At 41.0% G+C, this 115,343-nt stretch carries 97 protein-coding genes and 4 tRNA genes (2 of these 101 cut by a window edge); 37 read left to right on the forward strand and 64 right to left on the reverse strand.

The annotated features are described in order from the left end of the window. From HQQ94_RS19150 to HQQ94_RS19175, 6 genes are all read left to right on the forward strand, one after another. Positions 1 to 233 carry the 3' portion of a polyamine aminopropyltransferase gene (locus HQQ94_RS19150; protein WP_173295924.1) on the forward strand. 1,504 nt of this gene lie to the left of the window's left edge, so the window shows 233 of its 1,737 coding nt (coding positions 1,505-1,737); its start codon lies off the left edge, out of view; it ends in the stop codon at positions 231 to 233. A gap of 124 nt (positions 234 to 357) precedes the next feature. Beyond that, the gene (locus HQQ94_RS19155) at positions 358 to 771 is read left to right on the forward strand and encodes a YjfI family protein (RefSeq protein WP_173295925.1); all 414 of its coding nucleotides are present in this window, start codon (positions 358 to 360) and stop codon (positions 769 to 771) included. A gap of 64 nt (positions 772 to 835) precedes the next feature. Further along, positions 836 to 1,522, forward strand: a complete 687-nt coding sequence (locus HQQ94_RS19160) for a PspA/IM30 family protein (protein WP_173295926.1) — start codon at positions 836 to 838, stop codon at positions 1,520 to 1,522. A 143-nt stretch (positions 1,523 to 1,665) separates the two neighbouring features. Then, a complete protein-coding gene (locus HQQ94_RS19165) occupies positions 1,666 to 2,316 on the forward strand; it encodes a hypothetical protein (RefSeq protein ID WP_173296727.1) in 651 nt (216 codons plus the stop codon). Between the two features lie 43 nt (positions 2,317 to 2,359). Beyond that, positions 2,360 to 2,692, forward strand: a complete 333-nt coding sequence (locus HQQ94_RS19170) for a hypothetical protein (protein WP_173295927.1) — start codon at positions 2,360 to 2,362, stop codon at positions 2,690 to 2,692. Between the two features lie 56 nt (positions 2,693 to 2,748). Next, a complete protein-coding gene (locus HQQ94_RS19175) occupies positions 2,749 to 3,552 on the forward strand; it encodes an ion transporter (RefSeq protein ID WP_173295928.1) in 804 nt (267 codons plus the stop codon). Between the two features lie 4 nt (positions 3,553 to 3,556). Here HQQ94_RS19175 and HQQ94_RS19180 read toward each other — a convergent pair whose 3' ends face one another. Continuing rightward, positions 3,557 to 5,053, reverse strand: a complete 1,497-nt coding sequence (locus HQQ94_RS19180; protein WP_173295929.1) for an inorganic triphosphatase — start codon at positions 5,051 to 5,053, stop codon at positions 3,557 to 3,559. A 287-nt stretch (positions 5,054 to 5,340) separates the two neighbouring features. Between HQQ94_RS19180 and HQQ94_RS19185 the strand changes: the two genes are divergently transcribed. From HQQ94_RS19185 to HQQ94_RS19205, 5 genes are all read left to right on the forward strand, one after another. Then, the gene (locus HQQ94_RS19185) at positions 5,341 to 6,021 is read left to right on the forward strand and encodes a TIGR00153 family protein (RefSeq protein WP_173295930.1); all 681 of its coding nucleotides are present in this window, start codon (positions 5,341 to 5,343) and stop codon (positions 6,019 to 6,021) included. 23 nt (positions 6,022 to 6,044) lie between these two features. Further along, a complete protein-coding gene (locus HQQ94_RS19190) occupies positions 6,045 to 7,313 on the forward strand; it encodes an inorganic phosphate transporter (RefSeq protein WP_173295931.1) in 1,269 nt (422 codons plus the stop codon). A gap of 231 nt (positions 7,314 to 7,544) precedes the next feature. Continuing rightward, a complete protein-coding gene (locus tag HQQ94_RS19195; protein ID WP_173295932.1) occupies positions 7,545 to 8,120 on the forward strand; it encodes a TIGR04211 family SH3 domain-containing protein in 576 nt (191 codons plus the stop codon). A 637-nt stretch (positions 8,121 to 8,757) separates the two neighbouring features. Further along, entirely contained in the window at positions 8,758 to 11,937 is a 3,180-nt protein-coding gene (gene putA / locus HQQ94_RS19200; protein ID WP_173295933.1) for a bifunctional proline dehydrogenase/L-glutamate gamma-semialdehyde dehydrogenase PutA, read from the forward strand. Positions 11,938 to 12,090: 153 nt separating this feature from the next. After that, positions 12,091 to 12,267: a DNA-binding protein gene (locus HQQ94_RS19205; protein ID WP_173295934.1), complete on the forward strand. Its 177-nt coding sequence runs from the start codon at positions 12,091 to 12,093 to the stop codon at positions 12,265 to 12,267. 89 nt (positions 12,268 to 12,356) lie between these two features. Here HQQ94_RS19205 and cydC read toward each other — a convergent pair whose 3' ends face one another. From cydC to HQQ94_RS19225, 4 genes are all read right to left on the reverse strand, one after another. Beyond that, the gene (cydC, locus tag HQQ94_RS19210) at positions 12,357 to 14,129 is read right to left on the reverse strand and encodes a cysteine/glutathione ABC transporter ATP-binding protein/permease CydC (protein ID WP_173295935.1); all 1,773 of its coding nucleotides are present in this window, start codon (positions 14,127 to 14,129) and stop codon (positions 12,357 to 12,359) included. Next, entirely contained in the window at positions 14,129 to 15,937 is a 1,809-nt protein-coding gene (gene cydD, locus HQQ94_RS19215) for a cysteine/glutathione ABC transporter permease/ATP-binding protein CydD (protein WP_173295936.1), read from the reverse strand. The genes cydC and cydD overlap by 1 nt, the downstream gene beginning before the upstream one ends. A gap of 247 nt (positions 15,938 to 16,184) precedes the next feature. Continuing rightward, positions 16,185 to 16,538 carry a DUF3622 domain-containing protein gene (locus HQQ94_RS19220; RefSeq protein ID WP_173295937.1) on the reverse strand — a complete coding sequence of 118 codons (354 nt, stop codon included), beginning with the start codon at positions 16,536 to 16,538 and terminating at the stop codon, positions 16,185 to 16,187. Between the two features lie 143 nt (positions 16,539 to 16,681). Beyond that, a complete protein-coding gene (locus HQQ94_RS19225; protein WP_173295938.1) occupies positions 16,682 to 16,888 on the reverse strand; it encodes a DUF3565 domain-containing protein in 207 nt (68 codons plus the stop codon). 311 nt (positions 16,889 to 17,199) lie between these two features. On the opposite strand from HQQ94_RS19225, the gene HQQ94_RS19230 reads away from it, so the two are divergent. Then, the gene (locus tag HQQ94_RS19230; RefSeq protein WP_254304104.1) at positions 17,200 to 18,699 is read left to right on the forward strand and encodes a DEAD/DEAH box helicase; all 1,500 of its coding nucleotides are present in this window, start codon (positions 17,200 to 17,202) and stop codon (positions 18,697 to 18,699) included. A 217-nt stretch (positions 18,700 to 18,916) separates the two neighbouring features. Here the strand turns inward: HQQ94_RS19230 and HQQ94_RS19235 are convergent, their stop codons facing one another. Then, entirely contained in the window at positions 18,917 to 19,408 is a 492-nt protein-coding gene (locus HQQ94_RS19235; RefSeq protein WP_173295940.1) for a hypothetical protein, read from the reverse strand. Between the two features lie 453 nt (positions 19,409 to 19,861). On the opposite strand from HQQ94_RS19235, the gene HQQ94_RS19240 reads away from it, so the two are divergent. From HQQ94_RS19240 to HQQ94_RS19270, 7 genes are all read left to right on the forward strand, one after another. Then, the gene (locus tag HQQ94_RS19240) at positions 19,862 to 20,698 is read left to right on the forward strand and encodes a hypothetical protein (RefSeq protein ID WP_173295941.1); all 837 of its coding nucleotides are present in this window, start codon (positions 19,862 to 19,864) and stop codon (positions 20,696 to 20,698) included. A 21-nt stretch (positions 20,699 to 20,719) separates the two neighbouring features. Then, on the forward strand, positions 20,720 to 21,595 hold the full coding sequence (locus HQQ94_RS19245; protein WP_173295942.1) for a Hint domain-containing protein: 876 nt from the start codon (positions 20,720 to 20,722) through the stop codon (positions 21,593 to 21,595). Positions 21,596 to 21,658: 63 nt separating this feature from the next. Continuing rightward, positions 21,659 to 22,468 carry a hypothetical protein gene (locus HQQ94_RS19250; protein ID WP_173295943.1) on the forward strand — a complete coding sequence of 270 codons (810 nt, stop codon included), beginning with the start codon at positions 21,659 to 21,661 and terminating at the stop codon, positions 22,466 to 22,468. A 145-nt stretch (positions 22,469 to 22,613) separates the two neighbouring features. Beyond that, entirely contained in the window at positions 22,614 to 22,982 is a 369-nt protein-coding gene (locus HQQ94_RS19255) for a hypothetical protein (protein WP_173295944.1), read from the forward strand. Between the two features lie 81 nt (positions 22,983 to 23,063). After that, positions 23,064 to 24,020, forward strand: a complete 957-nt coding sequence (locus HQQ94_RS19260; RefSeq protein ID WP_173295945.1) for a hypothetical protein — start codon at positions 23,064 to 23,066, stop codon at positions 24,018 to 24,020. Between the two features lie 116 nt (positions 24,021 to 24,136). Then, positions 24,137 to 24,949 (forward strand): bifunctional protein-disulfide isomerase/oxidoreductase DsbC, encoded by an 813-nt coding sequence (gene dsbC, locus HQQ94_RS19265; protein ID WP_173295946.1) that lies wholly within the window; start codon positions 24,137 to 24,139, stop codon positions 24,947 to 24,949. An 858-nt stretch (positions 24,950 to 25,807) separates the two neighbouring features. Further along, complete coding sequence (locus HQQ94_RS19270) at positions 25,808 to 26,185, forward strand: hypothetical protein (protein WP_173295947.1); 378 nt, start codon at positions 25,808 to 25,810, stop codon at positions 26,183 to 26,185. A 155-nt stretch (positions 26,186 to 26,340) separates the two neighbouring features. On the opposite strand, the gene HQQ94_RS19275 is transcribed toward HQQ94_RS19270, so the two are convergent. From HQQ94_RS19275 to HQQ94_RS19335, 13 genes are all read right to left on the reverse strand, one after another. Next, entirely contained in the window at positions 26,341 to 27,837 is a 1,497-nt protein-coding gene (locus HQQ94_RS19275) for a peptidase (RefSeq protein WP_173295948.1), read from the reverse strand. Positions 27,838 to 28,173: 336 nt separating this feature from the next. Then, complete coding sequence (locus HQQ94_RS19280) at positions 28,174 to 29,994, reverse strand: M20/M25/M40 family metallo-hydrolase (protein ID WP_173295949.1); 1,821 nt, start codon at positions 29,992 to 29,994, stop codon at positions 28,174 to 28,176. A gap of 367 nt (positions 29,995 to 30,361) precedes the next feature. Continuing rightward, entirely contained in the window at positions 30,362 to 31,417 is a 1,056-nt protein-coding gene (gene arsB, locus HQQ94_RS19285) for an ACR3 family arsenite efflux transporter (protein ID WP_173295950.1), read from the reverse strand. 56 nt (positions 31,418 to 31,473) lie between these two features. Beyond that, positions 31,474 to 31,821, reverse strand: coding sequence for a metalloregulator ArsR/SmtB family transcription factor (locus HQQ94_RS19290; RefSeq protein ID WP_173295951.1), 348 nt, complete (start codon positions 31,819 to 31,821; stop codon positions 31,474 to 31,476). Positions 31,822 to 32,081: 260 nt separating this feature from the next. Continuing rightward, positions 32,082 to 33,422, reverse strand: a complete 1,341-nt coding sequence (gene pmbA, locus HQQ94_RS19295; RefSeq protein WP_173295952.1) for a metalloprotease PmbA — start codon at positions 33,420 to 33,422, stop codon at positions 32,082 to 32,084. A 196-nt stretch (positions 33,423 to 33,618) separates the two neighbouring features. Next, positions 33,619 to 34,947 carry a lysine N(6)-hydroxylase/L-ornithine N(5)-oxygenase family protein gene (locus HQQ94_RS19300; RefSeq protein ID WP_254304105.1) on the reverse strand — a complete coding sequence of 443 codons (1,329 nt, stop codon included), beginning with the start codon at positions 34,945 to 34,947 and terminating at the stop codon, positions 33,619 to 33,621. 9 nt (positions 34,948 to 34,956) lie between these two features. Further along, positions 34,957 to 37,644, reverse strand: a complete 2,688-nt coding sequence (locus tag HQQ94_RS19305; RefSeq protein WP_173295953.1) for a GNAT family N-acetyltransferase — start codon at positions 37,642 to 37,644, stop codon at positions 34,957 to 34,959. A 35-nt stretch (positions 37,645 to 37,679) separates the two neighbouring features. Then, positions 37,680 to 38,255 (reverse strand): nitroreductase, encoded by a 576-nt coding sequence (locus tag HQQ94_RS19310; RefSeq protein ID WP_173295954.1) that lies wholly within the window; start codon positions 38,253 to 38,255, stop codon positions 37,680 to 37,682. Then, the gene (locus HQQ94_RS19315; protein ID WP_173295955.1) at positions 38,242 to 40,173 is read right to left on the reverse strand and encodes an iron ABC transporter permease; all 1,932 of its coding nucleotides are present in this window, start codon (positions 40,171 to 40,173) and stop codon (positions 38,242 to 38,244) included. Before HQQ94_RS19315 ends, HQQ94_RS19310 begins: the two co-directional genes overlap by 14 nt. Continuing rightward, positions 40,166 to 41,131: an iron-siderophore ABC transporter substrate-binding protein gene (locus tag HQQ94_RS19320; protein ID WP_173295956.1), complete on the reverse strand. Its 966-nt coding sequence runs from the start codon at positions 41,129 to 41,131 to the stop codon at positions 40,166 to 40,168. The genes HQQ94_RS19315 and HQQ94_RS19320 overlap by 8 nt, the downstream gene beginning before the upstream one ends. Beyond that, entirely contained in the window at positions 41,128 to 41,907 is a 780-nt protein-coding gene (locus tag HQQ94_RS19325; protein ID WP_375335723.1) for an ABC transporter ATP-binding protein, read from the reverse strand. The genes HQQ94_RS19320 and HQQ94_RS19325 overlap by 4 nt, the downstream gene beginning before the upstream one ends. Position 41,908: 1 nt before the next feature. Next, on the reverse strand, positions 41,909 to 44,128 hold the full coding sequence (locus tag HQQ94_RS19330) for a TonB-dependent receptor (protein ID WP_173295957.1): 2,220 nt from the start codon (positions 44,126 to 44,128) through the stop codon (positions 41,909 to 41,911). 21 nt (positions 44,129 to 44,149) lie between these two features. Further along, positions 44,150 to 45,322: a hypothetical protein gene (locus HQQ94_RS19335; RefSeq protein ID WP_173295958.1), complete on the reverse strand. Its 1,173-nt coding sequence runs from the start codon at positions 45,320 to 45,322 to the stop codon at positions 44,150 to 44,152. A gap of 136 nt (positions 45,323 to 45,458) precedes the next feature. On the opposite strand from HQQ94_RS19335, the gene HQQ94_RS19340 reads away from it, so the two are divergent. The 4 genes from HQQ94_RS19340 to azu all read left to right on the forward strand — a co-directional run bounded on the left by HQQ94_RS19340 (position 45,459) and on the right by azu (position 50,926). After that, positions 45,459 to 47,174, forward strand: coding sequence for an IucA/IucC family siderophore biosynthesis protein (locus HQQ94_RS19340; protein WP_173295959.1), 1,716 nt, complete (start codon positions 45,459 to 45,461; stop codon positions 47,172 to 47,174). Continuing rightward, on the forward strand, positions 47,171 to 47,347 hold the full coding sequence (locus HQQ94_RS19345; RefSeq protein WP_173295960.1) for a hypothetical protein: 177 nt from the start codon (positions 47,171 to 47,173) through the stop codon (positions 47,345 to 47,347). The genes HQQ94_RS19340 and HQQ94_RS19345 overlap by 4 nt, the downstream gene beginning before the upstream one ends. A gap of 514 nt (positions 47,348 to 47,861) precedes the next feature. After that, entirely contained in the window at positions 47,862 to 50,123 is a 2,262-nt protein-coding gene (locus HQQ94_RS19350; RefSeq protein ID WP_173295961.1) for a hypothetical protein, read from the forward strand. 311 nt (positions 50,124 to 50,434) lie between these two features. Continuing rightward, positions 50,435 to 50,926: an azurin gene (gene azu / locus HQQ94_RS19355; RefSeq protein ID WP_254304106.1), complete on the forward strand. Its 492-nt coding sequence runs from the start codon at positions 50,435 to 50,437 to the stop codon at positions 50,924 to 50,926. A gap of 184 nt (positions 50,927 to 51,110) precedes the next feature. Here the strand turns inward: azu and HQQ94_RS19360 are convergent, their stop codons facing one another. From HQQ94_RS19360 to HQQ94_RS19380, 6 genes are all read right to left on the reverse strand, one after another. Continuing rightward, the gene (locus tag HQQ94_RS19360) at positions 51,111 to 52,367 is read right to left on the reverse strand and encodes a methyl-accepting chemotaxis protein (RefSeq protein WP_173295962.1); all 1,257 of its coding nucleotides are present in this window, start codon (positions 52,365 to 52,367) and stop codon (positions 51,111 to 51,113) included. Between the two features lie 422 nt (positions 52,368 to 52,789). Then, the gene (locus tag HQQ94_RS19365) at positions 52,790 to 53,707 is read right to left on the reverse strand and encodes an IS5 family transposase (protein WP_173294646.1); all 918 of its coding nucleotides are present in this window, start codon (positions 53,705 to 53,707) and stop codon (positions 52,790 to 52,792) included. An 89-nt stretch (positions 53,708 to 53,796) separates the two neighbouring features. Beyond that, positions 53,797 to 54,780 carry a reverse transcriptase domain-containing protein gene (locus tag HQQ94_RS23005; protein WP_309247287.1) on the reverse strand — a complete coding sequence of 328 codons (984 nt, stop codon included), beginning with the start codon at positions 54,778 to 54,780 and terminating at the stop codon, positions 53,797 to 53,799. Beyond that, positions 54,758 to 55,069 (reverse strand): hypothetical protein, encoded by a 312-nt coding sequence (locus tag HQQ94_RS22730; RefSeq protein ID WP_254304008.1) that lies wholly within the window; start codon positions 55,067 to 55,069, stop codon positions 54,758 to 54,760. Before HQQ94_RS22730 ends, HQQ94_RS23005 begins: the two co-directional genes overlap by 23 nt. A 775-nt stretch (positions 55,070 to 55,844) precedes the next feature. Beyond that, complete coding sequence (locus HQQ94_RS19375; protein ID WP_173295963.1) at positions 55,845 to 57,437, reverse strand: GMC family oxidoreductase; 1,593 nt, start codon at positions 57,435 to 57,437, stop codon at positions 55,845 to 55,847. 87 nt (positions 57,438 to 57,524) lie between these two features. Then, the gene (locus HQQ94_RS19380; protein WP_173295964.1) at positions 57,525 to 58,034 is read right to left on the reverse strand and encodes a TAT leader-containing periplasmic protein; all 510 of its coding nucleotides are present in this window, start codon (positions 58,032 to 58,034) and stop codon (positions 57,525 to 57,527) included. Positions 58,035 to 58,401: 367 nt separating this feature from the next. Here HQQ94_RS19380 and HQQ94_RS19385 point away from each other — a divergent pair, with 367 nt between their 5' ends. Both HQQ94_RS19385 and HQQ94_RS19390 read left to right on the forward strand, forming a co-directional pair. Further along, complete coding sequence (locus HQQ94_RS19385) at positions 58,402 to 58,638, forward strand: YheU family protein (RefSeq protein ID WP_173295965.1); 237 nt, start codon at positions 58,402 to 58,404, stop codon at positions 58,636 to 58,638. 96 nt (positions 58,639 to 58,734) lie between these two features. Continuing rightward, entirely contained in the window at positions 58,735 to 59,622 is an 888-nt protein-coding gene (locus tag HQQ94_RS19390; RefSeq protein ID WP_173295966.1) for a phosphoribulokinase, read from the forward strand. Positions 59,623 to 59,639: 17 nt separating this feature from the next. Here HQQ94_RS19390 and HQQ94_RS19395 read toward each other — a convergent pair whose 3' ends face one another. Beyond that, a complete protein-coding gene (locus HQQ94_RS19395; RefSeq protein WP_173295967.1) occupies positions 59,640 to 60,416 on the reverse strand; it encodes a tetratricopeptide repeat protein in 777 nt (258 codons plus the stop codon). A 317-nt stretch (positions 60,417 to 60,733) separates the two neighbouring features. Between HQQ94_RS19395 and crp the strand changes: the two genes are divergently transcribed. After that, positions 60,734 to 61,369 carry a cAMP-activated global transcriptional regulator CRP gene (crp, locus tag HQQ94_RS19400; protein ID WP_173295968.1) on the forward strand — a complete coding sequence of 212 codons (636 nt, stop codon included), beginning with the start codon at positions 60,734 to 60,736 and terminating at the stop codon, positions 61,367 to 61,369. Between the two features lie 56 nt (positions 61,370 to 61,425). On the opposite strand, the gene HQQ94_RS19405 is transcribed toward crp, so the two are convergent. The 25 genes from HQQ94_RS19405 to orn form a co-directional block, all read right to left on the reverse strand. Further along, entirely contained in the window at positions 61,426 to 62,223 is a 798-nt protein-coding gene (locus HQQ94_RS19405; RefSeq protein ID WP_173295969.1) for a DUF1338 domain-containing protein, read from the reverse strand. 159 nt (positions 62,224 to 62,382) lie between these two features. After that, positions 62,383 to 63,843, reverse strand: coding sequence for a succinylglutamate-semialdehyde dehydrogenase (gene astD / locus HQQ94_RS19410; protein ID WP_173295970.1), 1,461 nt, complete (start codon positions 63,841 to 63,843; stop codon positions 62,383 to 62,385). Positions 63,844 to 63,851: 8 nt separating this feature from the next. Further along, a complete protein-coding gene (gene astA, locus HQQ94_RS19415) occupies positions 63,852 to 64,871 on the reverse strand; it encodes an arginine N-succinyltransferase (protein WP_173295971.1) in 1,020 nt (339 codons plus the stop codon). Positions 64,872 to 64,993: 122 nt separating this feature from the next. Then, on the reverse strand, positions 64,994 to 66,211 hold the full coding sequence (locus HQQ94_RS19420) for an aspartate aminotransferase family protein (RefSeq protein ID WP_173295972.1): 1,218 nt from the start codon (positions 66,209 to 66,211) through the stop codon (positions 64,994 to 64,996). 378 nt (positions 66,212 to 66,589) lie between these two features. Next, positions 66,590 to 67,732, reverse strand: coding sequence for an HDOD domain-containing protein (locus HQQ94_RS19425; protein WP_173295973.1), 1,143 nt, complete (start codon positions 67,730 to 67,732; stop codon positions 66,590 to 66,592). Positions 67,733 to 67,815: 83 nt separating this feature from the next. After that, positions 67,816 to 70,305 (reverse strand): prolyl oligopeptidase family serine peptidase, encoded by a 2,490-nt coding sequence (locus HQQ94_RS19430; protein WP_173295974.1) that lies wholly within the window; start codon positions 70,303 to 70,305, stop codon positions 67,816 to 67,818. A gap of 121 nt (positions 70,306 to 70,426) precedes the next feature. Then, a complete protein-coding gene (locus tag HQQ94_RS19435; protein WP_173295975.1) occupies positions 70,427 to 70,999 on the reverse strand; it encodes an aminodeoxychorismate/anthranilate synthase component II in 573 nt (190 codons plus the stop codon). Between the two features lie 210 nt (positions 71,000 to 71,209). After that, positions 71,210 to 71,674 carry a ClpXP protease specificity-enhancing factor gene (locus tag HQQ94_RS19440; protein ID WP_173295976.1) on the reverse strand — a complete coding sequence of 155 codons (465 nt, stop codon included), beginning with the start codon at positions 71,672 to 71,674 and terminating at the stop codon, positions 71,210 to 71,212. Then, positions 71,675 to 72,304 carry a stringent starvation protein SspA gene (gene sspA / locus HQQ94_RS19445; RefSeq protein WP_173295977.1) on the reverse strand — a complete coding sequence of 210 codons (630 nt, stop codon included), beginning with the start codon at positions 72,302 to 72,304 and terminating at the stop codon, positions 71,675 to 71,677. A gap of 106 nt (positions 72,305 to 72,410) precedes the next feature. Continuing rightward, positions 72,411 to 73,133, reverse strand: coding sequence for a cytochrome c1 (locus HQQ94_RS19450; RefSeq protein WP_173295978.1), 723 nt, complete (start codon positions 73,131 to 73,133; stop codon positions 72,411 to 72,413). Continuing rightward, the gene (locus HQQ94_RS19455) at positions 73,133 to 74,347 is read right to left on the reverse strand and encodes a cytochrome bc complex cytochrome b subunit (RefSeq protein WP_173295979.1); all 1,215 of its coding nucleotides are present in this window, start codon (positions 74,345 to 74,347) and stop codon (positions 73,133 to 73,135) included. Before HQQ94_RS19455 ends, HQQ94_RS19450 begins: the two co-directional genes overlap by 1 nt. Next, positions 74,347 to 74,937: a ubiquinol-cytochrome c reductase iron-sulfur subunit gene (gene petA, locus HQQ94_RS19460; protein WP_173295980.1), complete on the reverse strand. Its 591-nt coding sequence runs from the start codon at positions 74,935 to 74,937 to the stop codon at positions 74,347 to 74,349. The genes HQQ94_RS19455 and petA overlap by 1 nt, the downstream gene beginning before the upstream one ends. Positions 74,938 to 75,258: 321 nt before the next feature. Then, a complete protein-coding gene (gene hflC / locus HQQ94_RS19465) occupies positions 75,259 to 76,137 on the reverse strand; it encodes a protease modulator HflC (RefSeq protein ID WP_173295981.1) in 879 nt (292 codons plus the stop codon). Between the two features lie 3 nt (positions 76,138 to 76,140). Next, positions 76,141 to 77,280 carry an FtsH protease activity modulator HflK gene (gene hflK / locus HQQ94_RS19470; protein WP_173295982.1) on the reverse strand — a complete coding sequence of 380 codons (1,140 nt, stop codon included), beginning with the start codon at positions 77,278 to 77,280 and terminating at the stop codon, positions 76,141 to 76,143. A gap of 43 nt (positions 77,281 to 77,323) precedes the next feature. After that, positions 77,324 to 78,622, reverse strand: a complete 1,299-nt coding sequence (gene hflX, locus HQQ94_RS19475) for a ribosome rescue GTPase HflX (protein ID WP_173295983.1) — start codon at positions 78,620 to 78,622, stop codon at positions 77,324 to 77,326. Between the two features lie 19 nt (positions 78,623 to 78,641). After that, entirely contained in the window at positions 78,642 to 78,926 is a 285-nt protein-coding gene (gene hfq, locus HQQ94_RS19480; RefSeq protein ID WP_173295984.1) for an RNA chaperone Hfq, read from the reverse strand. A 92-nt stretch (positions 78,927 to 79,018) separates the two neighbouring features. Next, positions 79,019 to 79,909 (reverse strand): tRNA (adenosine(37)-N6)-dimethylallyltransferase MiaA, encoded by an 891-nt coding sequence (gene miaA / locus HQQ94_RS19485; RefSeq protein ID WP_217274224.1) that lies wholly within the window; start codon positions 79,907 to 79,909, stop codon positions 79,019 to 79,021. 55 nt (positions 79,910 to 79,964) lie between these two features. Next, entirely contained in the window at positions 79,965 to 81,797 is a 1,833-nt protein-coding gene (mutL, locus tag HQQ94_RS19490) for a DNA mismatch repair endonuclease MutL (protein WP_173295985.1), read from the reverse strand. 59 nt (positions 81,798 to 81,856) lie between these two features. Continuing rightward, positions 81,857 to 83,176, reverse strand: coding sequence for an N-acetylmuramoyl-L-alanine amidase (locus HQQ94_RS19495; RefSeq protein ID WP_173295986.1), 1,320 nt, complete (start codon positions 83,174 to 83,176; stop codon positions 81,857 to 81,859). 2 nt (positions 83,177 to 83,178) lie between these two features. Next, complete coding sequence (tsaE, locus tag HQQ94_RS19500; RefSeq protein ID WP_173295987.1) at positions 83,179 to 83,637, reverse strand: tRNA (adenosine(37)-N6)-threonylcarbamoyltransferase complex ATPase subunit type 1 TsaE; 459 nt, start codon at positions 83,635 to 83,637, stop codon at positions 83,179 to 83,181. A gap of 866 nt (positions 83,638 to 84,503) precedes the next feature. Beyond that, positions 84,504 to 84,579: transfer RNA gene (locus HQQ94_RS19505), tRNA-Gly, on the reverse strand. A gap of 142 nt (positions 84,580 to 84,721) precedes the next feature. Further along, positions 84,722 to 84,797: transfer RNA gene (locus HQQ94_RS19510), tRNA-Gly, on the reverse strand. 142 nt (positions 84,798 to 84,939) lie between these two features. Then, positions 84,940 to 85,015 (reverse strand) — tRNA-Gly (locus tag HQQ94_RS19515). Between the two features lie 23 nt (positions 85,016 to 85,038). After that, positions 85,039 to 85,114 (reverse strand) — tRNA-Gly (locus HQQ94_RS19520). 172 nt (positions 85,115 to 85,286) lie between these two features. Next, positions 85,287 to 85,832 carry an oligoribonuclease gene (gene orn / locus HQQ94_RS19525; RefSeq protein WP_173295988.1) on the reverse strand — a complete coding sequence of 182 codons (546 nt, stop codon included), beginning with the start codon at positions 85,830 to 85,832 and terminating at the stop codon, positions 85,287 to 85,289. Between the two features lie 111 nt (positions 85,833 to 85,943). Between orn and rsgA the strand changes: the two genes are divergently transcribed. The 5 genes from rsgA (at position 85,944) to HQQ94_RS19550 (ending at position 92,825) form a co-directional block, all read left to right on the forward strand. After that, the gene (gene rsgA, locus HQQ94_RS19530) at positions 85,944 to 87,002 is read left to right on the forward strand and encodes a small ribosomal subunit biogenesis GTPase RsgA (protein WP_173295989.1); all 1,059 of its coding nucleotides are present in this window, start codon (positions 85,944 to 85,946) and stop codon (positions 87,000 to 87,002) included. Positions 87,003 to 87,036: 34 nt separating this feature from the next. Beyond that, a complete protein-coding gene (gene asd, locus HQQ94_RS19535) occupies positions 87,037 to 87,900 on the forward strand; it encodes an archaetidylserine decarboxylase (RefSeq protein ID WP_173295990.1) in 864 nt (287 codons plus the stop codon). Continuing rightward, positions 87,900 to 88,775 carry a DMT family transporter gene (locus HQQ94_RS19540; RefSeq protein WP_173295991.1) on the forward strand — a complete coding sequence of 292 codons (876 nt, stop codon included), beginning with the start codon at positions 87,900 to 87,902 and terminating at the stop codon, positions 88,773 to 88,775. The genes asd and HQQ94_RS19540 overlap by 1 nt, the downstream gene beginning before the upstream one ends. Positions 88,776 to 88,902: 127 nt before the next feature. Beyond that, complete coding sequence (locus HQQ94_RS19545; RefSeq protein WP_375335705.1) at positions 88,903 to 92,118, forward strand: mechanosensitive ion channel domain-containing protein; 3,216 nt, start codon at positions 88,903 to 88,905, stop codon at positions 92,116 to 92,118. After that, positions 92,118 to 92,825, forward strand: a complete 708-nt coding sequence (locus HQQ94_RS19550) for a glycerophosphodiester phosphodiesterase family protein (protein WP_173295992.1) — start codon at positions 92,118 to 92,120, stop codon at positions 92,823 to 92,825. Before HQQ94_RS19545 ends, HQQ94_RS19550 begins: the two co-directional genes overlap by 1 nt. 257 nt (positions 92,826 to 93,082) lie before the next feature. On the opposite strand, the gene HQQ94_RS19555 is transcribed toward HQQ94_RS19550, so the two are convergent. Then, a complete protein-coding gene (locus tag HQQ94_RS19555; protein ID WP_173295993.1) occupies positions 93,083 to 93,415 on the reverse strand; it encodes a DUF3392 domain-containing protein in 333 nt (110 codons plus the stop codon). A gap of 47 nt (positions 93,416 to 93,462) precedes the next feature. Between HQQ94_RS19555 and HQQ94_RS19560 the strand changes: the two genes are divergently transcribed. After that, positions 93,463 to 94,389 carry a D-2-hydroxyacid dehydrogenase gene (locus HQQ94_RS19560; RefSeq protein ID WP_173295994.1) on the forward strand — a complete coding sequence of 309 codons (927 nt, stop codon included), beginning with the start codon at positions 93,463 to 93,465 and terminating at the stop codon, positions 94,387 to 94,389. A 177-nt stretch (positions 94,390 to 94,566) separates the two neighbouring features. Beyond that, on the forward strand, positions 94,567 to 94,758 hold the full coding sequence (locus tag HQQ94_RS19565) for a bacterioferritin-associated ferredoxin (protein WP_173295995.1): 192 nt from the start codon (positions 94,567 to 94,569) through the stop codon (positions 94,756 to 94,758). Between the two features lie 32 nt (positions 94,759 to 94,790). On the opposite strand, the gene parC is transcribed toward HQQ94_RS19565, so the two are convergent. The 6 genes from parC to nudF all read right to left on the reverse strand — a co-directional run bounded on the left by parC (position 94,791) and on the right by nudF (position 101,810). Next, positions 94,791 to 97,064 carry a DNA topoisomerase IV subunit A gene (parC, locus tag HQQ94_RS19570; protein WP_173295996.1) on the reverse strand — a complete coding sequence of 758 codons (2,274 nt, stop codon included), beginning with the start codon at positions 97,062 to 97,064 and terminating at the stop codon, positions 94,791 to 94,793. A gap of 72 nt (positions 97,065 to 97,136) precedes the next feature. Further along, a complete protein-coding gene (gene parE, locus HQQ94_RS19575; RefSeq protein WP_173295997.1) occupies positions 97,137 to 99,023 on the reverse strand; it encodes a DNA topoisomerase IV subunit B in 1,887 nt (628 codons plus the stop codon). 48 nt (positions 99,024 to 99,071) lie between these two features. Continuing rightward, positions 99,072 to 99,650 (reverse strand): YqiA/YcfP family alpha/beta fold hydrolase, encoded by a 579-nt coding sequence (locus HQQ94_RS19580; RefSeq protein ID WP_173295998.1) that lies wholly within the window; start codon positions 99,648 to 99,650, stop codon positions 99,072 to 99,074. Positions 99,651 to 99,865: 215 nt separating this feature from the next. Next, the gene (gene cpdA, locus HQQ94_RS19585; protein ID WP_173295999.1) at positions 99,866 to 100,705 is read right to left on the reverse strand and encodes a 3',5'-cyclic-AMP phosphodiesterase; all 840 of its coding nucleotides are present in this window, start codon (positions 100,703 to 100,705) and stop codon (positions 99,866 to 99,868) included. A 9-nt stretch (positions 100,706 to 100,714) separates the two neighbouring features. Then, entirely contained in the window at positions 100,715 to 101,176 is a 462-nt protein-coding gene (locus HQQ94_RS19590; RefSeq protein ID WP_173296000.1) for a DUF1249 domain-containing protein, read from the reverse strand. 34 nt (positions 101,177 to 101,210) lie between these two features. Beyond that, positions 101,211 to 101,810, reverse strand: a complete 600-nt coding sequence (nudF, locus tag HQQ94_RS19595) for an ADP-ribose diphosphatase (RefSeq protein ID WP_173296001.1) — start codon at positions 101,808 to 101,810, stop codon at positions 101,211 to 101,213. Positions 101,811 to 102,111: 301 nt separating this feature from the next. On the opposite strand from nudF, the gene tolC reads away from it, so the two are divergent. Beyond that, positions 102,112 to 103,455 (forward strand): outer membrane channel protein TolC, encoded by a 1,344-nt coding sequence (gene tolC / locus HQQ94_RS19600; RefSeq protein WP_173296002.1) that lies wholly within the window; start codon positions 102,112 to 102,114, stop codon positions 103,453 to 103,455. A gap of 125 nt (positions 103,456 to 103,580) precedes the next feature. On the opposite strand, the gene HQQ94_RS22735 is transcribed toward tolC, so the two are convergent. Both HQQ94_RS22735 and HQQ94_RS22740 read right to left on the reverse strand, forming a co-directional pair. After that, complete coding sequence (locus HQQ94_RS22735) at positions 103,581 to 104,309, reverse strand: reverse transcriptase domain-containing protein (RefSeq protein ID WP_254304107.1); 729 nt, start codon at positions 104,307 to 104,309, stop codon at positions 103,581 to 103,583. Further along, entirely contained in the window at positions 104,215 to 104,853 is a 639-nt protein-coding gene (locus tag HQQ94_RS22740) for a reverse transcriptase domain-containing protein (RefSeq protein WP_254304108.1), read from the reverse strand. The genes HQQ94_RS22735 and HQQ94_RS22740 overlap by 95 nt, the downstream gene beginning before the upstream one ends. Positions 104,854 to 105,451: 598 nt before the next feature. On the opposite strand from HQQ94_RS22740, the gene HQQ94_RS19610 reads away from it, so the two are divergent. Further along, positions 105,452 to 105,634, forward strand: coding sequence for a hypothetical protein (locus HQQ94_RS19610; RefSeq protein WP_173296003.1), 183 nt, complete (start codon positions 105,452 to 105,454; stop codon positions 105,632 to 105,634). A gap of 55 nt (positions 105,635 to 105,689) precedes the next feature. On the opposite strand, the gene HQQ94_RS19615 is transcribed toward HQQ94_RS19610, so the two are convergent. After that, positions 105,690 to 107,897 carry a hypothetical protein gene (locus HQQ94_RS19615; protein ID WP_173296004.1) on the reverse strand — a complete coding sequence of 736 codons (2,208 nt, stop codon included), beginning with the start codon at positions 107,895 to 107,897 and terminating at the stop codon, positions 105,690 to 105,692. 540 nt (positions 107,898 to 108,437) lie between these two features. On the opposite strand from HQQ94_RS19615, the gene pyrC reads away from it, so the two are divergent. Together pyrC and HQQ94_RS19625 are read left to right on the forward strand one after the other, a co-directional pair. Next, entirely contained in the window at positions 108,438 to 109,478 is a 1,041-nt protein-coding gene (gene pyrC / locus HQQ94_RS19620) for a dihydroorotase (protein WP_173296005.1), read from the forward strand. 291 nt (positions 109,479 to 109,769) lie between these two features. Next, positions 109,770 to 111,452, forward strand: a complete 1,683-nt coding sequence (locus HQQ94_RS19625; protein ID WP_173296733.1) for an RluA family pseudouridine synthase — start codon at positions 109,770 to 109,772, stop codon at positions 111,450 to 111,452. Between the two features lie 121 nt (positions 111,453 to 111,573). On the opposite strand, the gene HQQ94_RS19630 is transcribed toward HQQ94_RS19625, so the two are convergent. The 3 genes in view from HQQ94_RS19630 to HQQ94_RS19640 are tightly spaced (each overlapping or abutting the next) and all read right to left on the reverse strand, a layout consistent with a single transcriptional unit that may run on beyond the window. Continuing rightward, a complete protein-coding gene (locus HQQ94_RS19630) occupies positions 111,574 to 114,417 on the reverse strand; it encodes an FAD-binding and (Fe-S)-binding domain-containing protein (protein ID WP_173296006.1) in 2,844 nt (947 codons plus the stop codon). Further along, a complete protein-coding gene (locus HQQ94_RS19635; protein WP_217274074.1) occupies positions 114,417 to 115,130 on the reverse strand; it encodes a lactate utilization protein C in 714 nt (237 codons plus the stop codon). The genes HQQ94_RS19630 and HQQ94_RS19635 overlap by 1 nt, the downstream gene beginning before the upstream one ends. Continuing rightward, positions 115,127 to 115,343 carry the end of a LutB/LldF family L-lactate oxidation iron-sulfur protein gene (locus HQQ94_RS19640; RefSeq protein WP_173296007.1) on the reverse strand. It continues 1,229 nt past the right edge of the window, so the window shows 217 of its 1,446 coding nt (coding positions 1,230-1,446); its start codon lies beyond the right edge, outside the window — the gene reads right to left on this strand; the stop codon is at positions 115,127 to 115,129. The genes HQQ94_RS19635 and HQQ94_RS19640 overlap by 4 nt, the downstream gene beginning before the upstream one ends.

Consider the following 115,343-nt stretch of genomic DNA (forward strand, 5'->3'; position numbering starts at 1 on the left):
TAGCCACAGCATCAGGCATTCATGCTAAAACAAGATTAAGTCAACTCGAACAGCTGTCAATAAAAGATGACTGGCTGACAACAGGGCTCATAAATGGTGCATTTGAATTTCCTGGCAATTTCTATCAAGATATAGATAAAATCAAACCCAATACAATAGGCTCAATGCAACTTTATCAATATCACCAACAAGCGTGGCTAGAAAATCAAGATGTTACTCTATTTCAACACTGACACATGTAACAGCAAAGGCTTGCTATCGAAATCAAGTCGTGAAACTTTCTGAACAAATAGCTATTGACATATTATGTCATAGTGCTATCTTTAAACGCAGACATAATATGTCATAAGGACAAATATGAATATTCACACTATTGCCAACCACCTAAATGATCTTGGTGATAACAGCCAAACAGGCTTGAAATTTGATTGTTACCCAATTAATGGCGAAGTCGAAGTATTGCAAGTCAACATCGTTGGACGTGAAGAGATCCCTGTTTTCCTCTCGGTGACAGACAACCAGGTTCTCTGCATCAGCTACCTTTGGGGTGAAGATGAGGTTAATCAGGAACGTCGCATCGATATGCTTGAAACCATGCTAGAACTTAACATTCCAATGCCGTTATCATCCTTTGCAAAAATTGACGATAAATATGTGGTTTACGGTGCGCTTTCAGTTCAATCAAACATGCAAGAGATTGAACAAGAGCTGTCAGTGCTTTCAGATAATTGCTTAGAAGTCATCGACGAAATGGTCGATTTCTTAAAATAGTGATGATTCATTTAATGTTTAACCATAGCTCAATCAGCTATGATGACCTAACAGGAGCCAAATTATGGGCATACTAAATAAAATTTTAACCGCTTTCCGTGGTGGTGCTACAGAAATGGGTCAGAGCATAGTCGATGCTAACTCTACCCGTATTTTCGAACAAGAAATCCGTGATGCTGAGAATCACCTGACTAAAGCAAAACGTGAATTGACTGACGTTATGGCTAAAGAAATGCAAGCAAACCGTGAGGTCGATCGTTTAAAGCGCTCTATCAGCGAACATGAAGGTTATGCCACTCAAGCACTAGAAAAAGAAAACGAAGTGCTCGCAATGGAAATTGCTGAGAAAATATCACAATTGGATCAGGAGCTATCGGAGCAGGAAAGTGCTAATACGAGCTTTAGTGCCCATGCCACACGCCTTAAAGATCTCGTGCGCAAAACAGAACGCCAGTTAACCGATTACCAACGTCAGCTGAGCATGGTGAAAACCACTGAAAGTGTTCAAAAGGCAACAGCGAGCATCACAGATTCTTTCGCAGGGAGTAACTCTAAGCTATTAAATGCTAAAGACTCATTAGAGCGGATCAAGGCTCGTCAGCAACAGTTTGATGACCGACTGGTCGCATCTGAGCAACTCGCTGATGAGAATAGTGACAAGTCATTACAGGCTAAATTGGCAGAAGCTGGGATCGGTGAACAAAAGTCAAATGCCAACGCTGTACTTGACCGCCTTAAAGCACGAAAGTAAAATAAACTGAATTTAAGTGTACGTTAATCACTTAAAACCGCTAAAAAATATAGCGCTTTCTTTTATCTTAAGGCAGCGCTATTTTTTTACGAGTAATACACCATTCTCTTAAATAAAATAACACTAATAAATAGGAGTCGATGATGGGATTTTTAACAGGCCTCTTCGGTAAAAAAGAGCCACCAAAGCGTCAACTCGATCATCCTTCGCATCTAATGGCAGGGGATATGATTTCTCTCGATGACAGTTTTGCCCTTCCTCCTCAACTTCGCGGTCAACAACTAAGAGTTGAATCAGTCAACACTTATGAGTATCAGCGCAGCCAAAAAGCAGAATGGATCCTTAAAGGTAATAGCCAAGAGACGCTTTTTCTTTCATTGGATGAAGATGATGAAACTTATCTGGCTTTTTCCATTAAGATCACACGTGATCAAGTTGAACAACTATTCGATCTCGAGCACTTTAGTGCCATTTTTGAAGAGGATCAGCAGGCTCATCTCACCACTCAAACCTTATCCGATCAATTATCATCACAATTTGAAAACTGGTTAGGCGCAGAATATTGTCAAATTAATTTTGCTCAATTTGGTTATTTTCATCGTCAAGATTACCGTGGTAAGAAGCCTCCGCAGGATAAAGAGAGTAGTGGCGAGCCATTCGAGTCATATTTATTACTCGACAATGAAGAAAAGTTTGCTGTGGATGTTGAAGTCTATGATGGTGGCGAGACTGATGTTATGTTGACCTTATACCGCCCTTTATCAGATATAAGAGATTATTGGCCTGGTAAATAATGACTCAATATTTAGCGATCATATTAATCTCAAAGGTAACCGAATGACGAAACAAAAACACTCATTACCTGCACAATGGTTACAAAACCAGCAAGCAGCTAAGGCAACTCAGGTGGCTTTTGATCTTGATGAAAAGTTTCAATACTCAATCCGTAAAGCCGCATTAGATTCAGGGTTTAGCCCATCGGATCAAATCCGCACCATTCTAGGACTATCAGTCACCAAGCGCCCTAAACGTCCTAGGCTAACCGTCTCTCTTAGCCTTGAAGATTATGCCCAACTAGCAGTGAAATATCATTTATTAGCTGAAGAACAACTTGAAATAAAAAAGCGCGTTTTAGATGACTTGATCCACTTTGGAGACAAAAACGAGTAGACTCTATCTCAAAGATAAATTAGATAGCTAAACTCATAAAACAATCGGATGTTATCATGGCTGAGATAAAAAAATGGTTACCCAATACAGACAATGAGCTGACCCCTTTTCAACTGGCCATGATGGTACTTTCACTTCTTTCAGTCATTGTCGTCCTAATACTGAGTTTTGCTAAATTAGACCAAGAAACGAAACGATTACTCACGATTATAGACTTTAGTATCTGCTTCATATTTCTCAGTCATTTCTTTTACGGCCTCGTCCGATCTGACAACAAAATGCATTACATTCGACATAACTGGATAGACTTTATTGCCAGCATCCCTTTGATTGAACCATTAAGATTTGCCCGATTGTTTCAAATTTTACGAGTCATACGTCTTATTCGTATGGCCCAATCCTTTATCATTCCCATCATTAAACAACGAAGACAAGCCACATTAGCCAGCCTATTAGTCGCTATGGTCACCATATTAACCTTCTCATCCGTGTTAATCTTAATTGTAGAAAACGGCATACCCAATGCAAATATACAAACCGCTGAAGATGCAATCTGGTGGGCATTGGTCACCATATCCACTGTAGGTTATGGTGATTATTACCCTGTAACAACAGCTGGTCACGTCATCGGTGGCGTGGTTATCGTTTGCGGCGTCAGTTTTTTTGGTGTCATATCTGGTTATATGGCTTCGCTTTTTATCGCCCCTGATGAAGCCGAAAAACTCGAAACACAAAGCAAGGAGATCCGCTCAGAGCTCCATGAAGCTTTAGACAGAATGGAAATCAATCAAACCATGCTCATAAAGCAGATCGCTGAACTTCAACATGAGCTTAAACAACAAAATACACTAAATAAATAATAAATTAACGCCAATAAGGCACATTGTTTAACGCAGCAGTTCTAGTGTGTTCCATGGCCGATAGCAGACTCTCTTCTTCATCGGCTAACCATGGCTCAATAGCCGTCATGTTAGCCTGCTTTGACAACTGACGATAGGCTAATAACCGTTGACTACGAAGCAGTAGCCTGTTCCAAGGTGCTGTAAACAATTCTTTTGCTTTGGTTGAGTAAAACGCACCATAGGTAATACCAACACAAAGATTTTCCTCGGATGCCTGAACGAAAGCTAACAGCTCATCACAGCTTAAATCTCCACTTAATGGCACTGAACGGAGCACCTCTAACCAAGATGATTCTTGTATTTGATCAGCAAAATCTTGTAAAATAACGTCGTTATCTATGAATTTTTCACCTGATTTAAGTGCAAATAACAACTCAACTAATGCCAACTGCAAACAACCGTAGTCCAGACTTTGCAACATTGTCTCAATTCGGAGTCGAATATCTACCTGCTCTAATTGCGCGAGTATCTGATAATTTAACGGTTCATGCTGAATTGCTTTGTGATTAAGTGAGCCCTTATCATGTAAAAAGTTGACATAATTTAGCTCTGTTTCAACCAAATGCAGATGCCCTTCTATGCAGTCGAACCATGCCTTAAACACTGTATTCATCACGTTAAATTGAAGCAAAACACATCTCAGTAAACGCAAGCAAATTCGCAGTCGAACACAAAGCTCAAACGCTTGTTTATCTAGGATAAATACCGACTCTACAATCATCGCTTCCAACAACTGCCATTGCTCAAGACCTGTGCTGATAAGCGTAATTAATGCCTGTTGTAAGTCATGCTCTGGTTTTAGAGGCATAAATGTTAAAGCCGCTAAACTTAATGGACCTGCTTGCTCAGCTAAGCGATAGCCTCGCTGAGCTTTACTGGCTTGCCCCAACCTAACAGGCACATGTTCAGCCACTTGCAACCCAATATGGATCAAAGATGCGGCTTCACCTTTGAGCAATTCAAACTCTAACTCACATATGGGTTCAGTTATCAATTCTCCCGCGATTTCAACCTCTATTTTCCCCATATCTAATGCAACCTCGATAAGACTTTCACCAACCGATATATGCCAAGTACGCCTTAAAAAATGAGTATTGAATAAACAGGTTAACCCTGACTGAAGTGATGAAATATCCGCCACCTTTGGCCATATTTTTTCAGGAAAAAGTTTAAGGATAGGAAAATTTTGCTCTATATCGACATTAAATTCTGGACGTGAATGTATGCCGCCAACGACAGTGCCTGCTGTTTTTATGGTTTGCTCTAAGGCACCATCACAACCCCGAACTCTGAGTCCCATGTCCCAGCGTCTAAGCTGAATATCTGCTGTATCAAAATAAGCATTGGTTAACTTTCGGCCCCATTGAAACTCGCAATTTTCAAGGTTATCAAATAACTGAATTAATGCTTCTTCTTGTTCTACTTGAAAAAACAACTTAAGTTCTATTTCAGCATCCATCGGTCACTCGCTCACTTTATTTGCTAATATTGAATAGAATATCAGACTTACATTTGAGAAGTGTCATCAAAAATTCACTAAAGTTTAATTATACCGTCGCCTGATCGGCTTGATGTCATATTACTGTCATAAACTCACCGTAGGATTGCGGCTTGCAGTTCAGATATAATTCTTTAGAATGAAAACTGTGAGTTTTAATATGAAAACACAGTTTCAATACGCGGCCGCTTGAGTTAACATGCGCCCGCTTTTTCCAACAATGGAATCACCTAAATAGGTACACGGCAATGCCAGTAAATTCTATTTTGGGCGTGTTTGCAAAATCGCCAATCAAGCCTCTACAAAAGCACATCGATAAAGTGCACCAATGTGCATCGATCTTAGTGCCATTTTTTGATGCCACCGTCACAGGCAACTGGGACAGTGCAATTGAACTACGTAGGCAAATCAGCACTACAGAAAGGGAAGCGGATTCACTAAAACGTGAAATACGCCTCACTCTACCTGGTGGCTTATTTATGCCTGTCGAACGAACCGATTTACTGGAGCTTCTTACTCAACAAGATAAGATCGCTAACAAAGCGAAAGACATATCAGGTCGTATCATCGGCCGTAAACTTCTGATCCCTGAAGCGATTCAAGAACCTTTTAAAGCGTACTTGCAGCGCTGTCTAGATGCAGTTGTTCAAGCAAAACAGGCAATTAACGAACTCGATGACCTATTAGAAACAGGTTTCAGAGGCCGTGAAGTTGACTTGGTTGCAAAAATGATTGTCGAACTCGATAAAATCGAGGAAGATACCGATGATCTTCAAATCAAGATCCGTCGTCAGTTGTTCGCTATCGAAAATGATATGAACCCTATAGACGTGATGTTTCTCTATAAAATCATTGAGTGGGTTGGCGATTTAGCAGATCTTGCTGAACGTGTCGGTTCTCGCTTAGAGCTAATGTTAGCTCGCGTCTAAAATACAGTTATCAAGGTAACAACATGGTTGATGTATTAGTCACCAACGGCCCAATGCTTATTTCAATTGCGGCCGCATTTGGTTTTTTAATGGCATGGGGTATTGGTGCAAACGATGTAGCCAATGCAATGGGAACTTCTGTAGGTTCTAACGCTATTACGATTAAACAAGCGATCATCATCGCGATGATTTTTGAATTTGCTGGCGCATATTTAGCCGGCGGTGAAGTAACCAGTACCATACGTAAAGGCATTATAGACTCAGCATATTTTGTTGATTCTCCTGAATTACTCGTATATGGCATGATATCCGCGCTACTTGCCGCTGGGATCTGGCTGATTCTAGCATCAGCATTAGGCTGGCCAGTGTCTACAACTCACTCTATTATTGGTGCGATTGTAGGGTTTGCCGCTGTGGGTGTCGGTGCAGATGCCGTTGAATGGTCTAAGGTTGCCGGTATTATAGGATCTTGGGTAGTGACACCCGCGATATCTGGCTTTATCGCATTTATGATATTCCAAAGTGTACAAAAGCTCATATTTGATACCGATAATCCCCTGCAAAATGCTAAACGTTACGTCCCTTTTTATATGGCACTTGCCGGCTTTATCATGTCATTGGTCACCATTAAGAAAGGACTTAAACATCTCGGTTTGCATTTTAGTAATGTTGAAGCCTATTCACTTGCGATCGGCATCGCCATTGTGATTGGATTTATCGGTATGTTTGCCATTCGGCGCCTGAAGATAGCCCAAAGCGCTGATCGTCAAAATCAGTTTGCTAACGTTGAGAAAGTGTTCGCTATTCTCATGGTACTCACCGCATGCTGTATGGCATTTGCTCATGGCTCTAACGATGTGGCTAACGCCATTGGTCCACTTGCGGCAGTCGTATCCGTTGTTAACAGTGGTGGCGAAATTAACAGCGTAGCGCCACTTGAATGGTGGATCTTACCTCTAGGAGCCATTGGAATAGTCATGGGTCTGGCCCTCTTTGGCAAACGCGTTATGCAAACGATAGGGACAAACATTACTCATCTAACACCGAGTCGTGGTTTTGCTGCAGAGCTTGCTGCTGCTTCTACCGTTGTTATCGCATCAGGAACAGGCCTGCCGATTTCGACGACACAAACACTCGTAGGGGCCGTATTAGGCGTCGGAATGGCTCGCGGTATTGCAGCCATTAACATGGGTGTTGTTAGAAATATTGTTGTTTCTTGGGTCGTTACCTTACCCGCAGGTGCTGCTTTATCCATTGTGTTTTTCTTCATCATTAAGGCAATATTTAGCTAATTTCAACCTTCAAGATAAACATGATAATGAACAAGGGAAACCCTATCGGTTTCCCTTTTTTAATACCTCCATTTAAACGACTTCAATCCCTTCTAATGCGTGTTTGTATAACATTAAATTTTGCCATAAATTAAGTTTGGTTAACCTCTGCGGCAAATCTTGCATCTAACCCTTGCAAAAAGCTCAGCAAATCCATAGCATGTTGCTATATTTTGTTGATGAGAATTTATAGTGTTAAGAATCCTTGCTCTAGTGGGACTGATATTTCTCTCCCCAAGCCTCTTGGCTGCAGGCCAAACCCGTTATATCTCAGATGAAGTCTACTTGTTTCTTCATGGTGGTCCAGGCACACAATACCGTATTCTAGGCAGTATTGAAGCTGGACAAGAAATTTCAGTGTTAAATGAAACTGAAGGAGATTTTTCTAAAATCATCGATCATAAAGGCCGTGAAGGTTGGATTGAAACGAAGATGATTAGTGCCCAGAAAAGCTTACGTATGCAGCTGCCGGAAGTGCAAGCTCAATTAGCTGAGGCTAAAGAAGAACTAGCGCAAACAGTCGACTCTAGTGAGAATAATGTACAAGAGTTACATAAGATTAAAGCACAGCTTACTGAAACAGAAAAAGCACTGCAGCAAGCAAGTGAAGAGCGCGACAGAGCCACTCATAAATTAGCCAGCATTCAACACAATGAACGCTTTGAGATGTGGAAAGAAGGAGCCATCATCGCTGGAATAGGCATACTCGTCGGTATCTTTTTAGTTTATTTACCAAGACCGAGACGAAAAAAGAAAAATAGTTGGTAGACTTTACCCAAACAATTTCAAGATGCTCGTTTCAGAGTCCTCATAGGATAGCTGAATCAAGGCAATGATTGAGACAATGGCGGCTCCTTTATTAATAGCACTAACGCAGTGCAGGTATTTTATGGGAACTTCCACAGGGCATGGCGAGAAACAGCCTATTTCTTCGTGATGAAATATTGACTTCGAATAACGAGTCCATCAATTTCATGAAGACCGCCATGGATGGTGGAAATGTCGTTAATGCAGGAGCAATTAACGCCCTTGAACTCGGTCACGTCTCGACATGCTGAATTCTCAATCTTGAGGTCGTTTGGGTATACACTCCAACTTGGCCATATAAAAATGAAGCCAGCATCTTATATGCTGGTTTTTTATTGCCATCAAAAAACTCTTGTACACTCACTAAAACTAAAAAAACCTCTTTGTACCACACAAATCAAACAAATATGACACAAGCAATCACAATAGTATTGTTCATCACATTTTGATGTGTATAATCTTTTTCGTAAATGGTAGATTGTATACAATACACATTATATCGAAAAAACTTACCTCAAGACTCAGCTAACTGAGTCTTGATAAAGTCTTTTCTATACAAAAAATTGTCCCTTAACAGGTCCAAGTGGAAGTGATTACTATGTTCAAAGCAAGTAAAGTTCTGACTGGTCATTATGACTCAGCTAACCTCGATGAGCTTTTCGAAGCTATCACAAATAATTATATTGTCGATGAAGAACAATATCTATCAGAGCTCATCAAGCTTATTCCTGCAAGCGATGATGACATTTCACGCGTCACTCAACGTGCCTATGAGTTAGTTAACAAGGTTCGTCAATACGATAAAAAAGGCCTAATGGTTGGGATTGACGCCTTCTTACAGCAATATAGCTTAGAGACACAAGAAGGCATTATCCTCATGTGTCTTGCAGAAGCACTATTGCGTATTCCTGATTCAGCCACCGCTGATGCACTCATCGAAGACAAATTATCAGGTGCAAAGTGGGACGCACACTTAAGCAAAAGTGATTCAGTATTAGTCAATGCTTCAACTTGGGGCTTAATGCTGACAGGTAAAATAGTCAAACTTGATAAAAACGTAAATGGTAAACCCAGTAGCTTACTTAATAAGCTCGTTAATCGTATGGGTGAACCTGTGATCCGTCAGGCAATGCTTGCCGCCATGAAAATCATGGGTAAGCAGTTTGTATTGGGCCGCACAGTTAACGAAGCACTGAAAAACAGTAGCCAAAAACGTAAGCTGGGTTATACACACAGTTATGACATGCTAGGTGAAGCTGCCCTGACGAAAAAAGATGCACAAAAATATTTCGAAGATTACTCAAATGCTATCGCAACAATAGGCGCTGAGCAATACGACGAGTCTCAATCACCACGTCCAACTATCTCTATTAAGTTATCAGCGCTTCACCCTCGCTATGAAGTCGCCAATGAAGATAGAACCCTAACAGAGTTGCATGACACACTCATTAAGCTTATTCAGCAAGCTCGTAGTATCAACGTGGGAATATCTATCGATGCTGAAGAGATGGACAGACTCGAGCTTTCACTAAAACTTTTCCAGAGATTGTTTAACTCAAATGCAGCTAAAGGTTGGGGACTACTAGGTATTGTGGTTCAGGCATACTCTAAACGTGCCCTGCCTGTGCTTTGCTGGTTAACTCGCCTATCTAAAGAACAAGGCGATGAAATCCCGTTACGTTTAGTCAAAGGTGCCTATTGGGATAGTGAGCTAAAATGGGGGCAAGAAAACGGCGAAGCGGGTTATCCTTTATATACGCGTAAAGCCAGCACTGATGTTTCCTACCTTGCTTGCGCTCGTTACTTATTAAGCGATTTAACCCGCGGAGCAATTTACCCTCAATTTGCCAGTCACAATGCGCAAACTGTTGCGGCAATTTCTGCCATGGCTGGTGACAGAAATTATGAATTTCAACGATTACACGGCATGGGTGAAGAACTTTACGACACCTTACTGGCCGAAAGTGGTGTCAAAACAGTACGCATTTATGCCCCAGTTGGCGCACATAAAGATCTATTGCCTTATTTGGTTCGCCGACTGCTTGAAAATGGCGCGAATACATCATTCGTCCATAAACTGGTTGATCCGAAGACACCGATTGATTCTCTGGTGATCCATCCACTGCTCACCCTACAAAAATACAAAACTCTGGCTAACAACAAAATCGTACTACCCGCCGATATTTTCGGTGAAGAGCGTAAAAATTCCAAGGGACTTAACATGAACATCATCTCTGAATCTAAGCCATTTTTTGCGGCGTTGGAAAAATTTAAAGACACCACCTGGAATGCTGGCCCCCTCGTCAACGGTGAAGTATTAAGCGGTGAAACGAATAACGTTGTCAGCCCATTTGACACCACAAAAGTGGTGGGGAAGTTAGCTTTTGCTAACAACCAAGCCATAGAACAAGCAATATCTGGCGCAGATGCCGCTTTTAACAGCTGGAGTCATACCCCTGTTGAAGTGCGTGCCAATGCACTGCAAAAGCTTGCAGATTTACTTGAAGAAAACCGTGAAGAACTTATTGCACTCTGTACCCGTGAAGCAGGTAAAAGTATTCAAGACGGAATAGATGAAGTCCGCGAGGCTGTTGACTTCTGTCGCTACTACGCCGTTCAAGCGAAGAAAATGATGGCCCAACCAGAACTTCTTCCTGGGCCTACAGGTGAGCTGAACGAACTATTCTTACAAGGTCGTGGCATTTTCGTCTGTATCAGCCCGTGGAACTTCCCACTGGCTATTTTCTTAGGTCAAGTCAGTGCCGCACTTGCCGCAGGTAACACTGTGATTGCTAAGCCTGCAGAGCAAACTTCGATTGTCGGTTTTCGTGCGGTACAACTAGCACACCAAGCTGGGATCCCTAAAGAAGTGTTGCAGTTCCTGCCCGGTACTGGTGCAACTGTTGGCGCAGCCATTACTTCTGATGAACGAATAGGGGGCGTTTGTTTTACAGGCTCTACTGTGACAGCTAAGTTAATTAACCGTACATTAGCTAATCGTGACGGTGCCATTATCCCACTTATCGCCGAAACGGGTGGCCAAAATGCCATGGTCGTTGATTCAACGTCACAGCCTGAGCAGGTCGTTAATGATGTCGTATCGTCATCTTTTACCAGTGCAGGTCAACGCTGTTCTGCCCTTCGTGTACTTTTTCTCCAAGAAGACATTGCCGATCGCGTTATCGATGTCATGAAAGGTGCGATGGAAGAGCTGAGCATAGGTAACCCAAGTAATGTGAAAACGGATGTGGGCCCAGTCATTGATGCTACAGCCAAGGCAAACTTAAATGCTCATATCGATCACATCAAACAGGTTGGCACGTTAATTAAGCAACTCGATCTGCCTGCAGAAACTGAAAATGGTCACTTCGTCGCACCAACTGCTGTGGAAATATCTTCGATAAAGGTACTTGAGAAAGAACACTTCGGCCCTATTTTGCATGTAATACGCTATAAGGCTGCCGAATTAAGTCAAGTCATTGATGAGATTAACAGCACAGGTTTCGGCCTAACGCTGGGGATCCATAGCCGTAACGAAGGTCACGCACTGGAAGTCGCTGATAAGGTCAATGTGGGGAATGTCTATATCAATCGTAACCAAATTGGTGCCGTCGTTGGTGTGCAACCATTTGGTGGCCAAGGGTTATCAGGTACTGGCCCTAAAGCAGGTGGTCCGCACTACCTAACTCGCTTTGTTACCGAGAAAACTCGCACCAATAACATCACCGCAATTGGTGGTAACGCAACTCTACTTTCACTCGGTGATAGTGACGATTAAGCTGTTGTACACCAAGATGTAAGACACATAAAAACCAGATTTCTACATCTGGTTTTTTTATTGTTGAGATTTATCGCTAGCATAATACTCACAACGACTATACTTGAACTATCTTTAAATTCCATAACTAACCCGTTTTCATAGGAGAACAAGATGAGTGATGAGATTTTGGGGCTGGATGAGGTTTGTCAATTACTGGATAAACCAGAAGCAACCATAAAACGCTATGCGAGAGAAAGCTTACTCACTAATATTGGTGATGAAGAAGAATTTAAGTTCAATAAAGTGGAGGTCATGCGATATCTTGATTTTCAGAAACGCCTTGGGTAAACAGCATTGGGAGAGCAACTTAGCTCTCCCAACTCTCAAGTTAATTAAAACAAAAATACAATAAGCTTATGTTTTATATAAGTTTATAATTAAGCGATCTGATTGTGTAAACCAATATAATATTGATTGCTTTTAAGCAAAGCAGCATGGCTACCAGAAGCTAATATCCCGCCCTCTTCCATCAAATAGATACTGTCCATCTGCTCCATCGCTGTTAACCTATGACTAATCATCACAACGGTTTTATCTTTTGCAAACTGAAACAATAAAGCAAGTATCTCACGTTCAGTACGCTTATCTAGCCCTTCTGTCGGTTCATCGAGTAACAAAATAGGGGCATCACGCAGTAAAACTCTAGCCACACCAATACGACGCTGCTCACCACCAGAAAGTTGCCTTCCACCTTCACCAATCCAGATATCTAGCGGATTTTCCCCTCGCGTCAAAGCACCTAAACCCACCTTGTTGAGAACCTCTATTAAACCAATGTCATTGACGGTGCTCACCTCTGCTAGTGGTCTGCTTATTAATGGTCCAACTTTAGACTGTGCTAAGGTCAAATTACTGCGCAAGGTACCACTAAATAAATAAATACGCTGACTAACGGAGCTAATTCCCTGCCTGAGTGAAGCTTCACTATAAGTGTTTAGCTTTTCACCATCGATGTATATCTCTCCTATTTGTGGCTCCCACTCTCGATTCAGTAAAGAAAACAGGCTCGACTTACCACATCCTGTTTGCCCCAGCAGCGCAACGTTTTCACCTGCTTTTATGGATATGTTTAACTGCTCCAACACAGGATTTTTTTCATCATAACCAAAAGAAAGATCCGTAATCTTGATTTCACCTTGGGTTATCAGGCATGAGTCATCTTCACTAAAAACAATATCCGGTTGTTGATCCATTAATTCAGTGATCCGAGTCGCTGCCAACACGCAAGATGAAAGATGCTGAAATGCGCCAGCAATGGGCATCAACATCTCAATACAAGCCATGATCATAAACACCATAACAGCAAGCATAGGTCCTGGCGGAACGTATTCACCGACTCCTGAAGCGGCCACATAAAATATTAATACAACCGCAGAACCATGACATAGTACTAAGATAGCTTGGCTGAGTGCCGTCACATTGGCCATGGCAGATTGACTAGCAAAAAAAGCTGATTCAGACGCTTGTAGCTTGGATCTAAACCTGTCGGTGGCACCAAACAGACTTATCTCAGCTTGCCCTTGAATAAACTCAAGCAGCTGTACACGCAAATAACGCTTATGCTCAAGCATCTCTACACCGGGTCTGCGGCCCAAGTAATAAAAAATCAGTGGCAGTAATAGCCAAGTCACCAATAAACTCGTACATAACAACAAGGCTAATTCGGTATCAAACCAAGCAACAAAAAAATACAAAGCAACAAGCAACATAAACGAAGCAGCCATGGGCGTTAATAGTCGAAGATAGAGGTGATCTAACGTGTCGATATCCGCCACTAACCGATTGAGTAAGTCTCCTTGCCTTAGCCCCTGTAAGTTTTTAGCACTCAATGGCAATAACTTTTGCCAAGCCCAGACCCTAAGCTGAGTTAACAACTTAAATGTCGCCTCGTGTGTCGCTAAACGCTCACCATATCGACTCGCTGTTCGTACAATAGAAAAAAAACGGACCCCGCCTGCTGGGGTAAAATAATTAAACATTTGTGCTGTCGCGACAGATAACCCCGCTACCGCAGCTGCAGACAAAAACCAGCCAGCAAGCGACAGCAAGCCAACTCCTGCCATCAAAGTCACCACACTGAGCAGTAAGCCGGTAAACATCATTAACCACTGATGTTTAAATAATGTGATAAACGGCAATAATACTTTCATTATGTCACCTCCAAACATCTGACTTGATTCACCGCTTCTTGCTGCATCTGCTTAAACAGCCCATCTTGTGCATTTAACTGTGCAAACTGGCCCTCTTGTACCACAATGCCCTCATCAAGTACCAAGATATTATCCATATAATGGAGCTGATCTAATCTATGGGTCACCATCATGCATGTCGCATTCGACATCGACTCTCTCAACGTTTGTTGTACGGCTTGTTCACTATGACTGTCTAAGCTGGCGGTAGGCTCATCGAGCAAAAATAAACGGGCGTTTTGCCCTAATGCACGGGCCAATGCAATACGCTGCGCCTGTCCGACAGAAATCGTCGCAGCATGCTCACCAATGTGATGACCTAAGCCTTCACTCTGCTGATCAACAAAGTCGATAACCTTAGCATTTTCAAGATACTGCCTGACAAGATCATCGCTCATCAGCGGATTTGCCATTGCCACATTGTCACGAATACTGCCATGAAACAGTTGCGGATCTTGACCCAACCAAGCCAAGTGTCGTCGCCAGACTTGCTTGTCTAATTGCCGCTGTTCTACCCCATTAACCTTTAACGATCCCTGATAGGGCAAAAAACCCAGTAACGCATTTAACAAACTGGTTTTACCCGCCCCACTCGGGCCAACAATAGCCAGCTTTTCCCCAGCCTCAATCTTAAAACTCATCGGACCAAGTAATCGTGTCCCATCTAAGCTTGTCACACTCAGATCACAGGCTTCTATCGTGAGACCAAGGGAAACATCACCAAGATCGGCCTCATTGAGATGCCCCTCTACATCCGTGTCATTACCGTCATCAAGAGAATAGTTGAGCAGGGCCATTAGCTCCTCAGCTGCACCGATAGCTTGGGCTTTGGCATGGTAATGTGTGCCCATATCACGTAAAGGTTGATAAAATTCAGGGGCTAAAATCAACACAAATAATCCGCTAAACAGCGTCATCTTGACCCCGTAATGGCCAAAATCCAAAAATCCTAAATAACTAAAACCAAAATAAACGGCCAATATGGCAATCGACACTGCGGCAAAAAACTCAAGCACTGCTGAACTCAAAAATGCCATTCGCAACACTGACATAGTGCGCTCACGAAATGCGTCTGACGCTAGCTCAATTTCATCCACTTCAGCATTGGCTCGATTAAATAATTTTAGGGTGCTTAAGCCTTTGAGTCTATCCATGAAATGTCCGCTAAGTTTAGCCAGCGCACTGAAATTTTTTCGGTTTGCATCAGCAGCGCCCATCCCCACAAGTAACATAAACATCGGAATTAAAGGTGCCGTTATCAGCAAAATCAAACCAGCAGTCCAATTAACGGGAAATACCACCAGTAAAATAGTCAAAGGAATAAACCCAGCTAAAAGTACCTGAGGCAAATAGCGAGCATAAAAATCATGTAAATCTTCTACCTGCTCTAATACAATGCTAGCCCAGCTACCCACCGGCTTACCTTTGATAAAGGTAGGCCCTAATTCCGTCAGCTTATCCAATACCGCACAGCGGACATGGCTTCTTAATTGTTTACCTGCTGAGAAACTGGTGCGCTCTCTAGCAAAAGCCAGTAAAGCCCGTACACCAATCAATCCTAAGAGCCCCCAGAACTGTGCGATAAATTGTGTCTTAGGCAGCTCAAGAATAATCACACCGTGTAAAATAGTCGCAATGAAATAAGCTTGAAGAATCAATGCGAATCCGGTTAGTAAGCCAAAAAAAAACGTCAAGTTAAGGTAAAATCCACAAGCCGATTTTTGCTGTTTTAACCAAGATACGAGTTGTTTCTCTAGAGGTTTTTCCATGAGGCTCCTGCAAAAAAATGACGAACTGCTGACAACACTGCAGTAACAGCAAGATTTAAGTAATTTGAACTCTGTCACTGCTCAACATGCTCAAAACGTAAAGGTTATTTGGGATAGTATCGCAGTCATAGCGTCAGAAATAAACGAATAGCACTTAATGTTAAGCCAGTCACAAAAATAGAGAAGAGATCAAAAAAGGCTGCTAAACGAGCGCTTAACAGCCTTAAAATATTTTAAAAAATATTATTTATGTCGCCTTATCAGAGCGGTAATCATCACTGTCTTCATCAAAATCATCTCCACTCTCGCCATCAGCGATATCACGCGCCTCACGCCATACGTCAGCCGCTAACTCTTTAGCTGCAGTCGCCTCAGTACGCACTTCACGCTGCTTAGCTTTACGCTCATTGCGTTCAACCAAATTATCGAGGAAAGATTTCAACTCTTTCTCCCCCCAAAGACTTGCATCAGCTTCTGTTGCAAAGCCGGTTTTTCTTTTCGAAACGATCGTCTTTCTCGCTGTCATACGACGAGTAATTTCAGCTGCCCATACATCCTTGTCTTGAACGATACGAAAGTCGAATTTCTTGGTTTGTGTCATGTTACATATTTCCTACAAATAAAGTCTTATCGCAAATCTAAATAGTAAGCGTTAAGTAAATAGTTATTGCTCTGTTTTTATCCCTGAACGTTAATTCACTCTCAAGGACAAGTAATAATTTGGATTTGATGTCCTTAGGTCTATCACTTAGTATCTTTCGGCGAACCGAGATCACATTTTTTACAATTGAGTGTAACACCAATCATTGACGCCCTGCCTTCTATTGTTATCACCCAAGGTCTAACCACCCAAGGTGGATTATGCCTCACATGCTGGTAATGCCCACATTCCAGTTTAGCAACCCAATGATTCTCATCATCTTTTAGGTAATCCACAATAGCTTGTTGCATAATATTTACAGGCCGATGAAGAATATATCGCCGCGTTAAACAGCATAAAGAGAGCACCAAAGCGGGAGAATAACACGTACAGAGTTTAAACAAAAACGATTTAACGTCATAGCACCTAACCAAACTCAATGATCGGCTCAAGTCATAAACTCAACATAAACCACCTTACAAGTCATGGTACGCTGGAGCAAATAAACCCAGTTGTATGCTTAATAATTAGCTCTTTTACCCCGCATCCTGTAAGATGCACGACCGCCAGAGTCACTGGCTCCATGAATTCTGCTGTTATAAAAGCACCGAGAGACCTATCTATGAGTTTTACCTCCCTGGGGTTGTCAGCCCCAATATTAAAAGCTGTTGCCCAAAAAGGCTATGACGTCCCCTCACCGATTCAAGCTCAAGCCATTCCAGCAGTACTCGAAGGCAAGGATGTGATGGCCGCAGCTCAAACAGGTACAGGTAAAACAGCAGGCTTTACTTTGCCACTTTTAGAGCTATTAAGCCGAGGTTCTCGCGCTCGCGCTAAACAAGTTCGCGCCTTAGTGTTAACGCCAACTCGGGAATTAGCAGCACAAGTCGCAGAAAGTGTAGACACCTATGGTAAAAATCTACCATTAAGTTCAGCAGTCATTTTCGGTGGTGTCGGCATTGGCCCACAAATAACAAAACTGAATAAAGGCGTCGATATCTTAGTGGCGACACCAGGTCGTCTACTGGACTTATTCAATCAGCGTGCCGTTAGCTTTAGCCAACTTGAAGTGCTGGTTCTTGATGAAGCAGACCGGATGTTAGATATGGGCTTTATTCACGACATCAAAAAAATTCTTAAAGTATTACCAGCCAAGCGCCAGAACCTGATGTTCTCAGCAACCTTCTCAGATGACATCCGTCAGTTAGCGAAAGGATTAGTCAACAATCCTGTTGAGATATCAGTCACACCGCGTAACGCCACAGCGAAAACCGTTGAACAATATATTTACCCTGTGGATCAAAAGCAAAAAACATCAGCACTCATACACTTAGTTAAACAAAATGAGTGGACCCAAGTACTGGTCTTTAGCCGCACTAAACATGGCGCTAACCGTATCGCTAAAAATCTTGAGGCCAGTGGCCTAACAGCCGCGGCTATCCATGGTAATAAAAGCCAAGGCGCGCGTACCAAAGCCCTGGCTAATTTCAAAAGTGGCGAAGTTCGCGTACTCGTTGCCACCGACATCGCCGCCCGTGGGATCGATATCGACCAATTGCCTAATGTAGTCAATTTTGATCTGCCAAATGTCCCTGAGGATTATGTGCATCGTATCGGCCGTACCGGCCGTGCAGGCGCCAATGGTCAAGCGGTATCTTTGGTCAGCAGCGATGAAGCTAAACTGCTTAAGGATATTGAACGGTTAATCAAGCAGAACATTCCACGCAAAGAAATTGAAGGTTTTGTACCAAGCAAAGATTTACCTGACAACGATCTCAATGATAACAAGCATGGCCAAAATCGTGGCCCACGCAATGCGAACGGCAGAGGTAACGGTCGTAATGGCAATAGCCAGAATCGTGGTAATAATGCCTCAGGTAACGATAAACGTCCACAAAGAAACACCGCAGGCAAAGTAGAGCATAAAGATGGCCAGCGTAGTGGCGAAGCTGCACGCGGTCATCAGCCGAATGACAAAAACTCAAGTCATGCTCCTTCAAACCATAGCCCTTCGAATAATAGCCCTTCCAATAATAGTCGCTCACGCAAGCCAGCAGGCCAAAATTCTGCCAGCTCAGGCGCTTCAAAGCCAGCATCCAATAACAATATTTGGGGTAAATAACTTACATTTAAGTTAATTCATAATATTCACTAACAACGATCCTAGGAAGCAAATCCTAGGATTTTTTTTCTTGAATTAAGTCATCAGAATTACGACATCATCAATAATACTTAATCCCAATAAGTATTAAGCAACAGTCTTCGCAAGCCTTATCACAAACTAAGGCTTAGAGCTGAAATCCAGCCATTAATATCAAGAGCTAACGGTGTCTGATAATTTATTGCAGTAAATCTACCGCTGCTGTTTCCACCTTAACTATATAGTTTTCACCATCTATGTGAACATAAGAAAGTCGAACATAGGTACCATCAGTAACAACCTTATCTTTATAATTCCTATTTGCAAAAAAAAGCGGCGATGTTCCATAGTTGTTTGAAGTAAAAGGTATACCTTTTACTTCAAACGATTCTACACGGCTTGCTGACTCATATACTTCATACTGCTCAATGGTACCTTCTACATTTTCATGTTTCCCGTTTAAATATCCATAGTAAACATAGCTTTCATAACCAGCTATAAGCCTACCAACATTAAACATTACAAAGAAAAAAACAACTATGTTAAAACTAAATTTAAAAAGTGACTTGGCATGTTTTTCATACAAAAATTTAATTTTTTTATAATACATAATGACTAGTAATAAATTAATGACATAAATAGATATGCTATTAAAACTAAAGCTCCCTGCCGACTCAAAATAGACTGACATACCTTTCCTAAAATCCTTCCACAAAAAATTAACGAGTAGTAACATCCATCGACTTTACCGTCACCCACACATCAAAGCCTGTATGTTCCATCTCATGTTATAGAAATATCTAGCCCAAGGCTAACAACTACCTGACATTATTATTCACTTTTAATGGATTACATGGGCTACAAATAAACAGTGGTAATTAAGCAGCTTTATTAAGCACTAAACAACCTCTTATACATACCCTTAGTTCGTTATTTACACCACCAGATGTAGTTAAAATGTTACGCGAAAGTAAATATTAAGAAGCTAATAACTTGCGAGTATTAAATGGTTACTGCTATTGTTGGCCGCGTTACTTCAGCCAGATGTTAGTTGAGGGTAAGCTTTAGGTCCTACATACGCGCTTTACTATGGATAGTAACAACTATTAATTTGTATTTTATTTTAATATATAAGGATGTATTTGTGAAAAAACTATGTTTAGGGTTAACTTTGTCGGCAGTCTCAATGGCATCATTTGCCAATGAAGGCAGCTACGGCAGCTGTAACGGCATTCTTGCCGATGGCGCATATGATGTCTATAGAAATACCCAAAATCTGGATACTCGAATCGCACTAAAAAAATGGCTATGCAGCTCAGATGAAGGTTCTGAAAATGGTAGTGGTAGTGCGTCTTTGAACGTATTCGGCTTATTTAAGGTCGGTGGTGGTGGTGGAGATGTAGACACCTGGAAGCGTCAAAATTGCAGCGGTTCTGATTATGATTATTCCGACAGTAAATCAACCCATATTCTAATGAAAACAGCGAATCCAACAATCGTTGACGCTTGGTCTGATTGTATGAAAAGCAAACCAGGTGGCAATTTAATTTGTTACGCCAAAGAAACCGATGATTCTTTGCTGATGAGACTTAAGTTAGACGGTAATTCAGGTATTGGGGCTGTCACTGTTATGGATGCCGTTGGCACCAATTTAACGGCGCTTACCACAATCCCAAATACCATTAATACGGGCACTACAGGTATTCGTTATACCAAAAACGATCAAAGCAGAGAAGCCTATTTTGATTTTAATGGCCATGCAGAGCACTTGAATGTTACTTGCAGTTACACCATACCGAAAAAACCGGCATTCGAAGGTCCACAAGAATGTGAAACTTTCCGCTTAACCGTACTCTCTGCCAGTAAAATATCTGCAAGAGATTATCAATATATGCATGATACCGACACGGTACCTTATTTTAGCCCTATTAATGGTCGCTACTCAGGCAGTTACCCTTGTTACTTGTTTACAAGTAATTAATTTTATTTGAAAGGATTTAAGATGAAATTTACACAATACAACACATTTTTAGCAGCATCAGTCCTAACCTTGTGCTCTTTTACATCATTAAATGCTGTTGCAGCTGATGCTCCCGATTTATTTAAACGTTGTGCACAGGATAGCTTAAATCCTGCACAAGCTAGAGGCCGTGATCTCTGGGCTAAGACATGTAAATATATAAGTCAACGTGATTATGACTATCTTCTATACGATGATGATGGTAAATTACGTGCCCGTCCTAAATATCCATCTTTTTTTAAACCTAATGACTTTAGTCAATGGTTTAGAGCACCAATTGTTAGTGGGAGCTCCTGTTCTGTTGGTATTTATACCCATGTTGTAAACTGTGTATCTTCCTGCTATACGCCGGATCAAAAACTCCTGTTTGCCGAGGGGGAATTCACCATTTTTGACGCTGTTAGCCAAAAAATTCAGCGCATTGTGACGTTATCAGATGCTGCAGAGTTAAATAACCTCGCTTATACCGTCAAAGATGTTGAAGCCTACAGTGAGTCGATCACGGATATTGTTCATGATATTCGGGTGTTAAATATGGCAAGTGGTGGTCAGTTAAAAGTGACCGAAAACCATCCATTACTGGTATCTACTGGCCATATGAAAACTGCCGACAACATAAGTGTTGGCGAAAGTTTGATCTATCAAGATGGTAATTACGATGTGATAACCTCTATCGATGATATCGATTTTTACGGTAAGGTATATAATGTACAACCAGATGCCTCTGATGCTAGCCTTAATGGTCAGATAGTGGTGGCTCAAGGTTACTTATCAGGCTCTATGTATTACCAAAATGAAGGTGCTGATTTAACTAACCGATTATTATTGAGAAGTAATATTCCTGATAGTCTACTGTAATTTTTAAGGTCAATAATAAAGCGTAATTTACCGTTACGCTTTATTTATTAGGGATAATAAGAAATGAATAATAAATGGATACTCCTTTTGGTGGCGGGGTTGGCAGCTTTGTTGTTGGTCATAAATAACAACACTAACCTTCTCGTTAATAATTCTGAAGCTAAACTGAAAAGTATTGTAGCAACAACGCCTGTTCGACTCACGCCTGTCATTAACAAAGAAAAGACTCCGCAGGAATTGATAACGGCCATTATTGCTCCCGCCAAAGACGATGTGATATTGGTTGAAGAAGCACTACCTGAGACAATCCCTGTAGAGGAGTGGCGCAAGCCCAGCAAAGCCTTTCAACCATTTTTTGAACTCAACAATAAAGCCCTCAACACCAAAGCAGAAAGAGAAAATTACAAATTACTCATTGATTCTGGTAAATTGTTAGCAGTTACAGAGAAAGTGTTACTTGCTAAAGTGACTGAAAATAAAATTGATTATGTCAAAGAACGAGCCAGATTAGATGCACTTTATTATCTCAGCAGTATCATCTCTGGTAAGTACAATTCATCACAATTTGATCTTGCCATTGAACTTGCCACTGAAGTCCTTAATCATCCCACAGTAAGAAATGAACAAGGCCCAGAGTTGAAAAAATCTCTCCTAGGCGACAAAATAGAAATTGGCCTAGATTTAGCAGTATTCCAACCCGAACTTTGGGACGAATATAAAAGCGCGAATTCTGGAGATGATAAACATCAACAACTGCTGGCTTATATCGATAACAAAGCTAGATTTCAACAAAAAATAATGCTTGATAGAACCGAGAAGCTTGCTAGAAAATTAAAACAAAGGCAACCAGATAAATTTAAAACTGAACATTAGAATATTGGTAGACTTAAGTAAGAAAATATAACCTCATATACAAAAAATATTACTCATGAGCTTAGTCGCTGAATGACCACTTATTCACATAATTATTTTGGTGACTTTTTTACAACTATTTATTTAAAATTTAAAAGGATTCACGATGAAATTAAAACACTATAAAACATTTTTAACAGCATCAGCCCTAACCTTGTGCTCTTTTACTGCATTAAATTCTGTCGCAGCAATACCTGATGGAATAGAAATGAACAAACGTTGTAATGAACTGGATCTTTTGACCCCATTACAAGCTAGAGGTCGGCTTAATTGGGCTAGGGCATGTGGTCATATAACCAGTAGAGACTTAGATTTTTATATGTATGATGATAATGGTTCATTGCGTAGGAGACCGAAATACCCATCTTTTTTTAACCCCGCAAACTTTAATGACTGGCTTATTGCGCCAACGGCAGTCGGCGGCTCATGTGAACTAGGCAGTAATACTAATAAAATTTATTGTATAGCACAGTAACCAATTAATATGTCAAGATGCCAGTTAATTAAAAAATGACTTTAATTAACTGCATTTTATAAACATAAAGGAACTTATATTTTGATAAATAAATTTTTACCTGCCCTTTTACTCTTAAGTATCACTGGCTGTGGCGGTGGCTCCTCAGACTCCAACTTAAACTCTGGCAGCGATACTAATAGTCCAAGTAAACCTGCGATAGAAAATAGTGATATCAATCCAGATAAACCGATGGCAAAAGCGGCCGAAGTGCAGCAATGCGATAGTATTTTGGCACAATCTATTTTAGATGAAGTCAAAGTCACTCCAAATTTTGGTAAACGTTTAGTATTGAAAAAATGGTTATGTGGGGCTGAGCCACAACAAGTATCAGCGCAATTATTGGATGAACTGAATAATGAGTTGACTTTAGGTCCTAGTTCTATGAGTTCACTTGCGACATGGCAAGAAAATACCTGTCAAGATACTGATAATAATTATACCGGTACGGCAGCCAGTTATATTTTATTCGATCAGCTGGCAAAAAATGTCGATGAGTCGGTTATCGATAGTACAACGATGGATAACTGGCAGGGCTGTTTATCTGAAAGTAGCCCCGATGGTTTAATTTGTTATGCTCAAGTATCAGATAAAGGCTATCAGCTAACTGTCAAGGTGAGTCAACTCGTGGGCCCTAGCCAGATAAAGCTATTTAACCAAACCAACTTAACCTTACTTGGCGATAAAGCATCACGTCTAACCCTAGGGGAAAATATATTTGAATACAGCAAAGAAGATGTGACTAAGGTCGCGAGCATTTCTTTACAAGCAGAATCTGATAACTTTAACATCGATTGTGATTATATTATTCCAACTCCAGCGCTATTATCTGCACCAGATCAACGCTGTGAAGATGTCAGGATCACAGCATTACAAGAAAATAAAATCAACATGCGAGATTACGATTATATGCGGATCAAAAATATGGTGCCGAAAATTAATCCAAAAACTAATGTTTATACAGGCGAACTCCGTTGTAGCCAATTAATAGAGAATTAATTAACCCATGTATGAACTACCTCAACTCTCATTATTGCGCGTTGAGGTTAACTCATTTCAAACTGGCCGATGAATGAGTTAACGCTGATATCGGGCCACTAAGGACAGAAAAAACAATGAACACAACTCTAAGCCTAAGTCATAAATTAATAGCAACCGCTATTGCCGGTACTTTTTTACTTATGCCGATAACGGCCATTACAGCCACGACTATTGATACTCATATGGATACTAATGCCAACAAGAGTATCGCCAGCAGTGCCAATAATCTTACCAAGAGTAAGCTAGCTGAAAAGATCAAACTGAGAATTGCTGAAGTCACTGGAGAAACCGTTAATGAGCTAAAAAAAATGCCCGTCAATGACATGTATGAGGTGATGACCAGCCGAGGTTTGATTTATATCAGTGGTGATGGCCGTTACCTTATTCAAGGCAACATCTACGATATTGACAATGATATGGAGAATCTGAGTGAAACCAGTATGGCCAAGATGCGAGTCACAGAACTTGAAAAACATCTGGATTCAGGCATTCTTTATGCCGCTGAACACCCAAAACACACAGTGACAGTATTTACCGACATTGACTGCGGTTATTGCCGCAAACTCCATAGCCAAATAGATGAATATAATGCAAAAGGGATCAGTATCCGTTATATGGCATACCCTCGAGCCGGTGTGAATTCAGCCACCTATAAGACCATGCAGTCTGTGTGGTGTGCTAAAGATCAGCAAAAAGCAATGACAATGGCAAAAGCCGGTGATCATATAACAGAGACTAGCTGTAACAATAAAGTGGAAGATCATTATCAACTGGGTAATGCCATTGGTGTTAACGGCACACCAGCCTTGTTCTTAGAAGATGGTTCACTGCTGGCAGGTTATGTCCCCCCCGAGGAACTTGCGAAGCAGCTAGGTATTAAGCTGTAACTGATCTGCCCAAACCTACAGATAAAATAATCCCTATTCATATTCTAATAGGGATGACTTATGTGTGGCAGTCATTCATTCCAAAATCATAGTCAGCCATTGTTAATCAATAACATATCTACATTCTAGTGAGCGTTCACGTTCTGCGACTATCGGCTCATGAGATAAAACCGAGTGCTCTTAACAAAATGAGGCTTTTTGTCGTAAAAAGTTGATTTTCAAACACGGTATATTGTCCCAAGGCTGCTCAGCAGTAAATATAAATACACCGTAGTTAGGCCACTAAATGTTCTGCAAGCTTAAAAGAGCACGTCAGATCCTTGTTAGAATTAAGGTTAAATCCAGAACAAACATCAGGATGAATGACAATAGGCAGAGCAGCTAACTATTTGTTATTTAGCACCATTTGTAACATCATAAAAGAGAACAATGGCACTAATGACTACTTTTAATAGACAATAAAATTTAAATTTTATTTAATCAATCATTAAACTTACAACATCCAAAAAATACTCATTATTTAGTTAACCGCTACGTTAAACATATAGTTAGATGATTTTAGGCTTACATAGAAATAAAAACCACTTGAATTAACTAAAACAGCTTTAAATCCTATTTAATTATCACTCACACCCTAATGCTTCGTCTAATAAATTAGTATTAAGTTGACCTTGATAACCCTGTTCACATAGTCATAATTAACATTGACAATTTAACTAGAGCACAACTAACTCGAGTAGAAATTAAAATAATTATCAGTTATTATTTTTCGTGAAATACGCGGATCAATATAAACGCACCTAAAATGACAATCTCATTTATGGGTAATGAAGTATCAATATAAATAATGGAATATACATGAAAATAAAAATAACTGCAGCACTCATTCTTGCAAGCATAGTCTCTGTCAATGCGAGTGCCGCAAATAAAGTATATGGTTCTGTCAGCGAGTTAATCACTCGCTCAGGTGATAAAGACTCTCCAGCTAAGATTTATTTCCGCTTAAAGTTAATCAATCCTGAGTCTTCGACAGTTGAAAAGTGCATGACTAATGGTGCGGATATAGATTGGAATATTGATGGTTCAAATCCAATTATTAATATTCAATACCAGATGCTAAAAGAGTCATACGAGAATAAAACATATCTTGCTGTATCAGGTCAGAATGATGTATGTGAAGGTGGTGATAAATATTATGATAACGTTTTCGAAATGAATACCTGGTCTGCAATTTAATATAAGACAAAATATAAACTGATTATCACTTCGGTATTTAATGATGAGCATGCATATTTTCATGTTCATCATCTTACCATTCAATCATTTAAAAATAATACGTTCCAACCTATGGTCGAAACGTATCCCCTAATCAATAAGTTAATCGCTAAAGATCAATTGTTAGCCGAACGCCTAAAGAGCTCTTCAACCACTGAAGAGATAGGTTGATTATACTTTGATGCGTTAACTGCTGCAGCATGCCAAGACGCTGGAACACTTTGTCCTTCAGCCCATACACCCGTCCCATTATAACGTGAGCGTACCTTAGCGCCTTTCTTAACTGACCATAAAAAATCAGGATGCATGTTACTAAACCACTCACCACCGATAATTTTACCGTCATTATTTAATTCTAAATCATAATGATAGCTCACCAGTGAACTCGCATCATTCCTTGTAGAGTCATATTCTCTATTTCTAGGATTGGTTTCAGCCATGTAACGCAGGTTCATTTTCACCCCAACAAATTGGGTTGCCAAAGGGCTACGGTAATCTTCAAATTTATCCTGTGTATACTGTTCACGAGATACTATTGCCTGAGATAAATTTGCATAGTGTCGCCCAGTTTGAGGATTAAAATAGGTGACATCATAGCTAAGAATTGGCTGATTCCAGACTTGAAAATCATAGGTTGCATCCATGACTAAACTACGCTCGTTTAAACCGATTTGGTTCAGCACCGCAATGTGCCAGCTACCCGGATTATTATCAAAGCAGTTTTGATCTAATATTCTACCATTGGCATCTTTTTTAGGATTTTGGATATTACATCGTCCACCAATCACGTTCTGAGCATACGAGCCACTAGCCCATAACAGGGTACCAAGGGCTTTAATATCTGCAGGGTAAAATGTTAAATCTTCACCCGAGGCATCTTGTACCGTTATCGTTTTTGCTGGCCGAGACATCATATAAGCTGCGGGGGCCCAACCATGACAATACCCCTCCCAACGTTGAACAGGCCAGTTCTTGTCATAATAAGCTTGACCTGCTTGCCAGTTTTTTTTAGTTAAGTTGAACTTTTCATCACCAACAAGTAAGTCATATTTTTCTGCGGGTGATAAATCTTTTCGTACATAACCAATATAATCACTCACAGGTTTAGTTACTGTTGAAAAATCAAAGTACTCTTTCCAATTTTGTGGCGATGTTTGCTGTAAATCTCTGTCTGCATAGCGAAAAGCTAAACCACCGGAATAAATTGGCCAATATGAATCAGACCAAGGTTGAACGGGTAACCTGTGTTTACGAGGAATTTGCTGATCTATTTCATATATATTACTTAAAAAGGTATTAGGGTTATCTACTACTTTTTTAGGATCATCATTCGCTGTATTGATTACTGCTCCTGGCATATCACCAATAATACGTTGACGGTATTGATCTTTTATTTCAATAAAATGACCCGTTTTTATATCCTCATCACTGAATCGTGATGATGGCTGACTATGTATTGGTAGCCTTTCCATCACCTCTCGTGGATTATTATGAAAGTCTTGCATGAAATCATATATTTTTTTTGATGTGCTTTCAGCCATAGCTTGCTGGCTTGCCACAACAACAAGTGCACTAAAAATTACTTTATTATTAATCAACTTAATTACTTCCATATCAATGCCAATTTCAATTATATATAAAGTGAAGATATAATCACTTTACCACCCCATATTAAAACAACAGCGTAATCGATTGCTCACGTTGAATTAAAATATAAAAAATACTGTAAAATTAAATTACCCCAAAACCATTTTCACATATATATCCAATATCAATAGATAAAGTGTGACAAATACAATTTAGTTCTATTTTATTAAAAATAATAAACTAGGTTAATACTAACCAATCTAAAATTAAAATCTTTATCTAATACGGCTTACCTATTGTCTAAATTATATGAGGACAACCAATGTCGCCCTCACATAATTGATAAGATTAGCATGGACCGATTACTTGTAATTCCAGTTCAAATTAACATCTAAAAAATCAGTTTTCCCATATAAACCTACATACCAGATATCTGCACCTGGGCTATCGATACTGCATTGCTTGTCATTACCGCCCTCTTGAGAACGGCAATCAAATCGTAACTTTTGAGGTTTTCTTGCTTTGCGTAAATACAAATCAACATCGCCAGCCCCACCAGACACTGACACATTCAAATCAGTAGTCCCTTCAGGTACTGTGATTTGATAATAGCTCCAGCTGCGTACCGCACCTGAGAGATCCGTTTCACTGCCACTAACCCCACCACTGCCATAAGAGGCCTTTAAGGTTAAATTAGTGTAATCTTTGTAGCCTCGAGCCATAACGAAATAATCACCAGCGGGCTCTTCATCAAATAAACACGTCTCGTTACTGCCTATAGTGTAAGGTCTACAGTCATAATTAGATGTTGTCGGTGTAGCCCCTTTTTTAACATACAAATCAGCATCACCATTACTGCCCCAAATTGCTACCTTTGCTTCTTCTGATCCTGCAGGTACAACAAATTTGTAATGTTTTTCGCTACCTCTATTGCCCGCAAGTCCGGTAACTGGCACTCCATTTTCGAGAACGGGTACACTCGGAGGCGTTGGATCATCAACTTGAAAACCCAGTTCAATAGCGTAACTCATGGCAAGTTTAGCAAAATTCAACGCATGTTCCATGGTCACATCAAGTTTATCTAAAGTATCTCTACTGCTATGGATATCAGGGTTGTAGTCATTAAATTTAGCTTCAAAAGGCATAGATGCTGGATAGCCTTGGGCATGCCAAGAAGCATGATCTGAGCAACCATAACCACAACGATCATAGGTATAATTAATATCGCTTTGGTAGGTATCCATGAGTAATGCAAGAAAGCTGTTTAGATTACTGTCAGTGTAATCATTCATCAACACGATATCTTCTTCACCGCCAATGAAACCTGTCATATCCAACTGCATCACAGCGATAATATTATCGTTATTATTTCTAGCAACCGATGCAATTTCAGCACTGCCTAGTAAACCCACTTCTTCTGCGGCATAAGCCATAAATTTAATGGTTCTATCTGGTTGTTGACCTGTTTCTAAAAAGACCCTAATCACTTCAGTTATCGTCCCAATACCCGATGCGTTATCATCGGCTCCCGGTGCGCGCTTATTTTCATCAGTGTAACCATTAATAGAATCTAAATGACCACCAATGATGACAATTTCATCGGGCTTTGTGCTACCAGTGAGTGTTAGGATAACGGAATCCTGACGCCAATCATTGTGCTCTCGAGCCGAAGCCGAAGCCCAGCTAATCCCCTCTGCCATGCCCGCCCATTGATCTTTAACCCAATTAGCAGCATTTTCTCCATGACTGGTTCGATAGTAACGATTCGTAAACTCAGACATTGAAGAAATCGTGTTTGTTATTTTATTTGCTGACAATAGCGGCAATGCTCGATTAACCTTTTCCCCTTGATTCAACTGTGTAGGTATACTGAAGTGAGTCAGGTTCAGGGGCTGTTTACTGGCCTCAACGGCCTCTTTGATACTGTTGTGAACTGTAAATCCACCACAGCGTTTATGCTCCTCATGCATAAGCTCACTCAATTCAAGAATGTGATCTTCATTGATTTGAGTAACCAGTTTTCCGTTGCTGGGTGTAATACTAGATAATTGATTTTTACTAAACTGTAGGGTTTTAAGAGTTTGAGTCGCATCGCCATCCACTAAGATCCAGACATCCTTTGCTTGCGTTGCTAATGGCGATAATGCCACTAATAAAGTGGGTAGTAAGTTATAGATTTTCATACTTTACTCCAAATAAGTAGGGGGCTAAAACTATCACAGTGTTCGCTCGAAGCTGTTTCGAACTCAACATTGAAAATAATAATTTAATATCCTAATTATTCTATCTAAGGAGATAATTTTGTATATGAGAAGAACTCACTATTTTAAAGCATATATTTATTAAAAATATAGTATTAATAACTTCAATTAATACTTTAGTGTTATAGAAATATAATTTCAGCCTGTCCTTATTGAAATGCAAACACGCCGAAACTTTATCCTAAGACAATCCATTGTCTAGTAACTATAGGCTTATCACACCCACTATGACTAACGACTAATTGAAGATAAAATGAATAGTTCATAGCAAAAAATAATAAAGTAGATCTTACATTACTTTTTCATCACCACTGATATTATCCTCAAACTTTTGTCTGTTTCGATTCACAAATGCCACCAGTGAAACCATGACAGGGACCTCAACTAATACACCAACAACTGTCGCTAACGCCGCTCCAGAGTGTAAACCAAACAATGAGATTGCTACTGCAACAGCAAGTTCAAAAAAATTTGAAGTGGCGATCATACATGCTGGCGCGGCGATCTTATGTTTCAACTTCAATTTTCTCGCTGCATAATAAGCAATAAAGAAAATACCGTAAGTCTGAATTAATAAAGGGATCGCTATCAATAAAATATGCTGTGGTTCATCTATAATGGTTTGCGCCTGAAGCCCAAATAATAATACAACCGTCGCCAATAAGCCTATCATAGACCAAGGTTTAAGCATCGCCACAAATGATATTAACGCGGCCTTCTCGACAGTTTTATCTCTCGCCTCTAACTTCCGACGCGTCAATACTCCTGCAGCCAAAGGCAAGACTACATAGAGAAAGACAGAGGAAAGCAATGTCTCCCATGGTACCTGAATATCACTCACGCCGAGTAAAAGAGCACAAATAGGTGCAAAGGCAATCACCATAATGAGATCATTGACCGACACTTGCACCAAGGTATAGTTAGGATCGCCTTGAGTCAGTTGACTCCACACAAATACCATCGCAGTACATGGCGCAACCCCGAGTAAAATCATGCCTGCTATATATTCTGTTGCCGTCTGAGGATCGACCCAATGAATAAACAGTACCTTGAAAAAAAACCACGCTAATAATGCCATCGTAAAGGGTTTAATCAACCAGTTAATCGCCAATGTCAACCATAAACCTCTAGGGCTTTTTCTCACATCTTTTACCGCAGTAAAATCTATCTGCACCATCATAGGATAAATCATTATCCAGATGAGCATAGCTATGACTAAATTCACATGAGCATATTCAATTGAGGCCACCAATATAAATAGATTTGGAACAAGGCTACCTAAAACCAGCCCAGTCACAATACTCAACCCAATCCAAACACTCAGATAACGCTCAAAAAGTCCCATCGTTTACCCCCTCATCTTTACAACTTAACACTATCAATATGTAGGAATGGCATCCGCTAATCGCAGCAAATTTTCACTCGATTAGGCCTATCCCCCATCAACTTAAGACGTGCAAGATTAAGTGCAATCAAATCTCCATTGGCCAAGTAAGTTGCATTAATCACTTGATGCATCCAAGTCGGTAGATTCGGATTAACCCGATAGAACACCCACTGCCCTTGACGTTTATCATGCAATAATCCCACTTTACGTAATAGGGCTAAATGCCTCGATACCTTGGGCTGGCTCTCTTCTAGCGCTTGCATTAATTCACAAACACACAGCTCTTGCTCCGCGTGAATAAGTAGCAAGCTACGTAAGCGAGTCTCATCACTGAGCGTTTTAAACAAATCCAAAGCTGTCATGATTAACCTTATCAATATACAAACCTAAACATATGAATAATCATATATATGAATATTCGTATATTAAAGTTTAATTTCATCACATTTAAGTTTCTGTTAAATTAGTACCCTAAATTGGCTAAGCATCATAAGATGTTAATATATAAGAAAAGTTGTCAATCATCTCTAGATAATCAGAGACATAGATCAAAAAAAGCCCAAAAGGGCTTTTATGTTTAACTGATTTTAGTATCAAACCCGTAACCTAGAAATGTTCGTGTTTAACTCCCTGCGATCTTCATATCACTCAATAAAATCCCGCCAGTACGAACCGATGAACGTAAATCGCGATCGCTACTGACTGCAACAATATTTTGGAACATATCTTTAAGATTACCAGCAATGGTAAATTCTTCTACTGGATAAAGCACTATGCCGTTTTCAACATAAAAACCAGAAGCACCACGGGAATAATCCCCCGTTACGCCATTAACACCTTGCCCCATCACCTCCGTGACGATCACGCCGGTGCCCATTTGCTTCACCAATTCATCGAATGTTTGCCCGGTATGGGACAAGGTCCAATTGTATATACCACCTGCATGGCCAGTATTCTTAAGACCAAGCTTACGTGCAGAGTAACTGGTAAGCAGATAAGTCGATAGGATGCCATCTTTAACAATACTACGATCTTGTGTTGCTACCCCTTCGCTATCGTATATGGCACTGGCAAGCGCGCCCTTAAGATGAGGTTGTTCCTCAATTGAAAACCAATCTGGGAATATTTGAGTATCGATAGAGTCAAGTAAAAAACTAGATTTACGATATAAACTTCCACCACTAATCGCCCCAATTAAGTGACCGATTAAGCCCGTGGCTATCTCAGGAGCCAATAAAATAGGCAGCTCAGTGGTGGCTATTTTACGGCTACCTAAACGGCCTAATGTTTTCTCTGACGCCTTTTTTCCGACGGCTTCGGCTGACACTAGCTCGTTAAAATTACGCGAAATAGTATAATCATAGTCTCGCTGCATATTGCCATCACTTTCACCAATAACAACACAACTTAAGCTGAAACGTGAAGTGGAAAAACCATCAAGAAAACCATGACTATTACCATAAACTTTCACACCTGTATGGGCGTTGGCACTGGCTCCATCAGAATTAGTAATGCGACTATCCACATCTAATGCAGCTTCTTCTGAACGAGCCGCTAATTCTGTTAATTGTTTAGCCGAAATATCTTGCGGATGATACAAATCAAGATCAGGAAAGTTATTCGCCATTAATTCAGCTTCAGCTAAGCCATTATACGGGTCGCTAGAGGTGAATTTGGCAATATCATCGGCTGCTTTAACCGCTAATTTAATGGCCTCTGGACTTAAATCTGACGTAGATGAACTCCCTTTGCAACCATCACGAAATAACGTAATACCTAACGCGCCATCTTTATTAAACTCAACGGTTTCAACTTCCTTAAGTCGGGTTGAAACAGATAATCCTTGTTGCTTACTGATCGCCACCTCAGCCGCTGTACTGCCGAGTTTATTTGCATACTCTAAGGCCATAGATACGGCGTTTTTTAATGAATCTAATTCAAGGTCAATACTAGGTATAGTCACAAATATGCTCTTTTATTATCAGGAATTGAGTAAGCATAACAAACCCAATTAGCAATCACATTAAATAATGCCTGTCAGTATAACAAAGTGATCTGTTCAACACTGTCAGTGTACATTTAGCAACCAAAAAATAGCAGCTGTAATTGCTTATGATGTACAAATTAATGTGCATTTTATTGTTATCATAAATGGTTAATCATAACGAGACACGCATAGGATTTGAGCAAGATCCTAAGCCCCAATCGATAACACTAGCGTGTTCAACTGGATCATAAATGGTTTTCCCCACAACATGATTAAGAATGCGTGCGGCGCGCCATGCGGCTAAACTTAGCTGCGGCTCGGCAATACCATGTGAAGCGATACCTGCATTAACCATATAAATTCGATTGTGAGCATCACCTTGCCATTTAACAGAAAAATCCGGCGATAATGTTGGTCTACCTTGCTCATCCCATTCAATCTGCTCATGTAGCGATTGTAAACAATGCGGAGTAACACGTTTAAAACCTGTACACATAACCACAACATCCGCAATGACTTCACTCTTTTCATCAGTCAGACCATGGGTAAGCGTTAGATGATAACCTTGCTCATCTTGGCGCATTGCAATCAAAGAACGATTTGGTTGAATACTCCACCAAGAGGGTTTTCTCAATACATATTTATCATGATACAAACGCTGATAAATACCCTTTAGACACTCACTGGTGATACCGTCGCTTGTGAGTTTTTGTCGCTCCACTTCATGAGATTTAACCTCTTGATCTAATTGATAGAAACTATTCACATAATCAGGCATGAAATATTGATCGGTAAAACATCCTTCATCGAGCATTTCAATGTTGGCTCGCCTTGATACCCAATGTAGTGCTCTGACGGAGCCAAATTGACGATCAAAACTATGCTGAAAAACATCTGCTCCGGTTTGCCCACCACCAATTATGGCCACTCGCTTGCCCGTAAAGTTAGGATCACGCAGTGCAAGTTCACTGGCATGGAAACAAGTATCGCCTACAAATGACGTCGCACACTCAGGCAGCGTAGGTACTGCACCTGTGCCCATGACTAAATGATGAGCAAAATAACTCTGTTCATCCACTGAAACCTTAAACACACCGCCTGTATATTCAATCCCTGTCACCTCCTTACTAAACTGCACATTAGGTAATTGATTTGCGACCCAACTTAAGTAATCAGAAAATTCCAAACGTCCTATCGTCGTCTGACCTGATGCCATAAAAGGATAAAACTTTCGATTCGCCACCAGATAATTTAAAAAACTATAACAACTGGTTGGCTCAACCGCTGTCACCAAATCTTTCAAAAATGACGTCTGCATTTTAGCGTCATTCAGCAACAGACCTGGATGCCAAGCAAAGTGAGACTTTTTATCAAGAAACAGGGTAGAACATTCGGCTTTACCTGCTGATAATGCCGCAATACTCAAGTTGAATGGCCCGATACCAACTCCAATCATGTCATAGATTTTTGTTTGCTGCTGATTACCATTATTCATGGTCATAATTAATCCCTAAAATACGAATTGTTGGAAAAAACGTTCGCGCCCACACAAAAGCAATGCTGATCGCTTATGTGGAAAATCAAATTCAAATAACTTCTCCATTCCCACTCTAGCATTGAGTTTCTGTACTCGATGATTATCTGCTCTCGGCTCGCCTACAATCGACTCCATCCTTTCCTCTTGCTGGAAACAGAACTGAAGTATCGCTCGTCCCCACGTATCAAAATAGGTTCCACCTCGGTAAGCCATTTTACCGACTAACATATGCAACCCTTTATCAAACTGGCCATATTGGTAATGTGGGCCAATCCGATCTTCTGCGGCCCAATACACCTCAAAATACCCAAATGACACGCCGTCAAATTCACCAATAACACTATAAGCATGTTTATCTTTTTTCTGTTTAAGTAAGTAATTGCGGTGCAGTTCGAGAGCTCCTTCTAACTCCCACATCTTGGCTACGCTAGGTTCATTATGCCAACGGTGGAATGCCATAAGATCTCTGTCCACATCAATCACGCGAAACGTCAGAACCCGTTTCAAATGATAGTAATAACGCTGAAAAACAATACCACTTGGATGAGGTGGCCTTACCGGATGCACAGCGCCATTTCCCGCTTCAGTCAATCTAATTGGAGTATTATCTTGTAGTGCATGCAGCCATATCGGAGCTAATTCGAGAAATTCGCTGAGTGAAATATGCTTTTCACCTTCAGGCCAATTAGTCACAACAACTTTTTGCACAGACAAGCTAAAAAATGCATGTTCTAGCCCGCTCCACCACACCCAAAGATCATAAAAGTCAACTTGCTCACAATGAAGTTCACAACAGGTATCATTTTGCATCACAGCATAAAATCTGGCCAAACTCTGACCTAATTCTTTAATAGTAAACCTCAGAGATGACTGGTTTTTTTCGTGATCAACCAGCGTCAATTGACGCCCTCCTGGCAATGGCTTATGAATACGATTTTCTGATGTTTGAGCTTGTGGCCAACATAAGGGATTGGCAATATCACAATATATGCTCGTGGGATCATCAAGCGTCGCCTCATTATAATCAAAGAGAAAACAGAAGAAATTACGTTTCCAACCGAGTGTTGGTGAGAACAAAATATAGCGATAAAAAGAATCATCTTTGGGGCTTTGCTTAAGCAGACGATCAAAATGATCTCGACATAAAGCCCACAGCCTAACTTCATCCACTGCGCCCGATGCGGCAATCGCCGCGATGGTATTGAGTAAGCTATTTCCTATCACATAATACGCATGGTAAGGATTAAGTTGCGCCGCTTCCATGTAATATTCAGGCGCTTCATGATCTAATACTTGAGGAAAAGACTGTTTGGCCTGTGATGTCAAACCAAAGCCTTGGCAATCTCTAATGCCAACACCAATAGGCATCCCTTCGTCTATTTCAATCAACAGATTTTGCTGATGCGCCAACACCACAATGCCATAATCAGAACGTGCCACACATAAAGGTGATATCACCTTATCCATAAAAGCCTGCATCCAATGACAGGCAGTTTCACTCATTGAGCAGCCATTATGCTCAGCATAATCTTTGAACCAGGTGAGTAAATGACCATCGCTATCAGGTATAGGGTTTTGATTTAACGTGGCCAGCATATAAAAACGCTGGGCGTCTAATGCCTGTTCATCATCTGAGCCAGAATAAAAAAGATTGTCGCGAAAACACACAAGAGGTAAATCTAGCACTGCTTCATTGTCTCCAAGTACTGAGCACCACATTGGCTCTTCAATAAAGTAAGCGCGTTCAAAACGCTGCTTAAGCTCCTCTGCAGCAGGTGTCGCCATCAACTTACTGAATTGTATACCTCGGCGCGCTTCAGGCTCTGTCATCAATCGTAATGAGTTAGTCAACCGCACTGGCAATGACACTTTCAACATCCAACGACAATCAGGGTGATAAATCGCACGTGAAGATGAGGTTGCCGTCCAACCTCCACTCCTTAACTTCAGATCAATAACGCTACCCTCAGCAATCTGTTGGGCAGACTGCATAAGTCGCCATTCTCTTGCCTGTAGCGGGTGCATAGGCAATGGCAACCAAGTATCATCAGGTAGCACATTCATCTGTTTGCCTGTTGCGTTTTTAAAGAAAGCCATTAGCTCTTCTTCAAGACAGCCACCAACAAACTCACCAACCAAACGCTCCTGTTTTACGGCAAACCATTCAATCGCAAACTGTCTACCAAATTCAGGTAGATAAGCTTCTTGTTCATCTTGTAACAATGGTTCATTACACTTAGGCGCTGGATGCATACTGTGCCCACCGACTAAACTTTGCTCTAAAGCGATAAAACCACCGCTAAGCTGCTCACCTTGAGAACGCTGAATAAGTGCATCACTCGCGCGGTGTATATAATCATCAGAATTAAGTACACGTTGAAGAAACTGTGATTTTTTCTGTTCACTGATGCCACTAAAACACGTATCGAGCAACAGTGGTATTGCATGTTCAAAACTAATCGCTTGTACTAACGTAGCATCGTTAAGAAGGACTTGTCCTGTGTATCGATGACGTCCAGACGGTGATACATAATTAAGCGGTATATCAAGCTTCCTTCCATCATTCAACGTCAATGTGAGTCTTTGCGCTATAATGTTCACGCACGAAGTTTCTAGCAGCAGGCTATTGAGGAAATGCTGCATCGTTAAAAGGTGTATCATGAATGACTCCTATATTATCTGCCGTGATGAGACACTTACGATGTCTCTTCTATCAACCACTTAACAGTATACTTCTTAGCACTGTGGCGATGCTTAATGCGCTTTTCTTGAGGGGTTCCCAATACCAAAAAGCCTACAGGCACATGACTCTCGTTTAATCCGAGTTGTTCCCTTACATTGGGTAAATCAGCCGCTTCAGTCGAATACCAAATTCCACCAAAGCCACTTGCATCAGCAGCCAACAAAATCATTTGGCAAGCGGCAGCTGCAGATAACACCTGATCTTGTCGAGATATCTCTTTGTGTGCTTTCACTGCAGCAGACACTAACACCAACATCGGAGCTTGGCGCAAATAATTAGCCAAACGATTCACTTGACTCATATCGATATTAACTTCAGAAGCCGCCCACGCCCTGCCCAATAACTCCACAAGCTCATTAACCTGTTGACGCTCAATGACCAAGAAATGCCAAGGGGTTAAATGTCCGTGATCTGGCGTACTCATTGCCGTTTGTAAAATAGCATCCAGCTGCTCTCCAGCAGGAGAGGGCTGCATCAATTCATGAACGTGATAAGAGACGCGCTGTTGTAAAAATTCAATTAGTTCCATAACTTTGTTTTCGATACCCAATAAAAAGCAAAAGTAAGAAGTAGAAGCTACCCAAGATAGACACCACTAAGCCCGCAGCAATCTCAAAAGGCGGCATTAAACTGCGACCTAGGCCATCGGCCCATATCAGTAAAATTGCCCCAGTAAGACCCGCAGCAGGAATAAGATGTACATGCCGATACAAACCAAGCAGACGCGCGCAATGAGGGGCCAACAAACCAACAAAGCTGATCGCACCGACACTGGAGATAGCAACCGCGGTCAATGTTGCCGCAACGGCTAACAACATCAATCGATAAGGCCTCAAAGCAACGCCCACGACTTGAGGAATAATCTCACCAAGCGGCATAATGTCTAAGCTACGCAATATTGGGGCTATCATCATTAACGCGACCAAGAGTGTCGCTGCCAGTGGGACAATGCTTTGCGCTGATGCACCATAGGTTGTGCCTGACAACCACATCAGCGTCACCGTTGAGGTCGTACTGCCAAAGGTCAGCAAAATATGAGTTGCCGTGCCAGTAAAAGCAGAAATGACAATACCAAACAGCGCAAGTTGAGAGACGCTGAGTTGAAGTTTTAACCCCCAAAACAACAAGCCAATCACCATCAATGCACCTGCTAAACCCGCTAATGTGAGTAACCCTTGGCTTGCCCCTGGATAAACCACCAACAAACAGGCAATAAACATTACCGCGCAAGTACTGACCCCAGAAATATCTGGGCTAGCTAGCGGATTGCGGAACAAGGTTTGAAGTAGGGTACCGCCACAGGCCAATGCAAAACCAGCTAACCCTGCGAGTACGATTCGATTACTGACCCAATCAGAGCCAATGGCAGAAGTAGGCTCACTCCAGTACCAAATAGTTGCGACCAACACAGTAATGAGTAATAACGTAACCTTTGTTGCTGACCAAGTAAGCAAAGGGCGCAAACCAATAACTTGCTCTTCAGTCGCCGCAAGTGCTCGACCACTGCGACCAAACAAGAGTATGAGAAAAAAAGGAGTTCCGATTAGGGCTGCGAAAGCCCCCGTAGGTAAACGGTAACCAAGGAACAACAAGCTACGTGAACACCATTCAGCCAATAGTACTAACATCGCACCAATAATAAGCGACATTAACCACAGGCTCCCAATATTACGCCCCTGATATTTGTTCACCATTATATGACGCGCAAGGTGAGGAGCCATTAGACCGATAAAACCTATCATCCCCACCATCGCTGTCGCCAGTGCTGCTTGTGCTACCGCTAGGAATAAAATACACCTACGCCATCGATTAACAGATAAACCAAGGGCATGAGCATGGGTTTCTCCCAGCTGAAATAGCGACAGCTTAGGCAATACCAATACGCTCAACAGCAGCGTGACGATAGCAGGAATAGAAAATTGAGATATTGGGCCCGCTGAGCTTTGTAGGACTTGACCACTGCCCCATAAAAAAAGTCCATCCGTTTCATGTTCAAAATAGAGTAAAAAAACCGATGCTACCGCACCAGCGCTAAGCCCTATCGCCATGCCGACTAAGACCACAGGTAATTTTCCACCACCGATAACTCTGCTAACGAGGAGTACAATTAAAGAAACTGAAGCGCTGCCTAAAAATGCGGCCCCCCAAACAAAAACTAATCCCCCTTCTGGGTAACCAACTCGAGCTAAAACCGCACCTAATAATGCACCAGAAGCAATGCCTAAAGTCGATGGCGATGCAAAGTCATTATCAAGAGAGACTTGTATTAATACACCAGAGCTTGCTAACAAGGCGCCCGTAACTATAGCCATCATTACCGTAGGTAACCAAATAGCATTAAACATTACCTCACCAAGAAGGGGATCGACAACTGAAGCTGACGTCGTCAAGTAACCCACTATCACCACAATTAAAGAAAACACAGAGGCACTAAGGTATTTAACCATGTTGCTCCCCTTGCCAAGTGAGTAATGAGTGTATAAATGCTTCGGCCATGCGTTGAATTGAAACGGGCCCACCAAAGCTCCACAAAGGTGGCACCTCAGAAAAACGCCCGTGTTTAACAAACGGAAGATGAGGCCAAACCGGGGAACTTGTCATGCGTTCACTGTCAGTCTGGTTACCCGCAAGGAGCAGGTGCGTATCATCCAACTCTGGTAATTGCTCCAACTGCAAGTGGACAAAATCTTTACCCGGCAGTCTTGAGTGCCAGCGATAATTCAACCCCAGCTGCTGAGCAACAGAGCCTGCCAAACTGCGTTTTGAAAAAATGCGCAGCCCGTATCCCATACCAACAAACTTACCATAAGTCACGGAGCTATTTTCTAGCCCCGCGTCAATAAGCTGTTTACGTAAGTCACTCAAGCCTTGCTTCATCGTAAATAGCAGCTGCGCTGCTTTTTCCTGTTGTCTTGTTGCAACCGCTAATTGCTTAAAAACAACCTGAGAATAATCAAAATAACGAAAATCATCTTGATCGATATTAGGAAACTGCTGGTAAAGCAAGGTTGGCGCAATACGGCTAAGCATAGGGTACAAGCCTTGATGACGAAAATCATAACCAATGATCAGATCAGGCTTGAGCTTAGCGATTGCAGTCAGATTAGGCTCTTGTCGGCGCCCAACTTCGACAACACTTGAAGGTAGCTCAGGATGATTGGTTTGCCATTTACGATATCCCTTCGCTTCTGTTACCCCAATGGGTTCAACTCCCAGTGACAACAACATTTCAGCAGCCGACCAATTGAGTGCCACAACGCGTAACGCAGGCTCAGCTAATCTGACACATGTCGATAGACAAACCTCTATTGGCCCTTTTGCTCCCATAACGGGCTTAGTCGGCTCTGATGCGACTGACACACTTGTCATCACAGCTAATATCAAGGCAATCATCATACGCATCATGCCTGCACCTCAGTCAATAAAATACGTTGACCATCAATGGTATGATCACGAACAGGGGTTCGATAAACATGACTCACACGTTCAGCTGTTATCACCTCATCAACCTTACCTGACGCAAGCATCACACCTTGATCTAATAACATGGCACGATCACTGTATTGCAGTGCTTGATTTAAATCATGCAATACCCAAATAATCGTCTTGTTATATTCACGATTAAGTCGACGGACAATATCGAGTAAGCCTTGCTGATGATTAATATCGAGCCAAGATGTTGGCTCATCCAACATTAAAATCGGCGTATCCTGAGCCAGTACCATAGCTAACCAGCAGCGTTGTAATTCCCCTCCAGATAATCCACTAAGCAAACGGTCTCGGTAAGGTTCAATCCCTGCAGCGGTAATAGCCCAATCTATCAAACGTTGATCTTCGGGGTTAAGGCGACGATACCAAGGTCGATGCGGATGACGTCCAAAGGCAACAAGATCGGCAACAGACAATGTCGATGGCACTGGATTTCGCTGTGGCATGAATGCTATTTCTCGCGCGACTTTCGCTCTGGATAAGCTCGCGAGCGATTGTTTGCCCAAAAGAACATCCCCTGCATCAGGCTGCCTAAGCTGGCTTAATACCGACAAAAGCGTTGATTTACCTGAGCCGTTCGGGCCGATTAAGGCCGTTACCGACCCCTTAGGAAACTCACCACTCATGTTTTTCAGAATTGATTTCCCTTCTATCTGCAAGGAAACATGGCTAAATGTAAGCACTGATCTCATCCTAAAAAGTCGCACTGTAGCTAATGGCAAACGTTCTACCTTGGCCATTATGAGTAAAGATTTCCTTTGGTGCACTTAAGCCATATAACATCTGTGAACGTTGGCTCCACAATGTTTCATAATCTCGATTAAACAGATTTGTCACACCAAAATTCAAACGACCGACAGCCAATGCATAATAAGTACTCAGGTTTGCTAATGTATAGCTCTGTAATTTAGCGCCACCGTCATCTTCATAGCTTAAAAAACTATTGACTCTTAACTCTGCACCAAAATCAACCTCGTCATAACCAAGCCACACACTCGCTGAGCTGGGGCTAGCGTAGGCTGCGGATAAGTCTTGCCAGCTAGCGTTCACTTTCGTTTCACTCTTAACATAATGTGCATTTATGCCGGTATAAATAGCATCACTTAGCTGATAAACAGCTTGGCCTTCGACCCCATAAATACGCTTGTCATCATCTTCAACAAGTACTGCATAGCTCGTTTTATCAAAGCTGACTGTTTTATCTGACAGTGAAATATAAGCAGCCACCTGTGCGTTTATATCACCATCATCCATACGCCAACCCAATTCGAATGAATTCGTCTTTACCCCCTCCAGCTCAGATGTAGCAACAGATGTCGATGAGACTAAACTGGCGCCTTCACCATTGGGACCATCATACTGACCTTGACCAAAAAACTTAGCAGGATCTGGGACATCAAAACCTTGTGAGACATTGCTCCACACTTGCATTGCATTGTTAAGATGATAGACACCGCCAAAATTAAACAACCATTCATCGTAATCTGTTTTCCCTCCCTTAATCGTCTCAGGTTTCCCGTTACCATAAAAACCTAACTGACTAAGGTGTTGTTGTAACACACCGACATTGTCACCCATTTCATGTTTAATGCGCTCATAGCGAAAGCCACCACTGAGTAACAGCTCAGGTGTTACTTCCATTTCTAATTGACTAAAGAGCGCAGCATAGCGACTGTCTACATCAGGATAACGCTGAACATTCTGCGCAGGAGTGAACACCATGCCGCCAGAGTTCACTGAAGTTACTTGATCAAAAAGGGTTTGATCTGCATCAAATGATTCCTCAGAAGCATCTACACCAAAGGTTGCCGTGACAGTCTCAAACTCTTTAATCAAGGCTAGTTTTGCGCCTAAGACCGATGTATTTTGCTCAGATGCACCATAAATGGGATAAGCACTTCCAGGTAAAGGTGAGCCTTGAACCTTGACAATGGTGGGAAATGGGAAAAAACGGATAGATTCACTTCGATAATAAGCTTGAACCAGTAATTGCGAACTCCAAATATCATCATGATGATACTGGGTATTGAACATCATACGTTCAGTGTTGGGTTGCTCATTAAGTTGAAGTCCTTCACGTGTTTCAATAAGAGCGGGATTAAACAATCCCATTAGATTTTCACCTAAATAGGTTGAATAATTAGTATCCTGTTCACTATTATAATATTGTGCGATGACTGATAAAGATTGTTGCTCATCAGCAATAAACTCAAAGTTCGCCATGACATCTACGGTATCGTTAAACTGCAGATCTGTTTGAGTAATATCTGGACGGACAATATTACCGTTCGCATCATACAAACCACCCGTTTCAGAATAAGCGAAAGACACTCTTCCCCGCAGTTTTTCACTGCCGCCCGATAGAGCCACTGCAATTTGTTTGCTGTGATCATCGCTGTTATTAAAACCCGTAGCAGCCCCTATTTTCGTTTCTACCATCAGGTCTTCACTGGCTGCTTTTTTGGTTATAATATTAATAATGCCACCAGCAGCACCCGCACCATATACAGAAGTCGCACCAGAAAGTACCTCTACTCGCGCAATATTCAATGGGTCAATACTGTCAAGCTGACGACTGATATTTCGCGTTGAATTAAGCGACACCCCATCTATCATCACTAGGGCTGTACGACCACGCAAGTTTTGTGAAAAATTGGTTCGTGCATTACTACCAAAATCGAAAGCGGGGATAAATTGACCAAGCACATTCTTTAAATCAGCACCTGTATTCAGCGCTTTTTCTAGTTCATATTGATCCACAACCCACATAGTCGCTGCCACATCAGAAATCGCAGTTTCTGTACGATTAGCTGTAATGACCATAGTTTCCGATTCACTTGCTTGGCTTAAATTTGCCAAAACCAGTAGCACAAGCGGGCTCAAGCTAGCCACGCATCGAGTGGTGTTATTCATAATAGTAGATATCCATTCTTATTAGTGAGATTTTATAGATTGAGTTGTATTGAAATCCGTTGATGATTTGAGTTTTAGTGCACTATAGAAAAGGCAAGCAGAAATAAAAGCGATCAGTAAAGAAAGCATCCACTGCTGATGTAAAAATAGCGCAGCTGCCCCAGTTCCTATAATGTGTCCCGTGGTATGAGCACGTGTCAGATACCCGCTATATTTTGCCTGTTCAATAGGGCCCGTCACACTTGTCAATAAGCCGCTGGTATACCAAGCAGGTAAACCCGCTATAGCAAGTAACAGTCCAACCAAGGACGATCCTAATCCCCACCACATATCACCAAATAAAACCAAGATGACACCACCACTGACTAAAGCAGTCAGTAATATGGGTAAGAAAAGATGAGCTCGCCTGCGGTTAAGACTTGGAATAACGCCAATTTGATAAACAACAAGCAAGATACTTGTCGCAAGCATTAAGGCTGCATAAACATCTGAGCCTTGCTCACCTTGATAACCTTGTATAGTTAAAAATTGCAGTACATTGAATTGAAAAACCGCCACAATAGCAGTGGTGAACATAGCCGAAATATAAGCAAAACGCTGCCAAGTAGTCACTAACTTGATTGCCTTTGGCTGGGGAGGAAATATCACCTTAGGTGACACATGATAACGACCAAACAACACAGGGATCACCAATAGCACTGGCACAAGCATTAAATACGGAAGTGATAATGGTAGAAATAATAATCCGGGGCCTAGCAAGCGTCCTAGTGTTAAGCTACTACTCAAGCTAGATAAGGCTGCAGGTGTTGCATCAGCTTGAGCAGCAAGCCGAGTCTGGGTCAAAGGTAAAAATGCGCTGCTAAATCCACCAACCAATAGTCGACATAAACCAATCAGCCATAAATGTGTACTCTCACCCAAAAGCGTAGCAATAAATAATACATTCGCCCCGATGTAACCCAAAGCAGCTAAATGTATTGCTCGCGTAAATCCTAACTTAGCTGCAACCCCTCCCCAATAAGTCGCACCTAGCCAATAACTCACTAGATTCAAATTGACAGTAAAGACTAACCAACCTAATGAATAGTTAGGATCTGTCTGACCGACCCACGTCATTAAAGTAGGTATTGCCGCAATAACTAAAGTTTGATTAATCCCAAGTGATACCAATGCCACAGACAACACGGACTTCATACCTAAACTTAAATCGAAATGATAATTGTTATCACTCTAACATTATGTTAATAATAACGCTAATCATAATTAAAAGTTAACAAAAAATATTTATTAACCCCTAAATTAAACATTCATTACTCAGTGGATTTAAAAAATGAACAGCCAACATTGGCATAATGCCAATCACACTCTTTGTGCAAAAATCATCTCAGAACTTCATTACGAAGAACGCTTACACCCAAAACAAATCCAAGGTTTTTGGCAACTCACCACTCTTTCAAGAAATTGGACATTTAATGCCAATGTCACCATATGGGGCATGCTCGACATAGATCTAACGTCACTAAAGTGCTCTGATGGGAAGCTTCCTCAAGCATGTCAACTACTGCTAGATGTACGTGACCAATTATCGATTTCAGATATCAACTTAGGTAATCTCTTAGAAGAAATTCAGCAAACGCTATACAGTGACGTACAAAGATTATCTAATCTGAGCCATATTACCGCTCAAGACTTAGTCAATATGAACGAAACTCAACGCCAGCAATACATTGATGCTCATCCAAAAGCTATTGCCAACAAAGGGCGACTAGGCTGGGGAAAAGAATCACTGCAAAATTACTCTCCCGAATCAGGTGCGCCATTTAAACTAAGATGGCTAGCGGCTCGTAAATCTCATTGCCTAGCGGGGATAACGGAACAAAGGCCTTATGAGCAGATCCTCACTAATATTCTTGGTGACAAGAGTCTGAGTAAGTTAAGTTCATTATTAGGTGATCAACTGCAAGATTTTTGGCTTTTCGCTGTTCACCCTTGGCAACATCAACGCTTCTTAACCGCTCAATATGCGTGTTTATTTGCCCAAGGAGATCTCATTGATCTTGGCGAACATGGTCCAGACTGGCATGCCCAGCAATCGATTCGCACATTAAGTACCTTAGACAATAATGTTAGCTTTGACGCCAAAACAGCGCTCAGTATTCTCAACACCTCCTGCTACCGCGGCATCCCCGGCAAGTTTATTGTTCAAGGACCTAGGCTGTCGGCTTGGTTAAACCAAATAGCAAAAAGTGACACTACGCTTCGCGACCATGGACTTCACGTACAACAAGAAGTGGCTGGTTTTTATTGTCCTCACCCCTATCAAGCACAAATTAAACAAGGCCCTTATCGCTATCATGAAATGCTCGGTTGTATTTGGCGTGAGAGAGCTGAAACAGTAATAGGCCCTCTTAAGCGTCCAATCACTATGGCTGCATTAATGCAAACTGATCTTAGCGGTCAGCCATTAATTGGTGCATTAATTGAAAATTCAGAACTTGACATCGAGCACTGGCTAGAGAAGCTATTCAATCATGTTGTGATCCCGATATACCATCTAATGTGCCAGTATGGGGTCGGACTTGTTGCACATGGACAAAACGTCACACTCATACTAGAAAACAACCAGCCTGTAGGCTGTATCATTAAAGATTTTCATGGCGACTTACGTCTTGTTGATCAAGACTATCCTGAGCTAGATTCATTAGACCTAGATATTAGAAAAACGCTAACTCGATTACCAGCACATTATTTAGTTCATGACTTATTGACTGGCCATTTTGTTACAGTGCTCCGCTTTATCTCACCTAAAGTCGCTTCGTTAGGCTTAAGTGAAGTGCGTTTTTACCGATTACTGAATCAAGTGATCACCCAATACCAAACACAACATCCAGAGCTTACCCCTAGGTACAAACAATTTGACCTACTTTCGCCCAAAATCGATAAGATTTGCATCAATCGGGTTCGATTTAAAATTGGCTACGGTGACAGTGACGAGCGCCCACTCCCTGATGTGGGTCAACCTATAGATAATCCTTTAATGGGGTGACATTAGATACAAGGGACAATGAAACAAATTGGAGTGGTAATGAGGCCCGCTGTTATGGGCTCTCTTACCCTGGTTACTATAACCAATATCGCTTACTGGTGACGGACGATAATGACAGTCGCAACGGTGTGGTGGTGATTTCTATTGGTGATTTAAGCTTAGAAGGACATTAATATCAAATTTAACAATATCTGCATTAGCTTTTGTTAACACTGAGTTCTTTTTACTCTTTATTGACAATACGAGCCATTGATCCCCTAGTGATCCGCCCATTATTTTTAAAAATAAAATATTGGCTATTTATACGAATAAAATTAAATTTACACACCAGAAACCCTATCTATCCTAACCTTCACATTGTTAACCAGTCACCACAACGGATGAGTAAAAGATGAAATACTGACTCAAAATCAGCTAATTTTCACACTGTCTATGCGCCAGTTAAAAACAAAAGCTATGCTTACTGAGAGTATTGACAAGAATGATCAAGTTAACCACGGAGCAACATGTTAACAGGGCCAATGGTAAAGCCGTCATCACTGCAAGATGGCTGACATTGAGTGATGAAATCAATACAAAAAAGATGAAAATAGTAACTTAATATATTCACCGCAGTTCCTAGCGGGATTGTTAACCCAGAGGCCTCAACGCCGCCCAGCTGGATGCAACAATAAAAGAGAGACTTACATGGACATTAAAAAAAGTACGGTCGTCGAGGATAGCCCTAAAGGTGATATAGAGAAGCCTTCATCACACGTAGAAAGCCAGCAAAAAAACAGACCAAAATCAGACTATCAAGCTAATGAAAAAAAAGCCACAATCCAGCTTAATAGTCATAATGAACCCATTGCAGATGAGAAGGTCGTACCTATCTCTGAACATGTCTATTTCATTGAAGATGATACCCAACGTATTTTAGAGCATCTATCTGCTCTTAAAGGTCAAATATATCCTTTGAGAGATGATTTCACCGCTGAAGATCAAGCTAAAGCCCAGTTCCCTTCAGTATGTTTAATTGGATTAGGGCGCTGTGGTTCTAACGTATCACTGGATCTCGCTAATCTCGTGTACAACGCACGTAATTATTATCTTAATGATTTTCACCAATCAAACAGTCATCGTAAACATCAGCCTTCTATTGCCAGTCGCTGGATAAAAAAGTCGCTCGGCATCAATCAATCTCATGATAAACGTGCCGCTTTTCTAATTGAACCTTTTGTTATTTTAGGGGATTTAGACCAAGACATCGATGGCAGAGTGCGTTATTCCTATATGGATGGTAAAAATAGCCTATTAGACGGCTATTCTAAAATGAAGATAATGGATCTGTCTGAAGTTCATGCTGGTGGCTCGGGTAATGCGCCTGTCTTGGGGCAATACCTCGCAAAAATCATCCTTAACAAAGGCGCAGAAAAATTCCTCAATAAAGACTGGAAGTCGATTCATTCGTATATGATTGATTCTTGTGGTATCAAAGCGAATCAATCTCGTTTATTTTTTTACATATTTAGTGCTGGCGGTGGCACTGGCTCAGGTATGGCATCTGAGTTCGGTTTAGCACAGCAATATGCTTATATGAGTAAGACTCTCAATACTGAAAAAAGAATCAATAAAGAATCGAAGGCCAATGACAGCCACTCTTTTGTTTTTGAGCCTATTTTTAGTAGCGGTATCTGTATTTTGCCAAACATCTCATGCCAATCAGTTGAAATATCAGAAGCATTACACATCAACTCAGGTCGTCTATTGTGTAAGTACCTCTCTGAAGAATGGGATTTTTCCTATAATTTAGATCGTGAAGATGAAAAGAAAGGAACCATAGTTGAACACTTACGTCCTTGGAATTCAATGATGTTAATCTCTAACGACATCATGCGCTACGCCGAAGAATCAGATGGTAGCAGCATGAAAAATGTCGATGTGAATACCATGGAGAAATTTGCGAACCAATATATTTCACAGCAAATATTTAATATTTTAACAGCGCAAGCTGTAACAAAAGATTACGACCAAGACTATTTCCGTCGTGCAGGGGTTGATATTAGTGAAACCATTCGTTTAGATGCAAATGATTTATTCATGAGCTTAGCCGGACCTGTCACCATTGCTTATGCTGAATCTACCGTAAAAAAAACAGCACCTATAATTGATGGTCGCCAAGCAGCACCGAGTGAGTTAGTTGAATTAGACATTGATGATCTCTTCTTCCGCTCTATTGATTTACCACACTTTAATAAAGACACCCGTGCCATTGAGGGTGTTAGTTTATTACCGATGGAAGCAAGTGTGTACCGTGATCATTTAGCTGACTGCCGTAGCAATAGTTTTGACACCAGTAAATTAAAAGACATTCTATTTTTTAATAAGTGTTCATCTATTGTCTCAATTATATCGCTACCTAAAGATTATAAATTATCATACATGGATTTAAATCGCCTTAAAACACACTTAAATAGCTTATTCCCTAATACAACACTTAAACGCTACGCCCTGGTTATTGGTGCTTCAGAGAACATTTCTTTAACGACATTAATTGCGAAAAGTCCTTGTTTAAGTGATGATTTTCTTACTTTAATGGTCTCATATATAAAACGATGTTTTGGCAAAGGTGATTATTGTTATGATAATACTTTTGATGAAAAGTTTTTGAGTTTAATTAAGGATGATGTATTTAATGAAGATGAACTTGACAGCATGATTTCAGAATTTGAAAACCCAGCAAAAATATTAGACACTAATTGGCATTCTATTAAACCTATGTATGAAAAGAAGTACCGTGAAATATTAGGCAGTGAAGAAGGTAAATTTGTGTCAATCAACGACATTCGCCTCACATCTGGCAATGTAAAACGTGCCATAAAGTATTTACGTGAAATATATCGTTACCGTATTAGCAAAACAAAGCTTATTTCTTTAAATGGTTCCAAAAAGAAAACAAGCTTAAACTAATATTTATCAGGTCTCTATATAAAGCCCTTGTATATTTATACAAAGGGCTTTATGGTATAAAATCACTCATTACTTAAAAGGATATGAAATTTAAATTCATATATAAACCCTATTATTATAATAAGTTACCTGCCACAACAATGAATACTAAATCCCACCAGCCTTTCCTCACTTTTCCACTTTCAATGTAAAGAACAAGCATCTTCTCTTGAGAATGATTCTTATTTCATTGAAAATGTTTTATTATCTGTCATTGTTACATTTAAACTAAAAATATCAATAAAGATAAAATACAAGCATAAGGAAATAAAATGAAATTTTTCTTCAAAAATACGATGACACAATGGCGTAAACAACAAGGTAAAATCACCCTTCTGACGCTAAGCCTATTTTTAACTAATCAAGCATATGCCAACGAATGCGCTATCAACATATCAGCCAACGACGCTATGCAATTTGATACCAAAGAACTTAGTGTCCCGGTAAATTGTGAAGAAGTCACCTTAACTTTGACCCATGCAGGCCAACTACCGATCACGGCCATGGGACATAACTGGGTACTAACTAAAGCGGCAGATATGCAAGCTGTCGCCAATGAAGGAATGGGAGCTGGCGCTGCACTTAGCTATGTAAAAGAAGGTGATAAGCGTGTTATTACTCACACAGAAATAATCGGTGGTGGGGGATCAACGAGTATCACCTTCAGTACTAAAGGTATGTCCTCTTCAGAAACTTATAAGTTCTTCTGCTCTTTCCCCGGTCACTGGGCAATTATGCAGGGTGACTTTATCATCAAAGCGTAAACATAAGCTGTAAGTCTTTATTAGCCACTGCTTTTACTGATAACTTACCGCGCTAATGGATGCTCTCTTTAACACGAGAGCCTCTTTTATCTATTCTTAGCCATTATGACTCTAGGACTAAAACAGCTTCAGTCAAAGCCTTTTTCAATTCTTCATTATGTAACATACCAGCTTTATATCGAAATTAAAAGAACTCGCAATCATTTTCAGGAAGCGCATCAGGTACATTGGGTATAGTTTCTCCCCTTAATTGTTCTCGACGTTTTGGTGACTCAGGAGAACCATCTTGTGAAAATTGAAAAATGGATAACTTTTCGTACATACTATTTGCAAGGTTACTTAAATCACCAGATGAGACAGCATGTAGCTGTGAAGTATTTAAAGCCTCACGATTGAGCTCTTGAACATCCCCAATCACACTTTTAACATGCCGGACAGACTCAGCTTGATTGTTTATTGACCCCCCAATTTTTTCTACATCTATTTTCATTTTCCCCATCACATCTCCCACTTTATTTAGCTCTATATTGGCCTGCTCAATATTAGAAACCCCTTCCTTTAATAACACTCCACTTCCATTAATATGCTTGGCTAACACGTCACTTGAACCTTGTATTAAATCAATCATGTTACTGACTTCATTAGTTGAAGCACTTGTTCTGCTTGCGAGTTGGCGAACTTCATCAGCCACAACCGCAAAACCTCTCCCTAATTCACCTGCGCGCGCAGCTTCAATTGCTGCATTAAGCGCAAGTAAATTTGTTTGATTTGAGATTGCAGTGATCACATTTAAAATCGCACCTATTTGCTGACTATTTTGTTGCAAAATTTCAACTTCGGCAAAAGCCTCATCCATTTTTTTTTCTAAACGGTGAATAGCATCTACAGATTCTTCGACAGTATTCACCCCATCAGCGACACACCTTTCGCAATTAATCGAACCTTTAATGATTGCACTTGTGAGCAATAATACCTCTTCAGTAGATTGCCATACTTTTTCCATATCATCTGCCACCACTTGACTCACACCAGCTTGTAATTGAGATTTTTGAGTCATGTTCGCATAAGATTCAGATAAATCAGTAGATATTGGGGTAAGTCGGCCAATGGATTCAGATAAAGAGGCCAAGGACTCTTCGCAAATATCAAAATGCTGATTTATATTGAGCGGCAACTGGTGCGCAGGAAATGTTCCACTTAATTCAAGCCGTTTTGACAAGTCTATTTTATTGTCTAAATGATTAAACTGACATTCAATCAAACCGATATGTTTAGTTAACACACGAACAAAACGATAAATAGCCAAGCAAGCAATAAAAATGAGCGCTAACATAGAAAGTAAGGCATATATATCCGCCTGTACATAAAACAGTAATAATCCAGAGCATACAAAATAGCTTATCAGTATAAAAACAACATCTAACCTGCGTATGAATATCATTGACTCACACCCTTCCTCACAATAGGTTCATAACGCTACTAATTAAAAAATTATAGTATATTTAGCTAAAACACTCACTATTTCAGCTCAAATGACTTCCAAATTAGTTAGAGGGATAAACAAAGGTAAGCTGTTGATAAATTATGTCTACACAAGCTGGATGTCGCGTAATACAATAAATGAGTCCATTAACCGTAAACAATCGACTTTTATACTAAAACATACCCATTGATTGAAACAACACGCCCTAATAAAAATAGGAGACAATATTGAATTTACCATATGATATCGAGTAGGGTGAGGCGTTACCGCCTCATCCCTCTCACAGAACCGTACGTACGGACCTCGTATACGGCTCCTGCATACGGCGTTGTTGCTCAAATCTCGACTCTAAACGCAGCAACCCAAGGTGTTTCACCCAATTAGGCAGCGTGTTTCCTAACTGGCATTCCTAACCCTATGACTTTATTCATTGCTTTTACACCCGCTAACGCTTCACCTACCTGAGCGTTATAATCCCGAAGACTCAGTTTTGGACTAATTAACTGTTTATATCGATACATCGCTGTTTCTGATAGTGATCTCTGATGATAATCATTATCCTGTTTCCATTGCGCTAATTGGTTAGCCTTGAGTGCTTTTACTGCTTCATTTCTGGAGTGGTCATCCTCCCAATATCCAGCATGACTTCTCGGAGGGATAGTTGGCTTGCATCCTTTGCGCTGAAGTAGTTTATGACATGCCTTAGTGTCATAGGCACCATCAGCTGAGACTTGAGTTATATTTCTTCTTAATGGGTTAAGTAATGTGGGAAATACTTCATTATCGGCAACGTTAACTAAGCTTATTTCAGCTGACACAATTTCATGGGTATTACTATCCACTGCAAGGTGTAGCTTTCGCCAAGTACGGCGTTTTTCTTTACCATGCTTACGCGTTTTCCATTCTCCTTCTCCATAAACTTTCAGACCTGTTGAATCAATCACAACATGTGCCGCAGAGCCACGACTCGGTGCTCGATAGTTGATCTCAACAGTCTTAGCTCTTTTGCTTATACAGCTATAACTTGGTGAGGTCAGTGGCACATCCATAAGTTGAAATACAGAGTTGGTGAATCCTTCAAGTGCTCGTAATGACAAGTTAAAAACGCCTTTCACAACGAGTGCTGTTTCAATAGCAACATCAGAGTAAGTGAACCCTCGACCACGACGCCCGTGGTGTTCACAACAATACCAAGACTTAATTGCTTGCTCATCAATCCAGAAAGTGAGTGAGCCTCGATTAATCAACGCCTTATTGTACTGAGACCAATTGGTTATTTTATGTTTAGATTTTCCCACTTTTCAGCTTCCGTATAGCTATCTTTAGGGATCAGATCACGCTAACGGCAAAAGGTTCCCTCGATTTAGGAAACAAGGCTCCTGCATACTTAACTCAGCTTTGCGCTGAACACATATCCTGTTTTTACATGTCCAAGATTCACTAACCCTGAGCTATCAAACCATTTATTGGGCAGCGCATAGTTTGCTAACGGAATCAGTGAGTTACGCCAACTGTTCATCTTGATTGATTTAAACGGGGGCTTATACCCCATCTGCTTCAACCGTCTGTGAAGTCGCTGTGGCGTTTTCCACAGCTTCAGTTGGACGCTCCTCAACCTACGCCTTAGCCAGCTTGCTATTTTCTCGAACTCCCTATTCGCATTCGCTATCCGAAAATACTGACTGAACCCTCTTAAAATAGGATTCACCGCTTTGATCACTTCGCTTAATGGCTTACCACCATTGCGCTTTGTCATCTGTTTTAGCTTCGATTTAAACCCTGCTAGTTTCTTCGGCTCGATACGTGTGTATCGACTACCTATCTCCACTCCTAAAAACTTCACACCTTCATTGCTGTCTGCTATGTGGGTTTTACGCGAGTTTACCTCAAGCTTTAACTCGACTTCCAGTATCTTCTTCGCCTGCTTGAGTGCGTTTTCTGCCCCTGCTCGGCTGCGACATAAAATCAAGATATCGTCTGCGTAGCGCACTATTCTGTGACCCCGTTTTTTCATCTCTTGATCAAACGCATCCAGATAGATATTCGCTATCAGTGGGCTTATTACACCACCTTGCGGACTCCCTACTTCTGTCGCTTGCTTGTGCCCATCTACCATCACACCACTTTTCAAAAACTGAACGAGCAGCTTTAGCACGCTACCATCACTAACTCGCTTTTCGATGCTTGATAAGATTAGCCCGTGGTCTAATTTATCGAAACACTTTGACAAGTCCATATCCACTACATGTTTAAGCTCGTACCGACGCATAAACAATGTCGCTTTGTTGATCGCATCGTGACAACTTCGCCTTGGCCTATAGCCGTAGCTTGACGGGTGAAATTGCTCTTCAAAGATGGGGGCTAAGTAGATCGTTTAGGGGTTGTTGAACGACTCTATCCCTAATAGTTGGAATACCAAGCAATCTCACGCCGCCATCCTCTTTGGGGATCTCAACCCGCCTGACTGGCTGAGCTTGATATTGCTTAGTGCTGAGTTCATGAAGAAGTTGATCGAGGTTATCACTCAGATTTGAGGCGAAGTCGCTTAGGCTCTGCCTGTCTATGCCGGCCGCGCCTTTGGCTTTCCACACTCTTCTAAATCCTTTATACAGCTTCTCTTTACTCAGAAGTTGCCCGTATAAACTGTGATAAACTCGCATATTCCTCACATGTGTGCTGTATGGGGACGGATATGACTTCCTCAAAGTCGGTCTATTTCACTTTGTTGCTTAGCGTTCTAGCGCAATGGCAATCTACTAAACAGTGACAAAACTACTCCCTTGTACAGTTTCTTAAGCCAGAGCCTTACTCCTAAGGTGACCAGTTCAAAAAAGACTTCGATAGCGAATCGACTTGTGTACCTCTGAAAAAAAAACATCTGCTCATTACAGACTTAAAGCACGCTTCCTCCCTTCGCAATATTAAGCGCTTTTGGCAACTTAATACTCCACCAGACTTGATGCTGATGGTCAGCTTGGTTTTATCCTCCACACCATTACTGGGCTTCACAGGCCGAGCCTTACTCACTACTACGGATTCATCTGCCACCTCACACCAACATTTCCCTTGAGTCACCTCTTGGGATAATGCCTCCAGCCCTTATCACTGGAACTGATGCCAGGCTTCCCCAGTTACTGCACTGGCTCCCTATAAGGTATTCCACCCTCAAACACACTATTAGTCTGACTAAGTATTGGGCTTCGCGCTATTTTGCACGCTCACCCACCAATAGTGCCGAAACAGGTTACGGTTAGTTGTGTACACCTCACTTCCTATGGCTTCCTTCAGACCCTGCCGTTAGCCAGCAACGCCCTTGCCATTCGGATTATCTTCCCCTTAGTCAGGGTGATACAGGTTTCTTTCAACCTGCTGGGTTTGCCAGCTTCGCTGGGCAAACAAAAAATGGCATGATTAATCACTCATGCCATTATCACACTAACTTGCTGTCATTAACTGCTCAGCTAAGCGTGTGGCATTTCTTGCTGTTATACCATAAATTGATAGCTGAGGGTTTGCGCCTAAACTGGTCGGAAATATTGATCCGTCCATGACTGATAAGTTTTCATAATAATGAGACTGTCCAAAACTATTAACCATCGACATGTTAAGATCTTCTCCCATAGGGCAACCTCCCATCACATGTGCTGACGCGACAACAGTCTTCAGCGGTGCCAGTTCCATGTTGGCTATGGCTAACTTTGCTTCTTTCCAACTATTGAGATAGGGCATACCTTCACTCATCGGCAACACTTGCTTAGCACCCGCTGCAAACTGCAATTCAGCCATACTGGCAAACGCCCGTCTCGCCGAATGCCAAAATACATCAGCCAATGGGTAATCAAGCTCAAAACCTGTGTCTGTTAAATGAACCTGTCCACCTTGACTGTCTGGATGATAACCATCGCGGATCAAGGCTATTGTTACCTGAAGTTGGTTAAAGTTATCCATCAAGGCAGCATGTGATTTACCGTAACCCAATGTCTTAGAAGCAATAAGCACTGGATGTACAGGTGGAACCTCAAGTTTATAGCCTAGTTCGCCATCGGCACCATCACGCCATACAAACTGATCACTATAGATAGATTGTGGTGCTCCACTATGACCATTGATTGGGTCGTCAAACAAAGCGCCACTAAGTAAAGTAGGATGTAAAAAAGTACGTTTCCCTAACAGTTTATGAGGATCGGTGACACACGAACGCAGTAGAATTGTCGGGCTATGTATCGCTCCTGCAGATAAAATATAATGCTTCGCCTTAAAAATAAGTTCAATGGATGTCGAGGTTAATTGTTCAGTCAATGCCTGAGCCTTAATGGCGGTGATCTTGCCATCATGGTGCTCAAGCTGCATCACTTTAGCCCGACTAACCAAGGTCGCCCCCAGCGCTAACGCTGACGGGATAGTCGTGACTAGCATAGATTGCTTCGCATTAACCGGACAGCCCATACCACAATAACCAGTATTCCAGCAGCCTTTAACATTTCGTTTAATGACGGTGAAATCCCAACCTAGTTTTTCACAACCATGCTTTAATGCTTGATTATTACGGTTAGGCTCATACCCCCATTGGGAGATATTAAGACGCTGTTCCATCTTTTTAAACCAGGGATCAAGCTCATTTCTAGAAAGGTTGGTTACTGACTTATACTTAGCCCAAAAATCAAGTGCCTGTGAAGGTGTCCGAATAGAAGTCGTCCAATTAACCGTCGTCGAACCGCCCACCGCTCTGCCCTGAAAAATACCTATCGCTTTATCTTTTGTTTTCATCCCTGCCGCTTGATGATAAAGATTAGGGTAAGCCCGCCTTTCTTCCATATTAAAGCTTTTAGATGATTTAAGTGGCCCACCTTCGACAATAATCACGGTGAGCCCCGCTTGGGTTAAAATCTCTGCCGCGACACCGCCACCTGCACCACTACCGACGATCACAACATCTGCCTCAAGGGTTTTCCCTTGGTTTAATTGACTAGCATCGATATGTTTCCAGCCAGACGCTAAGCCCTCCTCTATAGGATCTTGTATCGCCATCCCAATTACCTCCAAACACTGTAGGGTTACTGTTATTTTTATTTCATTAGCATTCATTCACCAATAGCCAATTTTACCCACATAATATTAGTCTTCTAAAAATGTTGGCTTAAGATAATTAAGGTGACTCCAGTGCTCAGGACATGCGTAATAGCTAGTCATCACTAACTCCCGCAACCCTTGATAAGCAATAACCATGAGATCTAAGAAACTATTTCGCCAATATTCCAACATTGAGATCAGTTCATCAGGAGAACGCATCATTAATGGGGTGATACTGCCTGTGAGTAGCAATAAACCTAATCGTTGCTCCAACATCACCAGTAACTCCTCCAACTCAGCTCGCCCCTGTTTAGGCAAATAAGAGAGGGTATCTGCGATAGCATCAAGCGTACGATTTTTCGCGGCCATTTTCATTGCTTCAACATTAGGCAACGCGTCTTCTAAAAATACCGGAATTAACACACTAAATAACAAACGATGTTCACTCTCCAATGCATTATTCACTCGAACATGGTCAGTCGAATAAATATTCCCTCCCAATGCTAATGCCGCCGTGCCAACAAATGCCGTGGTTAGAAAAGTACGTCGCTCCATGCTCTCACCTTGTAAATATATTATGAATTAATGCTTATTTTGACATTGTTTTTTCGTCAGGATTACCTAAAAAGTGTGGACGCTAATCCATAAAAAACCCAAACCATTGCTTATTTATACTGTAAGGTTGCTTATGTAATTAAACACATGTTTTAATTCTCGGCAATAGCTAACAAAAAAGGCAATGTAACCCAAGTGACAGAATTACAGCTAAGTACATGTATTAAAATAATTATTTGATGTTTTAATAATGGACAGACCAGATAAACATCCTCAATCAATAATAAAAATCCAAAGATGATTCTCTCTATGAGACTAAGCCTGTATCATTACAAGCATTAAGCATTAACATAAGAATAACATAAGCATGTTGATTCCATATGAGTCACTAGAGCAGCTAACACCAGATACCTTTGAGACATTAATAAAGGAATATCTTTTTACGCAACTCGAGGATGGCAGCTTTTCAGACACTGATGAAGACGGACTAAAAATAGCCATAACCCAATGTAAACAAGCTCTTAAGCAAGGCATACTAATCGTAGAATACAGTGAAGATGATGACTCTATCGCTATCCGTCAACGAGAAAATGTAGCTCATTAATTCAGCCTCGACTTCAGTAAGTTTGACCTTAAGTCACTAATTACAGTATAAATACAGATTAGCGATCAGATTATATAGCTTACATTTAGGAACATTATGTCCGCAAAACACCCCATTATCGCAGTAACAGGCTCCTCAGGAGCAGGTACCACGACAACCACAAGGGCATTCAAGCATATTTTTCGTCAGCTAGGGATCAATGCCGCTAGCATTGAGGGCGATAGTTTTCATTATTATACTCGACCAGAAATGGAACTAAAAATACGCCAAGGGCAAACAGACAACAAAAACATCAGCTATTTTGGTCCTGAAGCTAACGATTTTAATAAACTAGAACAATGCTTTAGTGATTATAGTGCTACGGGAAAAGGTGAAACACGCTCTTACTTACATACCTTCGATGAAGCTGTACCCTTCAATCAGATGCCAGGGACTTTTACTCAGTGGCGAGCACTCCCTGAAAACACCGACATGCTCTATTATGAAGGACTGCACGGTGGCGTTAAAACTGACACCTGCAATATTGCCGAACACGTTGATCTACTTATTGGCATGGTACCTATCGTAAACCTAGAATGGATCCAAAAAATTATGCGTGATACGTCTGACAGAGGACATAGCCGTGAAAAGGTCATGGGTTCAATTGTACGTAGCATGGATGATTATATTAACCATATGACACCTCAGTTTTCCCGCACTCATATCAATTTTCAGCGAGTACCGACTGTCGATACCTCTAACCCATTTAGTGCTAAAAGTATCCCTAGTTTAGATGAGAGTTTCGTTGTGATCCGCTTCCGTGGGATCAAGAATGTCGATTTCCCCTACTACCTTAAAATGATACAAGGCTCCTTTATGTCTAGGATTAATACCTTAGTGGTGCCAGGTGGTAAGATGTCATTAGCAATGGAACTTATTCTTACCCCACTCATTCGCGACCTTTTAGAGAAACGTCAGCAACTCTTGTCTCTAGACAATGAATAAATGTTTAATACCTCTTATTACATTAAAGGAACGGTTTCTCTAAAAGGTTTATTCTGTTGGTAGGTTTGTAAACGTAACTCAAACTCATCGGAGCGGTCTATCTGCTCACTCAACTTCAAAGCATTAATGGCTTTCAATTGGGTCATAATCGCTGAGTTAAAGTCACCGGTTTCAGCATAAGCTGCAGCAAGATTATCTAAGTTAGTGGGATCCTCCTGATTGATACCGAGTAAACGTTGCGCAAGTGCTAACGCTTTATCACCATTTCGATATTCGGCTTCTGGACAAGTCGCCAAAATCCAAGCTACATTCCCCAGCGATACTTTATCACCAACAGCACTAAAACGTTGGACCGCTTTGCCACAATTACGTTGAATTCCCTCGCCGCCAGCTGCATAGATAAAACCTAATCTAAATTCAGCCCACTTACTGCCTTGCTCACTGAGTGTGAGGTACCAACGTTCAGCGACAGTGAGATCCCGAGCAACAATGTTACCTTCAAAAGAAAGATCTGCGATCGTTTGTTGGGCTTTAATATGACCCTGCTCTGCTGCTAATAATATCCACTTTACCCCTTGCGGCTGATCTTGCTCCACAAAGCGCCCAGAAAGATACATTAATCCCAATAAAAACTGCGCTTCTTGTTCACCTTGGGTTGCTTTAAGTTCAATATGAGCAAGCTTACTCGCAGCAACTTCTGGTATGGGTTGTGGGATTGAAAAAGCATACGTGGCAGTACTCACTGCAGCTGTAATGACAAATCCAACACTGATAATTAACGAACGATATTTCACACACAACCCCTAAAACAACAAACTAAAAAATTAATCCTCGTCACTCATCAGACAAGACATTACCAGTTAAGTTCTTACATTAAATCAGATAAAATATCATTACCTAACATCATTAATGTCATTCACCCTATCTTTTATGCGGTATTAGTTGACTTACCTCACTAATGTATCAAAATAATCACCAGTATAGATAGCACCTTGTCCAGATTCATTTTATCTAAATGGAGACCTGTATCTAGGTTTTATGGGCTTAATTTACGTAAACTGTTTATTTAGCATATTATTGTATTTTAATTAAACACTCGAGGAACATAGGCATGGCTCTGATTGGTAAGCCTAAACCAGATCCTACTTTGGAATGGTTTTTATCACACTGTCACATTCACAAATATCCAGCCAAAAGCACTTTGATCCACGCAGGTGAAGAATCTGATACCCTTTATTATATTGTCAAAGGGGCTGTCACGGTTTTAATCAAAGATGACGAGGGCAAAGAGATGATCCTCTCTTACCTTAATCAAGGTGACTTTATTGGTGAGCTCGGTTTGTTTGAAGAACACGCTGAACGTACAGCCTGGGTTCGCGCGAAACAAGCTTGCGAAATAGCAGAAATTTCTTACAAGAAATTTAAGCAGCTTATCCAAGTTAACCCAGAAATTTTAATGAAGCTATCAGCTCAAATGGCTCACCGCCTTCATAGCACAAGCCAAAAGGTAGGCGATCTTGCTTTCCTTGATGTTGCAGGAAGAATTGCACAAACATTATTACATTTGGCAAAGCAACCTGATGCAATGACTCATCCGGATGGTATGCAAATTAAGATCACCCGTCAAGAGATTGGTCAAATTGTAGGCTGTTCACGTGAAACCGTAGGCCGCATCCTAAAAATGCTTGAGGAACAAAACTTAATTCAAGCTCACGGTAAAACAATTGTGGTATACGGTACTCGTTAAGCTAATCATGATAAAATAGCTTGTTTTACAAGCTATTTTTTTGAAAGGAATATCAATTAACTAGCATTAGTACTCTCAAAAATTTTATCTGCAGAGGCTGCAACAAAGCCGCTATAAAGTTCACCGTCAGCTTTAGGGTAACGTAAGGCAAATTCATAAAAACAGCTTGGAATCGATTTCTGAACGTCTTTAAAGTTAACCTCTATCCTGTCAGCCATCGTGGCTGACTGTTCGAGTAGAACTTCGGCAGAGCCTTTGACTTCACCACCTGCAGAGTTCAAGATAAAATCACCTTGCTTCAAGGTTTCATTGACATCCAAAATCGTTGAGTATCCAGGAAGATGATTGATTGAAACAGTAAAATGGTTAGCCCGATAACCAAATGCAGCAACCCAAGCCGCATACTCACTTTCAGCAAGTAGCGCTTCGTAGGTCGTAAAATCCAGATCCCAATGTCGCCCAGAATAGAGAAAATTATCGGCTTGAGTCGCGTCGATATCAATTTGGTTGATTAAGCCTTTAATAATACCCTGCAGCTGTGGACTAAACTCTTCAACCATCAATTCTGAGATAAATACTTTAGGCTGGGTCGGATCTGGATGTTCAAAATGCTTAGCTTGCAATTTCTTCGCTTCAAAATAGTAATCACCGCTGTCAACATAACCTAAACGTTCAAAATGAGCCGCTAAAACGCTTAAATTTACCTTCTCAAGGTTAAACGTACGCAATGCAATATGATCATTGATTATGACTTCTCCTTTTGACAAGAGTTGATGAACCTTACCTGCAGAGGGCGTCATTTCGACATAATCATCCCAAAGACAGCCAAATAACCTATTAATATCTGTGTGCATCAATTAATTCCTTAACAACATCGTGTTATTCAGACACAGTCGAAACCATGCTATTGTATTTTTGACGATATAAGTACAACGATGGATAACGGTTTTACCTATCTATCTTTCTATACTATAAATAAAAGGTACCTTACAGCACCTCTCATTTTCATTGAATTAAATACTCAAACCTGGACTTAAGTTCGCAGGCAGGCTAACCAAATCAGCTTCGACAGAAGCGACAGGATAAGCACAGTAATCTGCCGCATAAAATGCACTCGCCCTATGGTTACCCGATGCGCCAACACCACCAAATGGCGCAGCACCTGAAGCGCCTGTGATCTGTTTATTCCAATTCACGATCCCCGCACGAATACGGGCTAAGAAATACTCATAATCATCACGACTATCAGCGAGAATACCAGCAGAAAGACCATAACGAGTATTGTTCGCCAGCTTAATCGCTTCATCAAAGTCGCTGTAGCGTATGACTTGAAGCAGCGGGCCAAAATACTCTTCATCAGGTAATTCTATCACCTGAGAAACATCAATAAGACCCGGTGAAACCAAACCTGTTCCCGCCTCAATATGCGTCAGTTCAACCAGTGATGTCCCTCCTAAGTTAAGTAAATTACGTTGAGCTGACACCATCCCTTTAGCGGCAGCTTCTGAGATCATTGCCCCCATAAAGGGTTGAGGTTGCATATCCCAAGCGCCGACTTGAATTCGCTTAACAGCCGCAGTCAGCTCAGTGAGTAATGCGTCACCTTCGACACCTTTCTCTACATAAAGGCGACGTGCACAGGTGCAACGTTGGCCTGATGAGATATAAGCAGACTGAATGATATCATGCACAGCCGCTTTGGTGTCTTTAACCCCTTTGATTATCAAGGGATTATTTCCACCCATCTCTAGCGCTAAGATTTTACCAGGTTCACCTGCATATTGTTGATGCAGCATATGACCTGTTCGTGAACTGCCCGTAAAAAACAACCCATCGATCTGTGGATGCGAAGCTAACGCTTTCCCCGTCTCAACTTCACCTTGAACTAAATTAATCACCCCCGCTGGCAATCCTGCTTTTTCCCAAAGCTTAAGCATTAGCTCAGCGACTTTAGGCGTCAACTCTGATGGTTTAAACACCACAGTGTTACCCGCAAGCAATGCAGGAACGATATGACCATTGGGTAGATGGCCTGGAAAATTATAAGGCCCGAATACCGCAACCACACCATGAGGCTTATGCCGCAACACTGCACGTCCCGCCGGTGTATCATTTTCACTGCTCCCCGTACGCTTATGATAAGCTGCAACTGAAAGAGCAATTTTACCAATCATAGCACCGGCTTCTGTCGCTGTTTCCCACTGTGGCTTACCCGTTTCTTGTGCAATCACTTCTGCGATTTCAGCTTTATTTTCTTCAAGCTCAATACGGTAAGCTTCGATGATAGCCAAACGACCTTCAAATCCAAGCATAAACCAATCGAATTGCACTGTGCGGGCAGCTTCAACGGCGATATTCACCTGTTCTGCTGTTGCTGTTTGACTACTCCAGATAACCTGGTTATTGGCTGGGTTTTTAGAGATCACATCATGACCTAAACCTGGCACCCACTGACCATTAATAAATTGCGTCATTATTTTTCCTACAAAGCCAAAATACGGATTTGATCACCTTGTTTAAGCAGCAAACCTGCTGCTAATTCCGGCGAAATAACAACTTCATCACTGTCTGCACTAACAAGCAGTGTCGAAGAGGTTGCGCGATAATTCACTAATTGAGTATTAGCAATGATATAACTGATTTCAGATATGGGGGCTACCCCAATATTGATGCTCAGCAAGCGGCTCTCTTTAACAGAGCGGATATCATTGATATTGCATTCAACCGTTGGGCCAGCATCAAAAATATCCACATAACCACGAAATCTGAAACCTTCTGCCTTAAGTAAATTCAACGCTGGACGCGTATTACTATGAACTTCACCGATCACCTTCTGCGCCTCTTCTGGTAGCAGGCAAACATACACAGATTTTTTGGGCATCATCTCAGCCATAAAAGCTTTTTTACCTAAACCAGAAAGGTAATCAGCTTCAACAAAATCTATCCCTAAAAAGTGTTTTTGTAGCCAATTGTAAAATGGTGAATGGCCCTCTTTGTCACTTTGACCACGCATCTCGGCAATCACGGTTTGACCAAATCGTTGAGAATGCTGAGCTAAAAAGAGAAACCGGCTACGCGATAACATCCGACCATTGTTATTTTTACGGTAAGATTCACGTAAAAACAGGGTGCAAAGTTCTGCAGCTCCGGTGTAATCATGACATAAAGTCAAGGTTTCTACTTCATTGCGAACATCAATCTGCTCTGAATAATAGACCTCGGTACCAAGCCGATAATGATAAAAGGCATCTTCCATTCCCACAGCAGCTTCTAGGCCACAGGTTCCAACAACTTCACCCGTTTCAGTGTCTTCAAGCACCATCAAATAACCTTCATCGAAGGGCTTATCCACCTCTTTTAAAAATGAGGCTTCTACTCGGGCTATTTTATTTTTAAGTAACGCTTCATTGACAGGCAATGATGTCATTCCATGGCCGGATTCTTCCGCTATTTGATATAAGGCTTCAAAGTCGCTAGATAGGATAGGACGTATTATTAACATCTCAAAGTTTCCTCACTTTCACTCAGGCACTTAACGTTTTTTACCGGCGATGAGGCAAGTAAAAAACGGTTAAGGGTAAAGTATGCTCAATGTAGGTATTTACCCTACATCCAAGATGTTAATTAAGGCGCTACAATCTTAGCCACGGCACGCTCAAAGCGAACTAAGCCTTCAGCAATATCCGCTTCAGGAATAACCAAAGAAGGAGCAAAACGTACGACATTAACACCTGCGATCAGCGTCATAAGCCCTTCGTTTACCGATGCTGTCAAAAAGTCTTTAGCACGTCCTTGATATTTATCATTCATGACGGCACCAAGCAGTAAACCCTGCCCACGAACCTCAGAAAAAACCTGATATTTAGCGTTAATCTTATTGAGGCCATCACGCAATAATTGTTCACGCACTTTAACACCGTTAAGCACTGCTGGTGTGTTAACAACATCAAGCACGGCATTACCGATAGCACAAGCTAATGGATTACCACCGTACGTTGAGCCATGAGTCCCTATTTTAAGATGATCAGCAATCGCCTTAGTAGTTAACATCGCTGCAATAGGGAATCCTCCACCAAGCGCCTTAGCCGTTGTCAATATATCAGGCACAACATCACCACGCATATAAGCATAAAGCTCGCCAAGGCGACCCACACCCGTTTGAACTTCATCAAATATCAGCAGCGCATTATGCTTATCACACAAAGCACGCACAACTTGTAAAAATTCAGGATCAGCATCAATAATACCGCCCTCTCCTTGAAGGGGCTCCATCATAACTGCACAAGTCGTATCAGAAAACACCGCTTCCAATGCTGCAATATCATTAAAAGGCACATGAGTAATACTCTGTGGCTTTGGACCAAAACCATCAGAATAAGCCGCTTGGCCTCCCACGCTGACAGTGAAAAATGTACGTCCATGGAAAGCTTTATCAAATGCGATAATTTGATCTTTTTCTGCACCAAATTTATCCATCGCATAGCGACGCGCCAGTTTAAGAGCAGCTTCGTTTGCTTCTGCACCTGAATTTGCAAAATAAACCTTATCGGCAAAAGTGGCATCGACCAGTTTCGTTGCTAATGTAAGGGCGGGTTCGTTAGTCATTACATTGGATAAATGCCAAAGCTTTTCACCTTGTTCTTTCAATGCTCCAACTAAAGCTGGGTGACAATGACCCAAACAGTTAACTGCAATCCCACCGGCAAAATCGATAAACTCATTCCCTTCCTGATCCCACACTCGGCTTCCCTCTCCACGAACAGGAATAATAGCCGAAGGCGCATAGTTAGGCACCATGACTTCATCAAATTGTGCTCTTGTTAGGGTCTTGTTCACGCTCATACCTTCTTATCCTTTATTATGGTTAATGGCTCTAAAAGCCACTGCGCCCGCCTTTTTTCTTTATAATGACACTTGTGACGGTACGTGTTCACATTACTTAATAGACATTAATAACGAAAATGTGATCAAAACACCAGTTTCTTCCACTCAATTAAGATCACAATATATCTATATTGCATAAAGATTTGTCTTTAAGAATGATACAAGCATTTATAGCGGGGATTTTGAACATATTTAGTCATAAAAAAATTTACCGAGGTCTATTATGACTATTTATTTACAATATACGCATATACAACACACATAAAGGTGTTTACTTCTAGTATTAAGTTGCTAAATTCGCTTTGAAGCAAGAGTGAATAAAGGGTAATAAAACAACTACATGATGTCTAACTTACGATAATTCTGACTTTTTAACCTAATGATTTCCTGCTTGCTCAACTCATAATAGTCAAACATAATACGTTTCTCTTGAGGGGCCAGCTGTTTCATTTCATCCAATAGCAGTACTTTAGCGTAACAGCTTGCTCTGGCAACAATGGCTGCATTTTCAGAAAGATCTTTATAACTCAAATTATTATCGAGTTCAGCCATCACAGATGCCATACCGCTGTTATGACAATTTAATTGCTCCAATAACTGCCAATTCAATCTATCACCATACTGTATGACCAAATCGTACAGTTTTTCAGATGGGAACTCTGTGGCTAAAACCGCATCATACAAATCTTTATCTCTACTTTTACTGGCCTCTCGCAACCAAAAGTCCCATGTATTTGTGAACAGTACAGCGCTATTTGTCAACACAACTGAAGGGCCTAACTGGCTTAACAAGCTACAGGTATAGACAAATACACTATCTTTTTCATGTAATTTAGCTAATGCTTGGGCCGCAATTGCACTGATCATTGAATAACGCCACAATTTACGTGTGATCCACAATAAATTCGCGTGTCCTGATGGCAACCAATTTCTCAAACAAAAATAGGGAACAAGTAACTTAATATTTTCAAGACCGATAAAGTTAAGCACTAACTTTACATCTGTCACTTTTATATCGGGATCTTTACTATTGCGGTGCCTGAAAGAAGCACTATTGACAATATTAAGCAAATCTCGAACTAACCATGATTCATGTTCAATCAAAGAAATCAAACGATTGATATCAATTTTACTGTCCTGTACTAGCTCTAAAATCAACAACTGAGATTCATTAATTCCTGAGCTTTTTATAACGCCATCAGTAGACGCCAGACGATGATCAATGGCAGCTCCGACTTCATCGACTAATTGTGTTGAAATTCGTTCAAATAACTGTTTATCCTCTACCTTCTTTGCTAACCGCTCTAAAGCAGCTTCACGCTCTACCGCTAGCTTATTAGCATCAAGCTCTACGCCTTCACCCAGTTCATCGCACATAGAACTAGACTGTTGCTTACCCACAATTAACTGTTGATAAAGCCTATGCTCTATTTCAATGACCTTGCCAGGCCTAACTCCTCCGGCTACCGATATCGCCACTATTGATTTTCCCCAAAAAGAATATAAATAAAACTTAATACTATTTTAGACAAAAAAAAACCTCGCTGTGGAGGCTTAATCAACTATTTTAGTTCTTGTTCAAACAATTTATAAATTCGACGATATTCATCTAACCAACTCGAGGGCTCCTTAAAACCATGAGACTCAACAGGATAAATGGCCGTTTCGAACATTGGCTTTTCCAGCTCAATCAAACGCTGCACTAAACGCACGCTATCTTGAAAAAAAACATTATCGTCAAGTACACCACTCATAATAAGCAATGGTTTTTGCAGACCTTGGGCATGTTCAATCGGCGAGCTACGTTGGTAAGCAATTGGATCGATATCTGGTGTGTTCAGAATATTGGAGGTGTAAGGAGCATTATAATGCGCCCAATCCGTCACCGGCCGCAACGCAGCACCTGCTTGAAATAGCTCAGGCTTGTTAAACAATGCCATAAAGGTCAAAAAACCACCATAGGATCCCCCATAAGTACCAACCTTGTTAGCATCTACGTGAATATTAACTGCCATCCAATTAACAGCATCTTGTAAATCTTCAACTTCTGGCGTGCCCATTTGGCGATACACCGCAGTACGCCAATCACGTCCGTATCCTTTTGACCCCCGATAATCCATGTCCATAACAACATAACCTTGTTGAGCTAGTAGGTTATTGAACATAAACTCTCGAAAATAAACAGAAAAACCATAATGGGCATTTTGTAAATATCCTGCACCATGATTAAAGATCACCGCCGGATACTTGCTAGCTTGGCTCTTATCATACCCTTGGGGTAAATACACTCTGGCATGAATATTCTCAGCACCATGACTCGATGGCACGGTGACAATCTCTGGCGCTTGCCAAGGGTAATTTTTAAATGCGTCACTTGTGTATGAGGTCATTTTTTTTAGCTTACCGCCAATCGTTTGCACATAAAGCTCATTAGGCGATGTGCGGCGAGATGCGGTAAGTAATAGGCTATTACCATCTGGACTTAAGCGATAATCAAGCTTGCCATCCCAATGGGTTAACTGCTCATTTTTACCGGTATTAATCTCAACACGGTACACATTATCGATCCCTGGATGATCTTTATTTGCCTTGTAGTAGATAAATTCTGCCTTAGGACCAAGGGTGATCTCACTCACGACATACTGACCTTGAGTTAACGCTTTAGCTGACTCACCCACAGGCTTAAGATAAAGATGAGAGTAACCCGATTGTTCAGACAAATAGTAAAGCGCATCGCTATCTGGCAACCAACCAAACTGATTAAAGGTATAATTAATCCAGGCATTATCATGTAACCTATGCTCAGTGTTAAGTACACCGTTATCAAGATCTAATGTCGCTATCCAGCGATCTTTATTATCAATCGCCTCAAGCATAATGGCGACCTTATTGTCACTTCCTTGCCACTGGATCGCACTTTGATCCCAACCCCAATCTTGTATTAACTGAATTTTTCGCGGTGATCGCACAGGATAATATGGTTCTCCTTTTGCCTTAGCGTTTTCAGATTTCACACTCGCTAACACATCGTCATCATATCCCTCAAGTCCTTCGATACTGATAGCTGTTTGTGTATGAGAATTAAGATCTAATAACACCAAACGTTCTCCAGGAATATTATCCTCAGCAATTCGAGAGCGAACAGGTATGGCATCAATATGACCATCTCTACTAAGATAGTTAGGCATGATATCAAGCTCGCCACGCCAACTATATTTTTTATCGATTAATGCCAGCAATACAAACCGACCATCAGGCGAGAGACTCAGCTCTGACACGGTTTCGCTATCTCCTAGATACCAAGTTTTACTGGCCAGTGTAGGATCGACCTCTGCTAAGCTTGCCTTGTATTGCGCTTTCTTTTTTTGGTTATCGTATTGCTGTGCCACATATTTGATTAATTTTTTTTGCTGCTTAGCAATATAAGTTGATGGTTCCTCTCCCCCTTTAGGTGCGGTAGACATCTTGATTCTGGCAATTTCCTCATTCATACCCGTGTTATTATGAATACGATAAATATTATTTTCCCGCCAATAAGCAATATCACCGTTATTGAGGAAGCGCACACCATTAATTGGTGTGTTTTCTTTAGTGAGTTGTGAAACAATGCCTGAATTAAGCTGCTTTACAAAAACATTACCTTGATAGATATACGCTTTCTTGGTCTTATCATTGCTAAAAACACCATGCTTTTGAGAGGCTTGATGCAATTGATTTAGCAAAAGTTGGTTCGCGTTACCACCATTTAACGCTTGTTCATAATAATCTTTAATTGGACTGCCGTGAGCTTGACGGACAAAATAAACTGACTGGCTATCGTCGCCCCAATAAGCCTCTTGCGCTAATATTCCCATCCAATCAGGGTTAGCCATGATCTGTTTTAGTGTCAATGCATGATTAGCATTAGGCGGCGGAGCAAATGATAACTGGCTCGTTGATTGACTAGCAGGCTCAGTTAGCCCCTGCTCTCTTGAAGTTGAAGTTGCCACGCAACCAGTTAGACTGGCAATAATCAGCACACTCAAGCTAGAATATCGATTAAAACGTCTCATTCTCCTTCCTTATTATTGTTTTATTTTGGCGAATATTTATAGCATATAACAGGTAGCCTGTTACAAGAAAATTGTAACAGCTGAAAGAATTTAAGCTCTGGGATCTTACTCTAGGATGGTATTAACTTAAATTAAGAAAATTCTGTAACAGCTCATGCCCTTGCTCTGTTAATACCGATTCAGGATGAAACTGTACCCCATAAAGAGGTAAATGATTATGGCTCATTGCCATAATTTCACGCCCATGAACATCATCGTCAAACCAAGCATCTAGCGTAAAACCATCAGGCAGTGAATTCACTAATAATGAATGATAACGAGTAACGGTAAGTGGATGATTCAGTTCTGAAAAAAGTCGTTCACCCACATGGCTGATCAGACTTGTTTTACCATGCATAACTCGTTTTGCACGTATGATATCAGCACCGAACACCTGTGCAATCGCTTGGTGTCCTAAGCATACTCCTAAGATAGGTATCTTTCCTGCAAAATATTCAATCACTGATAAAGAGATACCGGCTTCATTGGGACTGCGCGGCCCAGGTGAGATAACGATATGGCTCGGCGCTAATATGTCAATATCAGCAATGGTAATTTCATCATTACGCTTAACCAGAACCTCTTGACCTAATTGCTGAAAATACTGCACTAAGTTAAATGTGAAAGAGTCATAGTTATCGATCATTAACAGCATAAACTACCCAAGGCATAAAATACATGAAGCCAATAAATGAGAGTGGAATGCTAACATAAAGCCCATTTAAATCACCACAAATAGATCTCATTCCAAAAGACGCTTAATGGGTATTAGACCTCAATAGTTGGGTAAGAAATTAAACAAGTGATAAGAAAAATTTAATAAAAAAAGCCAGTGATATCACTGGCTTTTTTTATTCACTAAGGTCTACTTCACTAACGTAAGATGACCTCGGCGTTTTGGCTCTGTTACTTCAGGTTTATCATCAACCCCTTCTGTAACAAGCTCATCTTTTGCTTCTTCAACAACAGATAAACCTGACTCTATCAACTCTTCATCTTCAAGCTGATATGCATCTTCAACCTCAAAAACAGTGCCTGCACCATTTTCTCTGGCATAGATAGCAACTATCGCCGCCATTGGAAGAACAACTTGCTGAGGTACACCACCAAAGCGTGCATTGAACTCAATATACTCATGTCCTATCTGTAAATTACCTACAGCTGAGGAAGTGATATTAAGCACAATTTGCCCGTCTTTTACATATTGTTGTGGAACCTGGGTACCTGGCACATAGGCATCAACAACAACATGCGGTGTCAGTTCATTATCCATTAACCAATCGTAATATGCTTGCAGCAAATACGGACGATTAGGGGTCATCGGCTTCATTTAAGCACCCATACGCATTTCGCGCTCGGCCTCTGTTAATGACGCTTTAAATGATTCACGGTCAAATAGACGTGTCATATAAGCTTTAACTTCTTTCGCTGTACGGATATCAAGTTCGATACCAAGCACAGGTAAACGCCATAATAGAGGGCCTAAATAGCAATCAGCCAAACCGAATTCTTCTGCCATAAAATAAGGCATTTCATTAAATACTGGCGCGATAGATGCTAAGCTTTCTTGTAATTCTTTACGAGCAGCATCAGCACGATCATCACTTCTGATACGATCAACTAATGTATACCAATCATTCTCGATGCGATGCATCATCAAACGTGTACGTCCACGAGATACTGGATAAACGGGCATTAGTGGTGGATGAGGAAAACGCTCGTCCAAATATTCCATGATAATACGTGAGTTATAAAGTACAAGTTCACGATCAACCAAAGTTGGCACTGTATTATAAGGGTTCAATTCGATTAAATCTTCAGGCATTTCACTTGTCTCAACCTGAAGTACATCAACGGTGACTCCTTTTTCAGCTAAGACGATACGAACTTGATGACTATAAAGATCGTCAGCACCTGAATACAGAGTCATAATTGAGCGTTTATTGGCAGCAACAGCCATTGATACCCTCCAAGATTTTAAGTAAAAAGCAAAAAATAAAAAGCAAAACGAGGGGATAACCCCTCGTTTACAGTATGCGAATGATACATTCTAACCTTTCTAAAGGTTAGTGTACATCTTTCCAGTACTCTTTCTTCAGTAAGTAAGCTATCACGAAGAAGATAAACAAAAAGCCCATTACCCACCAGCCTAAACTTTCACGTTCAAGTTTAACTGGATCGCCCGAATAAACGAGGAACCCTGTAATGTCGCGTACGAGTTGATCATACTCTTCAGCATTAAGCTTGCCACCAGTAGCCACTAAAGTTGTCACTTTAGTGCCATCTTCATGAGTCACCACTTCTTTGACTGGTAGACCTTGAAGATCTTGTAATACATGAGGCATACCGACTGATGGAAAAACAGTATTATTTACACCAAAAGGACGATTTTCATCATGATAAAAGCCTTTCAAATAAGAATAAATCCAATCTTCACCACGTACTCGAGCAACCAATGTAAGATCTGGTGGCGTAGCACCGAACCATTTAGCTGCATCTTTAGCTGGAATGGCATTTTTCATTAAACTACCAGGCTTTACATTCACATCGAATATGTACTTAGCACGCATATCATCTAAAGATATGCCTAAGTCATCTGCAACACGATTATAACGCTGATATTGAGTACTATGGCAACCCGCACAGTAGTTTTGAAAATTATCCAAACCACGCTGCAGTGACTCTGTATCATGCAGATCCACATTGGCACTTTCTAAATGCACACCAGAACCAGATGCAAACGCAAAAGATGGAATTAAGGTAACTAATGCAATCATTAATTTTTTCATTAGTGAGTCAACCTCTCTGGAACAGGTTTAGTCTTCTCATTTTTACTGTATATCCAAAGGAATACAAAGAAACCAAAATAAGTCAGAGTAAAGAAGCGAGCTGCGTTGGTTAATACAGGCGTTGCCGCAACAGCACCTAAATATCCAAGAATAACAAAAGACACAGCAAACTGGGCGATGTTCAACTTATGCGTCAGACTACGATAACGAACAGACTTGACCTTACAACGGTCTAACCAAGGCAATATAAACAGTACGGCAATAGCAAGTCCCATGCCGATAACGCCTAATAATTTATCCGGTATCGCACGTAAAATGGCATAAAAAGGCGTAAAATACCAAACTGGTGCAATATGCTCAGGTGTCTTCATTGAGTTTGCAGCTTCAAAGTTAGGCCCTTCAAGGAAGTACCCGCCGCCTTCAGGCATAAAAAACAACACATAACAGAAGATAATCAGAAAGCCTGCAACCCCCATAATGTCTTTAACAGTATAATAAGGATGGAATGGGATACCATCAATAGGCCAACCATTCTCATCTTTGTTTTTCTTAATTTCAATGCCATCAGGGTTGTTAGAACCCACTTCATGCAGTGCAATTAAATGTAAAAAAACTAAGACGACTAATACTAAAGGCAACGCGATCACGTGTAATGCAAAAAAGCGATTCAAGGTTGCACCAGACACCACAAAATCACCGCGGATCCACAGTGTCAGATCATCACCTATAAATGGAATTGCACCAAATAAAGAAATAATCACCTGTGCTCCCCAATAAGACATTTGTCCCCATGGCAGCAAATAGCCCATAAAGGCTTCAGCCATTAGCACCAGAAATATCAACATGCCAAAAAGCCACAATAACTCTCTAGGCTTTTGATATGAACCGTAGATCAAACCCCGGAACATATGCAGATAAATCACCACAAAAAATGCCGATGCACCAGTGGAGTGCATATAACGAAGCAACCATCCATATTCAACATCACGCATGATGTATTCGATTGAAGCAAAAGCCCCTTCAGCCGTCGGTACGTAATTCATTGTCAACCATATACCAGTTAATAACTGATTGACCAAGACCAACATGGCTAATGAGCCGAAAAAATACCAAAAGTTAAAGTTCGTAGGTGTTGCGTACTGACCCACATGACGATTATAGGTAGCCGTCATTGGGATCCGAGCATCAATCCAATCAACTATATTTTTAATCATTACGCAGCCCCTTGATCAACACCGATTATCACATTTCTGTCATCAATGTACTGGTGAGGTGGAACCACTAAATTCAACGGAGCCGGTACACCTTGGAATACTCGACCTGCCAAGTCAAATTTAGAACCGTGGCATGGGCAGAAGAAACCAGAAGGGACGCCTTCAACCTGCTCACCAAAAGTATCTGGCAAGTAAGTCGGAGAACACCCTAAATGAGTACATAAACCCACAGCGATAAAATACTCAGGATTAATTGAACGTCCAGCATTTTGTGCATAAGCGGGTTGCTGCTCTTCCACTGATGCAGGATCGCGAAGTTGATCATCTAATGTAGCAAGGTTGGCTAAAATTTCTTCGGTACGGCGCACTACCCATACAGGCTTACCACGCCACTCAACACGGATCAGTTGACCCGGCTCTACTTTACTTATGTTTACTTCAACCGGTGCGCCTGCAGCTTTCGCTTTGGCACTCGGATTCCATGACTTTATAAAAGGAACAGTCGCAGCGACGGCACCTGCACCACCTACTACGGCAGTTGCTGCTGTCAGAAATCTGCGACGTCCGGTATCGACTGGCGCATTGCTCATCCACTTATCTCCTGAGAGTGTTGGAATTTTTGTTTTAAATTGTTCAGAATTTGGTGTTTACCCCAAAACGTTAAAACGAAACTTGAGGCGCGCTCATTATAGCTAAAAATTATAAATAGAACATAGTAAAACAGATAACAAAGTTAACAATAGTTAGGAAAATATCTAACTCAGCTTAAAAAACAAACGTTACATCTCTGTTCTTAAAGATAGCTCAATAAAAAGCAAGCTGGAAAATACTATTTCTTACTCAATGAAGTAGTTATATATTTGAGGCAAAAAAAAGCTCGGACTAAGCCGAGCTTTTTAATTCAAATAGCGTTATTTACCTGTAGAGCTCTTCATGTACTTAAAGAATTCACTGTCAGGTTCTAATACCATGACATTTGAACCATCAGCAAAGCTCTCTCTATACGCTTCTAAACTACGTAGAAAACTAAAGAACTCAGGATCTTTTTTGTAAGCATCGGCATAAATTTTAGCAGCCGTAGCATCACCTTCACCTTTAACCTCTAGCGCCTTACGTTCAGCGTCTGCAATCTGAATCGTCACTGACGCATCTGTTTTAGCTCGGATAATCTCGGATTGCTCCATACCTTGAGCCCGGTGTTCTTTTGCTACAGCGGTTCGTTCAGCGCGCATACGTTGATAAATACTCGAACTGACATTGGCAGGCAAGTTTATCTGTTTAACTCGAACATCAACGACCTCAATGCCTAAGTCAGCAGCACTTTCAGCACCATTCTTTAACGCATCTTGTTGCAGTTCATCACGACTACCTGAAACAATGTCTTTAATGGTACGACGGCCAAATTCGGTACGAAGATCATTATTAATTTTACGTTGCAGCAATGACTCTGCGTTGGCTTTATTACCGCCACCAGTAGAAAGATAATATTTTTCGTAATCAAATATTCGCCACTTCACATAAGAGTCAACCATCAGGTCTTTCTTTTCTGAAGTAACAAATCTATCAGCTGCGCCATCCAAGGTTTGGATCCGTGCATCAAGGTATTTGATTTTATCTATTACCGGTAGTTTAATATGTAAGCCTGGCGCATAAATACGCGTCACATCTTCATCTTTTAAAATCTTGCCAAAACGTGAAACTATGGCTCTCTCGCCTTCGTTAACGATCAAGATAGAGGATAATAATACGGCAACAAGTACCGCAGCAATAATGGCGACTAACCTTCCCATATTTTAGTTCCTCCCTTGACGTTCGCCACGCGATGGACGTGAGTCAATCGGCATACTATTCTGACTCATATTACTGCTTGATGAGTTTACTGAAGACGTTGAATTAGTCTGATGAGGTTTAGCAACGGACTTACTATTCTCCATCAGTTTATCTAAAGGCAAATACATCATATTATTACTGCTCTTAGAATCCACTAACACCTTGCTGGTGCCTTTCAATACAAGTTGCATTGAATCAAGGTATAGACGTTCACGGGTAACTTTTGGCGCCAGTTTATATTGAGGTAACAACAATTCAAAACGGGCAATTTTACCTTTAGCTTCTAGGATCTCACGCTGCTTATAAGCGTTAGCTTGCTGTTCCATACGCTGAACTTGGCCACGAGCTTTTGGCTCTATTGCCCTTTCATAAGCTTCAGCCTCACGAATAAAACGTTGTTCATCTTCCTGAGCTGAAATCGCATCATCAAAAGCATCTTTCACTTCTTCCGGTGGACGAGCGGGTAGAAAGTTGACGTCATCAATTTGAATACCAAGTTTATACGGCTCAATAATTCGCTCAATTTCAGCCCAAGTGTCACGACGAATTTTATCTCGACCTGTCGTTAGAATATCATCCATTTTATTATGGCCAACAACATACCGCAGGGCACTATCTGTCGCTTCACGTAAACTGCTATTAGCATCCACAGCACTGAATATGAAGTTATAAGCATCCATAACGCGATACTGCACATCAAGTTCAACTAACACTACATTTTCATCGGCTGTAAGCATGCTACCCGAAGCGGGAATTGAACGTACAGTGTTGACATTGACAGGAAAAATCTCATCAACAAAAGTCGCCTTCCAATGTAAGCCAGGTTCAACCTCACCTATGTATTGGCCAAATCTAAGTGCCACTCCTTTCTCTGCTTCTTTGACAGTATATACACCTGATGCAGCCCAAATAGCAACAGCAATACCCAACACAATGGCAAGGCTGAATGAGCTAAAGCTCGGCCCTGAACCACCGCCTTTTCTGCCGCCAAAACGCTTAGATATATTACGAAAAACTTCATCTAAATCTGGTGGTCCCTTATCGTTACCACTTTTATTTCCCCAAGGGTCTTTACCCTTGTTTCCGGGCTCATTCCAAGCCATTTAGCACTCCACTGGTGTATGAAATAAATGAGATCACTAAAAACTACTCTATTGTCGAATATTCGACAACTAAAGTTTCTAATTTTCCTTCGCTCTGCTTAACAAGTCGACGCCAATCGGCCTCTAATAATCGAACAGACAAGATACAATTCCCTAGTTCATCATATTCTTTCTGCTGTATCACATCAAGTTGGTATAACTGGCCAAGAAAATATCCAGCTGTTGCAGGTATTTCCAAGGTCAATGTTAACGTCACCTTACCAACAATACTGTTGATGGCTTCTTTTAACAACGCTAAACCTTGTTGTTTCTGAGCTGAAACCCACACTCTAATAGGTATGCCTTCATCATCGTAATCGATTTTAGGGTCAACCTCATCCAACAAATCAATTTTATTATAAACAATTAATTGCGGTATATCTTCAGCACCTATTTCTTTGAGCACTAATTGAACTTGCTCAAAGTTATCAGTCATATTCTCGTCATAACAATCAACAATATGAAGCAATAAATCCGCTTCACGAGTTTCTTGCAGTGTTGCTTTAAATGCCGCTACTAAGTCATGAGGTAAATGACGAATGAAACCCACGGTGTCAGCTAAAATAACATTTCCATCATCGAGATCTAGCTTTCTCAGCGTCGGATCTAGAGTGGCAAAAAGCTGATCCGCGGCATAAACATCAGATGCTGTAAGTGAATTGAATAAAGTCGATTTACCTGCGTTCGTATATCCAACCAATGAGACTGTTGCTAAATCACTACGACGTCTAGCTCGGCGACTCTGCTCACGTTGCTTATCCACTTTTGCTAAGCGTTTATTAATGACACTAATTCGCCCTCGAAGCAGACGCCTATCAGTTTCGAGCTGAGTTTCTCCTGGTCCCCGCATACCGACGCCACCTTTTTGGCGTTCTAAATGGGTCCACCCCCGTATAAGCCGTGTTGACATATGGCGTAGTTGCGCTAGCTCTACCTGTAACTTACCTTCATACGTTCGGGCTCTCTGAGCAAAAATATCTAAAATGAGTGTAGTACGGTCTAATACACGGCATTGGCATACCACCTCAAGATTTCTCTCTTGAGCCGGAGTCAATGGGTGATTAAAAATGACCACGTCGGCTTCCGTGCCCGCAACCATCGCAGCTAATTCATCGGCCTTTCCCGATCCAACAAAAAACTTTCGATCCGGTGAACGACGTTTTCCTGTGATCACCCCAATGGATTTCACTCCAGCGGACTCGACCAATAATTGTAGTTCGATTAAATCTTCCCTACGATCTTCATCGGAAAACTCGATATGAACAAGAACGGCGTTTTCTCCAGCCTCATAACGATCAAACAAAAAGCAAACTCCTTAACACTTATGACTCACTCGTTTCATCAGTCTGACCATTAAATCCAGCTGGTGCTGCTGTCGGTGTCGCTGTATGCGCACTCACGTTAAATGGACGTGCTGGCACGACAGTTGAAATAGCATGCTTGTAGACCATTTGACTGACCGTGTTTTTAAGCAAAATAACAAATTGATCAAATGATTCAACTTGCCCTTGCAACTTAATGCCATTAACAAGATAAATAGAAACGGGAACGCGCTCACGGCGCAGTGCGTTCAAAAACGGGTCTTGTAAAGATTGCCCCTTAGCCATTTTGTAATTTCCTTTTTATTAAAAATAAGTAGTAAAACTAAAACACGTAAATTTTCTTTGGTTATTAGTATTGTATAGCAAGAATAAATTTGCTAGCGACAATGTCGCAATACCTCTGTAAGGTTTGAATCTAACCCACTTTCCAGCCAATTTAACTCAGGCCAACCTCTCAACCATGTTAATTGACGTTTCGCCAATTGCCTAGTAGCAACTACTGATTTTTCGACCATAGTATCATAGTCATACTCACCATCTAAGTATTGCCAGCATTGTCTGTAACCAACACATCTCATCGAAGGTAAGTCAATATTCAGCTCAATTCGTTCCCTGAGTAATTCAACTTCTTCCACGAACCCTTGAGTTAACATCAATTTGAACCTTTCTTCTATAGAAAGATGTAGCACTTTTCGGTCTTTGGGTGAAATAGCAAATTGCACCACGTCATAGGGTAATGGTGCTGACTTCACGACAGTAAGCTCTGTTAACGATTTACCACTGAGTCTGTGGACTTCAACTGCCCTAGATAATCGCTGAGGATCATTAGGATGGATACGTTCAGCTGAGACAGGATCTATTCGCGTAAGCTCATCATGTAAATACTGCCAACCATGCAGTTCAGCTTCGCTCTGTATCTGCTTTCGAATACTATCATTTGCGGCAGGCAATGGTGACAAACCTTCTAATAAAGCTTTGAAATACATCATAGTTCCACCAACAAGTAATGGTTTTTTCCCTTGAGCTAAAATGTCTTCTATTGCCAGCAGAGCATCCGTTCTAAAGTCAGCAGCTGAATAACTCTCTAATGGATCTCGAATATTAATAAGTCGATGAGGTGCCTTGCGAAGCTCCTGTAAATTAGGCTTAGCAGTACCAATATTCATCCCGCGATAAATTAAAGCGGAATCAACTGAAATTATTTCACAGTTATATTGTTCAACCAGCTCTATGGCCAGTGCTGTTTTACCTGAAGCTGTAGGCCCCATAAGTGTCAATATCTGAGGCAAAACGGCTGTATTACGGCGTTTTGATGAACTGTTTTCAGTCACTCAATTGCTCTTCTAACCATGATTGCCAAGGTAATAACTTGGCCTTCTGTGTGAATTCCTGCTGAATGTCATCATCCAGCTGATTAAATATCGACCAAATATGTAATACTGATTCAAACTTTGTTTGATCTTGTTTGACTAACCAAACAGCTAGCGCTTCATGGCTAGGTTCATCAAACCTCATCCATAATAATAATTCAGGTATCACTGTAACTAGCTGACTATGTCTTAAATATGGGGGCACTTTCTTTATAATCAACTGCCCAAGACGAATAGTTACTTCAATTCCTAATTTTCTTAATAGTTGTTCTCTTTCATCTAAAGTATTAAGCCAGTCATTGTCAATTTTAATTGAAACAGGCATCAACAAGGGCTGGCTAATCAGTCCATCTGCAATTTTACCTAAAATATCTCTCTTTTTAAGCCATTTTGCAACGTCATCTATGACTAACAAAGACAAATGTTCACCTTCAACACGCACCCAGTATTTACTGGCTAACACCGGAGGCATTTGACTCGTTAAACGATTATCTGGCGCATCATTCTTAACATCGTCGGTCTTTAACAATCGTGTATAAGAGGCTATTGCGCTTGCTGAAGGTAGCTCAACTTGAGCACGTGCAGAATATTGACCTCCTCTTGAATATTCAGACTCTAAATGTGATTCACCTGATAAGCCACTATCTTTACTCTTTAGTGCACTCTTTGAATGTGTTAAGTAACCAGGGGAGTTGGTTTCAGCAACTTGTCTTTCAGGTACCGTTTGTTTATGCCAATCATCTTGAATATCATGCTCTTTGTTCTCGTTAGGAGCGTCGATTGAAGTGCGTGCCACTTGCATCAAAGCCGATTGCAATGCTTGTAGAATGTAGTCATGCACATAACGACTTTGATGAAATCTAACCTCATGCTTTGCAGGGTGGACATTCACATCGACTTGATGGGGATCGACCTCTAACATCAACACGTAACTTGCTTGTTCACCGGTTCCATGTTCAGCAAAAGCTTGCCTCACCGCATGGTTCACCAATCTGTCACGGATCAAACGGCCATTGACATAAAAAAATTGAGTGTCACTCGCAGGAGCAGTAAAAAAAGGGGATTGGATGTATCCACTCAGTTTAAGCCCTTCATGATGACAATCAATCTCAATTGCTTGTTCAGCAAAAGCCTTACCACTAATTTGAGCTAAACGGATTAAATATTGATCTTGAGTACTGACTGGACGATAGTGACGAACTTGCTTGCCATTATGTTTTAAAGAGAAATGGATCTCTGGCTTGACCAAAGCAATACGTTTAAGCCATTCATCAATATGAGTAAACTCAGTTTTATCGCTTTTAATGAAACGTCTTCTTGCTGGAGTATTAAAAAATAAATCGACAGCCTCTATTGTCGTCCCCTCAGGATGCGCAGCAGGGATAACCTTAACAGCCATATCAGAACCTTCGGCATAAGCTTGCCAAGCTTCACTTTGATCTGCTGTTCGCGACGTTAAAGTCAGTCGAGAAACAGAACTAATACTTGCTAGCGCCTCACCACGGAATCCGAAGCTTAAAATGGCGCTCAAGTCATCTAAAGTACTGAGTTTAGAAGTCGCATGTCTAGACAGCGCCAAGGCCAATTCAGATTTAGGGATCCCGACACCATTGTCTTGTATTTTAATCAGCTTACTACCACCTTTATCGATCTCAATATCGATACGGGTAGCACCTGCATCCAAGCTATTTTCAACTAACTCCTTAATCACTGAAGCTGGCCGTTCAACCACTTCACCTGCCGCTATTTGATTTGCTAATTGTGGAGACAGTATCTGTATTGTCATATTTGTTTAATCTTGAATAATAAGCTTAAGCTACAAAATATCACTCATCCTATAGCAAACTAGGCTTTAGGGATAACCAACTTCTGCCCAATTTTTAGAATATTTGACTTTAGGCCGTTAGCGCGCTTAATACTGGCAATCGATATGTGATATTTGTTCGCTATCACTGACAAAGATTCTCCACTGCGAACATGATGTTTAAATGACCCTTTATTGGCCATTAAAGAGCCCACCGGTGGGTTGGACTCAAAATATTTGAGCACCCCTTTATACACAGCACTCGCTATATTATTTTGATGATCTCGCTGCGATAATAACCTTTCTTCTTTATAGTTCGAAATAAAGCCAGTCTCGACCAAAATAGAAGGGATATCAGGTGACTTAAGTACTGCGAAACTCGCTGATTCAGGTTTGTATTTATGCAACTTGGTCACGGTACCTAAATTTGACAATACATCTCCCGCAATATTATGACTAATGGCCATAGAGCGGTCCATAGACATGTCAAGCAAGGTCATCGCTAAATATTGTTCATTATCCGTATTTTGTATTATCTCACCAGCACCACCCAACAACTCTGAATGTTTTTCTTTATGCTCAAGCCAACGACCTATCTCACTATTCGCCCTTTTCATGGATAGCACCCACACAGAGGCTCCTCTAGGCTGAGGAGAGGTAAATGCATCAGCATGGATCGATATCAACAGGTCTGCTTTACTATTACGTGCAATTTCAGATCGCTTATTCAAATTAACAAAATAATCTCCAGAGCGAGTCATTACTGCCTTCATACCAGGAGTGGCATTTATTTTCGCCTCTACTTTCTTGGCTATCTGTAATACAACTTGTTTTTCATAAATACCTGATGGTCCAATAGAGCCAGGATCATCACCACCATGTCCAGCATCAATCGCAACGATAACATCCCTAAGTTCAGTTTTAGGTTGGTTTATTTTAATCATTTGCTGAGATCCACTACCATCAAGATCGACAACAAGTCGATTACCATATGGAGCCGTTGGAGACAAAGAAAATAAACTCGATTTAACTGGTTTAGTGAGGTCAATAACCAGTCTTAGCGTCCCTTTTGATGGTGGTTGACTGATACGGACTCTTTTAATTAATTTACTGTTATTGGTCAACTTAGCAAGATTTATCGGTGTCGAAGTGCTTTTTAGATCGACCACCAAACGATAAGGATTTGTTAATAAAAAATGGGTGAAATTAGGTGCCTCACTTAAATCAAAAACGACTCGAGTTGACTCTGGAGCAGCCCAAATTCGTACTCCACCTAATTGATTGGCGCTATGAACAAAAAAAGATGAACATAACGTCATCAAGCATAATAAACATTGTAAAATCGACGCTGTTTTTATCATTGTTATTTGAATTTACTTAGTAGCAATTGCCCTTTTTCGGAGCCTGAAGTGATTTCCACTTCACGACTTTCATCGACATATTTGATGTGGCAGCTAATATCAGCCTCAGGTATGAGTCCATGACCACGATCTGGCCATTCGACAATGCAAATACTTTTCTCGGTGAAATAATCCCTGATCCCCATAAACTCTAATTCTTCAGGATCGCTTAATCGATAAAGATCAAAATGATATAAATCTACACCACAGAGTTCATAGGGTTCAACCAAAGCATAAGTAGGGCTCTTCACCGTCCCCTTGTGACCAAATGCTTGAATCAACCCTCGACTGAAGGTTGTTTTCCCCGCCCCAAGCTCACCCGAAAGGTTTAAGATCAAGGGCGGTGTTATGATTGCCGCTATTCGCTGACCTAACTCAACTGTATCCAGTTCATTATCCAAGTAGACTTTAATTGGTGTCATGATATCTATTCTTAAAACGCTAACGTTAATTTTAACTTGTAACTTTATATCAAATAGCTTATTAGCTAAACAGCTTTCACTCAATTACAGTAAAACTTTACCAGATGTCTAAATATTATTAACTAAGTGTTTAAAATATACCTCTACAATGCCCTAAAATCCCCCCCTCACCTTCAAAGACTATTTCATTACATGATGCTAGTGCAGGTTGTGAAAGTTGCAGACTTGTGTTCTCAATGGCAGCATACTTTTATTTATTGGTATAAATATCCAATTATGCAGCAAGCTGCTTGCCACTTTTATGCAAGTTATAGTCAATCTATCCTTGATAATTACAAACTATCAAGCGTAGTTATTCAGAGCTTAGATTCGTAAAAAGGAACAAATATTACTACACTTACTCAAAGGGAACAAATTTTGACCTAATGATTAAACTGGAGCATATGGATGAAGCTCTTTACCTTGATAATTTTAGCACTGTGTTTGTTGATGGTTAGTCTACCATTGCAATCAAATATTTTAATACAGGCATTGTTACTAGTTTGTGTTATTTTAGTTGTTATTGGAATATACAAAGCCATTATTCAATTAAATGATGACAAAGATCTTCACTAAAATCACGCTAATGACAGGCACAAACTTTAGCTATCGTATGCCCACTCAATAAAATTGACACGATTTTATTGTTAACTATGAGTATGTTAACTTAATATCAGTAAAATAAATTACAATTAAAAAATCAATAGAGTACTTTTATAAAACAGACTTTAAATGTTGATGTGTTTGAGCAAGATGTGTTTTAAATACGATTCAACTATTGTTAAGCGTTAAACTTAGCTAATTTTTTCGTAAATTTACATGTGATTTGGAGCGACATATCGGGTTCGAACCGATGACCTATACCTTGGCAAGGTATCGCTCTACCAACTGAGCTAATGTCGCATCATTTTTTACATTAAATTTGGACCGAATCTACCTTTAATAAAAAGTTAGATCGAACCGATGATCTATGCCTTGGTAAAGGAATTCAATCAACACTTGCAAAAACAACTGAACTTATGTCGCATTATTTTTACATTAAATTTGGAGCGACATATCGGGTTCGAACCGATGACCTATACCTTGGCAAGGTATCGCTCTACCAACTGAGCTAATGTCGCATCATTTTTTACATTAAATTTGGACCGAATCTACCTTAAATAAAAAGTGTCTTCGAGCCGATGATCTATACCTTGTCAAAGGTAAGGTATCAACACTTGAAAAAATAACTGAACTAATGTCGCATTATTTTTACATTAAATTTGGAGCGACATATCGGGTTCGAACCGATGACCTATACCTTGGCAAGGTATCGCTCTACCAACTGAGCTAATGTCGCTTATATTTTTATAACTTTAAACTTGGAGCGACATATCGGGTTCGAACCGATGACCTATACCTTGGCAAGGTATCGCTCTACCAACTGAGCTAATGTCGCTTTAATTTCCAACAATGCAATCAATCATCGAAATGAAGGCCTTACAGCAACCTTTTATCAACACATATCTTGCATTGCAACTTTAATCTTTGCCAGCAGTAAAGTTGAGGCCGCATTATATGAGAATTTCATATTGCTGCAACCCCTTCTTGAAAATAAAATGACTGATTGGTTAAATTTTAAATACTTTTGCTCGATAATACTGCAACTCAGCAATTGATTCCTGAATATCTATCAAAGCTTTATGGGTGCCAAGCTTGGTAAAGCCGTTCACACTGTCTGGATCCCAGCGACGAACAAGCTCTTTTACTGTACTTACATCTATATTCCGATAATGAAAAAAATCTTCCAGCTCCCGCATGTAAAGAGTCATAAAACGACGATCTTGTCCAACACTGTTCCCACACATAGGAGAAGAGCCCTTAGTAACATACTTAGAAAGAAACTCAATAGTCATAGCAACAGCTTGATCTTCGTTATATTTACTAGAACGTACTCTATCAATTAAACCTGACTCACCATGATGTTTTTTATTCCAATCATCCATTTTGGCAAGCTGAGCATCAGATTGATGAACAGCAATAGTAGGCCCTTCTGCGAGTATATTCAGTTCTTTATCTGTCACTATAGTTGCAATCTCAATAATTCTCTCGATGTCAGGCTCAAGCCCTGTCATTTCCAAATCGACCCAAATGAGATTGTTTGCATCTGCAGCCATAAATCTGCCTTTTTCCCTGTTTGCCTAAATTCAGGCTTTTTTGTTTAAGACCGTGTATCATACTGCTTTTTTAAGTTACACAAAATCACCTTATTAAACGATGACAAAACTTTGAGTAAAAAGAAACCCCTAAGTCAAGGTCAGCGACGCCGAATGCGGGCCAATCAAGAAAAAAGACTTCAGCGGCACGATTCAGGTAACAGTACCCCTGAATTACAGGATAGTTCACTTGGGCCAGAACAGCTCGGAACTGTTATATCTCGTTTTGGCCAACACGCCGATATAGAAACTGAATTAGCTCAAATTGTACGCTGCAATATGCGGCGAAACATTCAAAGTTTAGTGACTGGCGACAAAGTTGTGGTCCGACTTTCAAAAGATACTGATACCGGTATCGCAGGAGTCGTAGAGGCTGTTCACCCTCGCCATTCCTCACTTTCTCGACCAGATATCTATGACGGCATTAAGATCATAGCATCTAATATTGACCAAATATTGGTTGTTTCTTCTGTCGTCCCAAGCTTCACAACACAGATTATCGATCGCTATCTTGTCGCTGCAGAAGACACCCATATCGCTCCTGTAATTATTTTAAATAAAATTGATTTAATTTCTCCAGAAGAGGAAGATTCAATAGAAGAAGCCCTTCAACGATATCGTGACATTGGTTATCAAGTGTTGAAAGTGAGCAGTAAAACAGGTGAGGGTGTTGAGCAAATAAAGGCACTACTCAACGAAAATGTTAGCGTATTTGTCGGTCAATCTGGAGTGGGTAAATCTTCACTGATTAATTCAATGATGCCCGATGCTGAACTCGTTATCGGTGATGTGTCAACAAACTCAGGATTAGGACAACATACAACCACGACAGCAAAATTACTCCATTTTGCCAGTGGTGGTGATCTTATTGACTCTCCTGGAGTGCGAGAATTTGCCTTGTGGCATCTCCCTGCTGAGCGTGTAGGTTGGTGTTTTATTGAGTTTCGTGACTATTTAGGTACCTGTAAATTCAGAGATTGTAAACACAAGACAGATCCTGGCTGTGCTATAACTCAAGCATTTAAAGAAGGTAAAATTGCCGAAGATAGGTATAACAATTATCACAAAATCATCTCAACATTACATGAACAACGTCACGCTCGACATTTTATAGCTGACACTGACAATTAAAATAGACTAATAATATCAATGGGAAAATAGCAAAGTGGATAAAGTAAAAATTTCGCTGCAATACATGATGCCAAAACATTTAGTATCACGTATTGTAGGTAAATTAGCTGCAGCAGAAATGGGGAAAATCACCACTGCTGCAATCACATGGTTTATCAAGCAATATAATGTCGATATGAATGATGCGGACCAGAGCTCGCCCGCTGCATATCGCACTTTTAATGATTTTTTTACTCGTTCACTCAAACCTGGTATCCGCCCGATATCAAAAGATAAAGATTATATTGTTCATCCTGTTGATGGTGCTGTTAGCCAATGTGGTGCAATAAACAATGGCCAAATATTTCAAGCTAAAGGTCATGAATATTCATCACTTGCCTTGTTAGGTGGTCGCGCTGATGATGCGAAAAGGTTTGAAAATGGTGATTTCGCTACTATCTACCTAGCTCCAAAGGATTACCACAGAATTCACATGCCAATCAAAGGTACTTTATCGAAAATGACCTATATACCCGGTGAGCTTTTCTCGGTAAATCCCTTAACTGCCGAGAATGTTCCTGGGCTATTTGCCAGAAATGAGCGCGTAGTGGCGATTTTTGAAACTGAGATAGGGCCAGTTGCTATGGTACTTGTCGGCGCGACAATTGTAGCCAGTATAGCAACCGTTTGGGCTGGGACTGTGACACCACCAACAGGAAAGAAAGTCTGTAGCTGGGAATATCCGACAACAGGTCCAGATGCTCTGACCTTAGACAAAGGTGATGAAATGGGGAGCTTTAAGCTAGGTAGCACTGTAGTCATGTTATTTGCTGAAGATGCATTAAATCAATTTGCCGATGGCGTTACGCCAAAAGCTGTCACTCGAATGGGCCAACTATTCGCCAAAATTCAACATTAATGTCCCAAGCAGATCACCATAAGCAATCTGGTTTAGTCGAATTACATACCGCTGTGTTGCTATTTGGTGGCACAGCACTCTTTTCGAAGCTGATCCCACTCAGTGCCCTCGATATTACTTTATTACGCTGTATTGTCGCCTCCTTTGTCTTAGCATTGATTGTTAAAGTGAGCAAAAAACAATTACGGCTCAATGCCACAAAAGATTACTTTATTGCAGCAGGTCTGGGTATTATCGTTAGCTTACATTGGGTCACATATTTTGCTTCAATGCAGCTCTCGTCGGTGGCTATTGGTATGATAGCTTTCTTTACTTATCCTGTGATGACTGTGCTAATTGAACCCATTGTTACTGGTCATCATATAAAAAAAGTCGATATGATAAGTGCCACCATTGTACTGCTTGGGGTCATACTGCTCATTCCTGAAGCAAATTTAGGCAATAATGTAACGCTAGGCATAGCAATGGGGATGTTATCCGCTGTATTTTTTACTGCACGTAACTTACTACATAAAAAATATTTTTCTGCCTATTCGGGCACTAAAGCCATGTTCTATCAAACCAGTGTTGCTGTACTATTTCTTGCACCTTGGCAGACTATTGAACCTGCTCAAATAACGCAGCATATTTGGTGGTTAATACTTTTACTTGGTGTCGTGTTTACCGCAATCCCTCACGCCTTATTTACCGCTTCACTGAGACATTTAAGTGCTAAAACAGTGAGTTTAGTGTCTTGCCTTCAGCCTTTTTACGGGTCGATGTTAGCTTTACTCTTTTTAGGGGAAAATCTGGATATGAAAACAGCAATAGGCGGAATACTAGTGGTTGCTACCGCGATATTTGAGACTCGAAAAAACAGAAAAAAAGCAACGTAAAAATCAAACGACACCAACACGATAACCCGCATTTTTATTAAATTTATTTGAAATTAAAATTTCGCGATATCAATCTTTCATTTTATTGGTAATATACATTACTCGATCTCTAAACAAGCATCAGTTTATGCTTTCAACTACTATGCGCTTACTTTTATTACTTACATGTTGCATGCTTTCAGTGACAGCTAACGCTACTCCCCCTTTAGATATCAATAATCGATTAGGTTTTCATCAACCTCCAACCGACAATTTAACTGAAGAAGAAAAACTGCTTCATTTAGAGCGCACGACCAATGAACTGGCTGAAGTAGAGAAAAACTATCAAGATTTAATCAATAATTATCAAGAACATAAAAAGAACATCGCCCGTCAATTCGAGCAAGCTAAAACAACACTAACTTGGTCAAAAAAGCAGGGACTAACTCAACAAGCTTCATTTGCTTATCTAAGACTTTCTGAATTAAAAGAAGTTGAAGCTGAGCTTAATCTAAAAATAACTTCGCTCACCAAAGAGCATAACCAACTGCCCAATAAGATTGCTCGTGCAAGACAAAACCTGTCGACTCATAACAAAAATCACATCCCTGAGACAAACAACTTAGACAGCAGGTTACTTACCGCACAACGACAGCTCTATATACAAAGCCTTTCAACATTCGAAGCAGAACTTACCAGCAGTCAAAAACGCATCAACCTCAATCAGCAACAGGTAGAACTGGTTAGAAAACAATTATTTCAACAAGAAAGCCTGATTGAGGCACTCAATAGTGAAATAGCACAGCAGCGCCAACGCAAAACAGATTCGACGATAGCCCAAAGCATTATCGAAACATCTAACGAACAAAACCCGCTCACTCAGGAGTTAAGCAAAAAAAATCGAGCTTATGCCGATGAGCTAAAAAAACTGACTTTACAGACCAATCAAGCAGTAAAAGAGCAAGAAAAAGCCGAAAATCTATATCAACAACAAGCTAAACAACTGGCTAATATTCAACAACAAATTAGTTGGATTAAGCTAAACTCAGCCTTTGGTGAACGTTTTTTACAAATACTACAATCTCTACCCTCTCCTCCAGATCAAGACAAATTACAAACAGATATTGCGAATACTAGGCTGATAAAATATCAATTCGAACAAGATCAAACTCTCAATAATCAACAAGTATTATCAAGCGGATCATTTACTCAACTGCAAAACAAGCTATTAAACTCTCAACACTACTTGCTGATCCAGTTACTACAAGGCTATGAACTTTATTTGAGTGAACTGGCTGATCTTAGAATCATATACGAACAGCTGACTCAACAAAACTTAACCCTTAAAAGTACGCTAAATGAACATTTGTTCTGGGTTCCAAATGCAAACGCTATCGGTAAGCCATGGTTTAAAGATTTACTCCAGAGTACTCAATGGCTCATTGCCCAACAACCATTACGTCAAGTATCAGAATCGATAAATAAACAAAGTGAACTATGGTCATGGTGGCTTATTCTCTTCATTATTACTTTGATCACGCAAGATATTTTAACGCCAAAGTTTAACCAAATAATGAAGCAAGACGTCACACTTGTAGGCAATGTTACCCAAGATAGTTTTTTTAACACCTTAAGAGCGCTTATTAACACTTTCATCTACAGCATCATTAAACCTGCCTCGGTGATACTTGCTGGCATAATAATGCTGGAGTCGGATCAAAATATGGTTGCTGCCATCGGCATGGGAGTACTTGCTATTGGATTAGTCTATCTCTTATACCGTTTTACTTATTTACTTGCGCTAAACAATGGGCTATTAATCGGCCACTTTAAAGGGCATAAAAAGCTGATTAGCCAAGGTCAACTCAAGATAAAAACCTTTACTATTATGGCCACACCTTTCTTTGGTATAATGGGTGTTACTGAGGTAATAAACAATTCAATATTGAGGAATAGTATTGGCCGAGGCGCCTTTATCATTTTTTGTATCTTACTCTTAATGTTCTACAAAGAAGTTTTTTTACTCTCTAAAAAACAACACCTTATGCAGCAAGATGGTAAAAACAAACAATTACAGTTACGCATATTATGGTCCATTCTTTTACTCATTCCCCCTATTTGCGCTGGATTAGCATTTAGAGGCTACTATTACACTGCTTTTCAGATGCTATTACAGCTACAAATCTCATTAGTGCTCTCTCTAGGCTTCATGTTGCTTTATCAATTGATAAAACGCTGGATGTTAATAGAACGCCGGCGTATCGCCTTTGATCGAGCTAAAGCTCGTCGTGCAGAAATACTATCACAACGCGAAAAAGGCGAAGACACACAAAATAGCAATGATCCTCTCGACACCTATGAAGAGCCTCAGGTTGATTTAGAGACTATTTCTAGTCAATCGTTAGGGTTGGTTCGCTCACTGTTGATTTTAGCCTTCCTAGTGAGTTTAGTAGGCTTGTGGACACAAACTCATACAGCCTTATTCTCTTTATTAGACGGGATCACTTTATGGTCCAGTAATACAACAGCCAATGGGATAGAGCAGCTGTTACCGATCACACTAAAGTCCTTATTGTTAAGTCTCATCATTGTTGGTTTCTCACTTATGATAGCCACTAATTTACCTGGTCTAATCGAATTAACCATTTTACAAAGACTCGATCTGAGTCAAGGTACTGGGTTTGCAATCACCACGGTCAGTCGTTATCTGGTTATATTTTTCGGTCTATTGAGCGGTTTTTCTACTTTAGGGATGGAATGGTCAAAATTGCAATGGCTCATCGCAGCCCTTTCTCTTGGCTTAGGCTTTGGCTTACAAGAGATTTTCGCAAACTTTATTTCAGGTCTCATCATTTTATTTGAAAAACCAGTGCGTATTGGCGATACCGTAACAATCCGAGAACTCACAGGTACTGTCAGTAAAATTCAAATTCGTGCCACTACGATTATTGATTGGGATAGAAAAGAGATCATTATTCCTAATAAAGCTTTTATTACCGAACAATTGATTAACTGGTCGCTTTCAGATCCTATAACACGCGTGATTGTTTATGTTTCTGTCGCGCGCGATTCAGATCCTTCACGCGTAGAAGCATCTTTATATCAAGCGATTAAAAAGTGCGATGAAGCATTAACCATCCCAGAGCCTGAGGTTTGGTTTGCAGGATTTGGGAAACATACTCAAGACTACGAAGTAAGAGCTTACGCTAAAGACATGAACACTCGTTGGCCTCTTCGTCATAAATTACATAAAGAAATCAGCAAAAAACTACGTGAAAATAATCTTGAACTCGCCTTCCCACAATTGGAAGTACATATCAACAACACTCACAATAAAGAAACGCAAGGGATAATTAGAACCTAATGATAATTTTTGCACACAGAGGCGCCAGTGGCTACGCGCCAGAAAACACCTTAGCTGCCATGAAAAAATCTATTGAATTAGGCATTAAATTCATTGAGCTGGATATCCACAGTGTCGAAGGTGAGCTGTATGTTTATCACGACAGAAGGCTGGATGATAAAAGCAGTGGGAAAGGCCTCATAGAACAAGTAACACAACACTATCTCAATACGCTGTTAGTTGATAAAGAACCAATACCAACCTTATGGGAAGTAATGTCTTACTTAAGCCAGCACGATTGTACTGTCAATATAGAACTAAAAGGGATGACCTGTTTAGCCCCTTTTATCGAAATGTACCCTAACTTATTAACCACACTTAATTTTCGTCTTGACCAACTTATCATCTCATCATTCAACCACCCATTTTTACAACAATGCCGTCTATCATTTCCTACCGCTTATATCTCACTTCTCATTGAGGGAGTTCAACTTAACAATACTGATACCGCACTACTGTTAAATGCTTACTCTATTAACCTAAGTTTAAGCTTTATTAATCAAGAAATAATTAATGATGCACACTCGAAAGGAATGAAAGTCTTCGTATATACCGTCGATCATGCAGACGATGTAAACATGTTATTCAATATGGGGGTAGATGGTATATTTACCAATTATCCTGATAGGGCATCCAACATTTTAGAGACAAAAGAGATAAACGCATAATGACACCTAAACGGGCTCGACATGCTGTATTATGCATGTCGCTAAAGGGCAGAATTTAAAACCATTTATTGTCCCTTGGCAACGCGCCTTGTGTCCCCCTCAATAATGGCTCATGCATTATTCGCTCGATCTCAGCAATAAATGCCGCACACTTACCTGTTCAATAGCCATATCACCATGGTTCGCCTTACATTCTCCAATCCGATAGTGATTCTGGAACAAACAGAGTGACATGTCTTCGCTATATACCATAAAAATCACACTTGACGATTTTTCTGCGCCCAACTACCAATAAACAAAAAACTTAATATCACAGTCCACAATAGCCAAGGGGCTGATAATTTCGCCATATTGTTAGCAAGCACTGGACTCACGGTCACGATTAACATGCCATAACCAAAAGCGTTAACCATCACAAAAGCAACCGTGCGCAATATAAAAGATCTCCCTTGCAATTGATGTCTTAAAAAACGATTAATATCAGTACCAAAGGCCACCAAAAAACAAGCTATAATAGCTGTAGATATCTCACTCAACCAGGGATATAGCAAGCTACCGACTTGATGAAAAATTGAAATAATTTGTTGCATATTTAGATCCATTAATAAAAATCAAGTTAAGAGTAAGCGGAGAAGTCATGAGACACAAGTTGCTATTATTAACGAGTCAAAATGATCACTATCAAGAGCTGCTGGCATCCTGCCACCTTCCAGAAATCACTTTACTTGGTGATGAACCGAGTAGCATTGTAAACGCTGATATTTGGCTAGCAGAGCCTGCGCTAGCAGCACCTTTACTCCCTCATGCAAATCAACTAACTTGGGTACAATCAACGGTGGCGAGTGTAGATGCTTTAGTCCAACCTCGTCAACGCAAAGATTATAAGCTCACCAACGTCAGGGGGATCCTTGGGCCTTTGATGAGTGAATATATGTACAGCTATGTATTGGCACATCGACAAGAGCATAACAAGGAGCAAATTCAAAAATTTGAAAAAAACACGTTCCCTAGTAGTTTCAAAATGCTGATGGGCCAAAAAATATTACTCCTAGGGACTGGGAATATATCCAAACATCTTGCCCAAACAGCAAAGAAATTTGGTATGTATGTAACAGGAATAAACCGTGGCGCAAAACCGACTAAGGGCTTTGATAAAATTGATACCTTAGCCAACATAGCTCACCACATCACACAAGCTGATGTCATCGCAAGTATTTTGCCTAGCAACCCGCTGACAAGAGGTGCGCTTAATGCAGAGCTGCTTTCTTTAATGAAACCTAGCACTATTTTCTTTAATTTAGGCCGCAGTGATGTACTTGATCTGGATGCACTCTATATGCAATTAATTAAAAATAGTGATCAACAAGCAATATTAGATGTGTTTAACCAAGAACCTTTACCAAAAGAATCCCCTATATGGTCATTAGAAAATGTGACCATCGCACCATATATCGCAACGCCAAGTTTCCCAGAGCAGGTTGTAGAGATATTTTCAAATAACTACCATAAACTACTCCAAGGTGAGCAACTGTCACACAATGTCAACTTCGCTCGAGGGTATTAATTAAACGATATATCCCCTACTGACAAATCTAGACTCAACGTTTAGTGGCTCAATAAATATTGAGTCACTTTACATCACCAGTGGCCATTTTTATTTTAGAGAAGAACTAGTCTCATGTTGGCATTGAGAATTATTTTCATTTATACTTAGATCAACAATCATTTCAGGTGCCAACATATGTACGTTTGCCTTTGTCATGCAGTGACCGATAGTCAAATAAAAAACGCTGTTATCCAAGGAGACAGTTCTTTAGCCGATGTAAAAAAACGCTTAGGTGTGGGTGATCAATGTGGTAAATGTGTCAAAATGGCCTGTCACATAATCCAAAGAGAAATTAATGCTCAACCTAACTACTACGAAGTCGCCTAAAAAAAAGCCGCCAATGGCAGCTTTTTTTATTGTTACTCAGTGGATATGGGTACTCCTTCCCCCAGCTCTACACTATCAACACGTTGAAGCCCCCTTGGTAATTTAGCACCTCGTCTACCTCTCTCACCTCGATAATGTTCAAGATCACTAGGTTTAAGTGTCAGTTTACGTTTCCCCGCCCAAAGTGTTACGCAAGTATCTTCAGGGATAACGTGCAAGTGGATCAACAATTCCTCACGCGCCTTGGCACGATCACCTGGAATACCTATTATCTTATTTCCTTTGCCTTTAGACAATTGCGGCAGAGCTTCCAGAGAAAACAGCAACATTCTCCCTTCGTTAGTAATCGCAAGAATCGACTCCGCTCGTGATTTATCGACTAATTGAGGTTTGAGTACTTTAGAAGACACTGGCAACGTTAATAATGCTTTCCCAGCCTTATTTCTCGATATCATGTCTTTATAAGCGCCAACAAATCCATATCCGGCATCAGAAGCCAATAGATAAAATTTATCTTCATCAGCGAGCAACACATGCTCCATAACTTCACCAGGAGAAAGATTAAACCGAGTAGTGATTGGCTCTCCCTGACTTCTTGCAGAAGGCAAAGTATGAGTTTCTGTCGCAAACGCCCTGCCTGTAGAGCCTATAAAGACACTAGATTGATTGCTTCTCCCCACAGCAGAACACTTAAAATCATCACCAGACTTATAAGATAAGGCTGTTGCATCAATATCATGCCCCTTAGCACAGCGCGCCCAACCTTTTGCCGATAACACCACAGTAACAGCTTCAACAGGCGCTAATTCGTGCTCAGTTAAGGCTTTAGACTCACTGCGCTCAATCAAAGGCGAACGTCGAGCATCACCATAATCTTCAGCATCACGTTTCAGTTCTTTCTTAATTAGAGTTTTCATGCGTTTATCTGAACTGAGTAATAGCTGCAGTTTATCACGCTCAATCTCAAGTTCTGATTGCTCGCCCTTAATTTTATACTCTTCGAGCTTGGCCAAATGACGTAGCTTCAAATCCAAAATCGCATCGGCTTGCAATGCAGATAATTGATAACGAGACATCAATTCCGCTTTGGGATCTTCCTCATAGCGGATGATTTCAATCACTTCGTCGATATTAAGAAACGCGATCATTAACGCATCAAGAATATGCAGTCTCGATAAAATTTTATCAAGCCGATGTTGAACACGACGTGTCACCGTCAAAAAACGATATTCCAACCATTCAGTCAAGATCTGTAATAAACCTTTCACCTGAGGCCGCCCGTTTAACCCAAGAATATTCAGGTTAACTCGGAAAAACTTTTCTAAATCCGTTGTGGCAAATAAATGGGCCATCACCTGATCGCAATCAACCCGATTTGAACGTGGCACCACAATCATGCGAACAGGATTCTCATGATCGGATTCATCCCTAAGATCGATCACCATAGGCAGCTTCTTAGCCTGCATTTGTGATGCTATTTGCTCTAAAATTTTACCGCTACTTGCCTGATGAGGCAACGCAGTGATCACTATTTCACCGCTATCGATAGTATAAACAGCACGCATTTTTATCGATCCGCGTCCTGTTTCATAAATTTTAGTGATGTCTGCTGCTGGCGTAATGATCTCAGCTTCGGTAGGATAATCTGGCGCTGGAACAAACTCCATTATTTTAGCTAGGTCTGCTTTTGGGTTATCTAATAACTCAATACAAGCAGAGACTAATTCACGTACATTATGTGGTGGCACATCGGTTGCCATCCCCACAGCAATACCTGTAATGCCATTAAGCAAAATATGCGGTAAACGAGAAGGGAGCACCAAAGGCTCTTTCATCGTACCGTCAAAGTTAACTCCCCAGTCTACAGTCCCCTGACCTAACTCACTCAGTAGCACTTCTGAAAATTTAGACAATCTAGCTTCGGTATAACGCATTGCAGCAAAAGATTTAGGATCATCCGGTGCTCCCCAGTTACCTTGGCCATCAACTAAAGGATAGCGATAGGAAAATGGCTGAGCCATCAAAACCATGGCTTCATAGCAAGCACTGTCACCATGAGGATGGTATTTACCCAGCACATCACCCACAGTACGGGCAGATTTTTTATGCTTAGATTGAGCTGATAACCCAAGTTCACTCATCGCGTAAATAATACGACGTTGCACCGGCTTTAACCCATCACCTATATGCGGCAAAGCACGATCCATAATAACGTACATGGAATAATTTAGGTACGCCTCTTCTGTAAAACGACGCATCGACATCTGCTCTACGCCATCTAAACTCAAATCTATCGCATCACTCATTGTTCGTTATCTCGTTTTGGCTCAGATTCAATTTTTTCATTAATCATTTCTTTATAAAATACACATACCGAACTAAAAATCCGCCAGATCGCCCTTGGTTTCTAACCAAACTTTACGATCACTTGAACGTTTTTTCGCAAGTAACATGTCCATCAAAGCCACTGTATCATCAACATCATCAATGGTTAACTGAACAAGCCGACGTGTATTAGGATCCATCGTTGTCTCGCGTAATTGAAGCGGGTTCATTTCGCCTAGCCCTTTAAAACGTGTCACTTGAACTTTACCTTTCTTCTTCTCAGCGGTAATACGGTCCAAAATACCTTGTCTTTCTGCTTCATCTAACGCATAAAAAATTTCTTTACCCACATCAATTCGAAACAGAGGTGGCATAGCCACATAGATATGCCCTTTTTCGACTAACACTTTGTAATGTTTCATGAATAAAGCGCAAAGTAGCGTAGCAATGTGCAAACCATCGGAATCAGCATCCGCTAAGATACATATTTTTCCATATCTTAACTCTGATAGATCTTCACAGTCAGGATCACAACCAATGGCCACTGAAATATCATGAACTTCTTGTGATGCCAACACTTGACTTGCATCCACTTCCCACGTATTTAGAATTTTACCACGAAGAGGCATAATCGCTTGAAACTCACGATCTCGAGCCTGCTTAGCACTCCCTCCGGCAGAATCCCCCTCGACTAAGAAAAGCTCTCCTCGCATGGGATCTTGTCCACTACAATCGGTCAGTTTTCCGGGCAATGCAGGACCTGAAGTTACCTTTTTACGTGCCACTTTTTTTGCTGACTTCAGTCGCTTTTGCGCATTATTAATACACAATTCTGCTAAAGCTTCTGCCTGAACAGTGTGCGTATTAAGCCACAAACTAAATGCATCTCTTAAAATTCCCGATACAAACGCTGCGCATTGACGACTCGATAGTTTCTCTTTGGTCTGACCTGCAAATTGCGGATCTTGCATCTTCACCGATAAGATAAAACTACAACGATCCCAGATATCTTCAGGGGTTAATTTTATTCCCCTTGGGATAAGATTACGGAATTCACAAAACTCTCGCATAGAATCTAATAACCCTTGCCTGAAACCATTAACGTGTGTTCCCCCTAATGGGGTTGGGATCAGGTTAACATAACTCTCATTAAGGTAATCCCCCCCTTCAGGCAGCCAAGTAATGGCCCAATCTACCGCTTCATTATTGCCCTTCATCGCACCAATAAAGGGCTCTTCAGGCAACATGATTGAATCTTTAGTAGACGCGATTAAGTAATCAGTTAACCCACTTTCATAATACCATTCAGTGATTTCATCAGTTTGTTTATTAGTAAATTTAATCTTAAGCCCTGGGCATAAAACCGCTTTAGCTTTTAATAAATAAGTGAGTTTAGAAATAGAAAAATTAGCCGAATCAAAGTAACTTGCCGTTGGCCAAAAATGAACTCGGGTACCTGTATTACGCTTACCGCAAGTCCCCGTTTCGATTAAATCTTCAACCTTATCACCATGTTCAAATGCGATATCATAGACACTACCATTACGGCGTACTGTGATTTCAACTCGATTTGACAAGGCATTGACAACAGAAATACCCACACCATGTAAACCACCAGAAAACTGGTAATTATCATTTGAAAACTTTCCACCAGCATGCAGCTTAGTTAAGATAAGCTCAACGCCAGAAATCCCTTCTTCAGGATGAATATCGACAGGCATTCCGCGTCCATCATCTATCACCTCAAGAGAGTTATCTTTATGTAAAATAACATCAATTTTTGTTGCGTGACCCGCCAATGCTTCATCAACGCTATTGTCGATAACTTCTTGGCCTAAATGATTTGGGCGCGTGGTATCGGTATACATACCTGGACGGCGTTTTACAGGATCTAATCCATTGAGAACTTCAATGGCATCTGAGGTATATTGGTTTGTCATGGCACACACATTTTATAATGATTAAGCCCATGTTTCGGGCCTGAATGGTTAGTTGTCAAGCAACAAAAACTGACAGATCCTTGGTAACTTGTTTTCATAGTGTATAAAACTATGGTCACCGCCAGCTTCGAGTATCATTTGGCAGCAATGATATTTTTGCACTGCTTGTCGGTAATCAAGTATTTCATCACCTGACTGTAGTAACACAAGAAAGCGATCTGGATGTAATATTACTGCGGTATTAAATTTTTTCACATCACCTTTATGCTCAGGCGTCACATGATAATGCTCGTTGGTATATTGATTATACTGCGGTCCGATGAACTCGTCGAACAACTCAAATGGGTTAACCGCAGGGTTAATTAACACGCATCGTCCCCCGTAGTGCTCAGTCAAGTAACTGGCATAATAGCCACCAAGAGATGAGCCGATGAAGGACAATGTCTCACCAAGCTCTAATGATGACTCAACAATTGACGATAATAGAGCCACCCCTTCAGCAGGATCTGAAGGTAATTGAGGTTGATGGAAAATAATCTCAGGATAGAATTCAGCCATAAACTGAGCGGTCACTAGCCCTTTTGCTGATAAGGGAGAGCTATTAAACCCGTGTATATAAAGCAGCATAATTCCCCGTATATAAGATTATGCCAACGCAATATAATCCTAAGGTATAAATTGGTTTCAAAAACTCACAACATAATGACACAGATGCTAACACTTGCTTGAGTTTCTACCAAGCACCCTTGATAATTATATTCAGACTATTATGTCTCTGGTCACTTCTCAACATGCTTAATTGTCGATGTTACCGTCATTTGAATGAGAGCCAACTCATGGGACTAATAGCCATTAGCGCTTTTATCTGGTGAAAAATTATCACCAGGGATCCGATAAACATGCGTTAAAATACGTCCATCAGCGTTAAGTTCTAGCAGCCGGTAACCTGGTTGAACAGCATCTAAAGCAAAATAGGAGGATTGAGGTTTAAACTGGATGCATGTAGATGGGGTTGCCATGAGCTGTATCGGACCATCAAGGCCCGGATACTCCTTATCTATCTGTTGATGTACATGACCCCATAATAGGCCTTTAACTTGTGTCAGCTGAGCAACCTGTGCAAGAAACTCATGACCGTTACTCATCCAGTGTTGATCCAACCAAGCACAATTAACTTTAATTGGATTATGGTGCATAACCAATAAAATATGCCTTTCAGCCTCATTCTCTGCGGCCTCTCGAATAAGCTCAAGCTCAGTCTCTGAGATAAAACCACCAGGTTTACCATGGACAGTTGAGTCCAACATGATGATTTGCCAATTTCCGGCCAAAATACGCTTTTGCCCAAAAATGTGGGTTCCTTGCATATTTAACTGCATAATTTTAGGATCATCATGGTTGCCCGGCAGATAATGACACGCTAGCCCCAGAGGCAAGAGCGCCTTAACGAAGTGATGATATGACGCTGCTGAATAATCTTGACTGATATCGCCCGAAGCCAACATAAAATCAGCTGAAAAGTGATCTTTGCTTATTGTACTCAGGACTGCTTGTAAGCTCTGTGCAGTATTGACACCTAACAATTGGGCATCTTGATCAGCAAATAAGTGTGGATCCGTCACTTGTACGACTTTCACACTAGACCCAACATCAATGGAATAAGAAATGGCCTTTTCTAACACATTCTAACCCTAACATTCTGACAGATAAATAGCACTGAAACTGCCACCTACCTTTAATAATTCTTCCAAAAAAGCATTCACTTGATACTTTTCATCTCTATGGTACATACGGATATTTGGATAATCATATACTGGACTCAACTGAGAAATCTGTCGACTAGTTAACACTTCTGCTAATTTAGCATCATGATAAACCCGAACTGAGATGCAAGGTGAATCAATATAGTCAGACAAAGGTAGCGTCCTTGAAATTTCAATCAGCTGAGTATAATGCGTATTTTCAATTAGCCGAACGTTCAAACAACTCGTCCCCTCCTCTACCGACCAAGTATCGCCTTGAGCAGCCTTCTCTGGTAACCACTTCAGGATATGGAAATAATTTCGACCACAAAGTGCTAAAAATTGGTTTATATCAGGTTGGTACCTCTTACGATTTACCTGTCCTTTAAGAGACTTTGTCATCTTACTCATTCATTGTACCCTTGCCCATTAATCGTTCATGGCGTCAAGATAAACTAAGGTAATTGAGTTCAAGCCACTGAAGCCCGATAACTGTAGACGCATTATTAATAATCCCCTCTTTAACTAAAGAAAATGCATTTTCCCGACTAACAACATGCACCTGAATATCCTCATGTTCTTCATCAAGTCCATGGATGCCCTTAGCCAAAGTCGCATCCACTTCAGCCCAAAAAAAATCAAATTTCTCACTGGTGCCACCAGGACTGGCAAAGTAGCTGGAAATAAAATTCATTTGCAGAGCCTCTAACCCAGACTCCTCTAACAACTCGCGATGCGCAACAGCAATCGATGCTTCTCCAAGCTCTATCATTCCAGCCACTAACTCTAATAACCATGGTGTTGTTTGCGAATGAATAGTAGGGATCCGCACCTGCTCAATCAAGACGACTTGATCTGTTTTAGGATCGTAAGGCAGCACAACAACCGCATTGCCTCGCTCAAAAACTTCTCGCTTAACTTCTTCACTCCAACCGCCATTAAATAAACGGTGTTTAAAACGATATTCATTCATGGTAAAAAAACCATTAAAAACCTGCTTAATTTCCAACAGTTCGATATCTTGGTGATTAAATTTCTGTTTCATTCCAGAACCTCTAGCTATCAGTCCACTACAAATTGTCATGAAAATACCTATCACACATGGTGTATTGTCAATATCGGGAGAAATAATATAATTAATATCAAAAAATGTTACACTTCCGAGTTGACTTAAAAACAGGTAATTTTTTATTATCTACCTTTAAAGATTACCACCATTTAAGTTTAGATGTATCGGGAAGCGTCGGGAAGCGCAATCCGCCTCACGTTAATTTGTGAGGTATCATTTAGCGTTAAACAAGTTAATTTTCTCCTCCAGTGGAGGATTTTGTCTAAAAGGACAACTAATGAAATTCAAGATCCGAACGATATGTGCAGCCTTAACGCTTGCAACCACAGCTTCTGCGGTACAAGCCGATGACTTATTGCAGATATACCAACAAGCGTTGATCAGTGATCCTGTGGCACTACAAGCCCAAGCTCAACGTGATAATTTGTATGAACAAATAGAAGAAAACCGTGCCCCCTTATTGCCAACTATCAGCGCAAGTGTTGGTTACAATAAACGCTGGTCAGATGAGGTTGTTAGTAACAAAAATATTGGAACTTCTGATTCAAGTGGCGCCAACGCTGGTGTTTCTCTTAATCAAGTCATTTATGATCACAGTGCTTGGGTGGGGTTAGACATCGCCGAACTCGCCGCTTCTCAGGCAGATACCGTGTATGCTTCAACCTTACAAACCTTGATTATTCGTGTCACTGGCGCCTACTTTGATGTGTTATTAGCTAAAGATACCTTCGAGTTTCAAGGTGCAGAAAAACGTGCCATTGAGCGCCAACTAGAGCAAACTAAACAAAGATTTGCCGTCGGTCTCACCGCAATTACTGATGTGCACGAAGCACAAGCACAATACGATTTGGCTCGTGCAGCTGAAATACTCGCAGAAAACGAGTTAATCAATAGTTACGAAGCGCTACGTGAAATCACTGGCATTGACCATACAAACATCAATATTTTAGACACTAATCGTTTTACCGCCATCACACCAACCCCTGCGCTTTCAAGTGATTGGTTAAAAATGGCCGAAACCAATAGTGTCGATTTAATGACCAGCCGTATTGGTAAAGACATAGCAAAAGAGACCATCAATCTCTCTAAAGCCGGACATATGCCATCGTTAAGCTTAAGTGCTGGTTATACGACTAACATTGAGCAACAAGCAAACGATATTAATAGTCCTGACTACGACGAGTCAAATGTTGGTTTAACTTTAAGCGTACCCATTTTTGAAGGTTTTAAAGTCAGCTCTCAAGTCAATCAAGCACAATACAGCTATGTTGAAGAAAGCCAAAAGCTAGAGCAGACCTACCGTAAAGTGGTTAAAGATGTGCGTAACAACTTTAATAACGTCGGAGCCTCAATTAGCTCAATCAAGGCTTATGAGCAATCTGTGGTATCATCAGAAAGTGCACTCAGTGCGACTCAAGCAGGTTTTGAAGTCGGTACCCGTACTATCGTTGATGTACTAGATAGCACACGTGATCTTTATGATTCAAAACGAAAACTATCAGAGGCTCGATATACTTATATTAAGTCGATTTTAGCGCTTAAACAAGCAGCTGGTACGTTGAATGAAGATGATATTATTGCCATCAATAATGGCCTTATTGCTCAAGCTGTCACCCCATAATAACGGGAAGAAACATTGGCTTTAATCGCCATTTTATCCCATATCGAGTAGGGTGAGGCGTTACCGCCTCATCCCTCTCACAGAACCGTACGTACGGACGGACCTCGTATACGGCTCCTGCATACTTAACTCAGCTTTGCGCTGAACACATATCCCGTTTTTACATGTCCAAGATTCACTAACCCTGAGCTATCAAACCATTTATTGGGCAGCGCATAGTTTGCTAACGGACTCTGTGAGTTACGCCAACTGTTCATCTTGATTGATTTAAACGGCGGCTTATACCCCATCTGCTTCAACCGTCTGTGAAGTCGCTGTGGCGTTTTCCACAGCTTCAGTTGGACGCTCCTCAACCTACGCCTTAGCCAGCTTGCTATTTTCTCGAACTCCCTATTCGCATTCGCTATCCGAAAATACTGACTGAACCCTCTTAAAATAGGATTCACCGCTTTGATCACTTCGCTTAATGGCTTACCACCATTGCGCTTTGTCATCTGTTTTAGCTTCGATTTAAACCCTGCTAGTTTCTTCGGCTCGATACGTGTGTATCGACTACCTATCTCCACTCCTAAAAACTTCACACCTTCATTGCTGTCTGCTATGTGGGTTTTACGCGAGTTTACCTCAAGCTTTAACTCGACTTCCAGTATCTTCTTCGCCTGCTTGAGTGCATTTTCTGCCCCTGCTCGGCTGCGACATAAAATCAAGATATCGTCTGCGTAGCGCACTATTCTGTGACCCCGTTTTTTCATCTCTTGATCAAACGCATCCAGATAGATATTCGCTATCAGTGGGCTTATTACACCACCTTGCGGACTCCCTACTTCTGTCGCTTGCTTGTGCCCATCTACCATCACACCACTTTTCAAAAAACTGAACGAGCAGCTTTAGCACGCTACCATCACTAACTCGCTTTTCGATGCTTGATAAGATTAGCCCGTGGTCTAATTTATCGAAACACTTTGACAAGTCCATATCCACTACATGTTTAAGCTCGTACCGACGCATAAACAATGTCGCTTTGTTGATCGCATCGTGACAACTTCGCCTTGGCCTATAGCCGTAGCTTGACGGGTGAAATTGCTCTTCAAAGATGGGGCTAAGTAGATCGTTTAGGGGTTGTTGAACGACTCTATCCCTAATAGTTGGAATACCAAGCAATCTCACGCCGCCATCCTCTTTGGGGATCTCAACCCGCCTGACTGGCTGAGCTTGATATTGCTTAGTGCTGAGTTCATGAAGAAGTTGATCGAGGTTATCACTCAGATTTGAGGCGAAGTCGCTTAGGCTCTGCCTGTCTATGCCGGCCGCGCCTTTGGCTTTCCACACTCTTCTAAATCCTTTATACAGCTTCTCTTTACTCAGAAGTTGCCCGTATAAACTGTGATAAACTCGCATATTCCTCACTGATATGTGTGCTGTATGGGGACGGATATGACTTCCTCAAAGTCGGTCTATTTCACTTTGTTGCTTAGCGTTCTAGCGCAATGGCAATCTACTAAACAGTGACAAAACTACTCCCTTGTACAGTTTCTTAAGCCAGAGCCTTACTCCTAAGGTGACCAGTTCAAAAAGACTTCGATAGCGAATCGACTTGTGTACCTCTGAAAAAAAAAACATCTGCTCATTACAGACTTAAAGCACGCTTCCTCCCTTCGCAATATTAAGCGCTTTTGGCAACTTAATACTCCACCAGACTTGATGCTGATGGTCAGCTTGATTTTATCCTCCACACCATTACTGGGCTTCACAGGCCGAGCCTTACTCACTACTACGGATTCATCTGCCACCTCACACCAACATTTCCCTTGAGTCACCTCTTGGGATAATGCCTCCAGCCCTTATCACTGGAACTGATGCCAGGCTTCCCCAGTTACTGCACTGGCTCCCTATAAGGTATTCCACCCTCAAACACATTATTAGTCTGACTAAGTATTGGGCTTCGCGCTATTTTGCACGCTCACCCACCAATAGTGCCGAAACAGGTTACGGTTAGTTGTGTACACCTCACTTCCTATGGCTTCCTTCAGACCCTGCCGTTAGCCAGCAACGCCCTTGCCATTCGGATTATCTTCCCCTTAGTCAGGGTGATACAGGTTTCTTTCAACCTGCTGGGTTTGCCAGCTTCGCTGGGCAAACAAAAAACCCTATTTTTATGATAAAAATAGGGTTTGATTAGACGAAGATATTTGTTTCAGTCTTGTTGAAAAAACACCACTGTCAATTTAACGTAGTTATTTGAATATTTCAGAAAATATTCTTGCAAAATCATAATCTTGCAATTGATCATCACCATCACCTTGAGCAAGTCCAGAATGATTAGGTGACACTTGTCCAGCCTCTCCAGGTACATCACGCGCGACAGACCAGTTAGAGATAAAACCTAAACCTTTCTCCTTAAAGAATTCTGCTGTGACTTTACCGTCATTTTTATAAAAAACTTCAGGCTCGACATCATTAACACCAATCATTGGTGTCGTGCCTAGCATAGCCCAAATAGCTGCATCCGATTTATCCACACCTGCAGATTGATAAATTTCAGAGAGTTGGCTATGCACATTGGTTACAGCATCAATACCACACTGAGCTTGAATTCCATCTAGAGGTTTATTTTCTGAATGAGGGCAAACTTCTTCCCCGCCATAATCCATTGTCATTAAATTCACCAAGTCAAGTTTAACACCTCTGGTGACTGCATCATTGATCACATAGTAACCATCTGAAGTTAAGCCACTAGGTAGTACAGGTAAGGTAAATGCTGTTTTTATATTCTTACCTTCACCACTCCATTTTGCTTGTAATTTAACCAAAGCTGCATTTCGGCGCTCTACACCTTGCATTTCCGATTCTTCATCGGCTGCGATCGAACTACGGCTTGCTTCATTTGGATACATTTCTGCTGGAATTTTAATCCATGGCAACCCCGCGGTAAACGGTGTTAGCATGAAATTATCAGCTGGAGCAGCTGCAGTCCAATAATTTGCGGCATAATAGACTTTCTCACCATTTTCAACAGTATAAACAAAATCTTGGGAGTCATAATGATCCGTTGCATCACTCCATAAAGCAGCTTGGGTTAGATCTAATGAATAAACCCAACTAGGTAAACCTGCTGTAGCTCCACCTGTATTTCCACCACCTGTATTTCCACCATTACCACCGACATGATCAGCAATTGCTCCGCCTTCTATGTCAAAATCAATAATTTTCAAATTTAAATTATTGACCGTTTCATCTAGAAGTGAACTCAATTCATCAACAGTACAAACAGCTGCTAAAGGTGTCCCTGATGCCCCACCAAATGACAGCATAACATCCCCTCCATTATCTCTAATCTGCTTAATTGTAGGATAGAGATCTCCAGGTCCTCTTGCTAAATCATAATCAGAATAATCCCCCCATGCTGCGATACACCCACCTAAAGAAGAACGCGTATCAGCGACGACAAAAGCTAAAGTAAAGTAATTAACACCGACATCATGAAGAGTGCCAGCTAGAGGAGGCAAAAACTGAGCTGTTGCATCAACATAAGGGGCATACACTTGAGCAGGCCAATCTTGCTTAGGGGTGCCAACAACATTTTTTGTATCAGCCTCTTCCCAATACAGGTGGTGCTTCCAAGGTTTAAGCTCTGCATTTAGCGGGCTTACATTCTCAACTTCAGATTGAGAGTAATATGACTTCCCATTTAAGGTTACATAGCTGTATTCAAGATAACGCACGCTCGAGTCATAAACACTAAATTGAGGAGTTGGTGATAATTCTGTCGCTTCCCATGTCGTCCCCTCAGCTGGAGTGACAGAAGCTTCAACCCAGTTGGCCGCTCGCCAAATAATATTATCGTGTAATACCATTTCACCTTTTTGGAATCCGGTATCGATGTGCGACTGTTGCACACTCTCCCATGTTGGGGTTTCTTGGTATTCTTTCCAAGGTGCTATACCCGGTGCATAAGTAAATGGCTTAATCGCCTCCACAGCTTCAAATGGACCAGTATCAGGGTGAATAACAAGATCACCAACAGCATATTCACCACTAGCAGAAAATTCAGCTAAATCATAAGGATTATTTAGATCACCTCCTTCACTCCCCCCACCAGAATTACCGCCATTACTTTGGCTACAAACATCAGTCACACCTTCAAGTTCGCTAGCAGTTGCATCACGTAATGCAACCCAAACCTCACCTGCTATCGCTGCTGTGGCTTCCGTACCTGGGCATAATCCTGCCGCTGCATCCCAAGCTTCTGTCCATATTTTCCCATTAAATATAACTTGATGGGTTTTGCCACCTTCAGCCCAATTAGGTTTGTAATCTGCAAATGTTTCATCATAAACTTCGACATCGTAGTAATTATCAGCATGTGCAGGCATCGTTAGCCCCATAAATGCCGACACAACAAACATCATTTTCGTTATTTTATTTATTTTAAATTTATTCATCATCAAACCTTATTTTTTATAAAGCAAAAAATATTCATTCACATCCAAATGACAGCGCTGTCACCTCAATTGCAATATATTGATTATATTTTATAAAATCAAAGACTAAAATGTATCAACATGCACCTGTAACAGATAATTAACTAGCAATGAAGAAACAATTAACCATTTAAATTCAATAGCTTGATCAACACCTGAATCATTGATTTTTCAATATGATTTAGCACTACAAAATACATCAAGATCAACTCAAAAACTAGCTGTAGCAAGACTTCCCAGTAGGAAAAACGAGACGGTAAAATAAAGAATTCATTATAATATTTAAATTTAAATTTAATAACCTAAAAGTATTACACAAGGCATTAAAGGCATACACAAAAAAAACAAAAGCACACCATTATTTACACGTTAAGCATAAAAAAGTAAAAGTCCCAATGAATACATCAACAATTATCCACTATTAAAAAAAGCCTATTTAAGGCATAATATCGCGCAGAAAATGGCCTGTAATGGCTTGCCGTAAACCCATAGGAATTATAGATGACGCAGATCACCCTACTTACTCCCGATGATTGGCACCTTCACTTCCGTGATGGTGATATGTTACAAGAAACAGTCCCTGCAACCGCCCGACTTTTTCAGCGCGCCATTGTGATGCCAAACCTGCTTCCCCCTGTGACCGATGCAAAACTGGCAATGGCTTATCGCGAGCGTATCTTAGCTGCACGTCCACAAGGCTCAAACTTCGAACCTTTAATGACAATATTCCTCACCAATGACACCAGTAAACAAGATATCATTGAAGCAAAAAAAGCGGGTGTGGTTGCCGCTAAACTCTACCCAGCAGGTGCCACTACCAACTCTGATGCAGCCGTTAAAGCCCTAGATGCGCTTTTCCCTGTATTTGACACCATGGCTGAGCTTGGTATGTTATTACTGGTACACGGAGAAGTCACCGAATCCCATATTGATATTTTCGACCGTGAAGCCCTGTTTATCGAACGCCATTTGTCACATATCGTCGATGCATTTCCCAGCCTTAAAATTGTGTTTGAGCATATCACGACTAAAGATGCGGCTGATTTTGTCATGTCAGCCCCCAATAATCTTGCTGCCACCATCACACCGCAACATCTATTACTGAATCGTAATGACATGTTAGTCGGTGGGATCCGCCCACATAATTTTTGTTTACCTGTCCTAAAACGCAGCACTCATCAAGATGCACTCAGAGCTGCAGTGGCAACCGGATCCAATAAATTTTTCTTAGGTACCGACTCTGCACCACATGAAAAACACCGCAAAGAGTCAGCCTGTGGTTGTGCTGGTTGTTACAGTGCTTGGAGTGCACTTGAATTATATGCACAAGTATTTGATGATTTAGGTGTCATTGAAAAACTTGAAGGTTTTGCCAGTACTCACGGTCCAGATTTTTATGGTCTACCGAGAAATACCAGTACGATAACTCTGGTAAAAGAAACCTGGACAGTACCAAGCCAGATAATCTTACCAAATGGCAACCCAATCGTGCCATTTTTCGCTGATGAAGAAGTCAATTGGAAAGTAAAGTCAAACGACTAATCGCTTAACCATAGATGGATAGCCTGCTCTTGTTAGGCTATTCATCATGCCGTAAAAACACCAATGTTTAATTAAACAAGATTCCCAATGGCCCGACAAACCAAATTATTTCCGTACTGCTAACATGTATACCCAAGTGACTTTAAAATGCGGATTCACTCAATTTAGACGCCATTGAATAATCTAGGCTGAGCAGGTAAAATCGCCCGATCTAGCAGTTCAAATTTGACCAACCAGACTTTACCGCCAAGCGTGCTTAGCGCAGTTAAGGCTAACACTATGGATAATTTTATGCATTCACCTGAACATTGCTTTACCGCTTTTACAGCCTCTGTCCAACATTTATCCTTACCCGAGCGCTTTACCTTCCCTTTCTATTATGAGCCCCACCCTCTGTGTTTAGTTGCAGTCAAAGAGCTTCAAACACACCTAGAAACCCAAAAAGAATGGCAACATAACTTTGGTCATACAGGTGATGAAGTGGCTGCTATAGGTAAAATGTTTGGTGTATTAATCGTACAAAACATTCAAGGTGAAATTGGGTATTTGTCTGCATTTTCAGGAAAACTTGCCGATAACAATTTACTGCCACATTTCGTCCCTCCCGTATTTGATATGCTCGCTGAAGATAGTTTTTTCCTCGCTGAGCAAGTCAATATTAACCAGCTAAATGAACTGATTAATACACTAGAATTAAACCCAGACATAACAAAAAAAAGAGCAGACTTATCTGCCGAAACTCACAACGGTCACTTACAAATTGAGGCTCAAAGACAAACGATTATCGCAGGACGAAAAACGCGGAAGGCACTCAGGGAAACAGCAAAAACAACACTGAGTCACGCTGATTTTTTAGCACTAGAGTCAACACTTGCCAAAGAAAGTGTGCGTGATAAAAATCAGTTAAAAGCACTTAACCTGTATTGGAATAACAGGATACATATTGCAAAGCAGCAATTGCATCTGTTAATCGATAACATTGAGCAAGTTAAAAAAAGGCGTAAAAATGCCTCCGCCAAGCTACAGAAAAAGCTATTTGAGCATTATCAGTTCTTAAATATCAGAGGTGAGCGCAGAGACTTAGGCAGTATTTTTCAAGACACTGTACACCAAACACCGCCCGCAGGCTCTGGTGAGTGCGCCGCCCCAAAACTGTTACATTACGCCTTCAAATGGGGCATGAAACCACTGGCTTTAACTGAGTTTTGGTGGGGAATTGCTCCAAAATCTGAAATCCGCCAGCATAAGAATTTTTATGCTGCTTGTCAGGGAAAATGCAAACCCATTTTGAGTCATATGCTTGATGGCATGACACTGGATGAAAACCCATTACTTGCCAATCCTGCAATAAGTAAAACCATCGACATCATCTACCAAGATAATGAAATGGCCGTCATCAATAAACCCGCTGAATTTCTCTCTGTTCCGGGAAAAAACATTCAGGATTCTGTGTATCTGCGCATGAAGCAACGCTTTCCAGAAGCCAGCGGGCCACTCATCGTTCATCGACTCGACATGTCTACCTCAGGCTTAATGGTGATAGCCTTAACTAAAGAAGCAAATAAAAGCTTACAGGCACAATTTATTGCCCGAACAGTCCATAAACGTTATGTCGCCCTGTTAACAGGGCGACTTGAACAAGATGAGGGCATAGTCAGCTTACCTATGCGCGGTAACTTTCATGATAGACCAAGACAACTTGTCTGCCTTGAACACGGTAAACCTGCCGAAACCAAATGGCAGGTAATCGCCCGAGAAAATGGCCAAACTAAGGTCTATTTATATCCAAAAACAGGAAGAACTCACCAACTTAGGGTCCATAGCGCTCATACCCAAGGGCTCAATATGCCCATCGTTGGCGACGATCTTTATGGTAAAAAAGCCGACAGATTGCACTTACATGCGGAACTTTTAGAACTCAATCACCCAAGAACTAAAGCACGCATGAGTTTCCGCGTCAGCGCTGAGTTTTAATCAACCTAAATTGCATATCCTGAGTTTAGGTTAGTCAATAAAAAACCAAAAACTCATCGATAAACTGTTAAAAAAAACAATCTGTTATTCTGATTACACCCAAGTTTGAGTAGAGCGATATTCAAGCTTGCGCAGAGCTCACCTCATCAACAAGGTAGAGAATGGATTGGTAGGGAATACCACTGTGATGCGATAAGCCTATCTCACAGGTTTGGCTATTACTAAACCCCCGCTTACAATTGGCAGGTACTTGATCCCTCAACGGCTTAAGTGCTGCCGTGTTAAGTTCAGGGGTGGTAAACCCTTTATCTCCCGCCCAGCCACAACATTGAATATGTTCAGGAACAATGACATTTGAGGTACAGATTTTAGCCAAATCCAGCATCGCATTTTCTAACCCCATTCGACGTGAGCTACAGGTAATATGTAAAATAACCGTCTCATCTGTCGAGCAAATATTCAGTTTTTTAAGCAAATATTTATTCACAAACCCAACAGGCTCTAATACTTCTATTGATTGAGTAAACTGTTCGATACTCCTTTTAGCACAAGGACTCGTATCCATTAACACTGGCCATTTTCCTTGCTCACTCGCTTGCCATAATAAGGATTCTAATTGCTTCGATTTCTGCTCAGCGATGACTAACATTCCTTTACTGTCATAGGGCATGCCACAACATTGCTCATTTAACCCTTGAGGAATGATCATTTCGACCCCCGCTTTTTCCAGTAACGATTGGGTCACTTGTGTCAAAGAACGTGCATCACTGCTGCCCATCGGCGGTCCCATCGTGCGACTCGCACACGAGGCCATATAGACCACTTTTAGCTGATTGTGTTCATGATGAGTATGAGATCTGTGCGCAATAGCCAATGACGCTAGATGATGTTGATTCGCTCTTGGATATTCAGGCATCCAAACTGGTGTAACACCTTTAGTGATGTGGTGTAACCCATTCACCAGTTTTCCCACAGCGCCATCACCCAATAATTTCTTTGCTAGCTCATTGCCTTTTAAGCCTAATTTCACCACCTTAGTTGTATGTTCGAAATGATCTGCTGTCCAACGGGCAATAGGGGTAAATCGCTGATATTTAACTCTGCGTAGCTTTTTGACTAAATCCCCTGTATTAATCCCCACCGGACAACGATCGGCACATAGCCCCGTCGCCGCACACGTATCTAGCCCTTGATATTCAAAAACGTGTTCTAATTCTTTCACCCCTTGAGTCTCTCCAGCAGCCTCTCGGCGCTGTAACTCACGATAAAGCACGATGCGCTGACGAGGCGACAGGCTCAATGTGCGAGAGGGACAGGCTGGCTCACAAAAGCCACATTCGATACATTTGTCCACCAGCGCATCTGCTTTTGGCAGCAACTTAAGGTTCTTAATATGACATTGTTTGTCATCATTAATGATAACGCCTGGATTAAGCACGCCTTTAGGGTCAAATAGGCGCTTAATCTCTAGCATTAAACGGTAACCATCTTTGCCCCATTCAAGCTCCACATAGGGAGCGACATTACGTCCGGTACCGTGCTCGGCTTTCATTGACCCTTGATATTTAACCGCGACTAATTCAGCCACTGCATCCATAAAGTCACCGTAGCGCTTGACCTCTGCCGTGGTGTCAAAACCTTGTGTAAAAACGAAATGAAGGTTTCCTTCTAATGCATGACCAAAAATAATTGCCTCATGATAATGAAACTGAATAAATAATTGTTGTAAATCACGTACACCTGCTGCGAGATGCTCTACAGGAAAAACCACATCTTCAATGATCACTGTGGTGCCGACTTCACGCACGGCCCCCACCGCAGGAAACATTCCTTTTCGCATTGCCCAAAGTGTCGTAACAGTGTCAGTTTGAGAAGTAAACTCGATAGATTCAATCACTGAAAAATGTGTCAAAGTTGCCTTAACTTGATCACATTGTGCCAGTAATTGAACCTCATTATTCGCCCGTGACTCAATCAATAATGCGCAAGCTTCTACGTTCAATCTCTTAATAAAAGCTGGCATACCCGCTTTGTCGGCAATGGATGCCATCGCACGGCCATCCATCATCTCCACAGCTGCAACCGGATCTGATGCTAAAGCCGTCACCGCTCTGCTTGCTTCCTCGATATTGTTAAATACAATAAGCGTCGATGCCTTATGAGCATGCTCTATCACTGTGTTGTAGGTGATCTCGGCAATAAACCCAAGCGTTCCCTCTGAGCCAATCATCAAATGTTTAAGGACATCGATGGGATCGCAATAATCCACCAGTGCATTCAAGGCGTAGCCTGTGGTATTTTTTAATCGATATTTATGACGGATCCTAGCTTGTAAAACAGGGTTATCTTTTACCTTTTGACACAGTATGTTAATCCCATCAATCAGTTTTTTTTGTTTGATGTTAAATGCATTTACACTTATCTCGTCAGCAGTGTTAAGCACAGTCCCGTCAGCAAGAACTAACGTCATGTTATCCAATGTTCGGTAAGTATTTTGCGCCGTACCACAACACATACCACTCGAATTATTAGCAGCGATACCGCCAATCTTACAAGTATTAATCGATGCAGGATCCGGCCCAATTTTTCGACCAAATCTTGCTAGGTATTTATTCGCATCGCTTCCTATGACACCAGGTTGCAAGGTTATTTTATGACCGTTATCTAAGATCTGATGCCCGCGCCAATCATCAGTCAAGGTGATCAGCACAGAATCTGACACCGCTTGGCCCGATAGACTGGTCCCCGCAGCGCGAAAAGTATAAGGAATATGGTATTGACCACAGGTTTTAATCGTATAAATCACTTCATCGAGCGTTTTGAGACGCACCACTATTTGGGGCGTTAAACGATAGAAACTCGCATCGGTTCCATAAGCTAACCTTTTCGCTTCTTCAGTCACAATTCGCTCTGGCGTAATACGTTCAGCCAGAATATTGGCCAACTCTTGATAGGTCACTTGCATTACATATCCTCAATTAAAATAACAACCAACTGACGTGGACCATGAGCCCCATAAGCTAACGTCTGTTGAATATCGGCCGTTTTTGAAGGGCCAGATATTAAGACTATATTGGTCGGCATTTGCTGCTGCCAGGCCTTTTCTGCCATCAACTCAGCGAAGTTACTGACGATAGCAGAACGTTTGATTAACGCGATATGACAAGGTGGAATAAGTGATAGAGTTCTGGGCTCTGCCCTGTCAGGCCAGAGCACTAAGGTTCCCGTATCAGCGATGCCTGCAAGGCTATGAGTTATTCCAGCATCGATATCATTGAACAAGGTTGATTTTATCTCATCAACATCGGTATCAAACACGAGTACATTGATATCACGCGTACCTTCGAGTATTTGGGGATAAAATTCCCCCTTGCGGCAAGCATAAGAGACGTTATCACAAGCAGTATGATCACAAGCACTGCCTAATATGACGTGCTTACACTGCTGGTTAATAAGCACTTTTTCTATCGTGTCTGCTATCGCTAATGAGCTGATGCAGATAACTTCAGCATGATTTGCCGATAAACCTGCCATAAATCGTTGCTGTTGCAATTGCTTATCATTGTCTTGCCACACGGGATAACGCAGATTTTCTTTTGCCATCGCTTGAGGCTTGGCATCGCGAAGTCGAGATAACATTGCACTTTTAGCTAATATACTCGGGTCCGTTGCACTCATGGCTTATCACTCTTTTTTTTGTGACGTATTTTAATCAACTGATGCAAAGTTTTATCGGCAGGTTTGGGCGATGTTCGGCATTGCGTCCATGGGCCAATATGATTAGGCATAAACGCGTTAAGTTTACTTAGCGACCAAGTAGCTGAATGATAAATTTTAGGGCTTGTCGCCGCTAAAACAAAGCCTTTCATCACCCAAGACTCTAGGGTACTG

It is taken from the genome of Shewanella sp. VB17 (assembly GCF_013248905.1).
Lineage (GTDB): Bacteria > Pseudomonadota > Gammaproteobacteria > Enterobacterales > Shewanellaceae > Shewanella.

Bases quoted from the DNA above. Each gene is read 5' to 3' on its own strand.
- HQQ94_RS19155 (WP_173295925.1), top strand. From the start codon at position 358: ATGAATATTCACACTATTGCCAACCACCTAAATGATCTTGGTGATAAC.
- HQQ94_RS19160 (WP_173295926.1), top strand. From the start codon at position 836: ATGGGCATACTAAATAAAATTTTAACCGCTTTCCGTGGTGGTGCTACA.
- HQQ94_RS19165 (WP_173296727.1), top strand. From the start codon at position 1,666: ATGGGATTTTTAACAGGCCTCTTCGGTAAAAAAGAGCCACCAAAGCGT.
- HQQ94_RS19170 (WP_173295927.1), top strand. From the start codon at position 2,360: ATGACGAAACAAAAACACTCATTACCTGCACAATGGTTACAAAACCAG.
- HQQ94_RS19175 (WP_173295928.1), top strand. From the start codon at position 2,749: ATGGCTGAGATAAAAAAATGGTTACCCAATACAGACAATGAGCTGACC.
- HQQ94_RS19180 (WP_173295929.1), bottom strand. From the start codon at position 5,053: ATGGATGCTGAAATAGAACTTAAGTTGTTTTTTCAAGTAGAACAAGAA.
- HQQ94_RS19185 (WP_173295930.1), top strand. From the start codon at position 5,341: ATGCCAGTAAATTCTATTTTGGGCGTGTTTGCAAAATCGCCAATCAAG.
- HQQ94_RS19190 (WP_173295931.1), top strand. From the start codon at position 6,045: ATGGTTGATGTATTAGTCACCAACGGCCCAATGCTTATTTCAATTGCG.
- putA (WP_173295933.1), top strand. From the start codon at position 8,758: ATGTTCAAAGCAAGTAAAGTTCTGACTGGTCATTATGACTCAGCTAAC.
- HQQ94_RS19205 (WP_173295934.1), top strand. From the start codon at position 12,091: ATGAGTGATGAGATTTTGGGGCTGGATGAGGTTTGTCAATTACTGGAT.
- cydC (WP_173295935.1), bottom strand. From the start codon at position 14,129: ATGAAAGTATTATTGCCGTTTATCACATTATTTAAACATCAGTGGTTA.
- cydD (WP_173295936.1), bottom strand. From the start codon at position 15,937: ATGGAAAAACCTCTAGAGAAACAACTCGTATCTTGGTTAAAACAGCAA.
- HQQ94_RS19220 (WP_173295937.1), bottom strand. From the start codon at position 16,538: ATGACACAAACCAAGAAATTCGACTTTCGTATCGTTCAAGACAAGGAT.
- HQQ94_RS19225 (WP_173295938.1), bottom strand. From the start codon at position 16,888: ATGCAACAAGCTATTGTGGATTACCTAAAAGATGATGAGAATCATTGG.
- HQQ94_RS19230 (WP_254304104.1), top strand. From the start codon at position 17,200: ATGAGTTTTACCTCCCTGGGGTTGTCAGCCCCAATATTAAAAGCTGTT.
- HQQ94_RS19235 (WP_173295940.1), bottom strand. From the start codon at position 19,408: ATGTCAGTCTATTTTGAGTCGGCAGGGAGCTTTAGTTTTAATAGCATA.
- HQQ94_RS19245 (WP_173295942.1), top strand. From the start codon at position 20,720: ATGAAATTTACACAATACAACACATTTTTAGCAGCATCAGTCCTAACC.
- HQQ94_RS19250 (WP_173295943.1), top strand. From the start codon at position 21,659: ATGAATAATAAATGGATACTCCTTTTGGTGGCGGGGTTGGCAGCTTTG.
- HQQ94_RS19255 (WP_173295944.1), top strand. From the start codon at position 22,614: ATGAAATTAAAACACTATAAAACATTTTTAACAGCATCAGCCCTAACC.
- dsbC (WP_173295946.1), top strand. From the start codon at position 24,137: ATGAACACAACTCTAAGCCTAAGTCATAAATTAATAGCAACCGCTATT.
- HQQ94_RS19270 (WP_173295947.1), top strand. From the start codon at position 25,808: ATGAAAATAAAAATAACTGCAGCACTCATTCTTGCAAGCATAGTCTCT.
- HQQ94_RS19275 (WP_173295948.1), bottom strand. From the start codon at position 27,837: ATGGAAGTAATTAAGTTGATTAATAATAAAGTAATTTTTAGTGCACTT.
- HQQ94_RS19280 (WP_173295949.1), bottom strand. From the start codon at position 29,994: ATGAAAATCTATAACTTACTACCCACTTTATTAGTGGCATTATCGCCA.
- arsB (WP_173295950.1), bottom strand. From the start codon at position 31,417: ATGGGACTTTTTGAGCGTTATCTGAGTGTTTGGATTGGGTTGAGTATT.
- HQQ94_RS19290 (WP_173295951.1), bottom strand. From the start codon at position 31,821: ATGACAGCTTTGGATTTGTTTAAAACGCTCAGTGATGAGACTCGCTTA.
- HQQ94_RS19300 (WP_254304105.1), bottom strand. From the start codon at position 34,947: ATGACCATGAATAATGGTAATCAGCAGCAAACAAAAATCTATGACATG.
- HQQ94_RS19305 (WP_173295953.1), bottom strand. From the start codon at position 37,644: ATGATACACCTTTTAACGATGCAGCATTTCCTCAATAGCCTGCTGCTA.
- HQQ94_RS19310 (WP_173295954.1), bottom strand. From the start codon at position 38,255: ATGGAACTAATTGAATTTTTACAACAGCGCGTCTCTTATCACGTTCAT.
- HQQ94_RS19315 (WP_173295955.1), bottom strand. From the start codon at position 40,173: ATGGTTAAATACCTTAGTGCCTCTGTGTTTTCTTTAATTGTGGTGATA.
- HQQ94_RS19320 (WP_173295956.1), bottom strand. From the start codon at position 41,131: ATGATGCGTATGATGATTGCCTTGATATTAGCTGTGATGACAAGTGTG.
- HQQ94_RS19325 (WP_375335723.1), bottom strand. From the start codon at position 41,907: ATGAGATCAGTGCTTACATTTAGCCATGTTTCCTTGCAGATAGAAGGG.
- HQQ94_RS19330 (WP_173295957.1), bottom strand. From the start codon at position 44,128: ATGAATAACACCACTCGATGCGTGGCTAGCTTGAGCCCGCTTGTGCTA.
- HQQ94_RS19335 (WP_173295958.1), bottom strand. From the start codon at position 45,322: ATGAAGTCCGTGTTGTCTGTGGCATTGGTATCACTTGGGATTAATCAA.
- HQQ94_RS19340 (WP_173295959.1), top strand. From the start codon at position 45,459: ATGAACAGCCAACATTGGCATAATGCCAATCACACTCTTTGTGCAAAA.
- HQQ94_RS19350 (WP_173295961.1), top strand. From the start codon at position 47,862: ATGGACATTAAAAAAAGTACGGTCGTCGAGGATAGCCCTAAAGGTGAT.
- azu (WP_254304106.1), top strand. From the start codon at position 50,435: ATGAAATTTTTCTTCAAAAATACGATGACACAATGGCGTAAACAACAA.
- HQQ94_RS19360 (WP_173295962.1), bottom strand. From the start codon at position 52,367: ATGATATTCATACGCAGGTTAGATGTTGTTTTTATACTGATAAGCTAT.
- HQQ94_RS22730 (WP_254304008.1), bottom strand. From the start codon at position 55,069: ATGCGAGTTTATCACAGTTTATACGGGCAACTTCTGAGTAAAGAGAAG.
- HQQ94_RS19375 (WP_173295963.1), bottom strand. From the start codon at position 57,437: ATGGCGATACAAGATCCTATAGAGGAGGGCTTAGCGTCTGGCTGGAAA.
- HQQ94_RS19380 (WP_173295964.1), bottom strand. From the start codon at position 58,034: ATGGAGCGACGTACTTTTCTAACCACGGCATTTGTTGGCACGGCGGCA.
- HQQ94_RS19385 (WP_173295965.1), top strand. From the start codon at position 58,402: ATGTTGATTCCATATGAGTCACTAGAGCAGCTAACACCAGATACCTTT.
- HQQ94_RS19390 (WP_173295966.1), top strand. From the start codon at position 58,735: ATGTCCGCAAAACACCCCATTATCGCAGTAACAGGCTCCTCAGGAGCA.
- crp (WP_173295968.1), top strand. From the start codon at position 60,734: ATGGCTCTGATTGGTAAGCCTAAACCAGATCCTACTTTGGAATGGTTT.
- HQQ94_RS19405 (WP_173295969.1), bottom strand. From the start codon at position 62,223: ATGCACACAGATATTAATAGGTTATTTGGCTGTCTTTGGGATGATTAT.
- astD (WP_173295970.1), bottom strand. From the start codon at position 63,843: ATGACGCAATTTATTAATGGTCAGTGGGTGCCAGGTTTAGGTCATGAT.
- astA (WP_173295971.1), bottom strand. From the start codon at position 64,871: ATGTTAATAATACGTCCTATCCTATCTAGCGACTTTGAAGCCTTATAT.
- HQQ94_RS19420 (WP_173295972.1), bottom strand. From the start codon at position 66,211: ATGAGCGTGAACAAGACCCTAACAAGAGCACAATTTGATGAAGTCATG.
- HQQ94_RS19430 (WP_173295974.1), bottom strand. From the start codon at position 70,305: ATGAGACGTTTTAATCGATATTCTAGCTTGAGTGTGCTGATTATTGCC.
- HQQ94_RS19435 (WP_173295975.1), bottom strand. From the start codon at position 70,999: ATGCTGTTAATGATCGATAACTATGACTCTTTCACATTTAACTTAGTG.
- HQQ94_RS19440 (WP_173295976.1), bottom strand. From the start codon at position 71,674: ATGAAGCCGATGACCCCTAATCGTCCGTATTTGCTGCAAGCATATTAC.
- sspA (WP_173295977.1), bottom strand. From the start codon at position 72,304: ATGGCTGTTGCTGCCAATAAACGCTCAATTATGACTCTGTATTCAGGT.
- HQQ94_RS19450 (WP_173295978.1), bottom strand. From the start codon at position 73,133: ATGAAAAAATTAATGATTGCATTAGTTACCTTAATTCCATCTTTTGCG.
- HQQ94_RS19455 (WP_173295979.1), bottom strand. From the start codon at position 74,347: ATGATTAAAAATATAGTTGATTGGATTGATGCTCGGATCCCAATGACG.
- petA (WP_173295980.1), bottom strand. From the start codon at position 74,937: ATGAGCAATGCGCCAGTCGATACCGGACGTCGCAGATTTCTGACAGCA.
- hflC (WP_173295981.1), bottom strand. From the start codon at position 76,137: ATGGGAAGGTTAGTCGCCATTATTGCTGCGGTACTTGTTGCCGTATTA.
- hflK (WP_173295982.1), bottom strand. From the start codon at position 77,280: ATGGCTTGGAATGAGCCCGGAAACAAGGGTAAAGACCCTTGGGGAAAT.
- hfq (WP_173295984.1), bottom strand. From the start codon at position 78,926: ATGGCTAAGGGGCAATCTTTACAAGACCCGTTTTTGAACGCACTGCGC.
- miaA (WP_217274224.1), bottom strand. From the start codon at position 79,909: ATGGGGCCTACAGCTTCAGGTAAAACAGCACTGGCCATAGAGCTGGTT.
- mutL (WP_173295985.1), bottom strand. From the start codon at position 81,797: ATGACAATACAGATACTGTCTCCACAATTAGCAAATCAAATAGCGGCA.
- HQQ94_RS19495 (WP_173295986.1), bottom strand. From the start codon at position 83,176: ATGATAAAAACAGCGTCGATTTTACAATGTTTATTATGCTTGATGACG.
- tsaE (WP_173295987.1), bottom strand. From the start codon at position 83,637: ATGACACCAATTAAAGTCTACTTGGATAATGAACTGGATACAGTTGAG.
- orn (WP_173295988.1), bottom strand. From the start codon at position 85,832: ATGGCTGCAGATGCAAACAATCTCATTTGGGTCGATTTGGAAATGACA.
- HQQ94_RS19540 (WP_173295991.1), top strand. From the start codon at position 87,900: ATGTCCCAAGCAGATCACCATAAGCAATCTGGTTTAGTCGAATTACAT.
- HQQ94_RS19545 (WP_375335705.1), top strand. From the start codon at position 88,903: ATGCTTTCAACTACTATGCGCTTACTTTTATTACTTACATGTTGCATG.
- HQQ94_RS19550 (WP_173295992.1), top strand. From the start codon at position 92,118: ATGATAATTTTTGCACACAGAGGCGCCAGTGGCTACGCGCCAGAAAAC.
- HQQ94_RS19555 (WP_173295993.1), bottom strand. From the start codon at position 93,415: ATGCAACAAATTATTTCAATTTTTCATCAAGTCGGTAGCTTGCTATAT.
- HQQ94_RS19560 (WP_173295994.1), top strand. From the start codon at position 93,463: ATGAGACACAAGTTGCTATTATTAACGAGTCAAAATGATCACTATCAA.
- HQQ94_RS19565 (WP_173295995.1), top strand. From the start codon at position 94,567: ATGTACGTTTGCCTTTGTCATGCAGTGACCGATAGTCAAATAAAAAAC.
- parC (WP_173295996.1), bottom strand. From the start codon at position 97,064: ATGAGTGATGCGATAGATTTGAGTTTAGATGGCGTAGAGCAGATGTCG.
- parE (WP_173295997.1), bottom strand. From the start codon at position 99,023: ATGACAAACCAATATACCTCAGATGCCATTGAAGTTCTCAATGGATTA.
- HQQ94_RS19580 (WP_173295998.1), bottom strand. From the start codon at position 99,650: ATGCTGCTTTATATACACGGGTTTAATAGCTCTCCCTTATCAGCAAAA.
- HQQ94_RS19590 (WP_173296000.1), bottom strand. From the start codon at position 101,176: ATGAGTAAGATGACAAAGTCTCTTAAAGGACAGGTAAATCGTAAGAGG.
- nudF (WP_173296001.1), bottom strand. From the start codon at position 101,810: ATGAAACAGAAATTTAATCACCAAGATATCGAACTGTTGGAAATTAAG.
- tolC (WP_173296002.1), top strand. From the start codon at position 102,112: ATGAAATTCAAGATCCGAACGATATGTGCAGCCTTAACGCTTGCAACC.
- HQQ94_RS22735 (WP_254304107.1), bottom strand. From the start codon at position 104,309: ATGGTAGATGGGCACAAGCAAGCGACAGAAGTAGGGAGTCCGCAAGGT.
- HQQ94_RS22740 (WP_254304108.1), bottom strand. From the start codon at position 104,853: ATGCGAGTTTATCACAGTTTATACGGGCAACTTCTGAGTAAAGAGAAG.
- HQQ94_RS19615 (WP_173296004.1), bottom strand. From the start codon at position 107,897: ATGAATAAATTTAAAATAAATAAAATAACGAAAATGATGTTTGTTGTG.
- pyrC (WP_173296005.1), top strand. From the start codon at position 108,438: ATGACGCAGATCACCCTACTTACTCCCGATGATTGGCACCTTCACTTC.
- HQQ94_RS19625 (WP_173296733.1), top strand. From the start codon at position 109,770: ATGCATTCACCTGAACATTGCTTTACCGCTTTTACAGCCTCTGTCCAA.
- HQQ94_RS19630 (WP_173296006.1), bottom strand. From the start codon at position 114,417: ATGCAAGTGACCTATCAAGAGTTGGCCAATATTCTGGCTGAACGTATT.
- HQQ94_RS19635 (WP_217274074.1), bottom strand. From the start codon at position 115,130: ATGAGTGCAACGGACCCGAGTATATTAGCTAAAAGTGCAATGTTATCT.